Genomic DNA, 115,343 nt, shown 5'->3' on the forward strand with positions numbered 1-115,343 from the left:
TTCCCCGAGATTCATCAACCGAACGCCCTTCGTCTGTCGGCCGGCCTTCCGTACCTGCTTCGCTGCGGTCCGGATTACACCACCACTGGAGGTGATGGCGTACAGCTCGTCCTCGTCGTCGACGATGAGAGCCCCCACCAGGGTGCCACGCTTCGGGTCGTACTGGATCGTCAGCACGCCCTTTCCGCCGCGGCCCTGTGCCGGGTAGTCCTCCATCGCAGTGCGCTTGGAGTAACCACCGGAGGTGGCCACCAGCAGGTACTTGCCCTCCCGCACCACGTTCAGCGACAACAGCTCGTCCTCGCCGTTGAACCGCATGCCCTGGACACCGGAGGTCGCGCGACCCATCGGACGCAGCACCTCGTCGGTTGCGGAGAAGCGAATCGACTGACCCTGAGCGGACACCAGCAACAGGTCGTCGTCGGATGACGCCAACACAGCGCCGACCAGTTCGTCCTCGCCGCGGAGGTTGACCGCGACGATGCCGCCGCTTCGGTTGGAGTCGAAGTCGGTGAGCTTGGACTTCTTGACCAGTCCGCCCTTGGTGGCGAGCACCAGGTAGGGCGCGTCCTCGTAGGTCTTGATCTGAATGACCTGCGCGATGCGCTCATCGGGCTGGAATGCCAGCAGGTTCGCGACGTGCTGCCCGCGGGCCGTCCGGTTGGCCTCGGGAAGCTCGTACGCCTTGGCGCGATAGACCCTGCCCTTGGTGGTGAAGAACAGAATCCAGTCGTGCGTCGAGCAGACGAAGAACTTGCTGACGATGTCGTCCTGCTTCAACCCCGCGCCCTGCACTCCCTTGCCGCCGCGCTTCTGGGAGCGGTAGAGGTCGGTTCTGGTGCGCTTGGCGTAGCCGGTTTCGGTGATGGTGACAACGACGTTCTCGCGCGCGATGAGATCCTCGTCGTTGACGTCTCCGTCGCTGGCGATGATGCGGGTACGACGGTCGTCGCCGTACTTCTCGACGATCTCGCCGAGCTCGTCGCGGACGATCTGACGCTGACGCTCCGGCCGAGCCAGGATGTCCTGCAGGTCGGCGATGGTGCGTTCGATCTCGGCCAACTCGTCGATGATCTTCTGACGCTCGAGAGCAGCGAGGCGACGCAACTGCATCGCGAGGATGGCGTCGGCCTGGATCTCGTCGATGTCGAGCAGTTCGATCAAGCCGGTCTTGGCGTCGTCGGCGGTCGGCGAACGACGGATGAGGGCGATGACCTCGTCCAGAGCGTCGAGTGCCTTGACCAGTCCGCGCAGGATGTGAGCGCGCTCCTCGGCTTTGCGCAGCCGGTATCGCGTGCGCCTGATGATCACGTCGAGCTGATGAGCCACGTAGTAGCGGATCATCTGATCCAGACGCAGGGTGCGCGGCACACCGTCGACGATCGACAGCATGTTCGCGCCGAAGCTCGTCTGCAGCTGGGTGTGCTTGTAGAGGTTGTTCAGCACCACCTTCGCGACGGCGTCGCGCTTGATGGTGACCACGATGCGCATGCCGACGCGGTCCGAGGACTCGTCGTCGATCTTGGAGATGCCGGCCAGTTTGCCGTCGCGCACCTGCTCTGCGATCGACGTGATCAGGTTGTCCGGGTTGACCTGGTACGGCAGCTCGGTCATGACGATCGTGGTGCGGCCGTTGGAGTCTTCCTCGATCTCGACGACGCCGCGCATGCGAATGGATCCGCGTCCGGTCGAGTACGCGTCCTGGATGCCCTGCCCGCCGACGATCAAGCCATGCGTCGGGAAGTCGGGGCCCTTCACGCGTTCCATGCACGCGGCGAGGGTCGCTTCTTCGTCGGCCTCGTGGTTGTCGAGGGCCCAGAAGACGGCCTCGCCGAGTTCACGCAGGTTGTGCGGCGGGATGTTGGTGGCCATACCGACGGCGATGCCGTTGGAGCCGTTCATCAACAGGTTGGGTACCCGCGACGGAAGTACCGTCGGCTCTTGGGTTTTGCCGTCGTAGTTGGGGATGAAGTCGACGGTTTCCTCGTCGATGTCCCGCAACATCTCCATGGCGAGAGGCGTCAGACGTGCCTCGGTGTATCGCATGGCAGCCGCGCCGTCGTTGCCACGGGAGCCGAAGTTGCCCTGGCCGTCGACCAACGGGTACCGCATGGACCAGGGCTGAGCCAGACGCACCAGCGCGTCGTAGATCGAGGTGTCACCGTGCGGGTGGTAGTTACCCATCGTTTCGGCAACGGGGCGTGCGGATTTGACGTAACTGCGGTCCGGGCGGAAACCGGAGTCGTACATCGCGTACAGCACGCGACGGTGCACGGGCTTGAGGCCGTCGCGTACTTCGGGAAGTGCGCGGCCGACGATGACGCTCATCGCGTAGTCGATGTAGCTACGCTGCATCTCCTGCTGGATGTCGACCGGATCGATGCGGTCGCCGCCCTCGGCGTTCGTGGTCTGTCCGGGAGGCCCGACAGGAGGCTCGGTTATGTCCGACATGGAAACTCCTTCAGCGAAAGTCTAAGAGGTGTAACGAATTTCAAGAACCGCGTGAAAGTTCGTCACACGTCCAGGAAGCGGACGTCCTTGGCGTTGCGGGCAATGAAACTGCGCCGGGCACTGACGTCCTCGCCCATCAGGACACTGAACAACTCGTCCGCGGCGGCGGCATCGTCGAGGGTGACCAGTCGGAGCACGCGCACCGATGGGTCCATCGTGGTCTCCCACAGTTCCTTCGCGTTCATCTCGCCGAGACCTTTGTAACGCTGGACGCCGTCCTCGATGTTGATCTTGCGCTTGTTCGCAATACCGGCCTCGAGCAGTCCGTCGCGTTCGCGATCGGAGTACGCGAAGTCGGGTTCGCCGCGGCTCCACTTCAACTTGTACAGCGGCGGCATGGCCAGATAGACGTGGCCGTGCTCGATGAGCGGACGCATGAACCGGAACAGCAGCGTCATCAGCAGCGTCGAGATGTGCTGGCCGTCCACGTCGGCGTCGGCCATCAACACGATCTTGTGGTAGCGGAGCTTGGTGATGTCGAACTCGTCGTGGATACCGGTGCCGAACGCGGTGATGATCGACTGGACCTCGTTGTTCTTCAGAACGCGGTCGATGCGCGCTTTCTCGACGTTGATGATCTTTCCGCGGAGCGGAAGGATCGCCTGGTACATCGAGTCGCGACCGGACTTGGCCGAGCCGCCGGCGGAGTCGCCCTCCACGATGTAGATCTCGGACTTGCTCGGGTCGTTGGAGCGGCAGTCGGCGAGCTTGCCGGGAAGGCCACCGATGTCCGTTGCACTCTTGCGCCGCACCAACTCTCGCGCCTTGCGCGCGGCCATACGGGCCTGAGCCGAGGACACGGCCTTGTTGATGATGGTCTTCGCGTCGGCCGGGTTGGACTCGAACCAGTGCGCCAGGTGCTCGTTGCACGCCTTCTGCACGAACGAGCGGACCTCGGTGTTGCCGAGCTTCGTCTTGGTCTGACCCTCGAACTGCGGCTCGCCCACACGAACGGAAATGACCGCGGCGAGACCCTCGCGGATGTCGTCGCCGGTGAGTTTGCCGTCCTTCTCCTTGACGAGCTTCTTGTCCGCCGCGTACTTGTTCACCGTCGAGGTGAGCGCGGTACGGAAGCCTTCCTCGTGCGTGCCGCCCTCGTGCGTGTTGATCGTGTTGGCGAACGTGTGGACCGACTCGGAATAACCGGCGTTCCACTGCATCGCGATCTCGACCTCGTGGCCTTCACCCTTGGCGGTGAAGCCGACGACGGAGTTGTGGATGGATGTCTTCGTCTTGTTGATGTGCTTGACGAAGTCGACGAGGCCGTCGGGGTAGTGGTAGGTGCGCTTCTTGACCTTGGCGGGCTTGGCCTCGACGGCCTGAGCTTCTTCCTCGGACGCAGACTTCGGTGCCTCCGCGGTCTCCGCCAGCTCTTCCTCGCTGGCGTCGGTTGCCGCCACGCGCTCGTCGGTGAAGTTGATGGTCAGTCCCTTGTTCAGGAACGCCATCTCCTGGAGGCGACGGTGCACGATGTCGAAGCTGAAGTCGAGTGTCTCGAAGATCTTGCCGTCCGGCCAGAAGCGGACGATCGTGCCGGTGTCCTGGGTGTCGCCGACGGTCTCGAGCGGGCCTGGCTTGGCGTAGTCGTACGTCTGGGTGTAGCGGTGACCGTCGCGGGCGATCTGGAGTTCCACCTTGGTGGAGAGTGCGTTGACCACGGAGATACCGACGCCGTGCAGACCACCGGACACCGCGTACGAGTCCGAGTCGAACTTTCCGCCCGCGTGCAACTGGGTCATGACGACCTCGACGGTGGGAACACCGGAGGCGTGGGTGGCGACGGGAATTCCTCGACCGTCGTCCTTGACCTCGACGCTGCCGTCCTCGTGAATCGTGACGTCGACAGTGGAAGCGTATCCGGCCATGGCCTCGTCGACGGAGTTGTCGACGACCTCCCAGATCAGGTGATGCAGGCCTCGCTCACCGGTGGATCCGATGTACATGCCGGGCCTTTTACGAACTGCTTCCAGTCCCTCGAGCACGGTGATCGACGAAGCGCCGTAATCCTTGTTCTCGGTCTTACCCGACTTCTCGGCAGCCACGGTTCGGTTGTTCTCCTTCAGCGTCAAGGTTCCCCTCGCACCGAATGGGTGCTGCCGTGTGGGCACCGGGTGGTGCCACCGCACGAGTCTGCTCGGCCGTCCTGCCCACCCTGCGGGTAGGCCGTGACGGTGAACAGATCCGAAGGGCTTCTCTGTTACCCGTCCATACTACTGGTACGCACCGACGGCATGGGGACGATGACACCCCGAAATGGCCCCTGGTTGCCTCACAGACGCATTTTTTCGCGTCCCGACGGCAAATATGGACAGCAGAATCAGCTCCGACGGTTACAGATCGAGAACGATGCGGCCTCCCGCTGCCCGCGACACGCAGATCAGCATCTCGCTCTCCTGCTCCTCTGGGGTCAGCCGAGTCTCACGGTGTTCGGGAATGCCGACGAGCACTCGGGTTCGGCACGTTCCGCAGAACCCCTGCTGGCAGGAGTACGCCACCGACGGCCTCACCTCACGGATCGCCTGCAACGCCGTCTGTTCTGCGCCGACGGTGATCACGTCACCGGAATCGACCAATTGCACCTCGAACTCCACACCGTTCCGAACCGGAGGCGGGGAAAAACGCTCGAAATACAGATGAGTGGCGTCGGTGCCGTCGACGGCAGCTCGCACCGCGTCGATCATCGGCGGCGGGCCACAGCAGTAGACGGCACCACCCGCCACGCGATCGAGCAATTCACTACCCGACGCGATTCCGTCGACATCATCGGTGCGTACGTTCACCCGGTCGTCGTCCAAGGCGAGGATCTCGTCGAGGAACGGCAGCGACTCCCGCGAGCGTCCCCGGTACTCCAGATACCAGTCCATACCCGTGGCGCGAGCGGCCCGGACCATCGGCAGGATAGCGGTGATCCCGATCCCGCCTGCGACGAACACCGCCCGGCCGTCGGCGACGAACGGAAATCCGTTGCGTGGACCTGTCACGGTGACCGGCGTTCCGATTTCGAGCGCATGCATCTCCGCCGAACCACCGCCGCCGTCCGGAATGAACCGCACCGCAACGGTGTACGCGTGAGCGTCCGACGGGTCACCGCACAACGAGTACTGCCGGCGTCGACCGGACGGCAGAACGAAGTCGAGGTGCATTCCCGGAGCCCATGCCGGAAGTTCCTCGCCCGATGGACTTTCGAACTCGAGCCGGACGACCTGTTGGTCCCCGCACAGAACTTCGCGTGACCGGAGCGTCAGAGCGATATCCCTGACTACCGGCGCAGCCGCATGACTGTCGTCGAACTCTCCGTTGTCCAGCAGCGCGAACCACTTGTCCAACGCATCGGTCACGAGAGACATCGTCTGATCGGGCACGTCGCGGCCGTACAGATCCTGCGGAACCTGACGACCCTCACGAAACGTGTCGACCGTTCTCGCCATGTCGGACAACCGCTTTCGCAGCCCTGTCTTCTTCTTCGATCCCACGTGCTCGACTCTCGAATCCGAATTCGAAACCGCGGTCACCGTGCGCACGCTCGTGCGGCGGGCGAGGTTGCCAGATACTGCACGGCTTGCTCGGTCGACCCTTCGCTCGAGGGGTGGTAGTCACGGGCGAAGTAGCGAAGCGAGGCTTTCCAGATCATCTTCGGGCCAGGGAACAGACCGCGTGCGGCAACCGCGCGATAGTCGCGAAGCGACGGCCGGCGTCGCTTCGCGGGCAGGTGCGCCAGCGTCGGATCGCGATCCATCAGGTACCGAACGCCGCGAGTCCAGAACCACACGAGCGTGGGTGCGATTGCGACATAGGTGCGGATACGCCGGGCGGGGCGGACGTCGAAGTACTGCATGACCTCGAACGCCACCGAGCGGTGCTCGACTTCCTCGGCCCCGTGCCAGCGAAGCAGGTCGAGCATGGTCGGATCGAAATCGACCTCGTCCAACGCACGCGCGTTCAGCACCCAGTCACCGAGGAACGCCGTCAGATGTTCGACGGCTGCGATCAGCGCAACTCGCTCGACCAGGCTGTTCCTGGTGTGCGTGCGCCTGTTCCCCAGCGCGCGACCGAACAGGAACTGCATCTGCTCGACGTACGGCGCGACGTCGATACCGTGGGCAGTCAACGAATCGAGCACCTGGGTGTGGGCCGTGGCGTGCATCGCTTCCTGGCCGATGAAACCGATGACGTCTTCTCGCAGGCGCTCGTCGTGGATCAGAGGAAGCGCTTCCTTGAAGGTCCGGACGAACCACTCCTCACCCTCGGGCAGGAGCAGATGCATCACGTTCACCAGATGTGTCGCGAGCGGATCGCCGTCCACGTAGTGCAGCGGCAGAGCAGACCAGTCGAATTCGACGTTTCGAGCCTGGAGCACCACGCGGTCCTCCGGCTGTCGGTCGATCGCCGACCTGTCGGATTCTTCTTTGGCGTCGGGTGAGAACACGCGGTCCCTTCGTCGTAGCGGGTCGGATCACGAGCAACGATCCCGATCTCGTGGCTTGTGATCGATCACCGAATTACGCTACGCACCGAGGCTGTACAGAGCAACCAAGATCACCTTGATCCATGTGTGTGATCCAGGCAATAGGGACAATTCACAGCGTTGGTCCGCTTCGGTAGGGGTTGAATCTACCCGTACGTGTCCCGAGGCCCGCGGCCCTTGATGTGGCGGTCACCCTTACGCCAACTCTTGGTCGTGGGTCCATGGATCTTCAAGGACTTCACGACGCCGTGTCCCACTGCCGCCGCGATCTTGGCCAGAATCTGCGCTTGCATCAATCGCAGTTGCGTCGCCCACGCCGTGGACTCCGCGGTGACGCTCAGAACACCGTCCTCGAGCTTCGTCGGCGTCGCGTGTGACGCGATGTCCTCGCCGACCACCGCGGGCCACCGCCCGAGCACCGTACCTTCCGCCACCTTGTCCGACCATCCACGCTTCTGCGCGATCGAACCGGCAAGCGAACCCAGAGTCTGCGGGTCACGGTCATCGGGGCCGGCACCGGACCATCCACGCTTGCGCCGCCCTCGAAGTGCACGGACGCCTCCCTTCGGGGAAGAACGTCCCTGTCCGACAGATTTTCCGCTCGCCTTGGCGGCTGCTCGCGCGTCCTCGAGGGCACGGCGCGCCAAGTCGACGCCCTTCAGTTCTTCCGTTCCTTCACCTGATTCTTCGTTCACGTCTCATACTCCTTCGATGGAGTCGACGGTGGCGTCGATCGGGGCTATCGTCGAGATACGTTCCGAACTGTGTTGCACTGCTTCGACTTTCCATCGACGAGCATCGATCTCTGGCGGAATGTCCTCCGCCACGGCCGCGGTGATCAACACTTGCTCCGCCTCGGCCGCGACGGCGGCAAGGGCACTGCGGCGCTTGCGGTCGAGCTCGGCGAAGACATCGTCGAGCATCAAGACCGGGTCGGTACCCTCCGCCCGTAACAATCGAAAAGACGCCAGCCGCAACGACAATGCGTAGGACCACGATTCACCATGGCTGGCAAACCCTTTCGCAGGCTGATCACCGAGAATCAACTCGAGGTCGTCGCGATGTGGCCCCACCAAACAGACTCCGCGTTCGATCTCTCGTTGACGCATCTCGTTCAGCCGGTGGAGAAACGCAGCCTCGAGCACATCGACGTCGTCGGGCTCCGGTACGCGGTCCGCCTCGGCGAACTCCGGCGGCAGTACGTCCCCCAGACTGCTCCTGTATCGCACTGCGGCAGGGCGTGATTCAGGCGCAATCGATGCATAGGACTCGGCAACCAACGGTTCGAGTTCGTGAACCAAGGCGATGCGGGCAGCCAGCAATTGGGCGCCGTGAGCTGCGAGATGACCGTCCCACACGTCGAGCGTGGCGAGCGCACTGGCACCGTCGGTCGACCGCGAACCACGACGCAGTGCGCCACCCGCAGTCTTGAGCAACGCTGACCGTTGCCGGAGCACCTTGTCGTAATCTGCCCGCACACCGGCCATTCGAGGCCTTCGGGTGGTCGACAGCTCGTCCAGATAGCGACGTCGATCCCCTGGATCTCCTCGCACGAGCGACAGGTCTTCCGGCGCGAAGAGCACACTGTGCAGAACGCCCAGTATCTCCCGCGGTCTGCGCACCGGGGAGCGATTCATCCTGGCCTTGTTGGCTTTTCCCTCGAGCAACTCGATGTCGATGGTCAGTTCTCGACCGAGATTGACCACCGACGCACTCGCGAACGCCCGCTGTGCGCCCGCGCGGATCATCGGAGCATCGGATGACACCCGATGGGACGACAGCGTCGACAGATAGCCGAGCGACTCGAGCAGGTTCGTCTTACCGTGACCGTTCGGGCCGACGAACACCGTCGAACCCGGCTCGAGTTCGACGGTGACGTCGTCCCAGGACCTGAAGTCCCGCACGGTGAAAGAGCGAACGAACAAGATCTATTTCTTGGGATCGGGTGCGCGAAGAGTTTCTTCGGTGGACGCGCGCTTGACGGCGTGACCACCGAACTGATTGCGCAGTGCGGACACGGCTTTCATCGCCGGTGAGTCGTCCTGACGGGATGCGAATCGCGCGAACAGCGCCGCAGAGATGACCGGCGCCGGAACCGCATGCCGGATCGCCTCTTCGACCGTCCACCTGCCTTCGCCGGAATCCTCTGTGTATCCGGAGATTTCAGCGAACTCGGGATCCTCGGCCAGCGCCTGGACCAGCAGGTCGAGTAGCCAGGATCGGACAACGGTGCCCTTGCTCCACGCGCGCAGGACACCACGCGTGTCCTGCACGAGTTCCTCGGCCTCGAGCAGCTCGTACCCCTCGGCATACGCCTGCATCAACCCGTACTCGATGCCGTTGTGCACCATCTTGGAGTAGTGACCGGCACCCACAGGGCCCGCATGGACGAAACCGTCGGCCCGCTCACCCTCCGGACGAAGCGCGTCGAAAATCGGCTGAGCGCGTGCTACGTCGGCCTCCGATCCACCGACCATCAGGCCGTAACCGTTCTCCAGGCCCCAGACGCCGCCCGACACACCCGCATCGATGTAACCGATGCCCTTCTTCGCCAGCAGTTCCGCATTGGGTCCGTCGTCGGTGAAGCGCGAGTTACCACCGTCGATGACCAGGTCGCCCCCCTCGAGGGCGTCGGCCAGCCCGACGATGGTGTTTCGGGTGATCTCGCCGGACGGCACCATCACCCAGACGATGCGCGGCGCGGCAAGCGCCTGCGCCAGGCCCTCGAGCGACGGGGTGTCCGTTACCTCGGGCCGCGGGTCGTAACCGATGACTTCGTGGCCGTGCGAGCGCAACCGCTCGCGCATGTTGAAGCCCATCTTTCCGAGGCCGACCAGTCCCAGCTGCATGCGAAGTGTCCTTTGCGTCGAAGATGCTGCCGATGGTGAGGACGTCCACCGACGTCCTCACGGGTGGTACCCGATCAGCCGGGAAGACGCACCGGCATCAACAGATAGGTGTAAGCGCTCTGCGGTGCCGCGAACTTGCCCGAAGAATCCGGTACCAGTTCATCATCCGTCGTCGGCCGGAGAACCGCAGGCCTACTGGGAGTCGTGAATCCGAATGTGACCTTCTCGCTGTGCAGCGACGACAACCCGTCGATCAGGTAGCCGGGATTGAACGCGATGGTCAGAGGCTCACCCTGGAAGTCGGCGAGCAGTGCTTCCTCGGCCCGACCGGCATCGTCACCACCAGCCGACAGGAGGACGCCTTCGGAGGAGAACTCGAGGCGAACCTGCGCACCACGCTCGGCAACGAGCGCCACACGCTTGATCGCTTCGACGAGCGGTGCGATCTCCACGACAGCAACCGCCGTGTGCTCGGGTGGCAACAACTGACGGAACTTCGGGAAGTCCGCATCGAGGAGGCGCGTCGTCGTTCGACGACCTCCGCTGATGATGCCGAGAAGACCGTCGGCGCCGATCGACGATCCGGACCCCAGAGCGAGCTCCACCGGCGAACTTGCGTTGCCGGTCAACGTCTTTGCCGATTCAGACAACGTACGAGCCGGGATCAGGACCTCGGTCTTGGTCTCACCTCCGACGGGCAACCACTCGAGCTCGCGGACGGCGAGCCGGAACCGGTCGGTCGCCGCGAGGACGACCGTCGTGCCATGGATTTCGACGCGGATACCGGTGAGCATCGGCAACGTGTCGTCCTTGCCTGCGGCGACGGCCACCTGCGCGATTGCCTCGGAGAACACGTCCACCGCGATCGAACCCGTCTGCGTGGGCAGTTCGGGCAACTGGGGGTAGTCCTCGACGGGCATCGTCGGGAGCGAGAACTTCGCGCTTCCGCAGTTGATGAGCACCCGGGTGCCGTCGACGCTGACGTCGACAGGCTTGTTGGGAAGTGACTTGGTGATGTCGGCGAGCAACTTGCCGGACACCAGGACACGACCGGACGTTGCCACCTCCGCTGACACGCGGACCTGAGCCGAGACTTCGTAGTCGAACCCGGAGACGGTCAGACCTTGATCGTCCGCCGCGAGCAGCACACCACCGAGTACTGGTACCGGCGGCCTGGACGGCAGGCTACGGGCAACCCAGGCAACGGAATCGGAAAAATCTTCGCGAGCAACGCGAAACTTCAGACTTCCAAGCTCCATCGCTCGGTTTTTCCTCTCGTTCGGCAGCGGATCGTCTCGAAGGGGTCTTCGTCGAGCATCGGGTGAGCTCGTTTACCGGTGCGTCAAAGAGTCTGACACAGGCCGCGGTGATGAACACCGTATGCCCTTCGTGACCAACTTGAAAGCCGAAGGTCACGACGGAACCACCGGACGCAGCCGCGGGGGCGACCCTGTGAACGGATTGGTCCCCAACACCTGTTTTAGAAGAGATTCCTTCGAAGAGAAAATCTTCTTATTAATAGGTCCTGTGGAATCTGTGCACACACACCATGCGGTGCTGGTCGTCAAGCGTGGTGTCGTGGGGATGAACTCTGAACCAATCGGTGGCCAACTCGGGACCGCCTGTGGACGAAATTCGGCGGTGCACAGGCCCTCACAATTCATCCCCAGAAGTACTCCACTATCCACATGGTTATCCACAGGTGTGAATCAATGGAGCAAAGTACGAAAAAAACTCCTCGGTACCGACTCCTGGGTTGTTTTCGGAGGCCGAAACATGACCTGGAGCACACGACATTCCTCGAGCGAAACGCGAAACGGCGCGAGCCCCGTGTCTCCGGGGTCTCGCGCCGTGATCGTTCCTCGCGTGCTGTACGAGCGTCGTCGCTATCGCTTCGAGCGCTGCTTGATCCGAGCGGTGAGCTCCTGGACCTGGTCGTACACCTTGCGACGCTCCGTCATTTCCTTGCGGATCTTCTTGTCGGCGTACATGACGGTCGTGTGGTCGCGGCCGAACGTCTGGCCGATCTTGGGCAACGACAGGTCCGTCAGTTCGCGGCAGAGATACATGGCTATCTGCCTGGCCATGGCCAAGGCGCGAGCCTTTCCGGGGCCACACAGGTCGTCGATGGTGGTGTTGAAGTACTCGGCCGTGACCGCCATGATCGTCGCCGCGTTGATCTCGAGGCTCGTCGAATCCGGCATCAGATCCCGGAGCACGACCTCGGCCAACGTCAGGTCCAGTGCCTGCCCGTTCAGAGAGGCGAAGGCGGTGACGCGAATCAGCGCACCCTCCAGCTCACGGATGTTGCGCTCGATTCGACTGGCGATCAACTCGAGAACGTCGTGGGGAACGTCCAGGCGATCCATTCTCGCCTTCTTGCTGAGGATCGCGATCCGAGTCTCGAGCTCGGGCGGCTGAACGTCGGTGATCAGACCCCACTCGAACCGCGTACGCAGGCGCTCCTCGAGGGTGGCCAATTGTTTCGGTGGCCGATCGGAGGATACGACGATCTGCTTGTTCGCGTTGTGCAGGGTGTTGAAGGTGTGGAAGAACTCTTCCTGGATACCTTCTTTGCCCTCGATGAACTGAATGTCGTCGACCAGTAGCACGTCGGTTTCGCGGTAGCGACGCTTGAACGCGACTTTGCGGTCGTCACGAAGCGAGTTGATGAAGTCGTTCGTGAATTCCTCGGTGGAGACGTACTTCACGCGCATGCCGGGGAAGAGTCGCTGCGCGTAGTGCCCGGCGGCATGCAGCAGGTGAGTCTTGCCCAGCCCCGACGCACCCCACACGAACAGGGGGTTGTAGGCGCGGGCGGGAGCTTCGGCGATCGCGACGGCGGCCGCGTGAGCGAATCGATTGGACGCGCCGATGACGAAGGTGTCGAAGGTGTACTTCGCGTTGAGACTTCCCGCGCCCGGGGTGGTGGTGGTTGTCTCCGGGGGCTTAGTGAAGTAGGTAGGCCACGAGTTCTGCACACTCGCGAGTGCCTCTCGCTCGTCGTCCACTTCCTCGTAGTCCGCGGTCTCCGAGTCCGACGGCTCGTCGTCGGAGCTGGTGAGGAAACGGCGCCGGTACGTCGGAGAGCTCGGCGTCTCCGGATATCCGGTCCGTTCGGGCTCGGCCTTCTCCTCCTCGGGAGCGGAGATTCTGACGCCCAGGCCTTCGACGCCCTGGCCGAGGTGACGGCCGAGTGCGTGCAGGATCGGCTCGCGTAGGTCGCGTTCGATGGCCTCCTGAGCGAAGGACGACGGCACCGCCAACAGTGCAAACCCCTGGGTCAGAGTCAGCGGCTCGACCAGCGCGAGCCATGCCTTCTGACCTTTGGTCAACGGTTGACCACTGTGCCTGTCGGACGTCAACTCCGTGACAACCTCTGGCCAGACGCGCGCCAGCGCACCCGGATCGTCGCTCACGGCGCCTCCTACTAGACCAAACCGAACTGTGCAGATTTCAGCGAAACGAAGATCGCCGAAGCGGTCATGCGGCGCTTCGTCGTCGACTAGCGTCACCGACGGCGAACGGATGCCGGCGAGTTCGAAGACGGACATTGCGCGCGCCCGGTACGAATATGCCACCTGCGGGCTGTTTCCACACAATTATCCACAGGTGTGGATGAACGACACCGGTGTTACCCCCGAACGTCGAAATCCGGCTGAGAACGTCCACTCATGTGATCTGACCTGCAGTGTTGCGCTCGCCGAAATTCTCGAGCTACGGAAGAAACATGTCGAGAGCGTCACCGGTACTCGTTCGAGCGGTTATTCACACACCTCTGTCCCCACCCTTGTGGATGAATTACACCGATGTAGTCTCCTGGGAGAAGATTGCTTTCGTCATTCCTGCAGGCTCCACTCCCGGTGTTTGAATCATTCCTGCAGGCTCCACTCCCGGCTGGGCGAGTTTGACCCGTCCCTTCTCCATCAGTACTCTCGAACAGTCACCCGAAGCGAGGTGACCGATGCTTGCTGGGTGTTTACAGTTCGGTGGTCGGCCTTCTCGCTGTGGGATGTAATTCGAGTTCGACCGAACTCGGTACTACCGCCAGTAGGCGCCTGGAGTGGGCGCTGAAAATTTTCGAGGAGTGTTGACCGTGGCCAAGGGCAAGCGGACGTTCCAGCCGAACAACCGACGCCGCGCGCGCGTTCACGGCTTCCGTCTTCGTATGCGCACGCGTGCAGGTCGTGCAATCGTTTCTGCGCGTCGCGGCAAGGGCCGCAAGGAACTCACCGCCTAAATCATTGTTCGTCTGAGTTACGGAGCTCGGGGTGTTACCTGAGCCGAACAGACTGCACCGCAGCGCGGATTTCTCGCGTGCCGTGCGTCGAGGCCGTCGAATGGGAAGACAAGACGTGGTTGTTCACGCGTTCGCGCGCGACGACGCACGTTCGGTCTTCTCTGTCGGCTCTCCCAGATTCGGACTGATCGTGAGCAAGGCAGTCGGGCCGGCGGTAACTCGTCATCGAGTTGCACGCCGGCTTCGGCATATCTGCTCCCAGCTCGTGGTGGATGTGCCGTCCAACACCGACGTGGTGATCAGAGCTCTACCAGGAGCTTCGGTACTGACGTCGAAAGAACTGCATCGTCAGGTCCGGTCCGGATTGAAGAAGATGGGCTACCTGGATGCATCCGGCCCCACTGCGTCGAAAGATGCATCGTAAATGAGCCTTCTCCAACTCGTTCGTTCGCTCCCGGTACGAACACTTGTCTTCTCGATCCAGCTGTACCGCAATTATGTGTCTCCGCTTCGGCTGCCTACCTGCAGATTCATCCCCACCTGCAGTGAGTACGCCGTCGATGCGTTGAAGACCCACGGTGCAATCAAAGGCTCGATCCTCGCTATCGCTCGCTTGCTCAAATGCGCCCCCTGGCACTCTGGAGGTTGGGATCCGGTGCCCGAGCGCGGTTCGTGGCGACACCGAACCTGCAGCGATGCAACACAGACTTCGACCGAAGACATCCACTCGTTCGTAGGAGTGGACGAACAGAGGAGTACATAGACCCGTGCTCGATTTCATCTACTATCCGGTCTCCTGGATTCTCTGGGTATGGCACAAGGTGTTCGGCGCCGTTCTCGGCGACGACAACGGCTTCGCCTGGGCGCTGTCCGTGGTGTTCCTGGTGTTCACGCTTCGCTTGATTCTGTACAAGCCCTTCGTCAAACAGGTGCGTACGACTCGGCAGATGCAGGAGCTGCAGCCGCAGATCAAGGCACTGCAGAAGAAGTACGGCAAAGACAAGCAGCGCATGGCCGTCGAAATGCAGAAGCTGCAGAAGGAGCACGGCTTCAACCCGATCATGGGTTGCCTCCCGGTCCTTGCTCAGGCGCCTGTGTTCATCGGTCTGTTCCATGTGCTTCGTTCGTTCAACCGAACAGGCACCGGATTCGGTCAGCTCGGCCTCAGTGCGCAAGAGACCCGATCGCTTCCGAACTATGCGTTCAACGTCGATGACGTCAACTCGTTCCTGGACGCCCGTCTGTTCGGCGCTCCGATCTCCGCATTCATCACGATGCCGCAGGATCAGCTCGACGCCTATGCCAACCCCGATCTCGGCCTCGGCATCCCGGCAGTGTGGACGATCGTCGCAGTGTCCGTGCCGCTCATGATCATCGCGGCCGTCGCGACGCACCTGAACTCGCGTGCGTCGGTGGCTCGTCAGAGCGAGGCTGCTGCGGCCAACCCACAGTCCGCCATCATGAACAAGCTCGCGCTGTACGTCTTCCCTCTCGGCGTTCTGGCGTTCGGTGCCTTCCTGCCCATCGCCATCCTGCTCTACTGGGTGAGTAACAACGCGTGGACGTACGGTCAGCAGCACCTCGTGTTCGGCAAGATCGACAAAGAGGAAGCAGCGAAGAAGCAGGTTGCACTCGAGAAGCGATCCGAGAACGCGCCGAAGCCCGGAGTGAAGCCCGTGAGCAAGCCGAAGCCCGGTGCACGTCCGAAACTCTCGAAGTTGGCGTCCAACGACGTTCAGGCCGACATTCAGGCCGACGACGGGGACGCGGATTCGACCGGCAGTTCGGGCAGTGGTGGCACGTCGAACGCAATTTCCTCCGGCGCCGCGAAGCCCAAGCCGCGACCACAGGCCAACCGAAGCAAGTCCAAGCGCAAGCGTCGCTGACGCGGGGATACCGAGGATCAAGAGATGTCTGCAGATACAGATCAAGAATCGAACACGGACAACGCGGTGAGCGCTGGGGATGGAGCGAGTGAAGTCGTGGCAGTCGACACCGAGCAGTCGGACACAGAAGCTGTAGTTGCCGCACCCGAGAACGTCGACGCCGCACAGGTCGACGAGGACGATCTCGACGACGAGGATTCGGAGGACTACCTCGTCGAAGAAGGCGAGATTGCCGGCGACTACCTCGAGCAGTTGCTCGACGTTCTCGACTTCGACGGTGACATCGATCTGGATGTCGAGGGCGATCGCGCGGTTGTGAGCATCGACGGTGGCTCCGATCTGTCGAAACTCGTCGGACGCAAGGGCGAGGTTCTCGACGCGTTGCAAGAACTGACTCGTCTGGCGGTTCAGCAGTCGACCGGTGAGCGCAGCAAGCTCATGCTCGATGTCGCCGGATGGCGAGCCAACCGACGCAGCGAACTGAGCACCTTGGGTGTGGAAGCGGCACGTCGTGTCCTGGAGAGTGGCGACCGCGAGGAACTGACGCCGATGACTCCCTTCGAGCGGAAGATCGTGCACGACGCCGTCGCGAAGATCGATGGTGTGGACAGCGAAAGTACGGGCGTCGAACCGTCCCGACGAGTAGTCGTCGTGAAGGCGTAGTCAAAGAGACGGATCCCGCCCAGTCGAGAATCTCGACGAAGATGTCAGTTCGAACCGAAAGCCCCCGGCAATCAGCCGGGGGCTTTCGTGTATCAGGACTAGGGCGAATTCCACCGTTGTGATTCGTGGACCGGACCAAATTTCCGGGTGTTTCCCGTGCAGTCCACTGTGCCCATGAAACGTCACTGTGACAGTTGCCGGCGACATCGTGTCGGACAGCTCAGCCGTCGACATGGCGCCGAATCCGATGGGCCGAGGGGGCTGTGTTTCACGTGAAACTTGGAGGCGCGTCGGTTGGGTCGACGCAGCGGATAGGTCATCGACGGGCTGATCCCGTCGGAAGCGCAGCGAGGTTCAATTTCGGATTTCGGTTAGTGAGGGTGGTTGGCGTACTGGGTGTAGCGACGCCGGTTCACGGGCACCGAACAGAGGACGTCGATATTGCAGTGACCAGTGGCCGGCGTATCGACATCGAGAATCGGAAGGTGTTGTTCGAATCGGCTGTTTCACGTGAAACCCAATCGGTGTGGTGATTCGCGACGGTTCAGGATCGGCGATGTCCGCGGCTTGGCGTGGACGTGGATATGTGCTCTAGCGTCGGATCGTCCCCCACTCCCCCGGCTGTACGCGGTGTACGTAGGGAGTTCCGGAACCCGGCTCCGCCTCCTGGCCGTGTTTCACGTGAAACCTGGGTGACAAGCGGTCGGTATTGGCAAACGATCGCGCGGGACCATCATGGTTCGAGAGGCACCACTCCACCACTACCCAATCATGATCGTCCGGTGGCGGTCCAGATCGCTGAATTCGACGTACCGTCACCTGGTCGATGACCACCGACGGCAGACTCCTGATGATGCAACAGCTGGCCGCCTCAGATCAGCAGTCCACAGTTCGTGAAGCGAGAAGGGGAATCGACGGCGAACCGCCCTGTCCGATAGGTCAGCACGACCGGTCGGCGAGCAACCCGGACAGTGGTGATCGGAGATTGTCCGGTAGGAGTTCGAATGGTCGACCCCGGAGGCGGCGGGATGCATGAAGTGCGCCCGGAGATGAAGTGAAGTGGAGGGTCTCTGCGTACCGAACGAACGTGGGCGGGAGGGACATCTCGAAGTACGTGCCGTCGAAGAAGTGAGTCTGGTGTGCGCGTGGCGAGATTCGTTCGCAAGGGTCCGTTCTATGGCGAGAGGTCAGTTCGGACGAAACTACGCGGTGGCTGGATTCTGCCGGATTCACGGGGATCGGTGCGGTGCAGAGGCAGAATTGAGTCTGGAACTGGCGGACTGACCGCGACGCATGGGTCGGCGAAGAGGGCAGGATCGCAGCCCAGGATGACCGAGCGGAGTGGTTTCCCCGGTTGACGCGATCGACCACGTCGAACCGCAGTCCCGGGTTAGGGATGCCCATGCGCGATGGACCCTGTTTCACGTGAAACCTGGCGGCACTCGTGCACCCCGATCGACGGGTCAGTCGGCCGCCTCGTTAGTCGTGACGCGACGGACCGAAGTCGGTAACCGGCTTTCTGGTCAACGGAGTCGCGTCCACTCGGCCGTCCGAGTTGGAGGTGACCACAGCTGGGTATCGAACCAAATCGCTATCGGCCTGTTTCACGTGAAACCCACAAACGAAGCAGATGCGATGCGCAGTGCTGGACCGTCGTGGATACACCACGAGTTTCGAATACTGCCGAACTCCCGCACACAGTCTTCGTATACGACCGCTGCAAACCTCCGACAGAACCAGTAACTGATTCATGACGGGACTAGGTTTACGCCGGCCTCGGTCAAGCGGCGTCCAAGACTGATCGCCGACCTGCTGTAACCGTATGCCCGCCAGACAGGGTGGCGGTCGGATCCCCGAGTTCGGCTCCGATGCACCACGCCGCCATGAGGGTCAGTTGGCAGCGGCCGAGACCGGTGGTCGCACCTGGTCGGATCCATCTGTTTCACGTGAAACTCGACTACTGACGAGAAATTGGGTGATTTCCGAGCCAATACGCCTCGAGGGTTTGGTGTTGCGACCCCCTACACGGGAGGATGGAGGACGTGCAACCAGAGCCGCTTGATGACGACAAAGTATTGGCCATCGCCGAGCGCGTGTTCGGACCGCGGCTCGATCTGGCAAAGCAGTATCACGAGTCGTTGGCGACGCTCGGTGTCGAGCGAGGGTTGATCGGTCCTCGCGAAGTGCCTCGGTTGTGGGAGCGGCACATCTTGAATTGCGCGGTAGTCGGTGAACTGATCGACGAGGGCGAGCGGGTGGTGGACATCGGAAGCGGAGCGGGGCTGCCCGGAATCCCCCTCGCGATCGCGCGTCCCGATCTCCACGTGACACTCGTAGAGCCACTGCTTCGACGCACCGTCTATCTCGCTGAATTCATCGAGGGCGCCGGACTGGACGTGTTGGTGGTCCGGGGCCGCGCCGAGCAGCCGGGCGTGAAGAAGGAAGCCGGTGGAGCCGACGTCGTCACCTCGCGTGCCGTTGCTCCGCTCGAGAAGCTTGCCAAATGGTCTCTCCCGCTGATCCACGAACGCGGGCGGATGCTTGCGCTCAAAGGAAGCAGCGCCGAAGAGGAAATCCAACGCGATCGCTCTTCCCTTGGTCGTATGGGTGCTGGCAAGCTGGAGGTCGTCAAGTGTGGCGTGGACATTGTTCCCACGCCGACGATCGTGGTTCGTGCCGAACGAGTCCCTCGCCGCTTTCCGCGTTCGTGAGACCGCACTTGTCTTCGCGCTAAGCCCCTCAATCCACGTAGTTCAATCCGTTCCGCATTAAGGAGCACATATGTCGGGTGGATCCGATCCCACTGTTTCACGTGAAACAGAAGGCAACGTTTCACGTGAAACAGAATCCCCTGCGCCGAGGTCCCGGAGTTCCCGGGGCGGCGCAGAATCGAAAGCGACGGACGGATCTGGTTTCGGCGCCTACAGCAGCATCTCCCCCGACGACACTCCCATCGGTGCGGCGGCCCACAGAGCCAGCCAGGTACTGCACCCAGGCAGCGTCACACTCCCCAAGCCGGACAAGCGACGGATGTTGACAATTGCCAACCAGAAGGGTGGCGTCGGCAAGACGACAACTGCGGTCAACCTAGCTGCTGCGCTCGCGATCCAAGGGCTGACTGTGCTGGTCGTGGATCTCGACCCTCAGGGCAACGCCAGCACCGCTCTGGGCGTCGAGCATCACTCCGGGGTGCCCTCGAGCTACGAGGTTCTGATCGGTGAAGTCAGCGCCCGAGACGCCATCCAACAAAGCCCCCACAGCGAGCGCCTGTACTGCATTCCGGCGACGATCGACCTCGCCGGTGCAGAGATCGAGCTGGTCTCCATGGTGGCTCGTGAGGGACGCCTGAAGACCGCACTGGCCGATCTCGACTCCATCGACGCGGACTTCGTCTTGATCGACTGCCCGCCCTCGCTGGGTCTGTTGACCGTCAACGCGTTGGTTGCGGCGACTGAAGTACTGATCCCGATCCAGTGCGAGTACTACGCCCTCGAGGGTGTGGGTCAGTTGCTACGCAACATCGAGTTGGTACAGGCGCATCTGAACCCCGCCCTGCATGTGTCCACGGTGATCCTGACGATGTACGACGGCCGTACGAAACTTGCGGATCAGGTTGCCGAAGAGGTCCGGAAACACTTCGGTGATGCAGTCCTCCGCGCCGTGATTCCTCGCAGTGTCAAGGTCTCCGAGGCGCCCGGCTACGGGATGACTGTCCTGGATTACGACCCCGGCTCACGCGGTGCGATGAGCTATCTGGACGCGGGTAGAGAACTGGCAGCGCGGTCCGCAGGCGCAGCATCCGACGGAACGCAGGAGCACTAGGAACTATGAGTCAGACACGTAAAGGCGGTTTGGGCCGCGGACTGGCCGCACTGATTCCCACCGGACCGGACGCAGGACCTCGGCTCGGCAACGCGGCAGCGGACGTCGTGATCGGTAAGGACAACTCGGCGACGCGTGCCAAACCGAAGCCGGCCGCCGCAGGATCGGCCGAAGAGGTGGCGTCGGCGCCCACGCCGACACCGCCGGTGCGGAGTTCCGACGAGGACCTCTCCCCCGCGGGTGCGGTGTACCGCGAGATTCCTCCTGGGCTGATTCAGCCGAACCCGAAGCAGCCCCGCAGCGTCTTCGACGACGAGGCGCTCGCTGAACTGGTCCACTCGATCCGTGAATTCGGGTTGATGCAACCGATCGTCGTACGCACGCTCGAAGGCGGTAAGTACGAGCTCGTGATGGGCGAGCGTCGGTGGCGCGCGAGCCAGGAAGCGGGCTTGGAGTCCATCCCGGCGATCGTTCGGGAGACCGCGGATGACGCGATGTTGCGCGACGCCCTGCTCGAGAACATTCACCGCGTTCAACTCAATCCGCTCGAGGAGGCCGCGGCGTATCAGCAACTCCTCGAAGAATTCGACGTCACGCACGAGGAATTGGCGGCCAAGATCGGCCGATCTCGGCCGGTTGTCACCAACATGATTCGTCTTCTCAAGCTGCCGATCGCGGTGCAACGTCGCGTCGCAGCGGGTGTTCTGTCTGCCGGCCATGCGCGTGCATTGCTGTCACTCGACGCTGGGTCCGACGCCCAGGAGGCTCTCGCGGCGCGGATCGTCGCGGAAGGCATGTCCGTCCGAGCGACGGAGGAAGCGGTCACTCTCGCAAATCGGGAGGACAGTTCGGGTCCGAATCCTGCTCCGCGGCGGAAGCCGATTCAGATGCCGGGGCTCCAGGATGTCGCGGATCGGCTCTCCGATTCGTTCGACACCCGAGTTACGGTGAGCCTCGGTAAGAAAAAAGGGAAGATTGTGGTCGAGTTCGGCTCGGTCGACGATCTTCAGCGCATCGTCGAGATGATGGAAAATCAGAAGAAGAAGTAGCCGCGAAAATTCAGGTACAGACACACACGGCCATTACGTCACGGTGACGTAAGTGCTTGAAGATCGGACGAGGATGTACGTCGAGAACGTGAAAAGTACTGCAGTGCAGAACTTTACAGCGGACACTTCGATTCCAGGTGTGACCGGACGAGGTCGGTCGGCTCGGCGCCCGCTACATGAGGCGCGACGGGCAGATCGATCGCATATTCTTGACGAGCGTTCCCGATGTTCTGTGCGGGACGCCGAAGGTTCTAGGCTTGGAAGCTGAGGTAAGCAGTGTCGCCGCTCGTCACGGGAGTCACGTTGGACTCCTTCGATCGACTACCTACCCACACACGGCGGTGCCGCTTCTGGGTACTCGATCCAGCTACCGACAAAGCAGATGACGGTGCCGTAGACCTCGAGCTCGAGAACGAAGCATGGTTGTCGATGATCATGCTCGAGTGGGGATCCTGTGGACAACTGCTCACACTCGACGGTGCAACAGCGGGCTGTGCCCTGTACGCCCCTCCGAGTGCCGTTCCCCGGGCATCGAAATTTCCGACGTCGCCGGTAAGTGCCGACGCCGTACTGTTGACAACCCTCCGAACCGAATCCGACGTCGACAGCGAAGGAAACTCGGCAGCGCTGATTCAAGCTGTCGTCGCAGATCTGGTCAACCGCGGCGTGCGGGCACTCGAGGCGTTCGGCCTACGACGCACCGACGACGACGAGGTGCAGGGGCCGAGAGCATCGGCGTCGTTGGTGTGCACGGAGGCCACGTGCATGATCGACGCGGATTTCCTCGAAAAAACGGGTTTCGAAGTTGTTGCGCCTCATCACCGTTACCCTCGCCTTCGCCTCGAGCTCGACCGTGACCACGGTTGGAAGGAAGACGTCGAATCGGCGCTCGAGCAGCTCCTCATCGCAGCGAGCCTGACGATGGTGGAAATCGAGCACAAGACGCCCGTCGGAGTCCGCTGACAAACCCCGCTGACAAACCCCGGTGACAAATCCCGTCGACATCTGCCCGCCGGCTGGCTTTGTCGCTGGTGTGTCAGCGCCTGTCGGCTGGTTTTGTCAGCGCCTGTCGGCTGCGGCCAGTTCTTCGGCCAAGAGCTCCGCGAACGTGAAGGTGCCCGTCGGTTGATCGTCCTGTCCGAGTAGGTAGAGACGCTTGACCGCGATCAGGATTGCTTCGGCGATGATGTCGCGTGAGCGAGGATCACCGAGGACTGCTACGTCCGCCGAGTTGGTGAGGTAGCCGAGGTCCACCTGAACGGTGGGCATGTTGGTGAGCCGCAACAGATCCCATGTGCGGCCGTGGCTACGGCAATCGAGAAGTGGTGTGCGAGCCACGATTTCACGTTGGATGTAACCGGTGAGGACCTGGCCGATGAGCGAGGTGGAACCGTGCGAGTTACCGAAGTGGAAGCTGGCGACGCCGTTGGCGGCGGTGCTGGAACTCGACGCACATCGAAGCGAAATCATCAGGTCGGCATTGAAGGCGTTGGAGGTCTCGGCGCGTTCGGCGACACTGGGATTGGTGCCGCGCGCCCTCGAGAGGAACGTCTCCATACCGGTTGCCGCCATGCGGCCCTCGAGGCGGCTTGCCACGTCCCACAGAATTTCGGCTTCGGAGATTCGGCCGTACAAGCCGTCGACGATCAGACCGGTATCCGCTCCGCCTAGATCGGGGTCGATGACGATACGCTTGCCGGTCAGCTGTGGGCCGGACTGCCGTACCAACTCTTCTTCGCTGATGGCGTGTGGGGATCCACCCGTGACGCGTGCACCCAGCAACTCGAGGGAACGCAGTGTGGCGGGCCCGCAGATGCCGTCGGGAGACAGGCCGATCTCACGCTGGAACGAGGACAGACCCTCGTGTGTCTTGGGACCGAAGTATCCGTCGACACGTTCGCTGTAGAAACCCAGATCCTGTAGACGAGTCTGGAGGGTCGCGACATCGTCGCCGTACAGCGGCGCCGACAACTGGTAGATCAAAGTGCGAGCGCCGAGCCGGTAGGACGCTTCCTTGAGGGAGCGGTACGTCGCGGGGCCCACGATGCCGTCGACCAGCAGGCCGCGGTGTTGCTGGAACGCACGGACAGCACCATCGAGCGACGAGTCGAACTCCGAGGTGGGTGCACTCCAGTGCAGCGCGTCATCAGTGGTGGGCGACGCGGTATCCAGCAGGAATCCGAGAGAAACCAGCGTGCTCCGTACCTCTGCGACGGCGGGACCGCTGTCGCCGTGACCGAGTCGGTGCATACCCCAAGACCTCCTGCTGAAGAACGCTGATCGTCGGCCGCATCGCATTCCGGAGGAACGGTGACCACCGGTGGCTACGACGCCGACGAACAACAGTCGATGTGCCGACACTGCGTCGGCGCATCAGACGATTGTCGCAGAAAGTAGCCGACGGACCGCAATCCACGCCCGAACGGAGCCTGACGAGCGACCGTCGCAGTCGGGCCTGGATGCGGTACTACCGCGTGCTCGCTACAGAACGGCGTCGAGGTCCTTGAGCAGTGCTGCCTTGCCCTTGGCGCCGACGATCTGCTTCACGGGCTTACCACCCTGGAAGAGAATGAGCGTCGGGATGGACATCACCTTGAAATCGCGCGCGGCCTGCGGGTTGGCGTCGATGTCCAGCTTTGCGATAGTGAGCTTGTCGGAGTGCTCGGCGGCGATCTCCTCGAGGACCGGGGCGACCATCTTGCACGGTCCGCACCAAGTCGCCCAGAAGTCGACGAGAACCGGCTTTTCGCTGGTCAGCACGTCGTCGGCGAACGACGCATCGGTGATGGTGACGGTCTTCTTGTCATCGGACATATTCTGTGTGCTCCTGAGGGTTGGGACAACTAGGTGAGGCAGGGTCGATCAGGCGGAAACAGCGTCGACCGGCTGGTCAGCGTGCTCGAGCGTATTGCTGGTGATGTCACCCTGCTCCGCGAGCCAACGCTCGGCATCGATCGAGGCGGTGCATCCGGTACCGGCTGCGGTGATGGCCTGCTGGTACACGTGGTCGACGAGATCTCCAGCGGCGAAAACACCGGGCAGCGACGTTGCCGACGACGGCGAGGCGACCTTGACGTAGCCCTCGTCGTCCAGGTCGACCTGGCCCTTGACGAGTTCGCTGCGGGGATCGTGGCCGATGGCGACGAACAATCCCGTGACGTCGAGGGTGCTGGTCTCGCCGGTGCGCGCGTCTTCGACGACCAGGCCGGTGACGGATGTATCACCGAGAACTTCGTTGACCTTGGTGTCGGTGAGGAAGCGGATCTTGTCGTTCTTCTTCGCACGTTCGAGCATGATGCGTGACGCACGGAATTCGCTGCGGCGATGGACGATCGTGACACTACGCGCGAATCGAGTGAGGAATGTCGCTTCCTCCATCGCGGAGTCCCCACCGCCGATGACGGCGATGTCCTGGTCGCGGAAGAAGAAGCCGTCGCAGGTGGCGCAGGCGCTGACGCCGCGGCCCAGCAACTTCTCTTCTCCGGGAATGCCCAGGTAGCGGGCGGCTGCGCCCATCGCGAGGATGACGGCACGCGCCTGGTAGGTCTCGCCGTTCGCGGACACGGTCTTGATCTCGCCGGTCAGGTCGAGTTCCTCGACGTCCTCGGTGCGGATGTCGGCACCGAAGCGCTTGGCCTGCTCGCGCATCTGCTCCATGAGGTCCGGTCCCATGATTCCTTCCCGGAAACCGGGAAAGTTCTCCACCTCGGTGGTGGTCATCAATGCGCCACCGAACTGGGTGCCCTCGAACAGCAGCGGCTCGAGCTCGGCCCGGGCTGCGTAGACACCAGCGGTGTAGCCGGCCGGTCCCGAGCCGACGATGATGAGGTCGTGAACCTTGGGCGTAGTCATGCGGACCTTCCGATAGATGTTCGGGTAGCAATCGCGTGAAGCAAGTGAACTTCAGACGTGTGTGACAACACCAGGGTAAGGGGTGTTGTTCCCGCTCGTATCGGACCAGTCACTCGATGTCGCGTCGAACCAACGTGGCCGGATTGTTCGCACCGCAGTCCGGTCCGACGGCCAACAGGACCATGCCGTCGGCAGCCGAGGCGGTAGCGATCACCAGCATCACTCCCCGCCTGCCGTCGAGTTCCACGGGCGCAGACCCGAGCACCGTACTGTTCGAGCGAAAGCCGTTGGCGATCAGGCATTCGCGAAGATTGCCCGCATCGGTAACGTCGTTTCGCCCGCGCGTCGCCATGACGTCGAAGGCGAGGGAGTTGTTCAGGTCGTCGGAGGTCAGCACCAACGTGGGTGCCTCCGCTCGAAGATCATCCGCGTAACCGCCGTCGACGACGCCCGAATTGTCCGATGTTGCCGTCACTACTGCAGCCGCGACTACCGACACCACCACGACCGACGCTGCAATCCCGGCCGCCAGCACGGTCCGTGACCTGCGACGGCGTGATGCGAGCCGAATCGGCGCTCGGTTCTGCGCCGAGGAGGTGACTGCCCGAGCCTGTACCGGGGGTGCGGCCGTGAGTGCGCGATCGATACGTTCCGCGACCTCGGGAGGCATCGGCTCGCCCGCGGTGAGTTCACGGCCTGCGGTGGCCAACCGCTCGGTGACGGCGTCGAGTGCGTCGAGAATTCGGACCGCATCCGGGTCCTGCCGGACGAGTGGCCACAGTTGCTCGCTCACTGCATCCGGAAGAACGCCTGCATGGAGATCGGCCAGGAGATCCGGCGAGTACGGAGGCTCCAGAAGACCGGCGTCGGATGAAGTCATGCCGATCTCCTTCCACGCATGATTCGGTCCTACACACTGTAAGACGCACCGCCCTGGTTATCGGTTCCCCTCCTCGCGCAGAAAGTCGAGAAGCCCCGCGAGCTTCAATCGTCCCCGGGCACACCGGCTCTTGACGGTTCCTGTCGGAACACCGAGTATCCGGGCCGCGTCGGACACCGAGTATCCCTCCATGTCCACCGCCACGACCGCCGCACGTTGTTCCGGGGCCAACTCCATCAGCGCGTTGTGCACCTCGATCGACGTTTCGACCGCGGACATCTGGTCGCGGACGTCCGGCAGTTCGGCGGAGTCACCCTCGGGCAGCGGGACGGTCGGCCGCGAGCGGTTCCGACGGATTCGATCGAGGCAGGCGTTGACGACGATCTTGTGCAGCCAACTACGTACGGCAGCATCCGCTCGGAACGACGCTGCGGTCCGGTGCGCGGACAGCAGCGCTTCCTGCAAGGCGTCGGCGGCATCCTCGGTGGTGTAGCTGGTCCGCCGCGCCGTCATCCACAGATGCTCGTGGTGCCGATGCACGAGTGTCGTGAACGCCCGCTCGTCGCCTGCAACGTGCGCAGCCAACAACTCCACGTCGGAACGCCCGCTCAGAACATCCCCGACGCCGCTTAGATCTGCACTCCCCATACGAAAACGGCTCCCCCCGTGTTACCGCATTGTTGGAGAGCCTAAGCCATAGAGACCGCGGAGTACGAAACGTTGTCGAATTCAAGCATTCTGCAGGTGAGAGGAGATCCCGCAGACCGTTGGTCAGGATTGCGCCGTGAACCCGAAGTCCGCGATCGACGACTGATTACGACCACTGTCCGAGCTCAACCCGGTGATCCACAGCAGAACGTGGCTCGTGGGCTCGCTGACCTGTAGTGGAATATCGGTCACTCCGCTACCCAGTGTTGCCTGACCGATCACGGTGGTGTCGCTCAGACTCGGCGAATCGCTGGGTGCGGATCTGATCTCGACGACCGTTCCCGGTGACGGAGAATTGACGAACGCGCTGGTGAGCACCTGTGACGACGGCAGCGTCGCAATCAAGCCCACACCGTCCTTGAGCGACGGGAACGGCTGGAAGTAGGAGTCCGTCGCCCAGACGGTCGACTGGTCCCCGTCGATGGCGTTGGATGCCGAACCGGCGTTGTCCGCGCTGCCCTGCGGCGAGAACACCTCTACCGAATCGATAGCCACCGGGCTCGACGCCGGGGCTGCAGGCGCGGGCGCACCCGGTGCGGGCGGTGCTGTCTCCTCGGTGGTCAGACCGAGGGCTTCCTGAGATGTCAGCGGCTCGTCCGAGCTACCGCCCGCGATGAACGTGAACAGCCAGTACCCCGCGAATCCGAGCACGACCACCGTGAGAACGCCCAGCACCGCCAAGGCGATGTTGGTGCGGCGGGATCGCTCTTTCTGCGCCGCCATCTCCTCCGGATCCGCGAGCGAATGGCCCGATGCGCCGGGTGCTCGCTGTCCGAGCCTCAGTGCGGGCATCAGATCGGTCTTGTCGTTGACGACGGCTGCCTGGTCGAGGACGTGTTGAACCGTCGCTGCGGTTCTGATGCCACTGTTCTGCTCGAGTGCTCGCACTGCCACCGCGGAAATCTCGAACGGCACGTCCGAACGGACTCGGCGTGGCTCGACGGCGTTTCCGTTCGAGTCGCGGTCTGCGGGCTTCATGCCGCCGACCGATCGCGGCTGCCCGCCGGACGCGGCGTCGACGAGGGGCCAGCGCGCCGTGATCAACGCGTACAACATCGCGCCGAGACCACGGACGTCCGAACCTGGATCAGCGTCGGCCAACGTTGCCGGGAACGCCAGAACGGCGTTGCCGCTGGTACTGATACGGACGCGGTCCGGATGGTCGATAGACAGTGCGCCGCCGCTGCGGTGCGCAGCTTCGGCCGCCGCAGCCAATGCCTTGATGGCCCGTGCCGCCCCCGTCGGCGACGGAACGGTGTCCGCCATCTCGCGGAGCGAGCGACCCGGAGTCCACTCGGCGACGACGATTCCGCCGGAGCTTCCACGCACGACGTCGAGCACGCGTGCCAGGCCGGGAGAGTTGATGCGGCCGAGGCGCAATGTGCGGGACAGGATGGCCTGTGGGCCCTCGGGGCGGTCCACCGAGACGTCGGTCGACTGCTGCTCCGAATCGACGAACGTCAACGCGACCTCACGGTCCAGCTTGACGTCGTGCGCCTGCCAGAACTTGAGGCCACGTGCGCCGCCGTGCGGTGCCAGCAGTCGATACCGGCCACCGGCAACCGAAGCGCCGGGGATCAGCTTCGGACCGCGGAGCGAACGCGGGTTCTCGGTCGGGGCACCGGCCTTCACCGGCGTCGCCTCGGCCGGCGGAGCCCCCTTGGCTGGAGCGTCCTTGGCCGGGGCGTCCTTGGCTGGGGCTGGGGCCTTGTCGGCCGATTGCGCGCCCGCTGCGGACGTGGATTTTTCGGCTGCGCCGGGAGCCGTGGAGGCTGTTTCGGAATCGGCTGCCGCGGCCTGCGGTGCCTTCGAAGCAGGTGTCTTGGACGTCGCAGGGTCGGCGGCATCAGGCGCGGCCGACTTGGCCGCGGTCGCACCCTTGATCAGAGACGTCTTCTCGCCGGCAGTCTTGTCGCCGGCAGTCTTGTCGGAAGCAGTCTTGTCGGAAGCAGCTTTGTCGGAAGCAGTCTTGTCACCGGCGGGCTTGTCCACCGGGAGCTTGGCTGTGGCAGTGCTGTCGGACGACGTTGCTGTGGTCGGCTCGGTGGAGTCCGACGATGCGGCCTGCCGCTCGTCCACCTCCACGCCGCCTTGTGCTCGGTCGCCGCCCTTTTTCGCGGACTCGGCCGGCCCCCCAGCCACTTCGTCGTCGGTCACTCTCACTCCTTCACGCGTGTATGCCCCGGGTAGCCCCATGCGCCCGCCAGGTTCAGGCAGGCGCGACGGGGATGGCGTCCCGGTCCGCCGACGTCCAGGGTACGGGAGTCGGTCGGGTGCAGTGTCCCATGCAGAAACAGAACTGACGACCGGTATGGAATCGGGATGTGCTGGGACGACGGGTTCGGGAGCGGGCGCTGACCTCTTCAGGACGCGGTCGAGGATTCTGCGGATGGCGACGGTGACGGCCAGGACTTCCGGGATGCGTCCGAACCACAGGATTCCGAAGGTGATGCCGAGCATCAGCACGGCGCAGATGCCGACGCGGACGATGGCACCGATCATGCCGAACGGTTCGGTGAGGCCACCGAGATCGGTAATTCGGTCGATGGCGAGCATCGCCGTCCCGCCTGCGGCCGACGCGATCAGAACCATCCAGACCGTCTTGCCGACGTTCGCCATGCGGAGATTTCCGAGGCTGCGGTGCAGCAGAAATCCGCCGATGCAGGCGCCGACGACGAATCCGATGCCGTTGGCGACACCCAACCAGAGCACCACCTGCTCGTCCGAGCTGGCGACGACCGGGGCGAGCGCGGACAGGGCGATCTTGATTCCGGTGATGCCGAGGATGATCCAGGTCGGTGTCCATGCCTGTTCACGGGCGTAGAACACACGGAGGTGGATCAGGACCAGTGCGTACGGGATGAGGGTGAAGGCCGACCAGCTCACCGCTTCGCCCAGTCGCGGTGCCTCGTCCTTGAAGTTGCCGAAACCGAACAGTGCTTCGCCGACCCACGGGCCGGTGAAGGTCAGGAACACCACGATCGGTACCAGGGCAACCAGCGTCAATCGGGTCGCGACGGACAGGTCGTCGACGACGGCCGGTGTGTCACCGTTGGCGGCGTTGCGGCTCAATCTCGGCATGATGGCCGTCAGCACCGTGACGCCGAGGATGCCGTACGGCAGTTGCAGCAGGATCCAGGCCTGCGAGTAGATCGCCGGGCCTGCTTCGTCGGCGCTGGAGGAGATGTTCGTCGCGAACACCAGCCCGAGCTGGCTGATGACGACGTAGAGGACGATGGCGGCGGCCATCCCACCGAAGGCCTTGAGGCGGGCGTCGAACCCCCACAGTGGTCGTAGGTCGATCTTCTCGCGCCGCAACGCCGGGATCAGGGCCGCGACCTGCGTCACGACACCGGCGGTGACGCCGAGACCCAGGATGAGGATGTGCGGATCGCTCATCTCGACCGGGTTCAGGGTGATCTCGCCCGGGACGAAGAAGTAGAGGGAGAAGACACCGAGGACGATCAGGTTGTTCCACACGGGTGCCCATGCACCGGGACGGAAGTTCTGTCGTGTGTTCAGCACGGCCGTCAGCAGGCCGGACAGTCCGTAGAAGAGGATCGCGGGGAGAACCAGATAGGACAGCGCGGTGGTCAGTTCACTGCTGACCTTGGCGTCGTCCTTGATCAGCACGCGCGAGAGAAGCGGCGCGCTGATCGTCGCGGCGACCGATACGACGAACAGCATCGTGAACGCCAACGTGAAGAGTCGACGGATGAAGGACGCACCCCGGTCGGGATCCTCCATCTCGGCCCGGACGAGGACCGGTACGACGATCGCGGTGAGGACTGCGCCGAGCACCAACTCCGAGATCATGTTCGGCAGGATCGTGGCGGCGGTGAACGAACTCGCAATGGCTCCGCCGAGGATCGCCAGCATGATCATCTGCTTGAAGAAGCCGGTGATGCGGCTGACGAGCGTCGCCACGGCGATAGAACCGGTGGCGGCGAGCAGGCTCTTCTGCGGTTTCGGCTCGTCGATCTGCGGCGGTGCCGCCTCCGGCGGAGGGGGCTGCGGATAGTCCTCGTCGCGGAATCGCGGGATCAGCTGGGTGACCGAGTTGTCCGGGGCAGGGCCACCGTCGGGTGACGGCGGTGCCGGGTAGCTTCGCATCTCCCGAGGCGGTGCCGCGGCCCGTCCGTCGCGTTCCCACGGCGCAGGCCGCGGCGGCTCGGTGCGTCGGAAAACCTGGGATGCGGGCAGCCGTTCGCGAGGACCGCCGGCGGGCGGCGTTCCCTTGTAGGGCAAGTTTCCCGAATACGGGAAGTCGCTACCCGTCATGGTCGTTCGTACCCTTCGTCTGCAGGATCCGGCTGACCCTTGAACCGATGCCACAATCTGCGGCCGGCGAGCAGCAACAGAAGGACCCCGGCGCAGGCGGTGATGATCGCCAACGCCTGTCCGTACGCGTTCGACCGTACGGATACCGTGGACGCTTCGCCCAATTGTTGGCCGTCGAGAGTGGTCAAGGAGAAGTCGACGGCGAGGTTTCTGCTGTCGTCGACCTGGGCGGGCACGGTGATCGTTCGACTTCCGCGCGCCGGTAGCGCCATTGCTCCGACGTCGCTGACGGTCATCTCGGGGGGAGCGTCGACCTTCAGCCGAACGTTGACCCCGATCGGGAGATCGTTACGGGCGACCAGCAGCAGCGGGCTCTGCTCGGACGCCAGGGTGTAGACGCCGCCGGGAGCCAGAACCGTCACGGCTTCGAAGATGGCGTTCAGTCCGGCCTCCGAGGTGTCCATTCGGATCCGGGACATGTTCGACGCGGCGATCGGGTCCACCGACCGGTCGGCGGTCCCGATCGCACGCAACAGGTCCTCGCGCAGCGGTGCGGTGAACCGGCGCGGAGTCAACACCGATTGAGGGTCCTCGACGAGGGATCCACGCAGCGCCTCGATGCGTTTGCTCTGTGCACGAATGCGATCCTCGAGGTTCCGGTCCCGATCGCTCACACTCGTCGTGACGGTCTCGACGGGCAGCCCGGTCGGTTGCTCCTCGGCCAGCTCGGTGAACGGGCGCGGCGTCGCCAGACCGGTCCGGAGCAGCGAGGACACCGTGCCGAGAATCGCATCGGGTTCGTCGCCGCCTGCCGTCCAGTACTGAGGCGGAGCGATGGTCAGAGCTCGCGGAGAGCCGTCGGGCGGCGTCAACGCGTGGTACGTCACCGCGCCGAGCGCATCCTGCAGGCGAGCGGTCCGCGAATCCCCGGCCAGGTCGTACCGCTGGTCGTCGGGCGTGAAACGCGGCGTCGACGGATCCGTCCCGACGCCGGCCAGGGCCGTCGCCGTCGGGCCGTCGAACACGGTCGCGTTCAGTTCGGCCGCGACCGTGGTGTCTCCCACGACGCGAGCCACGGCCCCTGCGGCTCCGGGAGCGATGCTGTTGTCGGCGACAAGAGCGGTGCGTTGGCCGATCGACCGCACCGTCGCCGCGCCTGCCTCACCGAGTTGACCCGTCGAACTCCACACCACACCGCGTACCGACGTCACGCCGAGGATCGCGTCGACCACTTCGGCCGGCGACTCGAGGGCGGTCGACGCCAACGAGGCGTCGCCGACGTTGCCCAGCGTGTCCAGATCCACCTGCGCGAACGGCAGCGCTGTCACGCACATCGATTCGGTGAGGGTCTCGAGTCGCGACAACCACGCCGTCGCTGCGTCGCGACCGGTGCCTTCCCTGCTCGGTCCCGAAGGATCGGCGGGATCGGCGACGACGAGGTATCCGCGCGTCATGTTGGAGACGGTGACTAGCAGGTCCGGATCCACCGCGATACAGAGGCTCTGTGCGAGCTTGCCGCCGGGATCGACGTCCGACGCGGTCGCCGACTCCACTGCCTCCAGAAGTTGATCGAGCCGTCCCCCGGGCGCCAACTCAGCCGCAAGATCGTCGTCGACGAGCCGAACCCTGTCGTCGATCGAACCCGGAATGCCCGCCGCGAGGCGAGGTTTGTCCGCCAACGGCCACAGAACCGTCGTCGCTACCGGGTCCGCGGTGCTCGGCGGCAGCGGGACAGCGTCGGGAGCCATCGGGTCCGGCACTGTCGGATCACGTGGAACCCCGGTGACCGGGAGCAGGAAGCGGGCGTCGTCGAGCCGCGCCGTTCCGCCGTACTCCGGCGTTCCGTTGGCGTTGAGGAGCAGCGGATACACGCCGGGGCGGTCGATACCCAACGACGGAGACTGCGTCCCGCGCAGCGGCATCGACACCGTGAACTGAGCGGTGGCGCCCTGCTCGAGACTGTCCGCGACAACCTGGAATTCACCGACGTCGGCGTACTCCTGTTGATCCAACGACAGTGTCGTCCGAAGCTCGTCCGGCGAGTCCACGGCGTCCGCGCTCTGCATACGGACGCTGATGTCGTCGACCCGGCGGTCCCCGGTGTTGCGGACAGTGGCGCGCACCGTCACGAACGGCTCGCTCGTCGTCGTCACCGTCCCGGGAGCAACCGCGTCGATCGACATCTCGAGAAACTGAGTACCGCGCGTCGTCCGAGGAAGATCGGACGCCGACGACTGATACGTGACGGTCCCGTCCTCGCTCTGCGAACCCCCTGATGGATCCTGCGCGGCTGGATCCTGCGCGGCTGGATCCTGCGCAGCAGCAACACCGGTCCCCAGCAGCAGCGATGCACCGAGAACGAGCACCGACGTCGCTGCAGTGATCCTGGAACGTAGCGCCATCACTGCTTGCCGACGGGCGTTTCGGGGTCGTTCGTCTCGCCGCTCATGCCGTCTATCAGGCGGCTGGCGATGGCCGCCAACTTGCGCTCGTCCGCGTACGCCAACCGCGAGTTCAGTTCACTCAGCGGAACCCACGCCACTTCGGTGACCTCGACGTCCTCGTCGGAGAGTTCACCACCCAGAAACCTCAGCAAATAATGGTGCACGGTCTTGTGGACGCGACGGCCCTCCGTCACGAACCAGTAATCGATACTCCCCAGCGACGCCAACACCGAACCCTGGATACCGGTCTCCTCGGCGACCTCACGCATCGCCGTCTGCTCCGCCGTCTCACCCTGCTCGATATGCCCCTTCGGCAGCGACCACAACAACCGGCCCCGACGATCCGTTCTGCCGATCAACGCCGCGCAACGCTGCGCAGGCGGGCCGTCGAGCCCATCCACCACCAACCCACCGGCAGACGTTTCCCGAACCGTTCGAAGCCGCGGTTTGTCCGTCTCGACACGCGAATTCCGCCGCCGCGGGTTGCGGCGGCTCCTGTTCGCACGTTCGCCAGCAGACACCCAACCAATACTAGAGGGAAAGAACCAATGCTTCGGGCTGCCATACCGAGCTCATTCCGCAGGCTCCACTCGCGCCCATACCGAGCCTGTTCACGTGGGGCCCTTCCCCCGGTCGGACCGCCTGCTAATAGGCTCTGTCGACGTGGCCGAGAAGTCTCCTGTCCCCCAGCAGCCCGACGTGTCCGCCGACCGTCGCGCGAGACTGCTGGCGTCGGCCGCCGTGTCGTTGAAAGACCTGTCCGGCATCCTGACGCCACTGGCCATGAGGTTCGCGGCCGAGGGGCATGAATTGTTCCTGGTCGGCGGCAGTGTGCGCGACGCCGTGCTGGGCCGCCTCGGTACGGACCTCGACTTCACGACCGACGCCAGGCCGGAGGTCGTCCAGCGGCTCCTGACCGGGTGGGCCGACAATCAGTGGGACACCGGCATCGCGTTCGGCACGATCAGTGCGGCGAAGGGCGATCAGCTGGTCGAGATCACCACGTTCCGCACCGACTCCTACGACCAGGTCTCGCGTAATCCCGAAGTCAGGTACGGCACCAGCCTGGAAGAGGATCTGGTTCGTCGTGATTTCACCGTCAACGCGATGGCCGTTCGTCTCGGCGCTGATGGCTCGCAGGAGTTCGTCGACCCTCTCGGCGGCATGGACGCGCTGCTCGAGGGGCTGCTGGACACACCGTCGACCCCGGAGAAGTCGTTCAACGACGACCCACTGCGGATGCTTCGCGGCGCGCGGTTCGTGTCGCAGCTCGGGTTCGCGCTGATGCCGCGCGTGCATCAGGCGATCACGGAGATGGCCGGTCAGATCGAACGCATCACAGCCGAGCGTGTTCAGGTGGAGTTGGACAAGCTGATCCTCGGTGAGTTCCCGCTCGAGGGTGTCGACGTGATGTGCGAGACGGGACTGGCCGGGTACGTGCTTCCCGAGGTGCCTGCGATGAAGCTCGAGATCGACGAGCATCACCAACACAAGGATGTCTACTGGCATTCACTGACGGTGTTGAAGCAGGCGATCGAGCTCGAGGATGGCGATCCGGACCTCGTATTGCGCTGGGCAGCACTGCTTCACGACATCGGGAAGCCGGACACTCGCCGCCACGAGCCGGGCGGAGGCGTCAGCTTCCATCACCACGAGGTGGTCGGCTCGAAGATGGTGCGCAAGCGGATGCGCGCGCTGAAGTACTCCAAGAAGATGATCGACGACGTGTCCCAGCTGGTGTTCCTGCATCTGCGCTTCCACGGGTACGGCAAAGGTCAGTGGACGGACTCGGCCGTGCGCCGCTACGCGACCGATGCCGGCGAGCTACTTCCCAAGTTGCACAAGCTGGTTCGCGCCGACAGCACGACGCGGAACAAGCGTCGGGCGGCCGCTCTGCAGGCCACCTACGACGATCTGGAGGAGCGGATAGCCGCCCTGGCCGCCCAGGAGGACTTGGCGCGGGTTCGCCCCGACCTCGACGGCAACGCCATCATGGAGCTTCTCGATATCCCGGCGGGTCCACAGGTGGGCAAGGCGTGGAAGTTTCTGAAGGAGCTCAGGCTCGACCGCGGTCCTCTCCCCCGCGAGGAAGCGGAGAAAGAACTGCTGGCCTGGTGGAAAAGCGACCTGTGAGTGGAAATGTAGGCGGTCTCGAGCCGTAGGCCAGGGCCTGCATTTCCACTCACCTGCGCAGTATCGCCACCAAACCCACCAGGTACACCGCGGCCCCAGCCAGAACGACGACGTGGGCTGAGGATTCACCGGCCAGATCGGTAGTGGCTGGACCGACGGCGAACGCCGCGACGGCCAGGGCTGCGACGAAGAAGATGTTGAACACGGTGTCCTGCAGAGCGAACACGCGACCGCGGTGATCGTCGTCGATTTCGGTCTGCATCGATGCGTCACCGGTGAGCTTGATCGTCTGGCCCGCGACCCCGAGCAGGAACGCGCCGATGAGCAGGCTCGTCTGGGTGAGGGTGTTGATGAACGTGACCTGGACGATCGCGGCGGCCGCGAGAGCCACCATGATCGAGCGAACACGGCCGAAACGCGGAAGAACGAACGGCGTCAGCAGGGCAGCGACGAACATTCCGGCTGCCGTGGCGCCGACGGCTATACCGAATCCGGCGAGTCCACCGGGCAGGGAACTCGACGTGGTTTCGCGCAGGATGAGAACCATGACGAGGGTGTCGACGCCGAACACGATTCGGTGGGCGCCGATGCCGGTCATGGCGGCGGTGACCGTCGGTGATCGCCAGACGGCCACGGCACCGGATTTGAGTCCGTGGGCGATGTCCACCGCAGCCTTCATCGCCCCGTGGTCACCACGCTCGGGGAGTGTCTCCGGGCCCAGGGACCTGGGCGCGAATCGCGCGGCGGCGACGGTCCCCACGAGCGAGCCGGACGCTGCTGCGGCAACGGCAATTCCGGAACCGAAGTCCCCGGCACCGACGTATCCGATGATTCCGACGGCTGCGCCCGCCCCGGCGGCGGCGAAGCCGGAACCGATGGTGGCGAGGAGGGAGTTCATGGGTACGAGCCATTCGGTTCGTACGACGTGTGGGAGCGACGCCGAGACGCCGGCGAGGACGAATCTGCTGAGTCCGACGGTGGTGAGGGCAAGCAGGAGCAGTGGTGTCTCACCGCCGCCTGCACAGAGCAGGGTTGCGGTGACGGCGATGAGGATGATGCGAAGTACGTTGGCCCACAGAACGACTGCGCGGCGATCCCAGCGGTCCAGCATGGCGCCTGCGAACGGGCCGATGACGGAGTACGGGACGAGGAGGACGGCGAATCCGGCTGCGATGGCAGCCGGATTCGATTCTCGCTCGGGGTTGAACAGGATGGCGCCGCTGAGTGCGGCTTGGAACAGTCCGTCGCCGAACTGGCCTGCGAAACGGATGGCGGTGAGCTTGCCTGCGCCTGGCGAATCGCGCAATCGCGCCAGGAATGTCGTCTCGCTCACTCGCTGAACTTTAGCCTGACGTACTTTACGAGGTCGACGTCAGCTCCTCGGCGTTCCACCACGCGACGGTGGCTGCCGCGCCGTCGTCGAGCGGGGTCGGACGAAGGCCGAGGAGTGTGTCGCTGCGCGTGCTGTCCAGGACGTAGGGGTACTGGAACTGGTACAGCGTGTCGCTCAGCTCTTTCATCTGCCCGGGTACGACGCCCAGTGTCCGGACGATCCATGCCGGTATCGCGGTGACGGTGGGTGCGGGTACTCGGGCGGCGTCGGCGAAGAGCTCGATCATGCGTCGTTGCGTGACGGCAGGTGCGGTGGGGGCGTGCAGGAACGTGTTCCACAGGTCTTTCCTTGCTCCGGCGACGATCATCGCTGCGGCGAAGTCCGGTACGTAGGTGAAGGAGTGGGGTACGTCGGCTTCGGCGATGACGCTGACGGATTTGCCTGCCGTGACCTTGGGGATGATTCGTGCGCCCATGTGCGACGTCCTCACGCGAGGACCGTAGAAGTCCGATGCGGCGACGCTGACGGTCGGGGTGCGGTGGGTGTCTCGGGCGGCCAACAGGAGGGTTCGGACGCCGAGTTTGCGGTGAGTTGCCGTGCGCGGGCTGTCCTCTCGGATGGGGCCGTCGGTCTTGCCGTAGGAGTACAGACTTTCGGGGAAGACGACGACGGTTCCGGCGGCGGCGTCGAGCACCCGTCGTTCCATCGCGGGGAGTTTCTCGCGCCAGACCTTGAATTCGTATGCGACGTGAGTGCAGAGATAAATGGCTGTGGCACCTGCGAACTCGCCAGTCAGGTCGTCGGTCTCGATGTTCACGCGGCGACGTTCGACGGCCGGGTGATCCGGGCCCGATCCGGACCGGGTGAGGATCCGTACCGAATGTCCCTGTGCGGCAAGCTGTTCTGCGATCGTCCAACCGACCGGTCCGGCGCCGATGACGACGTGTAGCTGGTTCATGGTGTCTCCCTCGTTCGAAATGTGAGCACTGCTCTCTGTTTCCTCCAGTGTGCGCCTGTTCGCCTGAGAAAGCAAGAGCAGTGCTCTCGGTTGCGCTGTGGCGGATTTGCCGACGAATACACATCCGCCGGGCCGATAGTGTGAATTCATGCCGACCACGCCCCGCGCGCGAGCGAGACAACAGACTCTCGCCGACATCACCCGTATCGGACGGGAGCATTTGGCTGCCGACGGTGCGGCGGCGTTGTCTCTACGCGCGGTGGCCAGGGATCTGGGTGTCGTGTCGTCGGCGGTGTATCGGTACGTCAAGAGCCGCGACGAGCTGCTGACTCTGCTCGTCGTCGACGCATACACCGAGCTCGGCGACGTCGTGGACGACGCTGTCGACGAGGTGTCCGGTCCACTCGAGAAGTTCCTCGCACTCGGTCGTGCGGTCCGTGGGTGGGGGCTGCGGGAACCGGCTCGGTATGCGCTGTTGTTCGGAAGTCCGGTGCCCGGTTACAACGCTCCGGCCGAGCAGACGACAGGCCCGGGTACGAGGGTGATCGTCAAGCTCGTGTCGATTTTCGATGAGGCGTGGGCCGCGGGAACGCTGGCGGAACGTTCGGCGCCTGTGTCGTTGACTGCGTTGAGCCAGAATTTCACGGACGTTCGTAACGAAATGGGAACGGAAATGTCCGACGAGGTGATCGCTCGCGGAGTTCTGGTGTGGGCGGCGCTGTTCGGTGCGGTCAGCTTCGATGTGTTCGATCAGTACGGGTCGGATACCTTCAGCAGCCGAGATGCGTTGTTCGAGTACCAATTGGCGAGCCTGGCCGAGCTCTCGGGTTTCGGTGGGGCGCCGAACAACATCTGAGGTTCCTTGCGTTACATCCGTAGGTGCGCGGTGCCACAATGTCTTGCATGGCGGCGCATGCGGAAGAACCCGAAGACCAGACGGCACCGGCCCCGCAATCGGTGCGACCGGGGAGCTTGTTGGTGTCGTCGATCGAGCTGGTCGAGCCCACGTTCCGACGCACTGTCGTGTACGTCATCGAGCACAACGACGCAGGCAGCCTCGGTGTCGTGATCAATCGGCCGAGCGACACCGCGGTCCAGAACGTGTTACCTCAGTGGACCGATCTCGCGGCGCGGCCGAAGGCCTTGTACGTGGGCGGTCCGGTGAAGAGGGATTCCGCTCTCTGTCTGGCGACGGTCAGGACGGGGGTGGACATCGACGGAATCGCCGGGGTGCGCCGCGTCGACGGTCGGGTCGTCATGGTGGACTTGGATTCGGATCCCTCCGACATCGCGCCGCACGTCGAGGGCGTTCGCATCTTCGCGGGGTATTCCGGGTGGACGCTCGGGCAGCTGGAGGGCGAGCTGGAGCGGGACGACTGGATGGTCGTCTCCGCCCTCGCCTCCGATGTCATCGGTCCACCGAAGATCGATCTGTGGGCCCACGTGCTGCGTCGTCAACCTCTGCCGCTGGCGATGCTCGCCTCGCACCCGATCGACGTCGACCGCAATTGAGGAGTCAGTGCGCGAAGTGGGTGGCCGACGAGTGTCCACCTCCCGCGGCCGATGAGTCGAGTTGATCGATCACTTCGGCGATGGCGCCGCACAGCAGCCTGCCAAGGTCTGCGCTGAATCCCTCTCGCACGACGATGCGGAGCACGGCTACTCCGGTGGCGTTGTCCGGCATCGTGTACGCGGGAACCTGCCAGCCGCGTGCGCGTAGTTCGTGGGAGATGTCGAACACGGTGTATTCACGGTCGCCGGTGAGTTCGAATGCGACGACGGGGATGGCGCTGCCGTCGGTGATGACGTGGAACGCGGGATGCTCGGACAGGTGGCCGGCGACGCGAACAGCGGTATCGCGCAGTGCGTGCATGATGTCGCTGTATCCGGAGCGTCCGAGCCGGAGGAAGTTGTAGTACTGGCCGATCACCTGGTTGCCGGGGCGGGAGAAGTTGAGGGTGAAGGTAGGCATGTCGCCGCCGAGGTAGTTGACCCGGAACACCAGGTCCTCGGGCAGGTCCTCGCGTGTCCGCCACACCGCGAAACCGATTCCAGGATAGGTCAGTCCGTACTTGTGCCCACTGGCGTTGATGGATTTCACCCGCGGTAGACGGAAGTCCCATTCGAGGTGGGGATGAAGGAACGGTACGACGAACCCGCCGCTGGCCGCGTCGACGTGGACGGGGACGTCGGGTCCACCGGACGCTGCGACGGAATCGAGCATCGCGCAGATCTCCTCCACAGGCTCGAGTTCGCCGGTGAAGGTGGTTCCGAGGATCGCCACGACGCCGATGGTGTTGTCGTCGACGGCATCTCGAACCTGCTCCGGGGTGATGACGTATCGCCCCGGTTCGACGGGCAGGTACTTGGGTTCGACGTCGAAGTAGCGGCAGAACTTCTCCCACACGACCTGAACATTGCTTCCCAGAACGAGATTCGGACGCGAGGTGTCGGTGCGGCCTTCGCGCCACCGCCATTTCAGGGCGAGGCCTGCGAGCATGACCGCTTCGCTCGATCCGATCGTCGACACTCCCGTCGCGGACTTGGAATCCTCCGGGTCGAGTCCGGGCGCGTGGAACAGATCCGCGACCATGTTGACGCAGCGTTCCTCGATCGACGCCGTTGCCGGGTACTCGTCCTTGTCGATCATGTTCTTGTCGAACGTCTCGGCCATCAGCTTCTCGGCCTGCGGGTCCATCCAGGTCGTGACGAACGTCGCGAGGTTGAGTCGGGAGGAGCCGTCGAGCATCAGTTCGTCGTGAATGAATCGGTACGCCGCTTCAGGATCCAGTTGCTCGTCGGGGAGTCGCAGTGCGGGGATGGGATCGGTGGCGAGTCTCCCGGTGTATGCCGCGGCGATGACTCCGCCTGGGTGTTTGCCTGGCTTCGACAACTCTTTCCGCACGTCGATCCTCCACATTCGTCGTCTGTGGTGCCGACGCTAATCCGCCAGGGCTGATTGCGCATCATCCTTGTCAGGCGATTGCCGAGCATCTGCTTGTCGCGCGTATCGCTGGGCGAGCACGGCACACACCATCAGCTGAATCTGGTGGAACAGAAGCAGAGGAAGCACGATCAGGCCGACGGGCCCGCCGACGAAGAGGACCGAAGCCATGGGTAGTCCGCTCGCCAGGCTCTTCTTGGAACCGCAGAACAACAGAACGATCCGGTCTTCGACGGGAAAGCCGATGGCGCGGCCGATCCAGTACGTGAACGCCAGAATCAGCGCGAGGACGACGATGCAGACCACTACGACCGCAACGATCTGCGGTGGAGACACGGACGACCAGACGTTCTGGTTCATGCTTTCGCTGAACGCGGCGTAGACCACGAGCAGGATGGAACCGCGGTCGACGATCTTCGTCGGTCCGGAATGGCGTGTGAGCCATCCCTTCACGAGCGGTCGGAGGGCTTGCCCGAGGAGGAAGGGCAGGAGCAACTGGGCGCAGATACTCACGATCGACGATGCGTCGACGTGTGCGTCCCCGGTGGTGTTCACCAACAGGATTACCAGCAGGGGTGTCACGAAGACGCCGATGAGGTTGGAGAATGACGCACTGACGACGGCTCCGGCGACGTTGCCGCGTGCGATCGAGGTGAAGGCGATGGAGGACTGAACCGTCGACGGCACGAGGCACATGAACAGGATGCCGGTGTAGAGGTCCGCTGTGACGACGGTCGGTTCGAGGACGCGCAGAGCCAGTCCGACGAGAGGAAACACGAGGTACGTGGTGGCCAGCACGACGGAGTGGAGTCGCCAGTGTTTGACGCCGTGCCATGCTTCCTGCGGGGACAGGCGCGCGCCGTAGATCAGGAACAGCAGTCCGATAGCGACTCGGGTGACCCAGGTGAGGACGGTTTCCGAGGTGCCGGACGCTGGGAAGATGCTGGCCAGTACCGCGATCGCGATGATGCTCAGGACGAAGCCGTCGGGCCGGATCTGCCGCAGAAAGTTCACTTGGCTCACGATATCGTGCGCCAATTGATCACGAAAGTCGATAGCTGCGTTAACTGTGAACGTGAATCGTGATAGGAACGACGGGTGAATCTCGATCCGATTCTGCTTCGAACCTTCCTCGCTGTCGAACGGGAAGGTGGCTTCACAGCGGGCGGTGATCTGCTGGGCCTGCGTCAGTCGACGGTCAGCGGCCACATCACGCGACTGGAGAAGGCCGTCGGGCGCGAGTTGTTCCTTCGCGACACCAGGAACATGGAGCTGACGGCCGACGGCACCGCCATGATCGGGTTCGCCCGTTCGATCCTCGATGCAACCGCCGAGGCAGAGCACTATTTCGCCGAAGCCCCGTTGGCGGGCAGGCTCCGGCTCGGGGTGTCCGACGACCTGGTCTCCACCGAGTTGCCGCACGTCCTCTACGACTTTCGTCGCGCGCATCCCGGCGTCGACCTCGAGCTGACCGTCGGGCTGAGCGAGACGTTGCGGTCCAAGTTCGACGGCGGCGAGCTGGACCTGGTCTTCGGGAAGCGTCGTCCAGGTGAGACGCACGGTGATCTGGTGTGGGCAGATCGGTTGGTCTGGGCGGGCATTCCGGGAACGCGGGTGGAACCGGGCCCGGTGCCGTTCGTGACGTATCCACCCCCGAGCATCACGCGGTCCGCGGCGTTGGCTGCACTCGGTCGTGAGGGTAGGGGCTGGCGGTTCACCTGCGTCACGGACAGCGAGCTGGGGTTGCGTGCGGCCGTCCAGGCGGGGCTCGGATACCTGGTGCACGCGGAGTCGACGCTCCCCGAAGGCGTGGTGGCTTTGGACGGTCAGGATCTTCCTGACCTCGGAGGTATCGAGTTCGTGCTGCTGACGAAGGACCGGGCGAGATCGCCTCGCGCGGCGTTACGCGAGGCGATCATGACGCGGCTGGGCCACTGACGGCGGCTGGGCCACTGACTGCGGCTGGGCCACTGACGGCGTCGGGGGTGTGACCGGGTTGTGACTGGACCCAACCGTCGCGGTCGCCGGGTGACCGCGTTTCCAGACGTCGGGCTCGGCTGTAGTCAGTGACCGTTACCACTCCTACTGTCCTCTGTGATTCAGCAAACAGCATCGCGCTGCAATCGAGTCACGCCTTCTCGCCAGCGATGCCGAAGAAGAAAAGGGACGCGCATGGTTCAACACTCTCGGTCGATGTCGATCGACCATTCACGACTACGAGGCCGAGCACGAGGCATGACGAGCATCGCGGCGTTGTCCGCGGCCGTCATGTTCGCCGGCCTGTCGGTTGCCTCTGCGCAGCCTGCCGAGCCAACCGAACCCACCGACTCGGCAGTGCCGTCGGCGACGGCACTGCCCGCGACGATCAGCGAAGACGGAACGGAGGTCATTCCTCCCGAAGGGTCGGAGGCGGAACGGCCGAAGGCAGAAGAGCAGGGCATCGAGAAGCCCGACATCGCGGACGCGTCGCCTGCCCGAGTCACCGACGATCCGGAGACCGAGACGGTCGGATACGGGCCGGAGCAGAAGAACTTCCTTGCTGGTTTCCTGTACAGCATCGTCAAGCCGGACGTCGCACCGCCGGGTGCCAACGATTGGAACTGCAAGCCGACCGAGGAGCACCCCAATCCCGTTGTCCTGCTCCATGGAACATGGGAGAACGCGTACAACAACTTCGCTCGAATCTCCCCGGCATTGAAGGCGGAGGGCTACTGTGTCTTCGCCCCGAACACCGGTGACAAGGATTCGAGCGCACTCGGACACGTGAAGGCACTGCGAGGCACGGGCCCGATCACCGAGAGCGCCAAGGAGATTGCCTTCTACATCGATGCGGTCCTCGAACGGACCGGCGCGGAACAGGTCGACATCGTCGGTCATTCCCAGGGCAGCCTGGCGTCTCGTCAGTACATGCGATTCGAAGGCGGTGCCGATCCGTCGGATCCGAGCAAGAACAAGGTCGGCAAGATCGTCAGCCTCGGTGGGTCGAACCACGGGACAACACTTGTCGGAATCGGAACTCTGGGGCGGACCATCAACAATCTCGGCTTGAACGTGCTGGGGCTCGTGGGTGCTGTCGCCGGGCCCGCGGCGTCGGACCAAGTCATCGACTCCGACCTCATCAAGGCATTGACGGCGGGCGGCGACACCGAACGCGGTGTCGACTACACGGCCATCGCCACTCGGTTCGACGAGGTGGTCACTCCGTTCCGGACGACGTTCCTCGAAGCCGGTCCCGATGCCACGGTGAACAACGTTCTGTTGCAGGACGGTTGCGGTATCGACCTCTCCGACCATCTGTCGATGTCGGTGTCGCCGCGATCGATCGGATACATCAAGAACGCACTCGATCCGGAGGGCTTCCCGGTCAGCGAGGTTCCGTGTGTATGGAACGCTCCCGTGACAGGAGGCTAGACCAGCAGTAATCGGAACCAGCCCGGACTCCCACGGTGGAGTCCGGGCTTTCTGCGGTGGACGTCTGGCTGGGAGGTGTCAGAGCTGGATCGAGGCTGTGCGGTTGCCGCCGTCGTACTTGGCTCGGTACATCATCGAGTCGGCGGCACGGGTGGCTCGGGTGATGGTGGCGGCACCGTCGTTCCACAGGTCCGACGGGCTCGACACCACGGCAGCTCCCACGCTCACCGTGATGGGGATCCGATCGTCGCGGCGGTACAGGGTGTGGCCGATTCGGTGGACCATGTCGTGAGCGTGCTCCATCGTGCCGGCAAACACGACGAGGAACTCTTCGCCTCCTGTTCGGGCGACAACGCCGTCCTCCGCGAACAGAGCTTTCAAGCGGTGCGCGACGGTGACGATGACGTCGTCACCTGCGTCGTGGCCGAAGTAGTCGTTGACGGACTTGAATCGGTCGATGTCCACGACGACGACCACGAGGCAGTGACCCCGGGCGTGGCTTCTCGATATCAGTGACAGTGATGCGTCTTCGACGCCGCGACGGTTGAGCAGTTCGGTCAGGGGGTCGAGCAGTGAGCGTCGGGCATCTCGGCCGATCGCGGTCCATGCGATGTGGGCGAGCAGGGGTATCGCGGAGTTGATGGCGATGGCGACGAGGCCGCCGGCCAGGGCCGTCGGAACGTCCTCGGTTTCGGCCAACATGGCTCGGACAACTGTGACGGAGACGAACACGACGCACCAGGCGAGATGGGCGAGTAGCCAGCGTTGACTGAGGAAGTAGGTACACAACGCACCGGTCACGACGAACAAGCCGGAGCCGATCAGGGCACCGAACGGCTCGTACAGGACGAGCACGGACGTCAGACCGACATCGCCGAAGATGGCGAAAGCGATGAAGTCTCGGCGTGTGGGCAGCGGACCGAAGAACCAGCGCAATGCGACGGCGACCTGGACGAGTAGAACGATTCCGACCCAGGCTTGGGCGAGGAGTCCCTGTGGTCCGCGTGCACTGAACAGCATGAGGATGGACGCTGCCGCGTACAGGATGGTGGCGGCCCCGAACATGTTCTGCAGCGAACGGTGCAGGCCCCGTGTGGAGCGATGGTGGATGATCCACTCGTAATCGAACGGTTGCCGGTACCACTCCTGAAGTGTGGTCCACACAGTGTCGGTCGACGGCTTCCTGTGGCTGCCGGTGCGGACCGATCCGGGTCCGTTGCCCGCTGATGATCGTGTGTCGTTCGTGCCGGCCTCCAGCCCTTACCCCTTTACGATCACAGCCTAGATGTAAAAAGCGGCAATCGGTTTGTTTCAGCGCAAATCAGCGTTCGGACGCCAACGAATTGACGGTTCCTGCGATCTCGTCCGCATCGTCGACCGTAACGGTCAGCTTCTGCCCGTTCGCGAAGGTGAGGAACACGGCCGGACCTTTGCGCGTGGCCACCGCGTAGTTTCCTCGCCCTTTGACGCGGAGGCCCCATCCGCCGAAGTCGGAGAACGGATCGACCTCGCGAACGGACGCTCCGGTGACTTCGCTGATCGAGTATTCGAAGGCAGGCATGCCGAGGCTGCGTACGTGGATGCCGAGTTTGTCGACGATGAGCTCGTACCGCATGAGCGACGAGGTGAACGCCGCGATCGGTGCGAAGACCGCGACCGGCCACCACGACTCGGACAGCCAGCAGGTCAGTGCTGCTGCCGCGGCCAGGATGGTGAACACGATCGCGATGGACGTGCGGCTCGCGCCGATGGGTTCGACGATGGGGAGTTCGGCCCTCGCGCGGGGCAACGTCGACGGTGGCGGTGACGTGGCGTCGACACGGTCTCGATAGTCGCGTAGCTGGGTGGCACCGAGGAGTCCGACGGCGAATCCGACGAGTGTCCCCACTCCGATCGCCCAGCCGGGAATTTCGACGCTGGTCACCGTGGTGACATCGAGTTGCCTGGCCAGTATCGCGAGCTGCAGAACGGTGATGAGACCGACGACGGTGAGGCCGATCATCAACATCGTCCGGCGCAGGGACAACAGTGCGTGGGACAACGCTGCGACGGCGCTGCATCCACCACCGACGAGCACGATGACGATCGCGAGGGTCCAGGCGCTCGTCGACGGACTCATGAATCCGTCCGGTTCGGTGCCCGACCAGTGGGTGGCGATCTGTTCCGGGAGCCGGGTGCGCCAGACGTGGACGGCAACGAGCCCGAGTGCTGCCGCAGCAATCGGCACGGCAACGCCGAAGATCACTCCAGCCGGGTCGAACGTCCGCTGCTTCATGTCCGGGTCTCAGCTCGGGGCGCAGGCGTCCTTGAGGCTGCACGAGATGCAGGAGTGGCCGCAGCCGCCCGTCTCCGAGGTGGGCTTGGCGGCGGCCGCACGTGCGCCGATGGATCCGCCGACACCGGCGGTGACGAACGCCGCGAGCAGGCATACGACGACGGCGATGATCGAGAACGCGCCGCCGAGCATCAGTGCCGATGCACCACCGATGAGTAGCAGAAGCGCCGACGCTGCCGTGGTGGGGCCTGCGACTTTGTTGGCCATGACGAAGGTCTCGTCGTCGCGCATGGACTCTGCAGTTCTGACTCCTGCCCAGCGGTTGCGGGGGAGCTTGCCTGCCAGCGAGGCCGCGGCAACGGAGCCGACGACGAGCGCGAGGACGAACATGAGTATCGACACGACGATCACGCTGGTAAGGATACGTCTTCTACGCGCGCCCGTAGTACGCGCCTCCGGCACACGTGAGTGGAAATGTAGGGCCATCGGGTCGCTCCGCAGGCTCCGCTCCTGCCCCCTGGCCTTGATTTCCACTCGCATAGGCTCTGAGCTGGCCGGATTCCCGCTCACAAGGGCAACAGGTGGCTACGACTAAACTGCGTGGGTGACTGTTCCAGTGGACGCAACGCCCCAGCACCGCTACACCGCGGATGTGGCCGCGCGCATCGAGAAGCAATGGCAAGACCTGTGGGAAGAGCAGGGCACGTTCGACGCTCCCAACCCGGTCGGTGCGCTTGCCGGTGACGTCCCGAAGGACAAGCTCTTCGTTCAGGACATGTTCCCGTACCCATCGGGAAGTGGCCTTCACGTCGGTCACCCGCTCGGGTACATCGCGACGGACGTGTTCGCGCGTTTCCATCGGATGCACGGCCGCAACGTTCTGCATGCGCTCGGATACGACGCCTTCGGTCTGCCTGCGGAGCAGTACGCCGTCCAGACGGGTACGCATCCGCGGACGACGACGGAGGCGAACATCGCCAACATGCGTCGCCAGCTGGGACGCCTCGGCCTCGGTCATGATCGGCGTCGATCCCTGGCGACGACGGATGTCGACTTCTATCACTGGACGCAGTGGATCTTCCTGCAGATCTTCAACTCCTGGTACGACGAGGAGCAGCAGAAGGCGCGCCCCATCGCCGAGTTGGAATCGTCGTTCGCCGACGGTTCGCGTGCGCTCGAGGACGGCCGGGAGTGGTCGGCTCTGTCGGCGGCGGAGAAGGCTGCGGTGCTGGATTCGTTCCGCCTCGTGTACGAGTCCAATTCGTTGGTCAACTGGTGCCCCGGCTTGGGTACGGTGCTGGCGAACGAGGAGGTCACGGCCGACGGTCGCAGCGACCGTGGCAACTTCCCGGTGTTCCGGAAGAACTTGAAGCAGTGGATGATGCGTATCACTGCGTACTCGGATCGCCTGATCGACGATCTCGAGTACCTCGATTGGCCGGACAAGGTCAAGACGATGCAGCGCAACTGGATCGGTCGATCGCGCGGGGCCGAGGTGTCGTTCGGCGACATCACGGTGTTCACGACGCGGCCGGACACGCTGTTCGGTGCCAGTTACGTGGTGCTCGCGCCCGAACACGACCTGGTCGACGGTCTGGTCGCTGCCGCCTGGCCCGACGGTGTGTCGGAAATCTGGACCGGCGGCGCCGCGACTCCCGCGGAGGCCGTTGCGGCATATCGTGCCTCGATCGCCGCGAAGTCGGACCTGGAGCGTCAGGAGAACAAGGAGAAGACCGGCGTCTTCACCGGCTCCTACGCGGTGAACCCCGTCAACGGTGAACAGGTCCCGGTGTTCATCGCGGACTACGTGCTCACCGGCTACGGCACGGGCGCAATCATGGCCGTGCCGTCTCACGACCAGCGTGACTGGGAATTCGCCACGAAGTTCGGTCTGCCCATCCGCGAGGTCATCTCGGGTGGAGACGTCACCGAGGCTGCGTACACCGGCGACGGTCCGTTGGTGAACTCCGGCTTCCTGGACGGACTTTCGGTCGACGACGCCAAGGCCGCCATCGTGGAGAAGCTGGAAGCCGACGGTACGGCCACCGGCAAGATCCAGTACAAGCTGCGAGACTGGCTCTTCGCCCGTCAGCGGTACTGGGGCGAACCGTTCCCCATCGTCTACGACGCCGACGGCAATGCGCACGCCCTCCCGGACAGTGTGCTCCCCGTTGAGCTTCCCGAGGTCGAGGACTACGCACCGGTCTCCTTCGACCCGGACGACGCGAGTTCCGAGCCCTCCCCGCCCCTGGCGAAGGCGTCGGATTGGGTGGAGGTGGAACTGGATCTCGGCGACGGGCTGCAGACGTACCGCCGCGACACCAATGTGATGCCGCAGTGGGCGGGTAGCTCGTGGTACCAGCTGCGGTACATCGATCCGACCAATTCGGAGACGTTCGCGGACCCGGAGAACGAGAAGTACTGGACGGGGCCGCGTCCGGACATCCACGGGCCGAACGATCCGGGCGGTGTCGATCTGTACGTCGGCGGCGTCGAGCATGCGGTGCTGCACCTGCTGTACTCGCGGTTCTGGCACAAGGTGCTGTTCGATCTGGGGCACGTCAGCTCGAGCGAGCCGTACCGTCGCCTCTACAACCAGGGCTACATCCAGGCGTATGCGTTCACCGATGCGCGTGGGGTCTACGTTCCGGCCGAGGAGGTCGAAGAACGTGACGGCGGGTACTTTTACCAGGGCGAACCCGTCAATCGCGAGTACGGGAAGATGGGCAAGAGCCTGAAGAACTCGGTCTCGCCCGACGACATCTTCACCGAGTACGGCGCCGACACGCTGCGTGTGTACGAGATGTCGATGGGTCCGCTGGACACGTCGCGTCCGTGGGCGACGAAGGACGTCGTCGGCGCGCAGCGTTTCCTGCAGCGCGTGTGGCGTCTGGTGCTCGACGAAGAGACCGGCGCTGTGCGCGTCACCGACGACAAGCCCACCGAGGACACGTTGCGCGTCCTCAACCGGGTGATCGACGGGGTGGAAGCGGATTACACTGCGCTGCGCGACAATACGGCCGGCGCCAAGCTCATCGAGCTGACCAACCACCTCACGAAGGCGTACCCGGACGGTGCACCGCGCGGTGTCGTGGAGCCGCTGGTCCTGATGCTCGCACCGATGGCACCGCACTTGTCCGAGGAGCTGTGGAAGCTGCTCGGCCACGACCGTTCGCTCGCCCACGGGCCGTTCCCGCGGGTGGAGAAGAAATGGCTCGTCGCGGACACCGTCGACTACCCGATCCAGGTCAACGGCAAGGTCCGTAGCCGCATCTCCGTGCCTGCCGATGCGGCTCCCGCCGACGTCGAGAAAATCGCGTTGGAGGACGAGAAGATCGCAGCCCTGCTGGACGGAAAGGCGCCGACGAAGGTCATCGTCATTCCGGGACGCATGGTCAACATCGTTCTGAAGTAATCCCCCAACTCACATAGACCCATCCTTTGAGGATGAGACTTGCGTTCGGCGGTGTAACAGCGGGCATGGGTGCGCTTTAATCTGTCTCATGTCACGAGTTGGTAAAGGCTTCTTGGTCGGCGTGGTCGCGGCCGTGGTGGTCGGGTCGAGTGCGTTCGTTGCCCAGGCGGATCCGGGGCCCGGGTCGCCGATCCCGGCGAACGATCCGTTCTACAGCTACGACGGGTCTCTCGACGTTGCGCCGGGCACGGTGTTGCGGAGTCGGCCGATGACGTTCGCAACGCCGACCCTGACCACGCCGATCACCGGGGATCAGGTGCTGTTCCGCACCACCGATCAACAGGGTCGCGGCGCAGTCACCGCGGCGGTCGTTCTGCGACCGCTGATTCCCGGCCCGACCAAGATCGTCTCGTACCACATGGCGTACGACGCCCTCGGTTCCCAGTGCGACCCGTCCTACACCCTCAGTGGTGGTGCGACGAGTCCTATTGCCGAGGCGGAGCAGGCAGTGATCGCGGGTTACCTCGCTGCGGGATACACCGTCGTCGCGCCGGATTACGAAGGTGAAGAACTGGAGTGGACGATCGGACGACAGTCCGGATACGCCGCGCTGGACGGTATTCGCGCGGCCGAGCAGTTCCTGCAGGTGCCGACGTCGACTCCCGTCGGGATGATCGGATACTCGGGCGGCTCGGTTCCGACGCAGTGGGGTGCCGAGGTTGCACCGAGTTACGCGCCGGAGCTCAACCTTGTCGGCGTCGCGGCGGGTGGTCTCCCAGTCGACCTCGCGCACAATCTTCCTTACGTCAGCGGAAGCGCGCAATGGGCGGGTGTGATTCCGGCACTCATCGTCGCGTACCAGCGGGCGTACGGACTGAACACGAGCGAATTCGTCTCGGACTACGGGCTGCAGGTCATGGACCAGGTGGATCAGGAGTGCATCGCGCAGTTCGCCGACGACTACCCCACCCTCACCGATGCAGACATGGTGAAGGCGCCGTACACGTCACTTCTGGATGTGCCGGAGGTAGTCGAGGCGATCAACGACAACATCATGGGCACAGCAGGTACACCGCGTATTCCGATGTTCTTGGCTGTGGGCCATGCGGATCCGATCGGTGACACCATCATGATCACTGCCGACGTTCAGGCGCTTGCACACCAGTACTGCAGCCAGGGCGTCGACGTCCAATACTCGCAGTACGACGGGTTGACCCACGGCGAGGCTTTTCCACCGTTCGAGGCCCAGGGGCTGCTGTTCATGACCGAGCGTTTCTCGGGGGCGCCGACGCACAGCAATTGCGCCACGATTCCCCCGGGCAACAGCCTCGCGCCGACGCCGGTGCCCTAGAGCAGCGTGGGTAGGACTCCCCCGTCGACTCTGACCGCTGCGCCGTTGGTGGCCGAGGCGATCGGGCTGGCCAGGAATGTCACCATGTTCGCGATTTCGGCCGGTTCGATGAAACGTTGCAGCAGGGACGTCGTGTTGGAGCTCGCGATCGCAGATTTCAGGTCGTCGACGGGGATGGACCGCGCCGCGGCGAGAGCGTCGATGGTCCGTGCTACTCCGTCGGAGTAGGTGGGTCCACCGAGGACGGAATTGACGGTCACAGCGGTGCCTTTCGTGAGCTTGGCCAATCCGTTTCCCAGGGACAGCATCGCGGTCTTGGTCGTGCCGTAGTGGATCATGTCGGCCGGCACGTCGACTCCGGATTCACTGCTGACGAACAGGATTCGTCCCCATCCACGCCCCAGCATGCCGGGCATGAGGCGTCGGGCGAGGCGCACTCCGCTCATGACGTTGACGTCGAAGTATCGCTGCCAGTCGTCGTCGGAGATGTCGGTGAAGGGTGTGAGTTCGAACAGACCGACGTTGTTCACGAGGATGTCGACGTCCCCGAGCCGGTCGACGAGGAGTTCGACGTCGGTGGCCACGGAGAAGTCGGCGACGATTCCGCGGACGGTGGCGTCGGGGGCGTGATGCTGCAGGGACTCGACGGCACGGTCGAGCCGCGCGGTGTCGCGGCCGTTGATCGTCACGTCGACGCCTTCGGCGAGCAGCGACCGCGCGACGGCGTATCCGATTCCTTCGGTGGAACCGCTGACGAATGCCGATTTTCCGGTGAGGTTCATGTCCATGCGTCGATCGTCGTGCACGTCGATCAGCGGCCGATCAGCGCGAACTAGAATCGCAGCGTGAGCGAGCTTCGAATCCGCGTTCTCGGCCCGGTGGAGGCGGAGATCGACGGTACGCCGGTGCGCATCTCGAAGCCGCGTCTCCGCGAGGTGCTCTGCTTGCTGGCGATCGCTCGCGGTAGGACGGTGCAGACGTCGAGTCTCGTCGACGATCTGTGGGAGGACGCACCTGCGGGTGCACTCGGCATCGTGCAGACCTTCGTCGGTGAGCTTCGGAAGATTCTGGAACCGGGGAGGCCGGCGCGCACTCCCCCGACGACGGTGGTGACCAGGGGTTCCGGATACGCACTCGATCTGGCCGCCGACGCGGTGGATCTGTGGCGCGCGGAGCAGCTGCTTTTGGACGACGAGCCCGAGCATGCACTCGAGCAGTGGACCGGACGGGCGTTCGAGGAGTTCGAGGATCGCGCGTGGGCCACGGGGGAACGCGCGCGAATCGCCGAGCTCAGGGCCGGTGCGGTGGAGCGTCTTGCGGAGTCGCGAATCGCCGAGGCCAAGTGGGACAGCACCATTGCGTTGCTCGACCGCCACGTCGACGAGCACCCGTGGCGTGAGGAGGGGTGGCGTCTGTCGGCTCTCGCGTTGTACGGGGCTGGTCGGCAGGGCGACGCTCTCGAGGTTCTGCGTCGTGCTCGCGAGACGTTCGTCCGTGGGCTCGGCCTCGATCCGAGTGATCGCCTGGCAAATGTGGAACAGCGCATTCTGACACGGGATCCTGGGCTGCTCTCTCATGGCAGCTCTGTTCTGATGCAGACCGCGGCAGCGCAGGCGCGCGGCGGTGCGCGATCGCAGATCGAAAGTGCCACAGCACTTCTGCCGCTTCTTGCACAGTCCGGTTCGGTCGACGCCGCCACCGAGCAGCGCGTGGCGACGATCCGCGCTGCCGAGCAGTTCGGTGATCCAGAGCTGACGGCACGCGTCATCGTGGGCTACGACGTTCCGGGAGTCTGGACGCGGTCCGATGATCCGGCGAAATCAGCAGCGATCGTCGAGGCCGCCGACCGGACTCTGGCGATCTTCCCGCCGACGGCATCGACCCGAGTACGGGCCCGTCTGCTGGCGACGATCGCGATGGAATCTCGTGGCGTGGACAGCCGGATGGACGAGGCCTGGGAGGCCGAGCGGCTGGCGCGGACCCTCGGCGACCCGGCGCTGCGCTGCCTCGCGCTGAGCGCACGCTATTTACAGACGTGTCGGACAACCGGCCTGGCCCGCGATCGTGAACGCATCGGTGCCGACATCATCGATATCGCAGTGGCTTCCGAGTTGTCCACCTTCGACATCGCCGGTCGATTGATTCGAATGCAAGCGTTGTGTGCGCTCGACGACATCGACGAAGCCTCGGTGGAGGCAGACCTCGTGGACGGAATCGCCGCCAGATTCGATCGCCCCCTCGCGTCGGTGTTCACCGCGTGGTTTCGCTACACCTTCACCGGCGGACCACCTCCGCCCGACGGTGACGAAATGCCTGGATTCCGAACCGGATTGACTGCCATGTCCGCGCTGACCACGGCTCTGCGGAACGGCACTGCGCTGCCCAGGGGAGACTTCGGCCCCTATGCGCCGTGGGTCGCACCGCTCCTCGCGACCGACGCGGAGGCGTCGGGCATGCTCGAGAGGGTCCCCGATCCGCCGCACGATCTGATGGCCGAAATCTGTTGGTACCTCGTCGGTACAGCGGCCCTGCGCGTCGGGCACCACGGCGCTGCTCGACGCGCACACGCGGCGTTGCTCCCTGCCGTCGGCGAGCGTGCGGCGGGATCCGGGGCACTCGATCTGGGCCCGATCGGCCCGTTGATCACGGCGTTGGAGTGACTCCGCGGCAGTAACGCGCCAGCATCATCTCCACTGCTTCGTCGACGACGTGCAGTACGGCATCGTCCTCGGGCGTCCACTGCACCAGCAGCAGGCGCGGCCAGAAGACGTAGTTCGAGATCATTCCGAGGAATTGAGTGGCCGCGAGCTCGGCGTCGTCGAGTCGGATGGTTCCGCGCGCGTTCTCGGCGTCGAGGTACGCCCGAACGGAGTCGAAGTACGGCATCTTTCCGAGGTCGAACTGTGTGCGTCCGAGCTCGGGAAAGCGCGGTACCTCGGCGATGACGATGCGGAAGAGCTTCGCCATGCTCGGCTGGGTCAGCAGCTCGGCGTATCCCCGGCCGATGGACGTCAATCCTGCACGGAGACTCCCCGGATGCGGCTCGACTGTGGTGTTGCTCTTGGTGTTCCACGATGCGTCGACGATGGCCTCGAACAGGGCGGCCTTCGTCGGAAATTGTTTGAACAGGGTGGCTTTCGACACGCCTGCTTCGACGGCGACTTTGGCCAGCGAGGTCCTGTCGTATCCGAGGTCGAGAAACAAGCTGGTTGCAGCGTCGACGATCGCGGATCGTTTCTGCTCGGCGACGTCTCGGTGGTACGACGACGATTGTGCGGCCATGTCCCCAGTGTGCCGCATCATGAGGCGAGTCACTTGACTCACCTCTCGGGTCGGCGCTACCGTTCCTATTGGTGAGTCGAGCGACTCACCAATATGAGAGGGAGAACATCGTGGGACGTTTCGAGGGCACAACGGTCGTCGTCACCGGAGGGGCTGGAGGACAGGGCGCCAGTCACGTCCGGGCCTATCACCGGGAAGGCGCCAGCGTGGTCGTGGCTGGAATCGCGGAGGACCGCAGTCGCGCGTTGGTCGAGGAGTTGGGGGATCGAGCTCTGTTCGCTCGGCTCGACGTCGCCGACGAACAGAACTGGGCGACCGTCGTCGCCGCGGCAGAGCGCCACTTCGGACCGATCTCGGTTCTGGTCAACAACGCGGGAATCCAGAACCCTGCCGCCACCATCGAAAACACCGAGCTCGACGTGTGGGAACGGGTCCTGGCGATCAACCTCACGGGACAGTTCCTGGGAATCAAGACGGTCACCCCGTCGATGCGACGAGGGGGCGGCGGGGTCGTCGTCAACATCGCGTCCACCATGGCGCACGGAGGGACCGCGATGTACGCCCCGTATGTCGCGAGCAAATGGGCGTTGCGAGGGCTGACCCGCACTGCTGCACTGGAACTCGGCCGCGACAACATTCGAGTGAACTCCATCCATCCTGGAGTCGTCGCCACGCCGCTCATCACCGAACCGACCGTCGCCGGACAAGCGCCTATCGGCGACTTCTACTCCCCCGATCCCTATGCTGTTCCGCGACTCGGGGAACCGGGAGACATCACCTCGGCACTGCTCTTCCTGACATCGCCGGATGCCGCCTTCGCGACGGGAACAGAACTGGTCGTCGACGGTGGGCTGTTGCTCGGGCCCGCCCTTCCGGCGGAGGAAGCAGCACTTCGATGACGATCACCGCCGACGATATCCACGCAGCTGCCCCGTACGAGGTTCCGCGGTTGCCACGGCTACTCCGATGAGAGTCGGCCGAGGCCGAGTAGTCGTCTCGGTGGACATTGCCGACGAGTCAGGCAAGTCTTCTGCGCACGTGATTCGGACAGTGCACGTTCGCATTTCGTGACGCTGAATATGTCAGAAGAAGCGATCGGCCAGTTCGCCGACGAGGGAGAGATCGCGTGCGTCGGGAATCAGGTACTTGGTGACGGTTCCGCTGATGAACGGGTGCCAGGCGCCGCCGCCGAACTCGTCGGCAACTACCACTGCTTGCCCGACGAACACGCCGGGGAAATGCCGAGCCGCCAGTGTGCCGTTGTGTGCGGCGATGGCCAGGAGTTCCTCGGCGCGGCTGCGGTCGATGACGTCGCCCATTCGTGCCAGGAGTTCGCGGCCCGTGTCGGCGGCCTGCGGACGTGGCTCGGCCGACACCAGGACGAGCTGCCCGACGCTCACGCCCCGGCGCTGGAGTTCGACGGCTATCGCGTGGGCGAGAACGCCGCCGAAGGAGACACCGAGAAGATGCACGGTTCCCGACGCCTGGACCGCCACGATCTCGTCGGCGTAGAGCGCGGCGAGCGATGTCAGGGACTCGGCCTTGGTGCTGATCGCCTGAACCCCGTACACGGGCCGATCCTCGGCGACATGCTCCACGAGCTCGGCGTAGCAGCTGGTCAGCCCCTCGATCGGGTGGATGCAGAAGACTGGAGCCTGGGTGCCGGTGGTCCGGATGGGTAGAACCGCTGGCGATGCGTAGCTGGTGACCGCAGTGTCGGCGTAATCGGTGAAGGCCAACTTCGAGTAATCGTTCACTACGGTCATGCGGTGCCTCCAGGGTCGAGTCTGTCGGGATGTCTTCAGTGGGTCTCTTGTGCCGCCTGAGGAGTATGTCGCGCATTCAACCAACACTGTTACCCGCGTCACAGACTCGTTATATTACGATTCGGTCGAGCCCCCGAATGACACTGGTGGGATTCGTGATTCATCCAGTGCATCTCGAGTTCGCACTTGTGCAGACGACACGCCGGTGAGGACCTGCACAAGTGCGAATTCGCTGGGTTCAGAACACCCAGTTCTGCAGGACGACGCAGGTGACGGTGCCGCCGAGGATGCTGAGGGCGATGTTGCGGCGCCAGAGGTGCAGGCCGATGGTGACGGTGACGCCGGCGAGGGGTGGGATGCCGTGGGCGGCGCCGGTGAGGTCGATGGAGGACAGGGCGTAGACGGCGAGGATGGCGACGGCGCCGAGGGGCATCCATTTGCCCAGCGACTCGAGGACGGCCGATTCGCGGAGGGATGACCGGACGAGGAACGGAATTGCTCTCAGCGAGAACGTGATTCCGACGGCGACGGCCAGGGCTGCGGCGATGTACCAGTAGTCAACCACGCTGGTGCCTGACCATCAGGGCGGCGGTGAACACGCACATTGCCACAACCAGCATCGATCCGGGCGCGAGGAGGTAGCCGATGACCCCGGCGCCGACGGCGAGCCCGAGGGTGACGCGGTCGGGGTTTTCGCGGTAGACGTCGAGGAACAGCACGACGAACAGTGCGGTGAGAACGAAGTCGAGTCCTTCGAGGCCTGAGAGTAGTGAACTTCCGATACCGGCGCCGACGAGGGATCCCATCATCCACGACGAGTGCAGACCCAACTGCGTCCACAGGATTTGTTTGCCCCGTAGGCGCGCGGACGCGAGGGCGAAGGCTTCGTCGCAGAGGGCGAAGATGCTGTACAGCTTCGCCATTCGGCCGTCGACTTGCTGCAAGGGGAAGGTGAGACCGTAGAACAGGTGCCGGGAGTTGACCAGCAGTGTGGTGATCGCGATCGCGGCAAGGGGTGCGGATGCGGCCAGGAGCCCGACCAGGATGAATTCGACGGAGCCCGCGAAGAGGACGCCGGACATGATCGGCGCAAGCCACCACGGGAGGTTGTGCGCGGTGACGATCACGCCGAAACCGATTCCCAGAACGAACAATCCGAGCCATACGACGCCTGCGGACCGGGTGGCGTCGCGGAGCGGGGAGCGAAGCTGGGTGGGGGCGAGCGTGGTCATGCGGCAATGATAGGAAATCAGGCGAGCGATTTTGTTGCCGCTTCTTGTGTAAAGCGCGAGAGGCGCGCAATATCAGAGATGTGGATGCCATCGATGAACACATTTTGTTGCTGTTGCAGGAGAACGGCAGGTTGACCAATCAGGAGCTGGCGGCACAGGTCGGCCTCACACCGGCGCCGTGCCTGAGGCGCGTCCGCAAGTTGGAGGAGGATGGTGTCATCACGGGGTACTCCGCGATAGTCGACCGAACGCGCATGGGACGGGGGTTCGAAGTCATCATCCATGCGGACCTCGTCGCGAAGGACTTCCGGACGGTGGCCGCATTCGAGGAACGCATGGCCGGGATGTCCGAGGTCGCGGAGTTGCGCAGGATGTTCGGCATCCCCGACTATTTCGTTCGTGTTCGTGTGGCGGACCTTGCAGCGTTCGAAAAGTGGCTCACGACACAACTTATGGGCGATCCTGCTATCGCGAGGGTGGACTCGCGTATCACCATGAAAATTCTCAAGTCCGACGCTCCGTGATCTTCGGTGACCTACCATCGTTCGCGTGAGGAAGCTGATTGCGTTCTGTGCGATCGTTGTTGCGGCACTGCTTATCGGGAACGTTCCCGCGCACGCGCAACCGCGTCCGTTGAGGGTGGCGATCGTCGGCGATTCCTTCAGCGCGGGAATCGGCGCCAGCAACGGCTACGGCGGGTACGCCACTCTGCTCGGTGCCAGGGGCTGCTGGGATCTGAATCTGGTGGCACGGTCCGGCAGTGGGTACGCGGCAAGCACCGACCCGTTCGTCAGTGTGCCGCGGGTGGCGGCCGTCGCGACGTCGCTTCCGGACGTGATCATCGTGCAGGGCAGCGGAAACGACCGCGGCGACGGCAGGTTGTTCGCAGCGGCGACGGGCTTGTATCTCACCTACCGCGTGGTGGCACCCCAGGCGCGGATCATCGTCGTCGGGCCGACCGGTGCCCCCGATGCCAAACACGGCAACATCGACGAGATCCGACGCCACCTCCGCGATGCGGCTGGGGTGGCAGGCGTGACGTTCCTGGATCCGAAGGCCGAGCGGTGGCTGAACCCGGCCACCGACTACGCCCCCGACGGCATACATCCGAACAACAGTGGTCACGCTCGATTGGCGGACCGACTGTTCTCCGTTCTGTCCGGCCTCGGGGTCGCCGGCACCTGTGGTTGATCGGCACGGCTGAGTTGTAGATCGCGCAGCCACACCAGCAGTGACAAGCCGGCGAACACCACTCCGGTCACACAGACTCCTGTCCAGCCGTAGTGCTTCCAGGCGAGTGTGCCGACGGCCGATCCCACCGAGGCTCCGACGAAGTACGTCGTCATGTAGATCGAGTTGATGCGCGCCCGTGCTTCCGGTTCCAAGGCGTAGACGACGTTCTGATTGCTGACGTGCACGCCTTGCAGTGCCAGGTCGACCAGGACAAAGGCAAGCACGAACACCAGCCAGACGTGGCTTCCGATCATGAACAGCGGCCACACGGCAATCAGCAGTACGACGCCGATTCCGGTTCCCCACTGAACCAGTCCGCGGTCGGCCAGACGACCGGCGACCGACGCCATCAGCGCACCGGCCACGCCGGCGAGCCCGATCAGCCCGATCTGAGCTGCGGAGAAGCCGAATTCGGTGGTGAGCAGCAACGTCATCGTCGCGAACACCGCGCTGACCGACGCGAAGGACAAGGCACCGAGGGCGGATCGAACACGTAACCGGGGGTACCGACGGACGAGCACGCCCATCGACGCGAGTGCGGGCAGGTAGGACACGCCTGCTGTCCCCGAATGTCGCGGCAGTACCCGCCACAGGCCCGCTGCCGCGATCAACATCAGGACCGAGGCCAGCCGGTACACCCCCTGCCATCCGGTCACGTCGGACAGTAGGCCGGAGATGCTGCGGGCCAGCAGAATTCCCGTCAGCAAACCGCCCATCACGATGCCGACGACTCGGCCCGACTCCGACGGGTCGGCCATCGAGGCTGCGAACGGAACGATGACCTGCGCGGCAACGGAGAACAGTCCGGCCATGGCCGTCCCGACGAGCAACCACGAGAGTCCGGGCGAGAAGCCGGCGAGTGCCTGTCCGGCGGCGGCCAGCACCATCAGTCCGACGATGAGCTTCCGTCGATCGACGACATCGCCGAGCGGGACGAGGAACAGCAGACCGAGTGCGTAGGAGATCTGTGCGACGGTGACCGACACTGCGGCCGCGGACTGCGAGACTCCGAAGTGTTCGGCGATGAGGTCGAGCAGTGGCTGGTTGAGGTAGTTGCCGCCGGCGCTCAGTCCCGTTGCCACCGCCATGAGGGCGACGACGGGAGTCCCGATCCCGGTTTTGTTCGACGTTGTCGTGTTCACGGGTACAGCCTTCTCCTGATCGATCATGCTGTCCAATAGATCGATCAGCACCATTGATCGCGCAAAACGATAGATTATGGGGGTGGAACTCCGTCACATCCAATATGCCGTCGCGGTAGCCGAGGAACAGCATTTCAGCCGAGCTGCCGCGCGCCTGCACGTCGCGCAATCCGCTCTGAGCAGTCAGATCCGCGACCTCGAGCGAGAGCTCGGCGTCGAGCTGTTCACCCGCACCAGCCGTAGCGTCACCGTCACCAAGGCGGGCCAGATCTTTCTCGAACGCGCTTACGGCGTGCTGGGTGCGGTGGCGCGCCTCGTCTCGGACGTGTCACCGTCGAACACCGAGGTTCGACGCCTCCGCGTCGGGATGATCGTTCCCCTGACCCGGGTGGATGTGGTCGCGGCCGTCGCCGCGTTGGGGACCTCGCACCCCAACACGACGGTGTCGTTGTTGCCGAGGGGCAGCGCGGATACTGTCGCAGGGGTCGCCGACGGTTCCCTCGACGTGGGCATCATCGGTCTCGCGCCGGGCCGGACGCACGTCGGCCTGACGTCGACTGCGCTGTGGACGGAGAAGCTGTCGTTGTTCGTCTCTCCCCGTCACGAGTGGGCAGGCAGGTCGACGGTGCGCCTGGCCGAACTGGGCGGAGTGCCGATGATCGACCGGCCCGCGGGGAGCGAAGCCCGCATGCAGACCGATCACGCGTTCACGCAGTCCTCCGTCGAGCGGGGCCCGGTCATCGAAGCAGACTCGGCGGAACTCGTCACCGGGCTGGCGGAGGCGCAGCTGGGTGTCACACTGCTGCCGTCGTCACTGGCCGAGTTGTTTCCTCGGCTTCATCGGATCGACGTGGTCGACGCACCGACGCGCACCGTCTCGGTGATCACCCACCCCGAGCACATCACTTCGGTGACAACAGCGTTCACCGAGCTCCTGCTGAATCAGGCGTCCTGAGTCCGGATCCGGGGGTAAGTGCCGTCGCCCAGGTTGGGGTCGGGCAGAACACCGTCGGGATCGATGAGCGCGACGTCTCGGCCGTCGAGCGCTATGCGTCGCATACCCTCGAGAGTCATTCGTCGGCCGACGTCGGAGAACCGGTTCACCCGGCATACATCGAAAACGACTGTGCCCGAGGATGTGTCGCGGGACAAGGCGTCGAGCAGCATCTCCGCGCCACCGAACTGTACGACGCCCTGCAGCTCGATTGTCGATTCGCCGTCCTCGTCGCGGATGCTCCGCAGGACCGACGAACCGTAGGGTTCGACGTCCATCAGATGCATGCCCATGTCGTCGGACAGCCGCTCGAAGACCTTCACGCCGCGGACGCTGTTGCCGTGCGAGTCGAGTCTCGGCGACAGGACGCCGATGCCCACCTGGCCCGGAAGTGAACCCAGAAGGCCGCCTGCCACACCACTTTTCGCGGGAATGCCCACCGACGTCAACCAGTGGCCGGCGGCGTCGTACATGCCCGCTCCTGCCATGACCGACAGGGTCTGCCGGGCGACCGCCCTGCTGACGACCTGTTCACCGGTCGTCGGGTGAACTCCGCCGGACGCCAGCGTGGCGCCCATCAGCGAGAGGTCTCGGACCGTGACGTTGATGGAGCACTGCGTCGTGTAGCCCTCGACGACGGCATGGGCCTCGTCGGGCAGAATTCCGTAGTTGCGCAGCATGTGCGCGATGGCGAGGTTTCTGTCCGCAGTGTCCAGCTCGGACCGGCAGACGGACTCGTCGACGGACAACTGTCGTCCGGCGAGGGTCGAGAAGAAACTCAGTGCGCGAGAGGTTCTTTCGTCGACCGACGAACCCAGCAGAGAATGTGTGGCGATGGCGCCTGCATTGATCATCGGGTTCTTCGGCCGGCGAGTGTCACCTTCGAGGGACAGCTCGTTGAACGCCTCGCCCGACGGCTCCACGCCGACCGTGTCGAGCACTGCGTCGAAGCCCCGGTCGGTCAGCGCGGCCGCGTACGCGAACGGCTTGGAAATCGACTGGATCGAGAACTCGGTCTCGTCGTCGCCGACGGAATGAGTCCGGCCGTCGACCGTCGTCACCGCGATTCCGAACACGTCGGGGTTCGCGTGCGCGAGATCGGGAATGTAGTCCGCGACCTCGCCGTCCGTAGTGCTCGACAGGCTGTCCAGTACTTCCCGCAGGTAATCGGGAACAGGTGACTTCACGGTACGAAATTTAGCACCGGGTCACCGGGCGACGCTCAGACAGCGCCCATGTCTGCGGACAACCAGTGCCGAGGTTCGAGGTAGAACGCGACGTGCTCACCCAGGGTCTTCTCGAACTCGAGGTATCCCTCCACCTTGTCGGGCGCGAGGTAGCGACTCGCCATCTCTCGTGACTTCTCCTCGCTGCCCGGCTCTTCGCGGAGCAGAGGCCCGTCGATCGAGACGTAGCGGATGGACGGCTCCGTACGCTCGACCATCAAGCTGAATCGTCCTGCGGCACGGATAAACTCGGCCTTCTTGGAAGTCTTCCCGGTGAGAACCCAGGCTTCACCGCCGGGGGTGTACTGGTACCAGATGGGTATGGTCAGAGGACCTCGATCGTTGCCGGCGAAGACCGACAGGGCCGCGATGTGCGGTTCGGACAGAAACTCTTCTCGTTCCGATTTCGACAGTGGCATGCGCTCAGTTTAGGTCCGTCACTCCAGCTCGTCGAAGGGTTTCGCATACCGAAAGCTCCCGTTCACCGGGCCTGCGCTGAGCTGGAGAGCCTGAAAGAAGTGGCCCCACGCGGGGTCGGGTGATTCGACGCCGACATCGGAGCCCGCGCGAAACCCGAACCGGCTGTAGTACCCGGGGTCGCCCAGCAGAGCCAGCACCGGGATGTCGACTGCCTCCGACGCGCCGATCAGCGCGTACATCAACGCTGTCCCGACGCCGGTGCCCTGGAACTCCGGGAGCACGGCGAGCGGCCCGATCCCGACCCCGAAGTTGACACCGCGGCTACCGATGACGTACCCCACGATTGTCCCGTCCACGACCGCGAGCAGCGACAACTCGGGCACGTACCCGTCGGTGAACAGCTTCTCGGTCAACCCGACTTCGACAGGTTCGGTGTCGTCCTGGCGGAATGCTGCCCGCACGACGCCGAGGATGGCCGGGCGGTCGGCTGGATGTTCGCGTCGAATCATCACCGCCCGAGTATGACCGCCGTTCATCGGTGGTCTGATCACTCAGCGGGGAATTGGCTTGAGCACGATGTCGGTCGGATGAGCATCCGCCGGTGTGTCGACTGCATTGCGGACGGCCCTCGCGACGGTCGAAGCCCGCAGGAACTGCGACGGCTCGTAGTGATCCCCTTCGTGTTCGACGATCGCCTTCTGCATGTCCGTGTCGATGCGGCCGGGGTGAATCGATGTCACTCGGATCGTCGGCTCCTCCGCGCGCAACGCGTCTCCGAACGCCCTCAACGCGAATTTCGACGCCGCGTACGCGCCCCACCCCGGATTGACGCGCAGACCCGCCCCGGAATTGATCAGCACCACGTGGCCGCCTGCCCGTCGTAAAGCCGGCAGAAGAGCCTTCGTCAAGGACACGACCGCGAGAACATTTGACTCGTACTGGGCGCGCCAGTCCGCGATCGAGGACTCGGCAACCGTGCCCAGCTCCGCAACGCCTGCATTGTGCACCAGCACGTCGAGAGACTCGATTCCCTCCGTCGCCCTGGCCACAGCGTCGTGATCGAGAAGATCCACCGGCCACGGCGTCGAACCTTGCAGTTCCGACGCAATCGACGCAATCGACTCCGGCGACCGTCCGCCCAGCCGAACCTCGTGATCCGACGCCAACACCCGGGCAATCTCCGCCCCGAGTCCCCGGCTCGCACCCGTCACCAGCGCAGTGGAAGTCATACCTCCACCTTAGATCCGTGCACTGTGCCGGACCGAACGTGACGTTCGGTCACTTGGAGTGACCGAACGGTTCATTCGGTCCGAAAAAAGGCCTCAGTCGAATGTCATGCCCGCTTCGGCGGCCATGGCCATGGTGGTGCTGCCGCCGTCGAGGGATTCGCGGATGATGTCGGCGTGGCCGGCGTGCTGGGCGATTTCGCGCAGGATGTGGAGCAGGGTGAACCGTGCCGATTGCCATGCGCGTTCGGGAGCCCAGGGTGCCGTCGGGAGTGGGATTTGGGCGTCGAGGTCCATGGTGGCGAGTGCTGTTTCGGTGTCGGCGGCGACGCGTGCGAGGTCGTCGATCAGTCCGGCTACGGTGTCGTCGGGGCCCATGACGTATTCGGTGCCCATGCGGGACATGTCGAATTCTGCGTTCTCGTCCATGTCCGCGATGGTTTTCATCCAGCCGCGCTCGTTGCTGACGACGTGGTGGAGCAGGCCGCCGAGGGTCAGTTCGCTGACGGTGGTTCGGGTGCGGGCCTGGTCGTCGGCGATGCCGGTGACGGTGTAGAGGAAGTTCTTGCGCTGATCGGCGAGCATTCGGGCGATGTCGGCTTTTTCACCGGTGAGAGTCATGGGGTTCCCTTTCGTTGCTGGTGAGAACGACACTAGAGACCATTGCGGACAGTTACGGTCCTGAAAAGAACTCGAGTCTCGATGGGCGGAAAGTACGGAGGGGTCGCAAACTAGAGGGATGGGCGACCGTGGATTCACTTCGACACAACTGGCCGCGCGGGCTGCCTACCTTCTGCGCGGCAACGATCTGGGCACCATGACGAGCGCCGCACCGAAGCTCTATCCACACATGTGGAGCTGGGACGCGGCGTTCGTGTCGGTCGGGTTGGCGCCTCTGAGCGTGGAGCGGGCGGTCGTCGAGTTGGACACGTTGTTGTCGGCGCAGTGGAAGAACGGGATGATTCCGCACATCGTCTTCGCCAACGGCGTCGACGGCTACTTCCCGGGTCCGGCGAGGTGGGAAACGTCGGAACTGGCGGTGCACGCTCCGTTGGGGCCGCAGACGTCGGGCATCACTCAGCCACCCGTCCATGCGATCGCGGTGCAGAGAATCCTCGATCATTCCCGTCGTCACGGCCGCACCACCAGAGCGGTCGCGGAGGAGTTCCTCGACCGGCGGTGGGACAACCTGGTGCGGTGGCATCGCTGGCTGGCCGAGGCGCGCGACATTGCGGACAACGGCCGCGTCACCCTGTTTCACGGCTGGGAATCCGGGATGGACAACTCGCCGCGGTGGGACGCGTCGTATCTGGGTGTCGTGCCCGGGGAGATGCCGCCGTTCGTGCGCAAGGACGACACGGTCGTGACGGACGCGTCGCAGCGGCCGAGCAATATCGAGTACGACCGCTACATCTGGCTCGTCGAGGAGATGAAGCAGGCGGGGTACGACGACGCTGCGCTCAAGGAGAAGATGAGCTTCGCTGTCGAGGACGTGTTCGTCAGCGCGATCTTCGCCATGGCGTGCGATGTGTTGGCGACGATCGGCGAGGAGCATTCGAAACCGAATTCCGATGTCCGCGAGTTGCGTGGGTGGGCCGAGAAGTTCCGCACAGGTGTCATCGCCACGACGGACAGTCGGTCGGGTGCCGCACGCGATTACGATCTGCGGGCTCGGCGGTGGATCACCACCGACACCATCGCGATGTTCGCGCCGCTGTTGTGCGGTGGATTGCCGCGTGAGCAGGAACGGACGCTGCTGCGGCTGTTCGAGGGAACACGGTTCTGTGGGCACCCCGACCTTCGCTATGCGGTACCGCCGTCGACGTCGCCGGTGTCACGGGACTTCCGCCCACGCGAATACTGGCGCGGCCCGGTGTGGCCGGTCATGACGTGGTTGTTCTCGTGGGCGTTCTCGCGGCGCGGCTGGGCGGAGCGTTCGCTGGACCTGCGTGAGGAAGGCTTGCGGCAGGCCAGCGACGGCACGTTCGCCGAGTACTACGAGCCGTTCACGGGTGAGCCGCTCGGCAGCATGCAGCAATCCTGGACTGCTGCAGCAGTTCTCGACTGGCTCGGCTGACTCACATCGGCGGTTACCAGCGCGCCAACGGACGGATGTCGTCACCGGAGAAGTGGTTGATGTCCGTGGGTGCATCGATGCCGGGGATTCGGCCGTTGTCGGTGTATTGCCAGAACAACCAGTTCGTCCACCCGCCGGGGAGTGGTCCGAGGGTGTCGTTGTAGTCCGCGATCCACAGTGGATAGTGGTTGAACTCGTGGGTGTCCGCCATCGCGGTGCGCCAGAAGTTCGGGTAGGTGTAGATGATCGGCTGACGTCCGGTGAGCGCATGCACCGTGTTCAGGTACCGGTGGGTCCAGTCGATGAGGTGCTCGGGCGGCAGCCCGTGGGAGTGTTCGAGGTCCAGCACCGGTGGCAGATCGCCCGGTCCGTTGATCCCGAGCACCACCGTCGAGTAGTAGGCGGCCTGCGCTTCCGGTGAAAGCCGTACGTCCGCATAGTGATACGCGCCGCGGGCTACTCCGGCTGCTCGCATGACGAGGCAGTCCTGCACGAAGTACGGGTTGATGTAGTCGAGACCTTCGGTTGCCTTCACCATCGCGAAGTCGTGGCCGGACCCTCGTACTCGGTGCCAGTCGATCTTGGTGCCGTCGATGTGTTGCCACGAGGACACATCCGGCCCCTGCGCTCCCAGTGTCTGCGGGTTGGCCGACGCCACCGCGGGCATGCCGCAGATCAGTGCGCCGGTGATGACGAGGGTTTTCAACGCACGTGTCATGCTCACAGCTTTCGTCGAGTACGGATTTTGCGCGAACGTGGAACGGCTCAGCCGGCCAGCGCCCGTTCCAGGGTCGGCCAGGATGCGCGGAGCGCGTCCTGCCAGTACAGCCATGAGTGTGTTCCTGGATGCCCCAGGTCGAACTGCGCTGGAATACCCAGTTCACCGAGCCGCTGCTGCAGCCGTTCGGCGCATCCGTTCGCGACGGCTTCGATCACCCCACCCAGCAGAATCTGCTCTTGCAGCGGGGGTGAACCGACCGGGCGCACGGCGTTCGGCATCTCGTGCGGCCCGGGCAGCCCGGTTGCGTTGGAGACGAACAGCTCCAGACCCCGCAGCCCCTCGGCGTTGACGTACGGGTCGTGCTCGACCCAGCGAGGATCACCGTCGGGACCCCACATGTTGTCGGTGTCGCCTTTGCCGCGCACGGCGATGAGAGTGCGAATGAAGTTGCGTGCTACTGGATCCGATGTCTGCGCGCACCCGCTGTACGACGCCACCCCGCGGTAGAGGCCGGGTGCCTGGATCGCGAGATCGAGGACGCTGCCGGCGGACATGGACAAGCCCCCGATCGCGTTGACGCCGTTGGCCCCGAGTGCGTCGTCGAGGACGGGCGGCAGTTCCTCGGTCAGGAAGGTCTGCCACTTGTTCCGCCCGAGTCCGGGGTCGTCGTGCTCCCAGTCGGTGTAGTAGCTGAGGTAACCGCCGACGGGGATGACGACGTTGACGTTCTTGTCCGCGAAGAACTCCGGCATGTCGGTCTGCTTCAGCCAGTTCGCGCCGTCCTCACCGCCGCCTGCTCCGTTGAGCATGTACAGCGTCGGCCGCGGTGCCGAGGTGTCCGCGGGTCGAAGGACCTGCAGTGGGATGACGCGGTCCATCGACGCCGAGTAGACGTGCACATCCCATCGTCGATCGTTGATCTTCTCGATGTGGTCGACGGAACTCACGGCGCCGGGCGCCTCGGGTTGGGCGAACGCGACCGACGTCGGTCCCATCAGGACAGCGGCGGCGGCGATCACGAGGGCTCGCCGGAGAACTACCTTCATGCGCGGACCTCGAGGTGCCGTGCGACGAGCGGGCCGACTGCGCGCAAAGCGGACGGCGACGTCATCTGCCAATGCGAGTGCGACACCGAGAAGTTCGAGATGTCCCCGGTCACGTACGGGTGCCACGTCGCGAGTCCGTGCAGTTCCTCGTGGCCGGCACTGACGAACAGGACGTCACCGTCGTAGACGCCGGGGGTGTGCCCGACGGCCAACTCGTGGTTGTGTCGTGCGGCGGCGATCAGCCGTTCCACTTCGTGTGTCTCGATGATGCCCGATCCTGCGACGAGGGACGGGAGCGAATCGAGGCGGATGCGCTGCCCCCCGGCCGGTCCGAATCCGTCGATACCGGGCATGGTGATTCCGACGGCGTCGAGCAGGTCTGCCGCGGGAAGTTCTGTCTCCCAGACATCCTGGTTCTGCACTGCATGGCTGTCCAGCAGCACCAGAGAGCCGACGGTTTTGCCCTGGGCCCGGAGGCGGACGGCCATGGCGTGGGCGATCGTTCCGCCGAGTGACCATCCGAGCAAGTGGTAGGGGCCGTTCGGCAGGATCTTCTCGATCTCGTCGATGTATCGCTGTGCGAGTGCGTCCAGGCTGTTCGGCAGGTCGGACGGAGCTGGGGTCTGGATGCCGTAGATCGGCCGGTCGGTGTACTTGTCGAATCCGTTGTAGCACCAGGACAGTCCGACGATCGGGTGGATGCAGAACAGCGGCACCCCGTCGCCGGTGGTGCGGATCGGGAACACCACGTCGAACGACGAGCTGCCGTCGGATCCGGAGTCCAACAGTGTCGCAATCGATTCCGGTGTGGGTTCGGCCAGCAGTGCCTGCAGGGACAGAGCGGTGCCGGTCGATGCCCTCAGCTTGCTGAGCACACGCATCGCCGTGAGCGAGGACCCGCCTCGTTCGAAGAAGTCGTCTGTCACCGAGATGTCGTTCACTGCCAGTACCTCCGAGAATGCTTCTGTGACGAGCCGTTCGGTCGCCGTGGACGGGAGTCTGTTCGGGCCGGCGTCGCGGCCGAAGTCGGGTGGTGGAAGCGCACCGGCGTCGAGCTTTCCGGTCGGTGTGCGAGGGACGGTCGTCAGATACGTGACGGACGCCGGAATCATGTATCCGGGCAACCGTTTCCGCAGGTAGCTCCGCAGTGCGTCACCCTGCAGCGCGACACCCTGCACCGCGTCTCGGTCGCCCAGGACGTAGGAGACGAGGACCGTCTCTCCCGACGGCATGCCATGGCCGACGGTCACCGCGAAGTCGACGCCGGGGTGAGTCGACAGTGCGGCGTCGATCTCACCGAGCTCGATGCGGAACCCACGGATCTTGATCTGCGTGTCGCTGCGTCCGCTGTATCGGAGCCGACCGTCGGGTGTGCGACGAACGATGTCCCCGGTTCGGTACATGCGGCCGCCGCTGACCGGATCCGCGAGAAATCGTGCCGACGTCAGCCCTGCCCGGCCGTGATAGCCACGTGCGACGGCGGGGCCGCCGACGTACAGCTCGCCGGGGACGCCGTCGGGCACCGGGTGGAGGCGTCCGTCGAGAACGTGAGCGACGAGGCCCGCGACAGGCCTGCCGATGTCGATCGGGGCGTCGGCGGTGATCTCGCCGAGTGTCGATATGTCCGTGGCTTCCGTGGGTCCGTAGCCGTTCACCATGATTCGGCCCGGCGCCCACCGGGCGATCAGCTCGGGGCTGCACGCCTCGCCGCCGACACAGACGACCTGCACGGTGTCCAGGTCGCTCGGATCGAGCGTGGACAGGGTGGATGGAGTCGTCAGCGTGTGTGTGACGGACTCGTCGCGCAGGAACGCGGCCAGTTCTTCGCCGCCCAGAATCTCCGGTGGGGACACCACCAGCGTTGCGGCTGCGGACAGCGCGGACACCATCTCCCCGACGGCCATGTCGAAACTCGGTGAGGTGTTGTGCAGGAACCGCGACGACTGTTCGATGTGGTGAACTTCGCGCCTGGACTCGGCGAGGTTCGCGAGCCCGCGGTGCGAGACGACGACTCCCTTGGGCAGGCCGGTGGAACCGGACGTGTAGATCATGTACGCCGCACTGTCGAGTCCGGCGACGCCGTTCAGCTCCTCCGCTGCGACGGCGTGACGCGGTGCCCGCTCCACTTCGCTGCTGATCTCCGGGTCGTCGAGTTCGAGCCAGGTGATGTCTCTCGGCAGCGCACTGCGGTGCGAGGTGAGCGTGATTCCCATGACCGCTCCGGAATCGGAGACCATGTGCTGCAGTCGATCCCGCGGATATTCGGGGTCGACGGGCACGTACGCGGCGCCGGTCTTCGTCACGGCCCAGACGGTCAGAACCGAATCCAACGAGCGGGGAAGCCCGATCGCGACGACGGTCTCGGGGCCGATTCCGTATCCGAGTAGTACCCGGGCCAGTCGGGTCGACGCGTCGTCGACCTCGCGGTAGGTGTGGTCCTCCCCGTTCCATCGGATGGCGACCCCGTCGGGATTCTGCGCGACGGCCTGTCCGATCAACTGCGTGAGCGTACGAGGGCTGACGGCATCGCGGCCGCGGACCGGTTCGTGTTCGCGCGGGCCGAGGATGTCGATGTCGCCGACGGCCTGCGTCGGGTTCTCCACTGCTGCCGTGAGAATCCGCGCGAACCGGTCCACGAAGCCCTCGATGGTGGCGGCGTCGAACAGGTCGGTGCTGTAGCGCAGGGAACCACCGAGGCCGCCTGCCGTCTCCCGGAGCGTCAGCGCGAGATCGAATCGCGTGACGCCGGATTCGTACGGGAATTCCGAGACGGTGAGGCCGGGTAGTTCCAGCATCGACGGCCGATCCGGTTCGAACGCCAGCAGCGCCTGGAACAGCGGGGAGTGGGACGTCGCGCGGGTCGGACGCAGTGTTTCCACGACCTGCTCGAACGGCACGTCGGCGTTCTCCAGTGCTTCGAGGTTGGTGCTGCGCACCCTGTCGAGGAGATCGGCGAAGCTTTCTGCCGGCCGAATCTCGTTGCGCAGAACGACGGTTCCGACGAACATGCCGACGACATCGTCGAGGCTGCCTGCGCTTCGACCCGCCACGGTGGTGCCGATCGGGATGTCGGTGGTACCCGACAAGCGGGCCAGCAGGACTGCGTACGCCGCGCCGACGACCATGAACACCGAGGCGCTGTGGCGATGGGCAAGCGACTTGATCGCCGACGCTACGGCGGGGTCGATGTCGAACGCCACCTCGGCACCGCGTTGCGACGAGACAGCAGGCCGCGGCCGGTCCGTGGGCAGATCCAGCACGTCGGGTAGCCCGTCCAGCCGGGTACGCCAGTAGTCGAGCTGCGTGGACAGGACGGACTCGGGATCGTCCGCGGAACCCAGAACGTTCGACTGCCAGAGTGCGAAGTCCGCATACTGCACCGGCAGCGGTTCCCACGGCGCGGGCGCGCCGTGTGTTCGGGCCGCGTACGCGGTGACGACGTCGCGGGCGAGCGGGCCCATGGACAGTCCGTCCGCCGCGATGTGGTGAACGACGAGAAGCAGTACGTACTCGGTCGGGGACGTGCGGAGAACACTGCCGCGCAGCGGCACTGCTGTTGTCACGTCGAATCCGCGATTGAGTACCGCTGCAGCCGAGGCCAGGACGGCCGATTCGTCGATGTCCTGAGGCGTGAGATCGAGTTCGACCTCGTCGGCCGGAAGAATCACCTGATGGGGGTCTTCGGAGACGGGATAGACGGTCCGAAGCGATTCGTGCCGATCGAGTACGTCACGCAGGCCTGCGGCCAACGCATCCGCATCGAGGTCTCCACTCAACCTCACGGCGAACGCGATGTTGTATGCCGCCGAGGCCGGTTCGGCCTGGTTCAACAACCACATTCGCCGTTGCGCGGCAGACAACGGGATCACGTCGGGACGCGGTCCCGGGCGCAGCGCAGGCAGCGCCGACGATTCGGAGGCGTCGATCGTCACTGCCAGCTGCGCAGGCGTCGGGGCTTCGAACAGCGCGCGCACAGGCAGTGTCCGTCCGACCCGCTCGTTGACGTGCGCCATGACTCGCGTGGCGACGAGTGAGCTTCCTCCGAGGTCGAAGAAGTTGTCGTCCACACCGATGCGTGGAACGCCGAACACCGCCCCGAACACCTCGGACACGATCGTTTCCGTCGGCGTTCGAGGAGCGAGAAACTCGCGGGTCGCGAACACCGGCTCCGGCAACGCGGTGCGGTCGGTCTTTCCGGTCGGCGTGCGCGGCACCTCGTCGATGATCGTGACGGCCTGCGGCACCATGTGGGACGGCAGCGACCGTCGCGCGTGCTCGACGACGTCGGAGGGATCTGCATGTACTCCCGACACCGCGTCGGAGACGACGATGTAACTCACCACACTGTCCGCGTGAACGATCGACACCGACTGTTCGACGCCGGGGTGACGGGTCAGGACGGCGTCGACCTCACCGAGTTCGATGCGGAACCCGCGGATCTTGACCTGGTGGTCGATGCGCCCGTGGTACTCGAGGGCGTCGCCGACGCGCCGCACGCGATCGCCGGTGCGGTACAGCCGATGCCCGCGCGGGTCGAACGGGTTGGCGACGAAGGCCGCCGCCGTCGTTGCGGGGTTGCCGTGGTAACTCCGGGCGAGAGCGCCTCCGCCGAGGTAGAGCTCGCCGACTGTTCCCGTCGGCACCGGATGCAGGCGCGCGTCGAGCACGTATGCGCCGACTCCTCGTATCGGGGAGCCGATTCGGATCGGCGCGTCGGCGATCATCGGGTCGGACATCGTCGCGACGACGGTGCTCTCCGTCGGACCGTACGCGTTGAACAACGCCACCCGATCAGCCCAGGTGGAGATCAGATCCGGGCCGCACGCTTCTCCGCCGACGACGAGGACGCGGAGGTTCGGTACCGAATCCGGGTCGATCGTTGCGGCAGCGGCGGGCGTCAGGAACGCGTGGGTGACGCCGTCGAGTGCGGCTGCGAGCTCGGCGCCACCGTAGATCTCGGGATCGGCGATGTGCATCGTACTGCCGCTGCCGATCGCGAGGAGCAGTTCGAGGATCGACGCGTCGAAACTGGGTGAGGCGAAATGTAGTGTTCGACTGTTCTTGTCGAGACCGAGACGCTCGACCAGTTCTGCACCGAGGTTGGCAAGACCGGCATGGGTGACCGACACACCTTTCGGCGTTCCGGTGGATCCGGAGGTGTAGATGACGTAGGCCGGATGGTGGGGGCTCAGTGCGCTGTTGCGTTCGCGGTCGGTGATGGGAAACGCCGAGCCGAGAGTCGGATCGAGTTCGTCGGGACGAATCCAGTCGACACCGGCCACCTCCGAACCGAAGCTTCCGTTTGTTTCCGAGACACCGTTTGTTTCCGAGATACCGTTGCTGTCCGAGATACCGTTGCTGTCCGAGATACCCAGGCGTGCACCGGAATCGGCGACGATGTGCAGGATCCGGTCGAGCGGGTAGCGCGGGTCGACGGGCACGAACGCGGCGCCGGTCTTGGCCACCGCCCACAGCATCGTCATCGCGGTGATGCCGCGCGGCAGCGCGATCGCCACCGCGGTCTCGGGGCCTGCTCCGCGCGCGATGAGCTGACGGGCGATGCGCGTCGATGCGTCGTCGAGCGCCGGGTAATCGATGGACACGCAGCCGGAGACCATTGCGGTACCGCCGGCGGACGAGACGACGGCTGCGGACAGGGCATCGGGCAGCGTGCGGTGTCGCAGAGACGGCGTACCGCGAAGCGGGTCGACGGACACCAGGTCGATGTCGCCGACGATCGTCCGAGGATCGGCGACCACTGCGTCGAGGATCGTCCGGAACAACTCGGTGAAGGATCGAGCGGTACCGGCGTCGAAGAGGTCGGTTGCGTAGGTGAGGGTTCCGGACAGATCCTCCGAGTCGAACGCCAGCTGCAGATCGAACTTCGCCACTGCGCCGACCGGCGCGAGAGGGGCGACCGTCAGCTCGGGCAGCTCGACCGTCGGCACCGGATCCTCGAGGGACAGCATGACCTGGAACAGCGGATGATGCGCGGTGGAGCGAACCGGGGTGAGCTCCTCGACGACGCGATCGAAGGGGATGTCGGCGTTGCCGTAGGCAGCCAGGTCGCGGTCGCGTACCGACGCGAGAAGATCGGCGAACGGCACGGCCGGATCCACGTGCGACCTCAGAGTCAGCGTGCCGACGAACATTCCGACGAGATCGTCCAGGGCCCGGTCTCCACGGCCTGCCACCGGTGTTCCGACGGTGATGTCGGACGTTCCGGACACTCTCGCGAGCATGATTGCCAACGCAGCATGGAGAACCATGAACTCGGTGGCACCGGACTGCCGTGCAAGCTCGCTCAGTGCGCGTCGGGTGTCGGGGGCCACCGAGAACGCGACCGTCTCGCCTCGATGCGATGCGGCCGGTGGCCGAGGCCGATCGATCGGCAGCGGCAGGTGATCGGCGATACCTGCGAGTTCTTCTCGCCAGAAGGACAATTGACGCGATGCCACGGATTCCGGATCCTGCTCGGAACCGAGCGACTCGATCTTCCACAGCGTGTAGTCGGTGTACTGAACCTCGAGGGGCGGCCACTTAGGTGTTGAACTTCGGGGTGTCGAACTTCGGGGTGTTGAACTTCGGGGTGTCGAACCTGGGCCTGCAGTTCCTGCGGCACGTGCGGTGTAGGCGATCATCACGTCACGTGCCAGGGGCCGCATGGACCATCCGTCGGCCGCGATGTGATGGGTGACGACGACGAGCACGTGATCGTCTGCGGCGAGACGCAGAATCGCCGCGCGCACGGGTGGTCGTTCGGTGACGTCGAAGCCGCGGACCGCGAGCCCTGCCACGGCGCCCGACAACCCACTCTCGGTGGTGTTCGTGATGCTCACGTCGAGAAAATCGGAGTCGACGACGACCTGACGGGGGCCGTCCGTCGCAGTGGTCTTCCCGGGCTCGGAGTCGGGGTAGAACGTCCGAAGCGCTTCGTGACGGTCGACGACGTCGAACACCGACTCGACGAGTGCGTCGGCGTCGAGCACACCGGTCAGCCGGACGGCACCGGCGATGTTGTACGCACCCGAGGCCGGGTCGAACCGGTTGAGCAGCCACATCCGGTGCTGATTGGGGGCGAGTGGAACGTGCGCCGGCCGAACCTGCGGGACGAGCGCGGGACCGCCACTGCAGCGGGACATGCGGTTCAGTCGGCTCGTCAGGCCGCGGACCGTCGGTTCCTCGAACAGATCTCGGACACCGAGATCGGCGTGCAGTTCCGCGTTCATGCGCGCTACCACCTGCGTGGCGGTCAGCGAGTTGCCGCCGAGCTCGAACCAACTCGCCGTCACACCGACGCTGTCGATTCCCAGCACGTCGGCGAAGATCTGCGCGACGGCCGTCTCGGCCGCACCGTCGGGTGCGACGTGCTCGGCCTGGCCGACGGACGGCTCGGGCAGGGCAGTTCGATCGAGTTTTCCGTTGCGGCCCAATGGCAGACGAGCCAGTGGCACGTACACCGTCGGAACCATGAACGCGGGTAGTTCGGCGTCGGCGTGTGCTCGGATGTCGATTGCATCGGCGTCACCGCAGACGTAGGCGACCAGCTTCTCCGAGGTCCCTTCGCCGTGGACGGTGACCACGGCGGCCGTGACGCCCTCGGCGCGCAACAGGGCTTCTTCGATCTCGCCGAGTTCGAGGCGCTGACCGCGAAGCTTGACCTGGAAGTCGTTGCGGCCCAGATAGTGCAATTCTCCGTCGAGGGTCCAGCGGACGAGGTCGCCCGTCCGGTACAACCGACCGTCGCCGTGCGGATCGGCGACGAACCGTTCGGAAGTGAGGGCTGCTCTGCCGGTGTAGCCGCGTGCCAGTTGCACACCGGAGAGGTAGAGCTCACCGACACTCCCGATCGGAACGACTCGAAGCGAGTTGTCCAACACTCGGACCCCGGTGTTCCAGACCGGAACCCCGATGGGTACCGGCCCGGTCTCCGCGGCATCGGTGCGGTGATACGTGACGTCGACGGCGGCCTCGGTCGGACCGTAGAGATTGTGCAGTTCCGCGGTCAGCATGCCGTGGAAACGCTGCACGGTTCGGCGGCTCAACGCTTCACCGCTGGCGAAGACCCGGCGCAGTGATCCGGTGTCCTCGTGATCGCCGTGGTCGAGGTACAGGTCGAGCATCGACGGAACGAAATGGGCGGTGGTGATCGACTCGTCTCGCACGAGCCGCGAGAGGTACTTGGGGTCGCGATGGCCACCGGGTTCCGCGATGACCGTCCTGGCGCCGGTGATGTGGGGCCAGAACAGTTCCCACACCGACACGTCGAACGTGGCCGGTGTCTTGTGCAGGACGGCGTCGGACGTGTCCAACGGGTAGGTGTCCTGCATCCACAGCAACCGATTGACGATGGCCGCGTGCGACACCGCGACGCCCTTGGGCCGTCCCGTCGAGCCGGAGGTGAACAGGACGTACGCGGTGTTGTCCGGGTGAACCGGTGTGGGTCGCTCGTGGTGGGCGATGGGTCCGGTGGCGAATGCCGACAGATCCAGGGTGCGCGGGTCTGCACGTGGCACCGATGTCTCGATATCGGCACCCAGAATCAGTGCAGGAGATGCAGCGTCGATCATGTAGGCGATGCGCGACGCGGGCAAGGTGTCGTCGAGAGGCAGATACGCCGCACCTGCATGCACGACGGCATGGATCGCCACGAGCTGGTCCATCGACCTCGGTAGAGACACCGCGACCACGGACTCGGCGCCGATTCCGCACCGAATCAAGTAGCGAGCCAGACAGTGCACGCGGGCGGCGAAGTTGTCGTACGTCAACGAGTGGCCGTCGTACACCACACAGGTGGACGTACCGTACACCGAGGACGCTCGGCCGAGCAGTTCCAGCAGAGTGTCGGTGCCACAGTCGACTTCCGTCGCCACCCAGTCCGAGGTGACTGCCTGACGCTCGAGTTCGCCGAGCACGTCGATGTCCAGAACGCGCCCCCGAGGCCGGTCGGCCATGGCCCGGATGGCCCGCTGGAGACGGTCGGCGAACGTCGCGACCTGACCGCGGGAGAAGGCGTCGGGCGAGAAGCGCAACGTCATCGTCGGAGTCGGCTCGAGCACGGTCACCAGGGTGAGCGGATAGTGCGTGGAATCGGAGACGTCGATACCGCGGACCGCCATGCCCGCGATGTCGGTCGCGGCGTCGAGTGCGCTGTGATCGACGGGGTAGGACTCGAACACCACGAGAGTGTCGAAGTCCGCGCTCCGCCCGGCCGCCGCGTGGATCTCGGCGAGTCCGACGTGATGGACGTCCAACAGCTCCACTTGCTCACGCTGCACCCGCTCGGTCAGCGACTCGACGGTGTCCTGCACGTCGATCGAGACGCGAAGCGGGAGTGTGTTGATGAACAGCCCCAGCATCTCGGTGGCACCGGCCAGATCACCCGGCCTGCCGGACACGGTGGCACCGAACACGACGTCGTCACGCGAGAGGACGGTGGACAACACGATCGACCACGCAGCCTGCACCACGGTGTTGACGGTGACGTTCGACGTACGGGCGATCGACGCCAGAACGGAACCGTCGATGCGAACGTCCACGTCCTCCGGCAACCGACCACTGGGAACGTGTGGGCCCGCGAGCAACGTCGGGCCGTCGACGCCCGCGAGGTGCGCAGCCCAGCGGTCGACATCCGAGTCGGAGCGACGAGCACTCGACCACGCCAGGAAGTCCCGGTACCTACGGACCGGAACGCCGATCTGCGTGTCGGCTGCATAGAGGACCAGCAGTTCCTTGATCAGGATCGGCATGGACCAACCGTCGAACAGGATGTGATGGTTGGTGACCACCAAGCGAGTACCCGCGGGCCCGTGCACCAGGGCGAACCTGATGAGCGGTGCGTCAGCGAGATCGAAGCGTCGGCTGCGTTCCGCCGCGACGGTCGCAGCGACATCGTCCGTCTGCACCTCCTGCCACGGGACGACCACATCGTCGACCACCAGCTGGACAGGAAGACCCGAGGCATCGTGAACGAACGCGGTGCGTAGATTTTCGTGACGATCGAGCAGACGCTGCGCGGCACGATGGAGTCGATCACCGTCGACGACGCCGGACAGATCGACGACGATCTGCGCGGTGTACGGATCCACCCCGTCGCGCATCAGATCGGCGTGGAACATCAGACCCCGCTGCAACGGGGTGAGCGGCCACACGTCCGATACGTTGCCGAACTCGCTGTGCCACAGGTTCAGTCGAGCCTGGTCGACGGTCACCAGTGGGACGTCGCTCGGCGTCAACTCCCCCACGCCGGCCCGGCCGTGCTCCGCGAGCTCGGTGATGGCATCGGACCACAGATCGGTGAGACGACGGACATCGGCGGCGTCGAGCACACCCGTCGGGAATCCGATGCGCACGACCAACGAGCCGTCGCGGACCAGTGCGTTGATGTCCAGCTCGTACGCGGTCCGCAGGGCATATCCGCTGCCGACGTCGTTGCCGACGGTCAGGTCCGGTGTCCACGGTTGATCCAGCGACCCCCCCGGCACCTTGCCCAGATAATTGAAGCTGATCCGTGGCTCTGGAGAATCGACGAATTCACCACGCGCAGAGAGGATACCGAACATCTGGGGTTCGGTGGGAATGCTCCGCAGCTGTTCCTTGACCGCCTTGACGATCGAGGCTGCATCGGAACCGGACGGCGCCTCGATACGCGCAGCATGTGTCGAGGTGAACCATCCGACGGTCCTGGTGAGGTCCGCACCGAGAACCGAATCGGTATCGCGGCCATGGCTTTCGATCGACACCAGGTGCGACGCCGGGCCCCTCCACGTCCGCAGGGCCATGGCCAGGGAGGTGAGCAGGGCGTCCTCGGGACCCATCCGATAGCGGTTCGGCAGTTGTTCCAGCAGCGCCTGCGTGACGTCGGAGGGAACGCTCAGCTGGGCGAGCTGAGTCGTGGCCCCGGTATCCCGCGCATCGAGGGGGCGCGAACCGAGCAGGGCGTTCTCACCGCTCAGCAGTACACGCCACGCGTCGGCGTCGTGCGACGCGAGGTCGTCGACAGCATGAGCCCACCGGCGGAACGAGGTCTCCACCGGCTGGAGAGTCGGGCCGGAGTCGCGCAGCGCGTAGGCGGTGGCGAGATCCGGCAGAAGAATGCGCCACGACACACCGTCGACGACCAGGTGATGGGCGACCAGCACGATCCGTGGGCAGTCGGCGTCGGTCACGTGAACCACCTGGAGCATCACTGCATCTCGGGGCCGCAGACGTGCACCGGCGCGAGCAATGACGCCCTCGAGATCGGTCCCCGATTCGCCCCCTGATTCGCCCCCCGAATCCACAGTCGAGCATTCAATCGACACCAAGCCCGCAGCATCCACGGACCCGGCGGGTCCGACCACGAGACTGTCGTCGACGAGCCGTGCCCGCAGCGCATCGTGGTGATCGATCAGCACGGCCAGCGCGGCGACCAGATCCTCGGTGTTCAGATCGGACGGCGCGACCAGTACGAGAGCCTGATGGAAGTTGTCGAGGTCCGACGGCTGCTCGGCCCGCGCCAGGACGCTCCTGGCGATGGGGAGAAGCGGCATGTCGCCGACCCCGCCGCCCGGCAGTTCCTCGAGCCGGACCCGGTCGGCGTCGCTGACTGCTGCGTCGGCGAGGCCGGCAACGGTGCGCCGTTCGAAGACGTCCCGTGGCGTGAACACCACACCGGATGCCTTGGCGCGCGAGACAAGTTGGATCGCAACGATACTGTCGCCGCCGAGAGCGAAGAACGAGTCGTCGACGCCGACGGACTCCTTGCCCAGCACCTCCGCCATTGCGTCGGCGATGATCTGTTGGACCGGATCGCTCGCGGCGCGGAACGGAACGGTGTCGACGTGAGCCAGCGGATCCGGCAGGGCAGAACGATCGACCTTGCCCGACGGCGTGATCGGAACCGAGTCGATCTCGACCAGAAGGGATGGAACCGACTGCCGCGGAAGGAATTCCGACGCCAACGCGATGAGAGCGTCGCGATCGAACTCGTGACCGGGCTTGACCTTGACGTAGGAGACGAGGGTGGATCGGTCGCCGCGCTGGGCCACCGTCGAGACGACGAAGTCCACGGACTGATGCCAGGACAGAACGGCGTCGACCTCGCCGAGTTCGATTCGCAGGCCGTGAAGCTGCACCTGGAAGTCGCTGCGGCCGATGAACTCCAGATCCATGTCCGCTGTGCCCGACGCCCGCCACCGCACCACGTCTCCGGTGCGGTAGAGGCGCTGACCCGAGCCGTACGGATCCGCGACGAAGCGGGTCGACGTCAACCCCTCACGGTTGTGGTAGCCGCGTGCCAGACCTGGTCCGCCGACGTAGAGCTCGCCACTCGTACCGACCGGCACGGGCCGAAGCCACCGATCGAGCACCACGGCGGACGCGCCCTGCAAGGGCCGCCCTATCGTGATCCCCCGGGGGTCCGTCTGGGGTTCGGTCATCGTGATCACGATGGTGGATTCGGTGGGGCCGTAGCTGTTCCGCAGCTCGGCTCGCGACCGTAGCCGGTCCACCAGGTCGGGTGGGCAGACGTCACCGCCGACGACGACGGATGTCAACGACTCGACCTTCTCCACCTCGACGGTCGACAGCAGTGCAGGAGCAGTGACGATGTGCGTGACCGCCTGTTGCCTGAGCAGCTCCGTCAGTTCGCCGCCGCCGTGAACGTCTGCAGGCGCGACGACCATCGTGGCTCCGGCGCCGAACGCGGCGAGCATCTCGAACACCGAAGCGTCGAAACTGGCAGACGAGAACCGCAGGACGCGGGAGTTCGTCGTCAGCGCGAGTTCCGGGCGCTGAGCGACGGTGAACACGGAGAGACCGCGGTGGCCGACGAGCACGCCCTTCGGTGTCCCCGTCGATCCCGACGTGTAGATCATGTAAGCCGTGTGATCGAGACAGAGTCGAGACCGCCTGTCCGCGTCGGAGATCGGTGCGTCGGAGCGTGTCTCGAGCTCGCTCGTGAAGCTCGGGTCGTCCATCCCGAGCCAGTGCACGGCGTCGGGAAGCGAGGCCGCCAACGCTGTGGTGCTGAGGCCCACCAGGACACCGGAATCGGTGACCATGTGGCCGATCCGCTCGGCCGGATACGTCGGATCGATCGGCACGAAGGCTGCGCCGGTCTTCGCTGCGGCCCAGAACGCGACGACCGAGTCGATGGAACGCGGAAGTGCGACGGCCACCACCGACTCCGGCCCCGCGCCGCGGGCGATCAGAGCTCGGGCGACGGTGTTGCTGCGCTGATCGAGCTCTGTGTAGGAAAGTTCGGTGGTGCCCTCGACCAGAGCAGTGCCGTTCGGGTTCCGCGCGACACCCGCCGCGAGGATGTCCGGAAGAAGCTGCGGCGGTTCGCCCGGTTCGCCGCGCGCAGGAACGACGGCGTCCACTTCCGCGGCATCGAGCAGGTCGAGATCGGTGACAGCGAACTCCGGATCACTGTGAAGGAACTGCGCGAGAAGCCGGACGAAGCGGCGGTACAGGTCCTCGGTCGCCTCGGCGCTGTAGACGTTGGGGTTGGCTTCGAAGTCGATACGGGAACCACCGCCGTCGACAGGTGGATAGATGTTGACCGACAGATCCTCGACCGGGCCCGTGGACAGGACGTTGAAATGCCCCGTCCGGCCGCCGAATCCGACCTCGCGCTCGTACGCCATGATGTTGATGGCGGTGCCGAAGAACCCGCGGTGCTCCTGGCTGGCACCGGCGTCGCGTCGAATGTCCTCGGCGCGATAACGCTGATGCCGCAGAGCACCGGTCAGTTCCAGCTGCACAGCGTCGACGAGGCTCGCGACGGTCGTCTCCGGGGCGATGCGCACACGGATCGGGAGGACGTTGGACACCATGCCGCCCGAGCGTCGCAGCACCGCCGTCGTACGTCCGGCAACGGGCAGCGAGAGAACGATGTCGTCGTTGCCGGTCAGACGGGACAGAAAAGCAGCTACGGCGGATACGGCCAACGGTGCGAATGCCGATCCGAGCCTGTCCGCTGCGCGAGTGAGTGCCTTCTCGAGAGTCTGCGATAGCGGCTCTCCGCAGATCCGCGACCGCGGCGCCGGTGGTGCGACGATGCCCGACGGTGACACCGGCGCGGGCAGCCCGCGGGTCTTCTCCCGCCAGTACTCGCGGTCCTTCTCGAAGCGAGACGACGAACGGTACTCGTCCTCGGCTGCGTAGACGTCCTCGAGTGCGCCCGCCTTCGAGACCGACGGCGACTCACCTGCCTGAACTGCCGTATAGATCTCCGCGGCGCGGTTCATCAGCCGAACTGCGCCGTAGCCGTCGAGAGCGATGTGATGGACGTGCGAGTACCAGAACGTGCGATCGGCGCCGACGCGCAGTGTCGCAGCTCGGATCAGCGGGCCCTCGATGATGTCGATCGGTTGCGAGTACGCGGCCTGCATCCAGTCGATCGCCGCGGCCTCGGGGTCGGGCTCCTGGGTGAAATCGAGATCCGTCGACTCGTGACGGGTGGACTTGTCGATGTACTGGTGTGGTTCACCGTCGATTTCCACCAGGCGTAGCGAGCCTGCGCCGAGCTCGGCCGCAGCTTGCTCCACCGCCCCACGCATGAGGTCACCGTCGAGTTCACCGTGGACGTCGATGTAGTTCGCGATGGTGATCGGAACGTCCGGCATCAAATGCTGGGCGAACCACAGCCCGCGTTGTGCAGCAGTGAGCGGGAACGGCGCGGACGTCAGCGTGTGCCCGGTGTCGGTCCTGCTCAGCGCAACTGAATCAGCCGAATCCACAGTAGTGCTCTCTCGGTCGAAGGAGCGTGGTTGGCGGAGGCTCGGAACCGGACGTGGCGTGCGCTGCCCCGAAACGCCGCTCGCTCTGTGACGAAGGTCCCACCCGCTAGGTCTGAGGATTCGAGGTTTACACAACCGTTACCCGAGGTCAACCGAACCCCGGCCCTGGCCGAGACTGTGAAGAGAATTCACAGATGTAGTCAATTTTTTGAATGAGACCTAACAATGCAGAAGGCGCGCACAGCCCTGTGGGCTGTGCGCGCCTTCCGCGGGGGCGTGCTTCACGAGTTCTGGGTAGCTAGACCTTCCAGACCGCCACCATGGCCGGGCGGGGCTGGGAATCGCCACCGTCGGGCCAGTGCGACATGGGGTTGTCGGCAGACGCCTCGTCGAACTCACCCGGGTGCTGCACGGCGACGACGACACGCTCGTCCTGGATGATCGGCCCGCAGGTCTCGCCGCCGGCAGGGACGGTCAGGAACTGGCGGGTCTCGCCGCGACGGTCGCCGTCGAGGACAACCGCGAACAGGCCGTCGTTGGAATCGAGAGCGTTGCCGTCCGTCGACACCCACAGGTTGCCCTTGGAATCGAACGCGAGGTTGTCAGGGCAGGAGATCGGGCTGACCTGGCTCTTGTCGAAGCCACCGAAGTAGGTGTCCGCCTCGTTCGGGTCACCAGCGACGATGAGCAGGTTCCACACGAACGTGGTGCCTGCATGGTCGTCTTCCAGCTCGAGAACCTGACCGTTCTTGTTCTTGTTACGCGGGTTCGCTTCGTCGGCTGCGGCTTTGCCCTCGGTGCCTCGGTTGGTGTTGTTGGTCAGTGCCACGTACACCTTGCCGGTGACCGGATTGGGCTCGAAGTCCTCCGGGCGGTCCATCTTCGTGGCGCCCACCTTGTCGCCGGCCTGTCGGGTGAAGACCGCGACCTCTTCGGCGGACATGCCGTCGACGAGGGACTCTCCTCGTCCATCCTCACCGGTGCGGAGCAGCGGAATCCACTCACCCTTACCGGCGAACTTGCCCGACGGCGGAAGGGTTCCGCTGCCGTCGATGGCGTCGGGTGCATCGCCCGTGAGCACGGCCACGTAGAGCGTGCCTGCATCGAGGATGGTTTGATTGTGCCTCATGGCGGCCTGTCCGTTGCCGGACATCATCTTTCGACTGGACACGAACTTGTACATGTAGTCGAACCGCTCGTCGTCACCGCTGTAGGCGACGACCGTGCCGTCGTCGGTGACGTAGATCGTCGCGGCCTCGTGCTTGAAGCGGCCCAGTGCGGTGTGCTTGATCGGAGTGGAGTTCGGATCCCACGGATCGACCTCGACGACGTAGCCGAATCGGTTGACCTCGTTGGGTTCCTGCGCGATGTCGAATCGCTTGTCGAAGCGCTCCCACTTGCGATCGCTCGCGGCTCCCTCGATGCCGTAGCGCGCGAGACGCTCGGCGACGACGGGATCGGTGACCGACTCGGCGTTGCCGAAGTACTGGTTGATGTTCTCTTCGCCCGAGAGCACCGTGCCCCACGGCGTCAGGCCACCGGAACAGTTGTTGAACGTGCCGAATGCCGTGGTTCCGGTCGGGTCGACGGAGGTCTTGAGGAAATCGCTGCCCGCGGCGGGGCCGGTGATCACGAATTCGGTGGTGCCGGTGATACGACGGTTGTACTGGCTGAACGCCGGAGTCAGCTTGCCGGATCCGGACTCACCGTTCACCTGCAGGACCGAAAGACCGTGTGCGGCAAGCGCGATGTCGAACTGCTCGCGCGTCGGGTTCTCCTCGTCGTATCCCTTGAACAGGAACGGCTCGGTGGTGTACTCGTGGTTGACCACCAGCAAGTACGCGTTCGGGGTTCCCTCGATGGGCAGCAGGCCCGCGAAGTCGTTGTTGAAACCGAACTGCATGGCCTGCGCGGCTGCCGTCTGATTGTCGAAGTCGAACTCCGGCGCACCCTCGAGCACAGGGTCACCCCACCGAATGACGATGCCCTGCTCGTAACCCTCGGGGACGACGACGGCGTCCTCGGTGTTGGGCGCGACAGCGGTGAAGTCGACGCCGTCGACGGGCGGGGTGTCCGTCGCCCCGGCAGAACCGGTGGCTGCAGGCTCGTCCGTGCTGCAGGCGGCGAGAACACCACCGGCACCGACCGCGACGACGGCCATCGCGCCGCCGCGCAGCACACCACGCCTCGACATCGCCGTCTTGACGATGTCGCCGAAGTACTGACCCTTCGACGTGTTCGGCACCTCGTGGAAACACGCGTCGCCGCACTTGTACTTGCACGTCAGGTTCGATCGCGAGGAACTGCCGTCATGAACCGAGAGAATAGGGAGAAGCTTCATGAACGGGGAGAGTGTCAGTCAAAAGCGAAGGTAAAGGAACGTGATGGTGAAGTCACGACCAACGAGCCTTACCTAACTTCCACTCACGTAGGGCTACAGAACCTGGGACAGGAACTGCTTGAGACGATCGGTGTGCGGATCGTCGAACAGCTGATCAGGAGTTCCGGTTTCGACGGCACTGCCGTGGTCCATGAACAGAACCTTGTTGGACACCGAGCGGGCGAAGCCCATCTCGTGCGTCACGACGACCATGGTCATGCCACCGGACGCGAGGTCGGCCATCAGTGCCAGAACACCCTTGACCAGCTCCGGGTCCAACGCGGAGGTGGCCTCGTCGAAGAACATGACCTCGGGCTTCATGGCGAGAGCTCGGGCGATTGCCACACGCTGTTGCTGGCCTCCGGAGAGGTTGCCGGGACGTGAATCGGCCTTTGCGGACAGTCCGACGAGTTCGAGCTGTTCGAGCGCGGCGGCCCGTGCTGCTTCCTTCGACAGACCCTTCAGCTTGCGGGGTCCGAGCGCGATGTTCTCGGCAACGGTCTTGTGCGGGAACAGGTTGAAGTGCTGGAAGACCATGCCGATGCGCTGACGGAGATCGTCCGGATTGTCCTGCAGTACCGACTTGCCGGCGAGCAGAATGTCGCCCTGGTCCGGCTCGTGCAGACGGTTCAGTGCGCGCAGCAGTGTGGATTTTCCGGAACCGGACGGGCCGATGACCGTCGTGGTCTTGCCTGCGTCGACATGGATGTTGACTCCGCGCAGCACCTTGTTGGTACCGAACGCAAGGTGAATATCGTTGCCGGTCAATGAAACCGAAGACATGACTACCTCTCCACCGCGATGATCTTTTCCACCGGATCCAACGTTCCCGACGTGTCGGCCTTGCCCGATCGCAGCCGCTTGTCGATGAAGTTGACCAAGTGGGTCAGCGGAATCGTCAGGAACAGATAGAACACGCCTGCCGCGAGCAACGGTGACAGGTTGCCGGTCTGCGCGGCGGTGTCCTGGCCGACTCGGAACAACTCACGTTGCGACGCGAGCAATCCGAGGAAGTAGATCAGCGAACTGTCCTTGATCAGCGAGATGAACTGGTTGACGATCGCAGGAAGGACGCGGCGGATGCCCTGTGGCACGACGACAAGTGTCATCGACTTGCGGTAGCTGAAACCCAGAGCCCGCGACGCTTCGAGCTGGCCGGAATCGACGCTCTGAATGCCGGAGCGGAAGATCTCGCCGAAGTACGCCGCCGCCATGAGCGACAGCGCCAGGATGCCGAGCGGAAACGGGCTGCGGCTACCGGTGTACTCGGTCAGCGTCGGCCCGAATCCGAGGCCGATGAGAAGAATGACGACCGCCGCGGGCAGGCCACGGAAGATGTCCGTGTACACCCGCGCCGGCCACCGGAGCCAGCGGGTGCGGGAGATACCCGCCACCGCCAGCCCGAGCCCGATCACCGTACCGATGACCCCCGACGACGCCGCCAAGATGAGGGTGTTCGGCAATCCGACGGTGATCAGTTTGGGAACGGTGTCCCAGATGAGTTCCCAGTCGAAGAACGTGTCGTACAGATTCGACAGTGTGCTCATGTTCTAGTTCGCCGGAGGGGTGGACGCCTTGCTGCCCGGCTTCCAGTCCGCGGGAACCTCGCGGTCCGGGTACCACTCCTTCTCGAGGGTGCTCCACGTGCCGTCGGCCACCACAGCGTCGAGGCCGGAGTTCAGCGCGTCGATCAGTGGCTGGTTGTCCTTCGCGACAGCGAACGCCGTGAAGTTGGTGGTGTTGATGGTCTTCTCCAGGATGGCGACGCCGTCCTCGGCCTTCACCTGACCCGAAGCCTGCTGCGACGGGGCGACCCACGCGTCGATCTGGCCGGACTTCACGTTCGCGTACGCAGTGTTGTAGTCCGGGAAGCGAACCGGCTCGATGCCGAGGGTGTTGGTGACGTAGTCGTCCTGAACCGTGCCCTGCACGACACCGATGCGCTGCTGGTCGTCCAGCTCGGCGATGGTCTTGACCGCGTAGTCGTTCTTCGCGACGAGCGCCATTTCACCGAAGTCGTAACCGTTGGTGAACCCGACGGTGTTGCGGCGGGCGTCCGTCGTCGAGATCGACGAGGATCCGGCGTCGTACACCTTGTTGTTGACCGCTGCGAGCAGCGAGGAGAACTCGGTGGCGGAGAACTCGACGGTCAGGTCGAGCTTCGCAGCAACGGCCTTCAGCAGCTCGTTGTCGAAGCCGGTGAAGTTGCCTGCCTCGTCGATGAAGATGTTCGGCGGGGCGTCGGACAGCGTGCCGACGTACAGCGTTCCAGGCTTGATGAGCCCGAGGTTCGCGGTGTCGATCTGATCGAGCGGTGTCACGTCCTCGGTGGTGTACTTGTCGAGGGACTGCTGGTCGGAACCGGCGAGTGCGTTCTCCCCGGTTCCGCCCGAGCTGTTGTCACTCGAGCAGGCGACCGCCCCGAGCGTGAGTGCGAGCGCCGCAGCGACAGCCGCGATACCGCGGCCTCGTAAACGTCGACTGGTCAAGAGAGAACTCCTCGGTGCATGGTTTCGATGACCACTGAGGCTAACGTGCCTGAGCTGGTGATCGGTACCCGGATTGCGAACGTGTTAACCAACTCGCGTCGTCTTCGTTGTATTCCGACCGTCGTCATGACATTCGTCATTGCCGATCCGTGACGTTGTAACCAGAACCGGTGACCGCGCGCACTGCCCCGACGCGAGCGGGTCCGGAAGGCTTCGGAGTCATGAGGAAGTTGACGCCGTTGCGGCCGTGGCAGGTACTGAACAGGTACCTGTACGAGCTCGACCTTGCCGGGACTCGGTACACGGTCGAGGTCGATATCGCCGACGACGACGTGGCTCAGCTCTATGCGGACGGGCGGCTTGTGTCCACGCTGGACCTGCCCGCGTCGTTCGCCGTCGGAGATGGCCGAATCGACGTCGCCGCGTCGCTCTACGGCGTCACCCGGGTTCATTTCTCGAGACGCGACGGCGTCGGGCGCAGGCTCACGCCGGTGCGAGGGACGCTCGAAGACCGACGCCGACGCCTGGGCGAGCGTCACCCGGTTCTCAGCAGGGTCATCGGGTGGGTGGCGATCGTACTTCTGATCGTCAACCTGATTCTGGCGGTTCCGTTCGCTCTGGAGATCGTGACGGAAATTCCGGTGGTGGCCGAACGATTCGGAGCGTTCGTCTCGCCGATCCAATTACCCGTGTGGGCGAACACGACCCTGTTGCTGGCCGGCATCGTCGCCGCGATGGAACGTGCACTCACGCTGCGGCACAACAAGATTCTCGACATGGAAACGATATGGACATCGATGTGAACGAAGGAAACGGAGAAGACATGACTGCACCCGACCTGATCTCGATCGAGGATTTCTTCGGCGCGCCCGAGCGCACCGGGGCGTCGATCTCGCCCGACGGCAGCAGGATCGCCTACCTGGCGCCCTGGCGAAACCGTCTGAACGTGTGGATCCAAGACCTCGAGGAAGGCTCCGAATCGCGCTGTGTCACCGCCGACGATGTCCGGAGTGTGCTCGACTATCGGTGGACGGATGACCCGCGCTGGCTTCTGTACCTTCAGGATTCCGGTGGAGACGAGAACCACCACGTCTTTCGTGTCGATCTGCACGACCCGGATGCCGCCGCCGTCGACCTGACCCCGTTCCCCGGGTCACGGGTGTACTCGTTGGAGCAGTCCCGCGAGAAGGACGGCGTGTTCACTCTCGCCATGAACGCGCGGAGCCTTGCCGAGTTCGATCTGTACGAATTGGTCGTTTCCACAGGAGAATTGACGGTCATCGGCGAGAGCCCGGGACCGGGGACGGGCTGGAGTGCAGGCGTCGGAGGCGACCTCCTGCTGTCCGAGTTCACCGATCAGGGCCACATGAAGATTTCCCGTCGCCGCGCGGGATCCGACGATGTCACCCACGTGACGACCTTCGACGGTTCCGATTATCCGTACGGCGTGACGCTGACGCACCCGACCGCCGACGGCACGGGAGTGTTGATCGACTCCGTGACGAACAGCGATCTGACGGTGCTCGCGCGCATCGACCTGGAGACGGGCGAGGAGACCGTCGTCGACAGTCATCCGAGCATGGAGTTGGATGCGTCTCGGCGTGCTGTCGAACAGAGTGGCTCGCCCCTGATCTTCAGCAGGGCGACGGGTGAGCTGATCGGTGTGCGGTACCTCGGCGAGCGGCAGGTGATACACGCCGTGGATGCGGGTTTCGCCGAGGTTCTGAAGAACGTGGAGGCCTTGTCCGACGGTGACGTGGGAGCCCTGTCCTCCGATGACTCCGGCAATAAATGGGTGGTCGGTTTCACGCACGACCGTGACCCCAACGTCACGTACTTCTACGACCACGAGTCGGGTGAGAGCCGGATGCTGTTCCGGCCGTATCCGCGCCTCGACTCGCGTGACATGGCGAATATGACACCGGTGACGATCGAGGCCCGCGACGGATTGCCGCTGCCGTCGTACCTGACGCTCCCTGTGGGTGTCGAACCGGCGAACTTGCCGATGGTCGTTCTCGTCCACGGCGGACCGTGGTATCGGGACGCGTGGAGGTACACGCCAGGTGTGCAATTTCTTGCCAATCGCGGGTACGCCGTGCTGCAGATCAACTTTCGCGGATCGACGGGATACGGCAAAGCACACACTCAGGCAGCGATCGGTGAATTCGCCGGCAAGATGCACACCGATCTGGTCGACGGCGTGGAGTGGGCTGTTGCCCAGGGTTACGCCGATCGCGACCGCGTCGCGATCATGGGCGGGTCCTACGGCGGGTACGCGGCGCTCGTGGGAGCCACGTTCACGCCGGAGGTGTTCGCGGCATCGATCGACTACGTCGGGGTGTCCGACCTCGCCAACTTCATGCGCACACAACCGGCGTTCGCGCGGCCCGGACTGGTCAACAACTGGTACCGGTACGTCGGCGACCCCGCGATCCCGGAGCAGGAAGCGGACATGCTTGCGCGGTCACCGATTTCGCGGCTCGACGACGTCACCCGCCCGCTCATGATCGCCCAGGGCGCCAACGATGCCCGTGTGGTCAAGGCCGAATCGGACAACGTCGTCGAGCGGCTTCGAGCGAGGGGCGTCGAGGTCGACTACCTCGTCTTCGACGACGAAGGGCACGGATTCGTCAATCCGGAGAACAACATCACGTTCTACCGTGCGGTCGAGAAGTTCCTCGCCGAACACCTAGGCGGGCGCGCGATGTAGCCGACGGGCCCGGAGAACGGTGTCGTGGGTGTGATGCGCCCCCTCGGGCGGAGCAGTCGTTCGAGGACGTGTCTCGTCGATCTCGACCGTCCACGACTCGTCCAGGAGCTCGGCTATGCCGTGTGGCTCGAAGAAGTCCGACGGCTTGATCCCGTTCCACTCCTGGTCGGCACCCACGTCGTGATTCACGACGAGGAGAGTCCCGCCCGGCGCGACGGCGTCGGCGATCGCGCGAGCCGCGGCGGGATTCGCCTTGGGAATCGCGAAGTAATGCAATGTCACCAGGTCGAATGCCGCGACCGCCGGCGCCTCGGCAACGTAGTCCGCGTGGACGAAGGTGATGTCCCCGGTGCCCTCCGCGCGCTCGGCGGCGCGAGCAAGCGCAACGGACGAGATGTCCGACGCCGTGACGGTCCATCCTTTCGACGCCAGCCATCTCGCATCGTCGCCCTGCCCGCAGCCGATGTCCAACGCACGGCCTGGCTCCAGTTCAGCAACCTGTTGTACCAGAACCGGATTGGGATTGCCGCTCCAACCCGAGCCGTTGCCCGAGTGCATGTCGTCCCAGAACTTCTCGTTCATGATCATCGGCCGATCACCTCGAATCCATGACGAGCACTGCCGAGCACGATCTCGCAGACCTCCGCCTCGGAACTTGCCGAGAACACATCCATTTCTGTCATGAGACCAACATGCCGCACCCGCCCGTGTTTCGGCAAGGGAGTTTGCCGAAACAGCAAACCGATCGATGAAGGGCTTTAATTGTCGTTCGCAGCGTTCCGCCAGGCGATGGCCTCTTTCAGCTCGGTCAGGTCGTAGCCGGGACCACCGGTTCCGACGGTGAACAACGTGGCCCCGGCGTCGACGAAGCCTTGGGCTTTGTCCGCGCCCGGCCAGGCGACGGACCTGGCGATCGAGCTGACGTCGCGCCCGACGGTGTCGCCGTGCTCGGCGAGGATTCCGGATTTGCGCGTCAACTCGTCGAGATCGGCGAAGCTGTGCCAGATGTGTGCGTACTGCGCGACGAGCTTGAGAGTCTTCTTCTCGCCGCCACCGCCGATGAGGATGGGGATGTCGCGCGTCGGCGCCGGGTTGCCGACCTTCAAACGATCGACGATGCGCGGCAGGTACTCGGCAAGGAGCTTCAGGCGTGAGCCCGGTGTGCCGAAGTCGTAACCGAAGTTGTCGTAGTCCTTCTGATTCCAACCGGCGCCGATGCCGAGGATCAGCCGACCTCCACTGATGTGGTCGACGGTGCGAGCCATGTCGGCGAGCAGGTCCGGGTTGCGGTAGCCGCCGCCGGTGACGAGGGCGCCGATCTCCACGTTCGACGTCTGCTCGGCCCACGCACCGAGCATGGTCCAGCACTCGAAATGCTCGCCGTCGAGGTCGCCGTACAGCGGATAGAAGTGGTCCCAGTTGAAGACTATGTCGACGCCTGCGTCCTCGGAACGGAGAACCGCGTCGCGGATGAGCTGGTAGTCGGGAGCGTGCTGGGGCTGAAGCTGAACGCCGATTTTCACAGTCATGACCTCCAGTATGCGCGCTATCCGATGGTGACGCCGCAGTCCAGCATCGTCGCCCGCAGTACGAATCCGGCTTCCTGGCCGATGATCTCGCCGACCAAAGTGATGAACAGATCCACGAATTCTCCACCGTGCGAAGAGTTTTCGGCACGATCGAAGTGATGTGCCAGCTCGTGCAGAACCACCAGTTCACGTAGCGCCCACGCCTCGTTCCGGCGGTGAAGCGGAACGGCGATGGTCTGAGTGTCCGGTTCGTAGTGCGACGCCCCGGTCCCGGACCGCTCGCGAACATGTACGACGCTGTCCGCATGCGGCCACCGGGCCTGCACCCAGTTCATCGCCAGAACGGCATCGACATACCTCTGCACGGACTCGATCGACGCGAACTTCCGCTCCACCGGCAGCGTGATCGTGGAGCCGTGAATTTCCACGGACCGCAGATTGCGTTCCTCGGCGCGATCGAACATGCGCCGGACCATCGTCTCCGCCTCGTACACCTTGGAACGCTGCGAGTCCCTCATCTTCACCGGCGCGATCATAATGCCGCCCACCGACCGTTCACGCCCGGTTCCGGTGGATTCACCTCTGCGGGTGGGCGCGCTCGTTGTACTCCAGGGCAACGCCGATCCAGTAGTCCAGACCGCCACCGGCCACACCGTCGGAGTCGACGGTGATCCAGCCGTTGCCCATGTCGCGATCTCCCATGACCGCGGCTCGTGCTCCTCGTCGAGAAACCAGGTCTTCCGTCTGCGCGGGATCGGTTCTGACGAGCAATTCGCCGTCGAAGTGGGCACCGACGGCGATCTTGCCGCGGACCATGAACTGCAGTCCGCCGAACATTTTCTTCTCCACGACGGACGGCTCGTCGACGAGTGCTTCGCGGATCCGATCCGCCAATTCCGCGTCGTACGCCATGGACGGATACTAGGACGCGGGAGGCGCCCCGTCGATGTATAGTCTGCTATACGTATAGCTTCCTATACATCGGAGGATGGACATGGCCCGTCGTTGGTTCTACGCCGGATCGACCGGGCTTGCTGCAGCCCTGCTTGTCGCCGCAGCGGCCTGGCTCCTGTCCCCGGTCGCGCCGGGGCTGTCCGCGATAGTCTTCGGACTGTGTGCGCTCCCGGCGTGTGGCGCACTCGGATGGTTGTTCTGGGTGGCGCCTGTGACGATTCCGAAACAGGGACCGTCCGAGGGTGACGTCGAATCTACCTGGCTCAGTGCAGCATTGAGCGGAACAGCTACCGATCTGATCATCGTGATCGGCCTCGGCCTCGCGGCAGTGTCCATCGGTAGAATCGATGTCCCGGCAGCGACACTGTTGATCGGACTGCTGCTCGTCGCCCTCGCATCGTGCACGACACGCTACGCGATCGAGCGCCGACGAACCCTCGCGTGAGATGAAGAACGACGTTCGACGACGACGACTCCAACTCGGTTGGTCCCAAGCAGATCTCGCCGACCGCATCGGCGTCACACGGCTCACCGTCATCTCGATCGAGAAGGAACGGTACGACCCGAGCCTGCCCGTCGCATTCCAGCTTGCCGCGGTCTTCCGATGCCGAATCGAGGACATCTTCGACCCGCAATGACGCCGGACCTACGGCCGAATGCGAAGAACTCGAATCTTCTCGGCCTCGTCCAGCTCGAAATAGAACCGCAGAGTGACGGGACTGCCCGGGAAATCACCTGCGATCTCCGCCTTCACGTCATGACCGTCACCGGACACCGTCGGCGTCCGGGGACGATAGGTGACGTCGGGAACCTCGGTTCGCCACGCGCGAATCTCGTCGATGCCGTGGTGCTCCCGGCCCTCGTCCTCGACAACGGCATCGGGACGGAACTGTGCAAAGTATGCCTCCAGATCGGAATCGGCGGCGAGTTCGAAATACCTGTCGATGAATGTCATGACGGACACGCTCCACCCTCCCCCACCGGGAGAGTCAACTCCAGGCAGGATGTGGGCATGAACGGCCTGCTCACCATCGGTGAGTTCTCCCGCATCACTCATCTGTCGGTGAAGACGCTCCGTCGCTATCACGAATCCGGCATGCTCGAACCCGCCGAGGTCGACGCCCACTCCGGTTATCGCTATTACACGACGGCGCAGGTGCCGACAGCTCAGATCATTCGCCGGTTTCGGAGTTTCGACATGCCGGAGCGCGAGGTGCGCGCGATCGTCACCAACCCGGACCCGACGCAGCGGGCGGGGCTGGTTCTGGGGCATCTGGAACGGCTCGAACGTCAGGTGAAGGAAGCGGAGTCGTCGATCAGCGCGATGAAGAGGCTCCTCCGACCGACCGGGACTTCCGTGGCGGTCACGCGTCTCGTCACCGAAAAGGTCACGGTCGCGGCGATATCCGGCGAGGTGGACTCGTCGAACATGCTCGAGTGGTATTCCGACGCCATGGCCGAGCTCGACGCGGTGGTCTCCCCCGACGGCAGTCCTGGCGGGTTGTACGACAACGACCTGTTCACCGACGGCCGCGGAACGATGACGGTGTACCTGCCCACGACCGATGCACCTCGGATGGGACGGGTGCAACCGCTGACGATCGGCGGAACGGAGCTGGCGACGACGGTGCACCACGGCAGCCACGACGACATCGACGTCACCTACGGTGCGCTCGGGGTGTACGTCGAATCCAACGGCCTCGCGATCGCCGGCCCGGTACACGAGACCTATCACGTCGGACCGCGCGACACCGCCGACCCGAGTCGATGGCGAACCGAAATCGGCTGGCCGGTTTTCGGAACGTAGCCGACGGGTGCGGTTACCATTCGTCGTCGGCACACGTCGGCACCCAACACTCGGATCGTCCGGCACGTTCCTGCCGGTGGAGGGATCTACTATTCATGGCTTCGATCACGTTCGACCGTGCCACCAGGCTTTTTCCCGGCTCCGACACTCCGGCGGTGGATGCGTTGGACCTGGAGATCGCCGACGGCGAATTCCTCGTCCTCGTCGGCCCGTCGGGCTGCGGTAAGTCCACGTCGCTCCGCATGCTCGCCGGCTTGGAGGAGGTGAACAGCGGCCGCATCCTCATCGGCGGCAGCGATGTCACTCACGCCGAGCCCAAGGATCGCGACATCGCGATGGTGTTCCAGAACTATGCGCTGTACCCGCACATGTCCGTCGCCGAGAACATGGGCTTCGCACTCAAACTCGCCAAGGCGAACAAGGACGAGATCCGCACCCGTGTCCTCGAAGCAGCCAAGCTTCTCGACCTGGAGGCGTACCTCGACCGCAAACCCAAAGCGCTGTCCGGCGGTCAGCGTCAGCGAGTTGCCATGGGGCGGGCCATCGTCCGTCAACCGCAGGTGTTTCTGATGGACGAGCCACTGTCCAACCTCGATGCCAAACTGCGGGTGCAGACGCGCACGCAGATCGCTCAGCTGCAGCGCAGGCTCGCGACGACCACCGTCTACGTCACCCACGATCAGGTCGAGGCAATGACCATGGGCGACCGGGTAGCGGTACTGAAAGGTGGTGTGTTGCAGCAGTGTGCATCACCTCGTGAGCTGTACCGCACACCGACCAACGTGTTCGTCGCCGGATTCATGGGCTCGCCGTCGATGAACCTGTTCCGGGTGCCCGTCACCGACGGTGGCGTGCGGATCGGTGAGCAGGTCATTCCGGTGTCGCGGGGCACACTGGCCGGCTCGACCGGAAGCGAAGTGGTGTTCGGCATCCGGCCCGAGCACGTCGAGATCGTGTCCTACGGGCTGAAGTTGGAGGTCGATGTCGTCGAAGAACTCGGCTCCGAGGCCTTCGTCTTCGGACGGGCCGACATCAACGGCACCACTCAGACGATCGTCGCCCGCGCGGACTGGCGTGATCCCCCGCAGAAAGGCGACGTGGTGGGCATCCGGTTCGACGAAGCGCATGCTCACGTGTTCGACGGCTCCGAGGCCGGGGTCCGGCTCAGCTGACCCTAGGGGAGTTCCGTACGGGTCACGTCGTCGCCGTCGGTCACCACGATCGTCGCCAGTGCCGTCCGCCCCGCCGGGTGGATACGCACGGTGACCGACCCTGCGTCCGCACCGTCCAAGCTGCACGCCACCGCGCGGCGCACCTCGTCGGCGACCCGACGAGGTTGGTCGGTCAGGCCACCGTCGTCGAGCAACTGCACGGTGACTCCGCGCTCGCGCGCGGACCGCGCTGCTGTCACCACCTCGGGTACGTCCAGTGCGCGGGCGCGAATGCTGTCTCGCAAAGTCGCTTCCACCAGCAGCGCCTCGGTGCGGGATGCGTCGTCCATGGGGTTGTCGGCGATGCGCCGTAGGACCGGCCGAACCAGGTCGTCGAGCCGGCGCAATTGATGCTCGCGTTCCTGTTCGGCCGCGTTCACGGCGGCGCGCTCCGCGAAGGTCGCAGCGCGTTCCCGGCGAAGCGAGTAGATCGACGCAGCCGCAGGGCGGACAGCGAAGGCGAAGAACGTCGCCATGATCATCACACCGGCACCCGTGACGAAAGTGGATGCTGCAGCGGCGAAATCAGGGGCGGCGGTCCAGTACACCGCGAACGCGGCCAGTTGGCCGGCCCACGCCCAGCGGATCCGGCCTCGAACGCACAGGAACGCGCACAGCGCCGCACCTCCACCGACGGTTGTGGTCACCGCCTGCGACTGTGTCGCCCCGGTGTCCACGACGCGAATCAGTACCGCGAACTGAGCGGACGGCACTGCCGCGACAGTCAATGCGGCCCACCTCGGAAACGGATCGCCTGGAACGGCGACGAGGAGCGTAGCGCCGACCGCGAGAAGCGCGATCACCAGGCACTTCTCGGCGACACCGTCGCCTCCCGGGCCCAGAATTGCTACCGCAGCCGCAGTCACGACCGACGCGGTGACGGCGTAGGCGCCCCTCGATTGCATGCCGATGATCGTCGACGCGTCGCCCCTCAGCGAGCTCACGGCGCCTCCCACGAGACGATCACCGTCGTGCCCGCACCCGGGAAACTTCGGATGTGCGACGATCCGCCCTCGAGCTGCGCCATCCGGCCGACGATGCTGACGTCGATTCCCAAACGGCCGGATCCTGTTGTCGAGGTGTCGAATCCCACGCCGCCGTCCTCGACGGTCACACGGACGAGGCCGGGACGTAGTTCGACGGTGATACGGCACTGTGCGGCAGGGCCTGCGTGCACGACGCTGTTGCGCACGGCCTCTGCCGACGCGCCCACCACCGCGGACGCAACAGCTCCCGGATACTGACTGCGACCGTCGTCGATGGTTGCTCCCACGGCGACACCGTGGTCGGCTCCCACCGTGGACAGCTGCGCGAAGATGCCGTCGGCCGACACCGTCGCGTCTCGGCCGGAATCGTCGACGACGCGGTCCAGCTCGGCCAACGCCGACCTCGCTTCCGCCACGAGCCTGCCGCCGGGATCGGCACGATCCGTCGCCAGCAGAGTGCTCAACACCTGGTCGTGGATCAGCGCATCGAACCGCGCTTTCTCGCGTTCACGTGCCTGGGCGGCCGCGGCTATCGCGGCACTGCGATCGAGCGATTGCTTGGTGGAATCGAGTATCGATCCGCTGCGCAAGGCCATGATCACCGCGGCGGTCAACAGCGCCGACAACCCGAACGACCACAGGCCGGCATAGACGATGCCGGCGGTCGACGCCCGGCCGCCGAACAACCCGATCTGGTCGACGGTGGCAATGGTCGAGGTTGCGACGAGCTGGACGGCGAACGCGATCCACGGTCTCCACGCAAGCGTTGCGCACAGGCCGGCGAGGCCGGCGAACGCCGACATCCACGTGCCCCGTGCAGACCCGTGCAGCACATCGCCGTTCCACGCGAAGAACCAAAGGCAGGCGGCGAGCAGGATTCCGAGGGCCGCCGAACCTGCCGCCGGACCGATACGGCGGGGACGAACCAGCGCCGCGACCAACAGTGCGACACCGGGAACGAAGATCAGCACCACTGCCAGCGGGGTCCACCACGTGGCGAGAATCCGAGAGCCCTCCGCAATTCCGGACAGCGACACGAAGAAATATCCGACGAAACCTACGCCGAGGAAGCGAGCGACCAGGATACGTAGGCGCTCGCCGGGTGAGAATTCACGGCTGTCCGTCTGCCTACGCCACGTCACGATGGGGTCAGATTACCGCCCGAGTTGCTTCGAACCGCGGCTGATCTCGGTTTCACCCCCGAGCCGAGCAGTGCGGCCGGCCCTGTCCCCCGCGCGACTGGCGCCGTGCGAGTACCCCGCGCCCGCACTTCGGCTCCGCCAGGTGCCGCGTGCAGTGGAGTTGGACGAGTAGTAGTCCTTCAGCTCGACTTCCTTGTTCCGCAGGACAAGAGCGGTACCCGCGTCCGGCTTCTCCTCGGACACTGCCTTGGACTCCGCCTCCTTCTTCACCGCGGCGAGGCGCTTGCCCACCCGCGTGGCGAAGGCAGTCTGGAAGTTCAACCGCGCCGTGACCGCAGCGACCACGACCGTCTCCTGGCGCTTGTAGCGTCGGCGACCGATCTTTTCCACCACCGTGCGTACCGCAGTCTCGTTCTTGTACTCGCCCGATTTGATGTAGGCGTCCGACGCCCGCACCATCTGGACGAGGAGGCTCGAATACAGCGCCTCGGTGGTGTCGATGTCGGACGCGAAACCGTAGGCGAACACCTGCGTCGACGACCGGGCGACGTCGCACGTCACGTCATTGGCCGCAGCGATCGAGACGAACAACTGGACGAACGTCTTGAGACCACGTTTGCCCGCTTCTCCGATGGGGACGACGCGCTGTGTCGGCGTCGCCTGCTTCTCACGCGAGGCGCTGTGCGAGCGGGCCACGGCCAGATCGATCGACGTCGACGTCGCCAGACGCTGTGCGGCCTCCATGAACGCGTCCGCCTCGTGCGGGTTGTCCGTCGACTCCGCCTGGCGGAGAAGCCCACCGATTCTGGTCAGCATCTTGTCCGAAGTCACCTGGGCGAGGCTACAACCACCCACCGACAGACCCGTCGGGTGAGGGTTGACCGATTCAGCTACGTCGGTAATGGCCCGCTGCGACCGAAATGTGTATAAGTTCCTATCGACATGTGCGTCGGGGGGAGCACATTCGCACATCAACTGTGCCGCCTCCCACACACACCACCGTGTACGAAGCAAGTGGAGAGAACTCATGGCGTCTTTGATCTCGAAGGTGGCGGTGCTCGCAACAGCGGCCTCGCTGCTGACGCTCACCGCGTGTTCCAGCGACAGCGGATCCAGTGATTCCGCGTCCGAGAACACCGACGGCCGCGGACCCATCACCTACGTCGAAGGCAAGGACACCACCGAAACCGGTGTCGTCCGTCAGATCATCGAAGAGTGGAACGCGGCCAACCCGGACGAGCAGGTCACCTTCAAGGAACAGTCCAACGACGCCGACCAGGCACACGACGACCTGGTCCAGCACCTGCAGGCAGAGCAGAGCGACTACGACGTCATGGCTCTCGACGTCATCTGGACGGCCGAGTTCGCCGCGAAGGGCTGGCTCGTGCCGCTCGAAGGCGAGTTCGCACTCGACAACGCCGGAATTCTCCCGTCGACGGTGGACAGCGCAACCTACAACGGCACCCAGTACGCAGCCCCGAAGAACACCAACGGCGGTCTGCTGTTCTACCGCACCGACCTCGTGCCCGCAGCCCCCACCACCTGGGACGAGTTGACGGCAAGCTGCACCGTCGCCGTGGAGAACAACATCGACTGCTACGCAGGACAGTTCGCGTCCTACGAGGGCCTGACGGTCAACGCGTCGGAGATCATCAACGCACACGGTGGATCGTTCGTCGCCGAGGACGGCAAGACCCCGACCGTCGACTCTCCCGAGGCCAAAGCGGGCCTGCAGGCACTCGTGACGGCGTTCCAGAACAACGTCATCCCCGCTCAGGACACCACGTTCAAGGAGCCGGAGAGCCAGCAGGCATTCGAGGACGGTAAGGCGCTCTACCTGCGTAACTGGCCGTACGTCTACGGCACAGCGGCCAAGGAAGGCTCTGCCGTCGCCGGAAAGTACGGTGTTGCACCACTTCCCGGCGTCACCGGCGTCGGAACCTCCACGCTCGGTGGATACAACGCAGCGATCAGCGCGTTCTCGCAGAACAAGGCCACGGCCGCCGACTTCCTTCGCTTCCTCCAGGGTGAGCAGGCTCAGCGCATCATCGCCGAGGGTGCACTGCCTCCGGTGCTCGCGTCGCTGTACGACGACCCGGCCCTCATCGCCGAGATGCCGTACCTCCCGGCCCTGAAGGAATCGATCGAAAACGCTGTCCCGCGTCCCGTCACGCCGTTCTACCCGGCAGTGTCGAAGGCCATCCAGGACAACACCGCTGCTGCGATCAAGGGTGAGAAGCAGGTCGACCAGGCCATCGCCGACATCCAGGCCGGCATCGAGTCCGCAGGCGCTAACTAAGCCTTCGGCTTTCGATTTCAGGAGAATTTCATGGCTCTACCTACTGGTGAATCCAGTGGGGCTGTAAACGTCGCCGCGGCCGGGGGATCATCCTCCGGCCGCGGCGGGAGCGCAGCCAGCGGAGTGACTCCATCAGGACGGCATGTGCGCACCGACAAGAAGAGGCGATTCGGACTGAGTGCCGGGCGCGCCTGGTTGCTCATCGCCCCGACTCTGGTGATTCTCGCAATCGTCATCGCCTATCCCGTAATTCGGGCCGTCGTCATGTCCTTCCAGAAGGACGCCGGTCTCGATCCCGCGACGGGAATGTTCGTCAAGGGCGGCAGTGCCGGATTCTCCAACTACACGCACTGGATCCTGCAGCAGTGCACGTCGGCGTCGGGCACGCTCGTTCCGTGCCCACCGGGCACCCTGGGCTCGCAGTTCTGGGGTGCGGTCGGCAACACGGCGTTCTTCACCGTCGTGACAGTGTCCATCGAGGTGGTCATCGGATTCGCGATGGCCGTCATCATGGGCAAGACGTTCGCCGGCCGCGCCTTGTTGCGTGCCGCCATTCTGATCCCGTGGGCGATTCCGACGGCGGTGACCGCCAAGCTCTGGTATTTCATCTTCAGTTACGACGGAATCGCCAACAAGCTTCTCGGCACACAGATCCTGTGGACGGGAGACGCGTGGCCCGCGCGGTTCGCGGTCATCATCGCCGACGTCTGGAAGACCACACCGTTCATGGCGCTGCTGATTCTCGCAGGCCTGCAGATGATTCCGTCCGATGTGTACGAGGCAGCGCGCGTCGACGGAGCGTCCGCGTGGCAGCGGTTCACCAAGATCACACTTCCGCTCGTCAAGCCGGCTCTGATGGTGGCGATTCTGTTCCGCACGATGGATGCGCTGCGCATGTACGACCTGCCCGCGATCCTCACCGAGGGCAACCCGGCGACGCGGACCATCTCGATCCTCGTGGTCGAGCAGATCCGGCAAGGGTTCAACGCAGCGGCGTCTCTGTCGACCATCTCGTTCATCATGATCTTCATCGTCGCGTTCGTGCTCGTGAAATTCCTCGGCGCGAACGCGGTTGCCACGCAGGAGAACCAACGAAAAGGCACGATCCGATGAAGACCGCACGTATCTACCTCGGCGTCGTGATCATCCTCGTGTGGGGGCTCGCGCCGTTCTACTGGATGGCCGTCACTGCGTTCCGCGACCCGCGGTACACGTTCGATACCACACCCTGGCCGACGCACGTGACCACCGAGAACTTCACCAACGCGCTCTCCACGAGCAACGGAAACAACTTCCTCCGTGCAGTCGCCAACAGCTTGATCATCGGCGGCGTCACCACGTTCATCGCGCTGGTGATCGGAATCTTCTGCGCATACGCACTGTCCCGCATCGACTTTCGATTCAAGTACATCGTCGTCGGCATCGTCCTGGGAGCATCGATGTTCCCCGTCGTCGCTCTGGTGACACCGCTGTTCCAGTTCTTCACGAACATCGGATGGATCGGCAGCTACCAGGCGATGATCATCCCCAACATCTCCTTCGTGCTGCCCCTGACCATCTACACACTGACGGCGTTCTTCGCCGAACTGCCCTGGGAACTGGAAGAAGCCGCACGCATCGACGGCGCCGGACGGTTCCAGGCATTCCGCCTTGTGATGCTTCCGTTGGCCGCGCCGGCACTCTTCACCACCGCAATCCTCGCTTTCATCGCCGCAGTCAACGAGTACCTACTGGCCAGCCAACTCTCCAGCGACAAAACCGAACCCGTCACCGTGGCCATCGCACGCTTCTCCGGCAACGACCCACACGTCGTGCCGTATGCGGCGATCATGGCAGCGGGAACCATCGTCGCCATCCCCCTCGTCGTCATGGTGCTGATCTTCCAGCGCCGCATCATCTCCGGTCTCACCGCCGGCGGCGTGAAGTCATGACCGCTCAGGACCACCTGCAGATCCTCGCCGGCATTCTCGGTTTCTTCGCACTGATGGCTTTCATCGCCGCAGTCGCGGGCATTCTCGGTGGAGATCCGCCCGTCTGGCCCTCCGTCGTTCTCCTCGGCCTCCTCGCCGCCCTGACCTACGTGGTGCGCAAAATCCGAGCCTGACGGGGGTCACTCCGCCGGCTTCGCTCCTGCCTGATCGGGTCACTCCGCCGGCTTCGCTCCTGCCTGATCGGGTCACTCCGCCGGCTTCGCTCCTGCCTGATCGGGTCACTCCGCCGGCTCCGCTCCTGCCTGATCGGGTCACTCCGCCGGCTCCGCTCCTGCCTTGAGCTCTGCCAGGGTCATGAAGATCGGCACGTCGTCGTCGAGGTCGATTTCCTTGCGCTGAAGGAATGCGTCGAGCAGTCCCCAGACCAGTGCCGTGAGTTGGTCGACGAAGTCGCCTGCGTCGAGTTCCGTGTCGTCCAACCAGAGGTCGGTGGCGGCCAGGAGAGCCCCGACGGCGGCGCGGCAGGCGTATTCGATGCCCGAGGTGTCGGCGTCGACCGAATCGAGAATCGTTTTCGCGACGGTGGCGAAGCGTGTCGCGATGTCACGTCCGATGTCGAGGGGCGGAGCGACTGCAGGATCCTCCGGTGTGGACCTGGACTGGGCGAGGAACCGGAAGACATTGGGGTGGCGTCCCACCACATCCGCGTAACCGGAGATCGCATGTCGTAGCGCGGACACCGGTGCGTCGAGCAGGAAGTTGAAGTCGGATACGGCGAGCGTGTAGACCTCGTCGGCCATGCGCTGTGCCACGGCGCTGTACAGATCTGCCTTGTCCGCGAACTGCCGGTACAGCCTCGGCTTGGTGGCACCTGCCTCTCGAGCGATGTCGTTCATGCTCGGGTTCGGTCCGTGCGCGTCGATGACCCTGAACGTTGCGTCGACGAACTCCTCACGTGCCCTGGTTCTACGGGCTTCGGGATCTCGCGAGGTAGGCATCTGGTCATTCTAGGTGTCGCCCCAGGTGGAGGCGGTCGTGTCTTGACACCTTCGCGGAGATTGTGGAGAGTTCACAGCAATGGCGTACCAGCGGTAACGTTAAACGTACTACCGGTACGGGACGGAGCGACGGGAACAGGCGGGGAGTGGGCATGACCATCGAGAAGGCGCGCGACCGAACACGCACCGTGCGCGTCGACGGTGCTGGGCTCTACGTGCAGGAATTCGGTAACCTCGACGGCCCGGTGCTGGTGCTGGTGCACGGGTGGCCGGATACCCATCACCTGTGGGACGCGGTGGTCCCGTTGCTGACCGACAAGTTCCACGTCGTCACGTACGACACGCGCGGTCATGGCGAATCCTTCGGTGACGGCACCGTCACGGAGATGAAGCTCGAACAGTTGGCCGCGGACTTCATGGCCGTCGTCGACGCAGTGGCGGGGTCGATTCCGGTGCACGTTCTCGCTCACGACTGGGGATCGGTGCAGGTGTGGGAGGCAATCTGCGAGCCGGGCGCCGACACCAGAATCGCGTCGTTCACCTCGATCTCGGGTCCGAGCCTCGACCACATGGGAATGTGGCTGCAGTCGACGCCGAAGAGCCCGAAGGCACTGTGGCAGAAACTGACCCAGCTGGTTTCAGGTGCCTACACGCTGTTCTTCATGTCGGGGCCGCTGTCGCGAACCTTCTTCCGCATATTCGGTAGGCGCTGGATCTGGTCGTTGCTGCTGCGCATCGTCGAACGCGTGGACAAGCGAAATCTCCATATCGCGCCGACGCTCAACCGAGACATGGTCGACGGGTTGCGCATCTACCGCGCCAACGTCCTCCAGAAGGTCCTGCGGCCGACGGAGCGGTACACACACGTCCCGGTCCACTTGCTGGTCACGCGACGAGACCCTGCCATCAGACCCGCATCGTTCGACGGCATCGAGCGGTGGGTGTCGCGGGTCAGCCGCACCGATGTCCGTTCCGGGCACTGGCTCCCCCTGAAGAACCCGGCTCTCGTCGCCGCCGAAACAACGAAGTTCGTGGAAAGGATCGATCGTGAACGAACACGACCCCGGTGAAGTGTCCTTGCAGGCACGTAACGTCGCCTTCGACTGGTCGGAGACTCCGTTGCACTGGATGCCGAAGGAGCCCATTGCCTCGCACAGTCTCAGCGCGTTGAATCTACTTCTCCCCGAGGGAGAGCGGTGGTTCTGCGCCACCTACACCGAAGCCCTCCCACTGATCGCCGACGCAAAACTGCGCGAGGACGTCCTCGGGTTCATCGGGCAAGAGGCCATGCATGCCGAGACGCACAATGTGGTGTTGTACGACTACCTCGACGCACACGGCGTCGATCCGAGGCCGTTCACGTCGCACTCCGAGTATTTGATGCGCAAGGTCCTCGGGCCTCGGCCCGCGCTGTCGGCGAGGGCTCAGAAGCAGCAGCTGGTGGGGCGAATCGCGATGATCGGCGCTATCGAGCATCTCACGGCTTTTCTCGGCGACTACGCGCTGAACTCGAAATGGGACGACTTCGACGGCGACCCAGCGATGGTGGACCTGTATCGCTGGCACGGCGCGGAGGAAGTGGAGCATCGCAACGTCGCCCACGACGTGGCAACGTATTTCGGCGTCGGGTACTTCCGGCGAAACTTGTCGATGCTCATCGCTTTCGTCGGCTTCATCGTGCTGATGCTGCGAGGCACGCGGTTCATCGTCCGTCAGGATCCGACGCTGACCGACCGGGGTTACCTCGTCCTGTGGCTGCAATGGCTGGGTGCGATGCGCAGAGGGTCACTCCCGTCGCTCGCCCAGATGACGAAAGGTGTTGCGCGGTATCTGAAACCGTCGTATACCCCGGAGGACGAGGGAGACACCGCCCAAGCTGTCGCCTATCTGGCGAAATCTCCCGCTGCCCGATCGGCACTGCCGTGAACGTCGAGCTTCCCGTGCCCACGACGATGCCCGGCGATCTCTACGGCCGTCACGAACGGGACCCGCTCCTGCGGGTGTTGGAACGGGTGATGAACGCGCACATGGGCACGATGCGTCTACTCCATCGCAAGGAGTTCGTGGGCGCGACGGACGATCGACGACTCGAGGTCGTCGTCTCCGAGCGTCGCATCGAGGCGTTCGACGAGAACGTCGTCAGCTTCGTTCTGTCGGCCGCACACGGCGGCGAACTGCCGTCCTGGCGCGCAGGAGCACACATCGACGTCGAGACGCCCTCGGGGAGGCTGCGTCAGTACTCTCTGTGCGGAGATCCCGCGGACAGCACCCGCTATCGCATTGCAGTGCGGCGTATTCCGGACGGTGGCGGCGGATCGATCGAGATGCACGACCTGGAGGTCGGCAGCAGATTGACCGTCCGAGGTCCGCGAAACGCGTTCGCATTCGCGGTTCCCGGTTTCGGATCACCGGCAGACAGTCTGCATTTCGTTGCGGGCGGGATCGGCATCACACCGATTCTCCCGATGATGAGGCTGGCCTACCGACTGGGCCTCGATTGGTCGATGGTCTACACGGGTAGAAGCCGAGAGTCGTTGCCGTTCCTGGGTGAACTCGACGAGTTCGGCGACGCGGTGACGCTTCGAACCGACGATGTCGACGGAATCCCGACGTCGGAGATGCTGCTGGAAGGATCGCGGCCGGGAGCGGCGATTTACGCGTGCGGACCGATGCCGATGATCGGCACACTGCAACGCGGAGTCGACCCGGAGTCGGAGTTTCACTTCGAAAGGTTCTCGGCGCCACCGATTGTGAACGGCGTCGAATTCGAGGTAGTCCTCGCTCGCACCGGCCAAAGAGTGACGGTCCCGGCGGATAAGTCGATCCTGGACGCGGTCATGCCGTTGCGCCCCGACGTCGCGTACTCCTGCCGTCAGGGTTTCTGCGGCACCTGCCGGGTTCCTGCAGCACACGCGCCCGACGGAATGCTGATCTGCACCGAACGCACCGACGGCGACGAAGTGACTCTCGCCTTGTGAGTGGAGCCTGCGGAGTGACCCGCAGACTACCGGGAGCGGAGCCTGCGGAGTGACCCGCAGACTACCGGGAGCGGAGCCTGCGGAGTGACCCGCAGACTCCGCTCCACTCACGTGAGGGCTAGGCGTCGATGATGAACGCTTCGAGCTGCTGGCGCGCGACGTCGTCGGCGAGCTGCTTGGGAGGGCTCTTCATCAGGTAGGCCGATGCCGGGATGACCGGTCCACCGATGCCGCGGTCGAGGGCGATCTTGGCGGCGCGGACGGCGTCGATGATGACACCCGCCGAGTTGGGCGAGTCCCATACTTCGAGCTTGTACTCGAGGTTCAACGGCACGTCACCGAATGCGCGGCCTTCGAGGCGGACGTACGCCCACTTGCGGTCGTCGAGCCAGCCGACGTGGTCGCTCGGTCCGATGTGGACGTCCTTGGTGTTGAACTCGCGCTGCAGGTTCGACGTGACGGCCTGGGTCTTGGAGATCTTCTTCGACTCGAGGCGGCTGCGCTCGAGCATGTTGAGGAAGTCCATGTTGCCGCCGACATTGAGCTGCATGGTGCGGTCGAGCTGAACTCCGCGGTCCTCGAACAGCTTTGCCATGACGCGGTGCGTGATGGTGGCACCGACCTGGCTCTTGATGTCGTCGCCGACGATGGGAACGCCTGCGTCGACGAACTTCTGGGCCCAGACCGGGTCGCTGGCGATGAACACGGGCAGAGCGTTGACGAACGCGACACCGGCATCGATAGCGGCCTGTGCGTAGAACTTGTCTGCCTCTTCGGATCCCACGGGGAGGTAGGACACGAGTACGTCGACCTTGGCGTCACGCAGTGCCTGCGCTACGTCCACCGCCTCGCCGTCGGCTTCGGTGATGGTCTCGCGGTAGTACTTTCCGAGCCCGTCGAGGGTCGGTCCGCGCAGAACCTGAACGTCCTTCGGCGGCACGTCGGCGATCTTGATGGTGTTGTTCTCGCTCGAGAAGATCGCGTCGGAGAGGTCGAATCCGACCTTCTTGGCGTCGACGTCGAACGCGGCGACGAATTCCACGTCGCGGACGTGGTACTTGCCGAACTTGACGTGCATGAGGCCGGGAACGGTGACGTTCTCGTCGGCGTCCTTGTAGTACTCGACGCCTTGGACGAGCGACGCGGCGCAGTTGCCCACACCCACGATGGCTACCCGGATGGCGTTGCCGTCCGAAGTGTTGGTGTTCTCACCCATGTTCGGGTTCTCCTTCTTTGTTCGTAACGCTTTTCGGGTTGGGCGTGGCGGTCGGGCCCGCCTGCTCGGCAGCGATCACTTCGTTGAGCCAGCGGACTTCTCGTTCGCTGGATTCGAGACCGAGCTGATGTAACTGACGGGTGTAGCGGTCGAGCGTCCCGCTGGCTCGATCCACCGCTTCGCGGAGCCCTTCTCTGCGCTCCTCGACCTGACGACGTCTGCCTTCGAGGATGCGCAACCGCGCTTCCGCCGGTGTCCGGCTGAAGAAGGCGAGATGCACGCCGAAACCGTCGTCCGTGTAGTTCTGCGGTCCCGTGTCCGCAACGAGCTCGGCGAATCTCTGTTTGCCCTTGGGTGTGAGCTCGTAGACCCGCCGTGCTCGCCGCTTAACGAGTGTGTCCGGACCGTCGTTCTCGGCGATCAGCCCGTCCGCCTGTAGGCGGCGCAGGGCCGGGTAGAGCGATCCGTAGGAGAACGCTCTGAATGCTCCGAGGAGTCCGGTCAGTCGTTTACGCAGCTCGTATCCGTGCATCGGGGATTGAAGTAGCAGACCGAGAATTGCCAGCTCGAGCATGCCTACCTCTCCCCTCGACGTGAATCGTGCACCTGATGCGGTTCCCGAGCATATACGCAAAATGTATCGGCTCGATATATGTACATACATCGAGACAAGTCACAATGTAAGGACATGAATCGAACCAGAGACCTGCCGACGCAGGTGCACGAGGTCAGCCCGAGTACGGCGAGACGCGCACGATGTTGCCCGCGAGATCCGACACGATCCGGCCACCGCGACGGTCGGCGTCGTACGCCGTCACTGCAATCTGCGGAACGCCGTCGTCGGTGTCGATGGTCACCCAGTCGGCAACCGCGTCGGGAACGCCGACGGCTGCCGGTGCTCCGGCGATCAGACCGGCCACGACGGCGGAATCGACGAGAGCCCAATCGAACGGAATCTCCGACGGATCCAGCAGGTCGGTGGTGCGATACACCTCGAAACCGCCCGCGACGAAGACGCGTTCCCGACGCCCGTCGGCCGAGACTCGGTAGACGTCCGCGCGGTTGTCGTCGTCGACCTGAATGCTCAACTCCAGGACCTCGGTTGTTCCGAAGCGTTCGATGTACCGTGTGCGGAAATCGTCGAGACCCGCGGGGGTGTCGAAGACGAACGGCTGGGCGACGATCGGCGTCACATCCGCCGGCAGCGGCATCGACAGTTGCGGGGTCGGTGACGCCGTCGCCTCCTGTTGCGCCACAACGGGTTCCTCGCCGGAGTCTCGGGTCGCGAAGAACAGTGCCAACCCGGCGGCGATGATCACGACGGATCCGAGAGCGAGAAACACCCGGGGTTTCGGCGCGGACCGTCGGGCAACGGGCTCGGGCAGATCGACGTCGAGTTGCAGATCGCTGACCAGACGATGCAGTTCGTCCAACGTCACCGCATTACGTGCCCGTTCACTCCGCAGACGATGCTCACCGAAGGACAGCTGACCGTCGGCGTAGGCCGTGTCGAGCGCCGACGCGGTGAGCGCGCGGTCGATGTCGCGTGCGCGGAACGCGGTGGAACGATATTTCGCAGCCATGAGAGTCCTACTTCCCGAACTGGAACGGGGTCACGTACAAGAAGTTGCCGGCCGGATCGACCGACATGGTGCCGCTTTCCTCGTCGGTGTTGTCTGCGCTGATCAACACCTCGGGACCGTCGGACTGACCTCGCATCTGGATGTTGAGGCCGTCGATTCTGGACAGATTCAGGCTCGCCGCAGCTCCGGCCACGACGGCAGCCAACTTCGGTAGGTCGACCGTCGCGAGATCGATCTGCTGCTGATCGGCGCTCCTGGACGTCGACCAGTCCTCGTCGAATTCGAGCACACCGTCGCGGAAGTCGTAGGTGATCTGCTTCTGCGGCGCCCCGGGCGCAGGCATCCTGAGAATCGCGTAGGAGTCGTACAGACCGAGACTGTCGACGACGGTGGTGCCCGTCTGTGCCTGCAGCGCGGCAGCGATATCCGCCACGATGGCGGGGTTCTGGTAGCCCATCTCACCGTAGGTGTCGACGGGGTCGCCCGCCGCGGCGCACGACCTGACACCGAACGTGATCGCGACGGCCGCTGCCACCAGTGGAATCGCAACCGCGAAGAACCCCAGGCGCGACGACCGCGCCGTGCGAACCGGATGTGCCAGCTCGATCGAGTCGGCCATGAGAGGAAGGTCGGTCTCGTTCTGCAGGTCCTCGATGAGCGAGTGCAGATCCGCGAGCGTCTCCGCTTCCATCGCCAGGTCGACGCGCGCCGCGTGCTCCTCCTCGGACAATTGACCGTCGGCCCGTGCATCGTCGAGAGTGGCGCACGCCTGAGTTCGGTCGGTATCTCTCGCCCGGGTGGAGGGCGGAAGTCGCGTCGGCACAGGTGGAGCATAGTTTCGGGTCCCCGAATTGCCCAGATGCGGCGACACCGGCGCCCACCCGTCGGCGGCCGCACGTACTCTGGTTCTCGTGCGACTTCAGCGACAGGTGGTGGACTACGCCCTTCAGCGACGGTCGCTGCTTGCCGAGGTGTACTCGGGCAGGACAGGAGTGAGCGCCGTATGCGACGCCGATCCCTATCTGCTCCGGGCCGCCAAGTTCCACGGCCGTGGCAGCGACGTCGTCTGCCCGATCTGCAGGAAGGAACAGCTCACCCACGTCTCCTGGGTGTTCGGCGAGAAGCTGGGCCCACTGTCCGGGTCCGCTCGCACCGCGGACGAGCTGGTACGCCTCGCCGCGACACAGGAGGAGTTCTCCGTCCACGTAGTGGAGGTCTGCAGATCCTGCAGCTGGAACCACCTCGTGCAGTCCTATGTCCTCGGCGCCGTGCCCGCGCCCAAGCAACCGAGACGGTCCCGGTCCAATTCTCGCGGACCTGGCCGTCGAACAGCGAGCGAGTGACACAATCGCATGCGCTGACCGACCCCGGTCTTCCATGTGAGTAGTGCCCGCCCAAGACCACTGGAGTTCTGTACGTGAGTTCCCCCTACGACAACACCCCCGGCGGTAGCTCCGGAGATCGTGACCCGTCCAGGCGCCCGCCGAACGTGCCCCCCGGCACCTCTGGCCGACCGCCGGGCCCACGTCCCCCGATGCCACCTCCCGGGCGTCGTCCGGCTGGACCTCCACCCGGCGTCAGGCGCGACGCGCAGGGGCGTCCTCTCGGACCGCCCGCGGGTCCACCGCCGGGGCCCCCGCCCATGCGTCGTGACGCCCAGGGCCGCCCGATTCCCCCGAATCCCCGCCCCCCGAATCCCCACCCCCCGGCACGCGACGCCCAAGGGCGTCCTCTGCAGAACCCGCCTCCGGGTCGTCCTCCGCTGCCGAATCCACGGCAGGATGTCCGACGCCCCGCCGCCGGGCCGCCGCCTCCCGTTCCACCATCCAATCTTCCGCCGACCGGACCTCCGGACGACGATGTTCCACGCTCTTCGGGCAACGAACCGCCCGAACCGCCCGAGAGAGGTTCCGCCGCGAAAACGAAGAAGAAGTCCAAGTGGCGCACAGTTCGACGGACCTTGTACGTGCTGGTGGCGTTGGGTCTGATCGTTCCGATCCTCACCTTCATGGTGGCGTACACCGTCGAGGACGTCCCGCGTCCCGGTGACATCAAGACCAATCAGGTGGCGACGATTCTCGCCTCCGACGGCACCACCGAGCTGGGCCGGGTCGTCCCACCCGAAGGCAACCGGACCGACGTCACGATCGACCAGATCCCGCTGCACGTGCGCAACGCCGTGCTGTCGGCGGAGGATCGTGACTTCTACTCCAACCCCGGCTTCTCGATCACCGGCTTCGGCCGCGCGTTGCGCGACAACGTGCTGGGCCGTGACAGCGCCGGTGGCGGCTCGACCATCACTCAGCAGTACGTGAAGAACGCCCTCGTCGGATCCGAGCGCACTCTGACCCGAAAGATGCGTGAGCTCGTCATCTCCTCGAAGATGGCTCGCCAATGGTCCAAGGACGACATCCTGGCCGCGTACTTGAACACGATCTACTTCGGCCGCGGTGCGTACGGCATCGCGGCAGCGTCGACGGCATACTTCGGCAAGCCGGTCGACCAGCTGACGATCGAGGAAGGCGCGGTCCTCGCCGCGACGATTCAGCAGCCCTCCGGCCTGGACCCCGAGTTCAATCCCGAGGGTGCCCAGTCGCGATGGGACTACGTGCTCGACGGGATGGTCAGCCAGGGCAACATCGATCAGGCTCAGCGCGCAGCCATGGTCTATCCGCCGTGGATCCCCAGCTCGGCTGCATCGAACGACGACACCGACAGCGGCCCCAACGGACTCATCAAGGCGCAGGTTCTCCGCGAACTGTCCGCCGCGGGAGTCAGTGAGCAGGACCTGAACACCGAAGGCCTGCAGATCACCACGACGATCGACCCGGCCGCGCAAGCCGCCGCCATCGACGCGGTGAACAGCAACCTCGAAGGAGAGCCGGGCGACCTGCGCACAGCGTCGGTGTCCATCGACCCCAGAACCGGGGCGGTCAAGTCGTACTACGGCGGCGCCGACGGCCGTGGATTCGACTTCGCGCAGTCCGGTCTGCAGACGGGCTCGTCTTTCAAGGTGTTCGGTCTCGCCGCGGCACTCGACCAGGGCATCCCGTTGTCGCAGATGTACGACAGCTCTCCGCTGACGGTCAACGGCATCTCCATCGGCAACGTCGAAGGTGAGTCCTGCGGAACGTGCACCATCGCGGAGGCGCTCAAACGATCGTTGAACACGAGCTTCTATCGCATGCAGCTCGCCATGGACAACGGCCCGCAGTCCATCGCGGACATGGCCCACAAACTGGGTGTCGCCGAGGAAATTCCGGGCGTCGGACCCACATTGACCGAAGGCGACGGCGTCGGCCCGAACAACGGAATCGTCCTCGGTCAGTACCAGTCACGTGTCATCGACATGGCCTCCGCCTACGCCACCCTCGCCGCATCGGGCATCTACCACGCACCGCACTTCGTGCAACGCGTCGTGACGGCAGACGGCACCGTCCTTCTCGACCGAGGTGCCGAGCCCGGCCAGCAGGTCGTCCCCGCTGCTGTGGCGGACAACGTCACCGCCGCAATGCGTCCCATTGCCGGTTACTCCAACGGGCACAACCTCGCCGGAGGACGCCAGTCCGCAGCGAAGACGGGCACGGCGCAGCTCGGAGACACCGGCGAGAACAAGGATGCCTGGATGGTGGGCTACACCCCGTCGCTGTCCACCGCGGTGTGGGTCGGTACCGAGCAGGGGCTGCCGCTGCAGAACAGCTACGGCGGCTCGATCTACGGCTCCGGAATTCCGTCGGACATCTGGAAAGACACGATGGACGGGACCCTCGAAGGAACGACCAACGAGACGTTCCCGACGCCTGAGCCCATCGCGGGACAGGCAGGCGTGCCGCAGTATTCGGCGCCGGCCGCGCCGACGACCGTCGCTCCGACGTCCGAGGCTCCGCCCATCACACTGCCGATCCCGACGGAGATTTCTCCGCCGGTGGTGATCACCCCACGCCAGGTGGAAATCCTGCCCGGTGTGACCATCCCGCTACCCGGACTGGCGCCTGCTCCGACGCCGGAGACTCCTGCCGAACCGGAGGCTCCAGCGCAGGAACCCGAACCGGCCCCGGGCCGGTAACCTGTCCGGAGTGAGCGACAGCAACCCCGGCACCCCCGTCGAACGCAGGGTTGCAAGTCCGGGACCGCTCGCGCCGGATCTTCGCTCGAACAGTGCCCGGGATCTACCCGCCACGTCGGACCCGATGGCGGCCGAACTCACGGCCGCCATCGGAGGCCCCGCCGGTCGGCACGCGCTGATCGGCAGGCAACGCTTCCTCACCCCGCTGCGGGTTCTGTTGCTGCTCGCCGTCGTGTTTCTCGCGTTCGGCTGGTTCGCGAAGGCGGGCTGTATTCAACAGGCTCCCAACGGTCCCGACGGAGAACTCGGGCTCGACTGGAGCGGCAGCCGTCAGTACGTGGCCATGTGCTACTCCGACACCGTGCCGTTGTTCGGAGCCGAACGTCTCGACGAGGGCGCCTTCCCGTACAAGAAGTCCTGGGAAGAAGTAGCTGCCGACGGCACGACCCAGATCCGCTACATGGAGTACCCGGTGCTGTCCGGGCTGTACCAGTACGGGTCGATGGTCGTGGCCGACGCATGGAGTGCGGTGTCCTGGTTGCCGCAGGCGCTCCCGGTCGCCGTCTACTTCAACGTCGTCGTCATCGGCTTGGCCATCGCCTGGCTGGTGACAGTGTGGGCCACCGCCATATCCGCCGGACGAAGAATATGGGACGCCGCCCTCGTCGCCGCGTCGCCCCTCGTCGTGGTCCACGGCTTCACCAATTTCGACGCTCTCGCAACCGCTTTCGCCGCGGGCGCGCTCCTCGCCTGGGGTCGCAAGAAACCGATCCTCGCAGGTGTTCTGCTGGGGCTCGGCGGCGCCGCCAAGCTGTATCCCCTCCTGCTACTCGGACCGCTCCTCGTGCTGTGCTGGCGCGCCGGAAAGATGAGGGAATGGGGACAAGCCACCTGCGCGGCCGTCGCAGCCTGGCTCGTCGTCAATCTTCCCATCGCACTGCTCTATCCGAGCGGATGGTACGAGTTCTTCCGCCTCAACTCCGCCCGCGGCGCCGACCCCGACTCGATCTACAACGTCATCACGTCCTTCACCGGCTGGGGCGGCTTCGACGGCACCCTCTACCCCGGCGACAAACCGTTGGTACTCAACGCCGTCACCCTCGGACTCTTCGCAATCGTCTGCGTCGCAATCGCCTACATCGCAGTCAACGCCCCCATGCGCCCCAGGTTGGCGCAGCTCTGCTTTCTCGTCGTCGCGGGATTCCTTCTGACCAACAAGGTCTGGAGCCCCCAATACTCGCTGTGGCTCGTACCGCTCGCGGTCCTCGCACTGCCGCACCGCCGACTGCTCCTCGCCTGGATGACCGTCGACGCCCTCATCTGGTTCCCTCGTATGTACTACTACCTCGGCATCGGCAACAAAGGCGTGCCCGAGCAATGGTTCACCGCCGCAATCGTTCTCCGCGACATCGCCGTCATCGGCCTCTGCGCACTCGTTGTCCGGCAGATCTACCGACCCCAGGAAGACCTCATCCGTCGCAACGGCACCGACGACCCCATCGGCGGCGTCCTCGACCACACCCGCGACGTCCACCGCGTCTCGACCGGTACCCCTGCATCCCGGGGTGGCGGCTCCGGTTCCGGCCTGGGCCCCATTTCCTGACCGAACGTGGGGTTCGGTCAGTCAGACTGACTGAAGTCCGCTTTCGCTCCGACCCGGTTGCCGTCCGGGCGGGGCTGCGTCCTGGCGCCCCGACCGGGAGGGTCGGGGCGCGGCGGGGCGAGGTTGTCAGGGCCGGATGTAGGGCCCGAGTTGAGGGACGGCTTCGCCGGCGTGTTTGGCGTTGATGCCTTCGCCGATGGCCTGGAGTTTCCAGTTGCCTCCGTCGCGGTAGACCTTGGCCATGACCAGGCCGGTGAACGGCATGCCGCCTTGCAGGGTGAAGCGCGCGAGTTCGGCGTTGTTGGTGTCGTCGACGAGTCGGCAGAAGGCGTTCTGGATCTGCTCGAAGGTCTGCCCTCGGTAGGAGGTCACCGTGAAGACGATGGCCGTGACCTGCGGGGGTACGCGGGTGAGGTCGACGTTCACGACCTCGTCGTCGCCTTCCCCTTCGCCGGTGAGGTTGTCGCCCTGGTGCAGGATGGATCCGTCCTTGGCGCGGAGTTGACCGTAGTAGACGACGTCGGCGACGTTGTTCCCGGCGAACATGATGGCCGATGCGTCGAGGTCGATGTTCCCGCCTTTGCCGCCCCCGCCGAAGAAGCTGGTCTTCTTCGGTGCCTGGACAGGGTCCCAGCCGAGTCCCATGCGGATGATGGTCAGGGCGACTCCGCCGTCCTTCTTCAGCGTGACCTTCTGGCCTTTGCTGAGGCTGACGGGGCGTGCTTTCGTGAGGCTGACCTCGGGTGGACCTGCCGGCGCGGCGGGTGGCGGCGGCACGGGCGGCGCTGCCGGAGCGGGTGTCGGCGTGGGAGCTGGTGTTGCGGCTGGAGGCGGTGTCGGAGCTGCGGGGGCAGCCGGTGCATCGTCGACGGATACACCGTGGTCGGTTACCAGGGCCGC

The 115,343-nt window shown here is 64.6% G+C and carries 91 protein-coding genes and 2 pseudogenes (2 of these 93 running past the window's edge); 38 read left to right on the plus strand and 55 right to left on the minus strand.

Going from position 1 to position 115,343, the window contains the following annotated elements; translation table 11 throughout:
• From gyrA to dnaA, 9 genes and pseudogenes are all read right to left on the minus strand, one after another.
• Positions 1–2,451, minus strand: partial view of a DNA gyrase subunit A gene (gene gyrA / locus ACFULT_RS01345; protein ID WP_378480418.1) — the 5' portion only. Its footprint begins 96 nt before the window's first position; only the first 2,451 of its 2,547 coding nucleotides appear in the window; the start codon lies at positions 2,449–2,451; its stop codon lies beyond the left edge, outside the window.
• Between the two features lie 62 nt (positions 2,452–2,513).
• Complete coding sequence (gene gyrB, locus ACFULT_RS01350) at positions 2,514–4,553, minus strand: DNA topoisomerase (ATP-hydrolyzing) subunit B (protein ID WP_037110131.1); 2,040 nt, start codon at positions 4,551–4,553, stop codon at positions 2,514–2,516.
• Between the two features lie 288 nt (positions 4,554–4,841).
• Positions 4,842–6,032, minus strand: a complete 1,191-nt coding sequence (locus ACFULT_RS01355; protein ID WP_378480419.1) for a PDR/VanB family oxidoreductase — start codon at positions 6,030–6,032, stop codon at positions 4,842–4,844.
• Positions 6,020–6,937, minus strand: a complete 918-nt coding sequence (locus ACFULT_RS01360; RefSeq protein ID WP_094720142.1) for a metal-dependent hydrolase — start codon at positions 6,935–6,937, stop codon at positions 6,020–6,022. The genes ACFULT_RS01355 and ACFULT_RS01360 overlap by 13 nt, the downstream gene beginning before the upstream one ends.
• A 185-nt stretch (positions 6,938–7,122) precedes the next feature.
• Positions 7,123–7,671, minus strand: a complete 549-nt coding sequence (locus tag ACFULT_RS01365) for a DUF721 family protein (protein ID WP_037109983.1) — start codon at positions 7,669–7,671, stop codon at positions 7,123–7,125.
• A 3-nt stretch (positions 7,672–7,674) separates the two neighbouring features.
• Complete coding sequence (recF, locus tag ACFULT_RS01370) at positions 7,675–8,901, minus strand: DNA replication/repair protein RecF (RefSeq protein WP_094720141.1); 1,227 nt, start codon at positions 8,899–8,901, stop codon at positions 7,675–7,677.
• Between the two features lie 3 nt (positions 8,902–8,904).
• Positions 8,905–9,843 (minus strand): annotated as a pseudogene (gene gnd / locus ACFULT_RS01375) (phosphogluconate dehydrogenase (NAD(+)-dependent, decarboxylating)); the annotation flags it as partial.
• Between the two features lie 56 nt (positions 9,844–9,899).
• Positions 9,900–11,084 carry a DNA polymerase III subunit beta gene (gene dnaN, locus ACFULT_RS01380; protein WP_026347784.1) on the minus strand — a complete coding sequence of 395 codons (1,185 nt, stop codon included), beginning with the start codon at positions 11,082–11,084 and terminating at the stop codon, positions 9,900–9,902.
• Positions 11,085–11,711: 627 nt separating this feature from the next.
• Positions 11,712–13,244, minus strand: a complete 1,533-nt coding sequence (dnaA, locus tag ACFULT_RS01385; protein WP_037110128.1) for a chromosomal replication initiator protein DnaA — start codon at positions 13,242–13,244, stop codon at positions 11,712–11,714.
• 677 nt (positions 13,245–13,921) lie between these two features.
• On the opposite strand from dnaA, the gene rpmH reads away from it, so the two are divergent.
• The 9 genes from rpmH to ACFULT_RS01430 all read left to right on the plus strand — a co-directional run bounded on the left by rpmH (position 13,922) and on the right by ACFULT_RS01430 (position 22,448).
• Positions 13,922–14,065 carry a 50S ribosomal protein L34 gene (gene rpmH / locus ACFULT_RS01390; protein ID WP_026347786.1) on the plus strand — a complete coding sequence of 48 codons (144 nt, stop codon included), beginning with the start codon at positions 13,922–13,924 and terminating at the stop codon, positions 14,063–14,065.
• Between the two features lie 31 nt (positions 14,066–14,096).
• Positions 14,097–14,489, plus strand: a complete 393-nt coding sequence (rnpA, locus tag ACFULT_RS01395) for a ribonuclease P protein component (RefSeq protein WP_080732964.1) — start codon at positions 14,097–14,099, stop codon at positions 14,487–14,489.
• Entirely contained in the window at positions 14,490–14,828 is a 339-nt protein-coding gene (yidD, locus tag ACFULT_RS01400) for a membrane protein insertion efficiency factor YidD (RefSeq protein WP_094720140.1), read from the plus strand. It abuts the gene before it with no gap.
• Positions 14,829–14,832: 4 nt separating this feature from the next.
• The gene (gene yidC / locus ACFULT_RS01405; protein WP_378480420.1) at positions 14,833–15,951 is read left to right on the plus strand and encodes a membrane protein insertase YidC; all 1,119 of its coding nucleotides are present in this window, start codon (positions 14,833–14,835) and stop codon (positions 15,949–15,951) included.
• Positions 15,952–15,975: 24 nt separating this feature from the next.
• Positions 15,976–16,614 (plus strand): protein jag, encoded by a 639-nt coding sequence (locus ACFULT_RS01410; RefSeq protein WP_094720139.1) that lies wholly within the window; start codon positions 15,976–15,978, stop codon positions 16,612–16,614.
• A gap of 2,033 nt (positions 16,615–18,647) precedes the next feature.
• A complete protein-coding gene (gene rsmG, locus ACFULT_RS01415) occupies positions 18,648–19,325 on the plus strand; it encodes a 16S rRNA (guanine(527)-N(7))-methyltransferase RsmG (protein ID WP_378480421.1) in 678 nt (225 codons plus the stop codon).
• Between the two features lie 70 nt (positions 19,326–19,395).
• Positions 19,396–20,436 (plus strand): ParA family protein, encoded by a 1,041-nt coding sequence (locus ACFULT_RS01420; protein WP_378480422.1) that lies wholly within the window; start codon positions 19,396–19,398, stop codon positions 20,434–20,436.
• Positions 20,437–20,441: 5 nt separating this feature from the next.
• A complete protein-coding gene (locus tag ACFULT_RS01425; RefSeq protein ID WP_378480423.1) occupies positions 20,442–21,485 on the plus strand; it encodes a ParB/RepB/Spo0J family partition protein in 1,044 nt (347 codons plus the stop codon).
• Positions 21,486–21,761: 276 nt separating this feature from the next.
• Entirely contained in the window at positions 21,762–22,448 is a 687-nt protein-coding gene (locus ACFULT_RS01430; protein WP_378480424.1) for a GNAT family N-acetyltransferase, read from the plus strand.
• 96 nt (positions 22,449–22,544) lie between these two features.
• Here ACFULT_RS01430 and ACFULT_RS01435 read toward each other — a convergent pair whose 3' ends face one another.
• The 8 genes from ACFULT_RS01435 to ACFULT_RS01470 form a co-directional block, all read right to left on the minus strand.
• Entirely contained in the window at positions 22,545–23,735 is a 1,191-nt protein-coding gene (locus ACFULT_RS01435; protein ID WP_037109942.1) for an N-acetylmuramoyl-L-alanine amidase, read from the minus strand.
• 231 nt (positions 23,736–23,966) lie between these two features.
• Positions 23,967–24,299, minus strand: a complete 333-nt coding sequence (trxA, locus tag ACFULT_RS01440) for a thioredoxin (RefSeq protein ID WP_037109940.1) — start codon at positions 24,297–24,299, stop codon at positions 23,967–23,969.
• A gap of 48 nt (positions 24,300–24,347) precedes the next feature.
• The gene (trxB, locus tag ACFULT_RS01445) at positions 24,348–25,337 is read right to left on the minus strand and encodes a thioredoxin-disulfide reductase (protein ID WP_037109938.1); all 990 of its coding nucleotides are present in this window, start codon (positions 25,335–25,337) and stop codon (positions 24,348–24,350) included.
• A 109-nt stretch (positions 25,338–25,446) separates the two neighbouring features.
• A complete protein-coding gene (locus tag ACFULT_RS01450) occupies positions 25,447–26,217 on the minus strand; it encodes a hypothetical protein (protein WP_378480425.1) in 771 nt (256 codons plus the stop codon).
• A 57-nt stretch (positions 26,218–26,274) separates the two neighbouring features.
• Positions 26,275–26,865, minus strand: a complete 591-nt coding sequence (gene sigM, locus ACFULT_RS01455; RefSeq protein ID WP_051104895.1) for an RNA polymerase sigma factor SigM — start codon at positions 26,863–26,865, stop codon at positions 26,275–26,277.
• A 123-nt stretch (positions 26,866–26,988) separates the two neighbouring features.
• Positions 26,989–31,206: a lipid II flippase MurJ gene (locus ACFULT_RS01460; RefSeq protein WP_378480426.1), complete on the minus strand. Its 4,218-nt coding sequence runs from the start codon at positions 31,204–31,206 to the stop codon at positions 26,989–26,991.
• Positions 31,203–33,608, minus strand: coding sequence for a DUF6049 family protein (locus tag ACFULT_RS01465; RefSeq protein WP_378480427.1), 2,406 nt, complete (start codon positions 33,606–33,608; stop codon positions 31,203–31,205). Before ACFULT_RS01465 ends, ACFULT_RS01460 begins: the two co-directional genes overlap by 4 nt.
• A complete protein-coding gene (locus ACFULT_RS01470; RefSeq protein WP_037109932.1) occupies positions 33,608–34,171 on the minus strand; it encodes an NUDIX hydrolase in 564 nt (187 codons plus the stop codon). The genes ACFULT_RS01465 and ACFULT_RS01470 overlap by 1 nt, the downstream gene beginning before the upstream one ends.
• Positions 34,172–34,313: 142 nt before the next feature.
• On the opposite strand from ACFULT_RS01470, the gene ACFULT_RS01475 reads away from it, so the two are divergent.
• Positions 34,314–35,783, plus strand: a complete 1,470-nt coding sequence (locus ACFULT_RS01475) for a CCA tRNA nucleotidyltransferase (RefSeq protein ID WP_037109929.1) — start codon at positions 34,314–34,316, stop codon at positions 35,781–35,783.
• 49 nt (positions 35,784–35,832) lie between these two features.
• Here the strand turns inward: ACFULT_RS01475 and ACFULT_RS01480 are convergent, their stop codons facing one another.
• Positions 35,833–37,116, minus strand: a complete 1,284-nt coding sequence (locus ACFULT_RS01480) for an MFS transporter (protein ID WP_037140877.1) — start codon at positions 37,114–37,116, stop codon at positions 35,833–35,835.
• 25 nt (positions 37,117–37,141) lie between these two features.
• Positions 37,142–38,074, minus strand: coding sequence for an NAD-dependent epimerase/dehydratase family protein (locus ACFULT_RS01485; RefSeq protein ID WP_378480428.1), 933 nt, complete (start codon positions 38,072–38,074; stop codon positions 37,142–37,144).
• Between the two features lie 148 nt (positions 38,075–38,222).
• Here ACFULT_RS01485 and ACFULT_RS01490 point away from each other — a divergent pair, with 148 nt between their 5' ends.
• Together ACFULT_RS01490 and ACFULT_RS01495 are read left to right on the plus strand one after the other, a co-directional pair.
• Positions 38,223–38,930, plus strand: coding sequence for a TetR/AcrR family transcriptional regulator (locus ACFULT_RS01490; RefSeq protein WP_094720132.1), 708 nt, complete (start codon positions 38,223–38,225; stop codon positions 38,928–38,930).
• 47 nt (positions 38,931–38,977) lie between these two features.
• Positions 38,978–39,586, plus strand: a complete 609-nt coding sequence (locus ACFULT_RS01495) for a YqgE/AlgH family protein (RefSeq protein ID WP_037109920.1) — start codon at positions 38,978–38,980, stop codon at positions 39,584–39,586.
• 4 nt (positions 39,587–39,590) lie between these two features.
• Here ACFULT_RS01495 and ACFULT_RS01500 read toward each other — a convergent pair whose 3' ends face one another.
• The gene (locus ACFULT_RS01500) at positions 39,591–40,994 is read right to left on the minus strand and encodes a glutamate decarboxylase (RefSeq protein ID WP_052059256.1); all 1,404 of its coding nucleotides are present in this window, start codon (positions 40,992–40,994) and stop codon (positions 39,591–39,593) included.
• 21 nt (positions 40,995–41,015) lie between these two features.
• Positions 41,016–42,032 carry a bile acid:sodium symporter family protein gene (locus ACFULT_RS01505; RefSeq protein WP_037141018.1) on the minus strand — a complete coding sequence of 339 codons (1,017 nt, stop codon included), beginning with the start codon at positions 42,030–42,032 and terminating at the stop codon, positions 41,016–41,018.
• A gap of 84 nt (positions 42,033–42,116) precedes the next feature.
• Between ACFULT_RS01505 and ACFULT_RS01510 the strand changes: the two genes are divergently transcribed.
• On the plus strand, positions 42,117–42,956 hold the full coding sequence (locus ACFULT_RS01510; protein WP_037109917.1) for a LysR family transcriptional regulator: 840 nt from the start codon (positions 42,117–42,119) through the stop codon (positions 42,954–42,956).
• A 255-nt stretch (positions 42,957–43,211) separates the two neighbouring features.
• A complete protein-coding gene (locus ACFULT_RS01515; RefSeq protein WP_378480429.1) occupies positions 43,212–44,429 on the plus strand; it encodes an esterase/lipase family protein in 1,218 nt (405 codons plus the stop codon).
• Between the two features lie 78 nt (positions 44,430–44,507).
• Here the strand turns inward: ACFULT_RS01515 and ACFULT_RS01520 are convergent, their stop codons facing one another.
• The 3 genes from ACFULT_RS01520 to ACFULT_RS01530 form a co-directional block, all read right to left on the minus strand.
• Positions 44,508–45,593: a diguanylate cyclase domain-containing protein gene (locus ACFULT_RS01520; RefSeq protein ID WP_378480430.1), complete on the minus strand. Its 1,086-nt coding sequence runs from the start codon at positions 45,591–45,593 to the stop codon at positions 44,508–44,510.
• 157 nt (positions 45,594–45,750) lie between these two features.
• Positions 45,751–46,704 carry a DUF1648 domain-containing protein gene (locus ACFULT_RS01525; RefSeq protein ID WP_037109908.1) on the minus strand — a complete coding sequence of 318 codons (954 nt, stop codon included), beginning with the start codon at positions 46,702–46,704 and terminating at the stop codon, positions 45,751–45,753.
• A 9-nt stretch (positions 46,705–46,713) separates the two neighbouring features.
• Positions 46,714–47,115, minus strand: coding sequence for an SdpI family protein (locus ACFULT_RS01530; RefSeq protein WP_378480431.1), 402 nt, complete (start codon positions 47,113–47,115; stop codon positions 46,714–46,716).
• 193 nt (positions 47,116–47,308) lie between these two features.
• On the opposite strand from ACFULT_RS01530, the gene leuS reads away from it, so the two are divergent.
• Both leuS and ACFULT_RS01540 read left to right on the plus strand, forming a co-directional pair.
• Positions 47,309–50,119, plus strand: a complete 2,811-nt coding sequence (gene leuS, locus ACFULT_RS01535) for a leucine--tRNA ligase (protein ID WP_371828862.1) — start codon at positions 47,309–47,311, stop codon at positions 50,117–50,119.
• Between the two features lie 88 nt (positions 50,120–50,207).
• Positions 50,208–51,470 carry a lipase family protein gene (locus ACFULT_RS01540; RefSeq protein WP_378480432.1) on the plus strand — a complete coding sequence of 421 codons (1,263 nt, stop codon included), beginning with the start codon at positions 50,208–50,210 and terminating at the stop codon, positions 51,468–51,470.
• Here ACFULT_RS01540 and ACFULT_RS01545 read toward each other — a convergent pair.
• Positions 51,467–52,258, minus strand: coding sequence for an SDR family NAD(P)-dependent oxidoreductase (locus ACFULT_RS01545; RefSeq protein ID WP_378480433.1), 792 nt, complete (start codon positions 52,256–52,258; stop codon positions 51,467–51,469). The two genes, ACFULT_RS01540 and ACFULT_RS01545, sit on opposite strands and share 4 nt — an antisense overlap.
• Before the next feature lie 57 nt (positions 52,259–52,315).
• Here ACFULT_RS01545 and ACFULT_RS01550 point away from each other — a divergent pair, with 57 nt between their 5' ends.
• Positions 52,316–54,130 carry a BTAD domain-containing putative transcriptional regulator gene (locus ACFULT_RS01550; RefSeq protein ID WP_378480434.1) on the plus strand — a complete coding sequence of 605 codons (1,815 nt, stop codon included), beginning with the start codon at positions 52,316–52,318 and terminating at the stop codon, positions 54,128–54,130.
• Here the strand turns inward: ACFULT_RS01550 and ACFULT_RS01555 are convergent.
• On the minus strand, positions 54,114–54,752 hold the full coding sequence (locus tag ACFULT_RS01555; protein ID WP_378480435.1) for a TetR/AcrR family transcriptional regulator: 639 nt from the start codon (positions 54,750–54,752) through the stop codon (positions 54,114–54,116). The genes ACFULT_RS01550 and ACFULT_RS01555 overlap by 17 nt on opposite strands.
• Positions 54,753–54,862: 110 nt before the next feature.
• On the opposite strand from ACFULT_RS01555, the gene ACFULT_RS01560 reads away from it, so the two are divergent.
• Entirely contained in the window at positions 54,863–55,651 is a 789-nt protein-coding gene (locus ACFULT_RS01560; RefSeq protein ID WP_037140903.1) for an SDR family NAD(P)-dependent oxidoreductase, read from the plus strand.
• A 183-nt stretch (positions 55,652–55,834) separates the two neighbouring features.
• Here the strand turns inward: ACFULT_RS01560 and ACFULT_RS01565 are convergent, their stop codons facing one another.
• The 3 genes from ACFULT_RS01565 to ACFULT_RS01575 form a co-directional block, all read right to left on the minus strand.
• A complete protein-coding gene (locus ACFULT_RS01565; RefSeq protein WP_037140904.1) occupies positions 55,835–56,518 on the minus strand; it encodes a thioesterase domain-containing protein in 684 nt (227 codons plus the stop codon).
• A gap of 238 nt (positions 56,519–56,756) precedes the next feature.
• The gene (locus ACFULT_RS01570; protein ID WP_378480436.1) at positions 56,757–57,083 is read right to left on the minus strand and encodes a branched-chain amino acid transporter permease; all 327 of its coding nucleotides are present in this window, start codon (positions 57,081–57,083) and stop codon (positions 56,757–56,759) included.
• Positions 57,076–57,750, minus strand: coding sequence for an AzlC family ABC transporter permease (locus tag ACFULT_RS01575; protein WP_378480437.1), 675 nt, complete (start codon positions 57,748–57,750; stop codon positions 57,076–57,078). Before ACFULT_RS01575 ends, ACFULT_RS01570 begins: the two co-directional genes overlap by 8 nt.
• Before the next feature lie 80 nt (positions 57,751–57,830).
• Here ACFULT_RS01575 and ACFULT_RS01580 point away from each other — a divergent pair, with 80 nt between their 5' ends.
• Entirely contained in the window at positions 57,831–58,274 is a 444-nt protein-coding gene (locus ACFULT_RS01580) for an Lrp/AsnC family transcriptional regulator (RefSeq protein ID WP_037140909.1), read from the plus strand.
• 25 nt (positions 58,275–58,299) lie between these two features.
• Positions 58,300–58,941 (plus strand): SGNH/GDSL hydrolase family protein, encoded by a 642-nt coding sequence (locus ACFULT_RS01585; RefSeq protein WP_378480438.1) that lies wholly within the window; start codon positions 58,300–58,302, stop codon positions 58,939–58,941.
• Here the strand turns inward: ACFULT_RS01585 and ACFULT_RS01590 are convergent.
• The gene (locus ACFULT_RS01590) at positions 58,872–60,176 is read right to left on the minus strand and encodes an MFS transporter (protein ID WP_378480891.1); all 1,305 of its coding nucleotides are present in this window, start codon (positions 60,174–60,176) and stop codon (positions 58,872–58,874) included. The two genes, ACFULT_RS01585 and ACFULT_RS01590, sit on opposite strands and share 70 nt — an antisense overlap.
• Before the next feature lie 25 nt (positions 60,177–60,201).
• Here ACFULT_RS01590 and ACFULT_RS01595 point away from each other — a divergent pair, with 25 nt between their 5' ends.
• Entirely contained in the window at positions 60,202–61,080 is an 879-nt protein-coding gene (locus ACFULT_RS01595) for a LysR family transcriptional regulator (RefSeq protein ID WP_378480439.1), read from the plus strand.
• Here the strand turns inward: ACFULT_RS01595 and ACFULT_RS01600 are convergent.
• The 5 genes from ACFULT_RS01600 to ACFULT_RS01620 form a co-directional block, all read right to left on the minus strand.
• The gene (locus ACFULT_RS01600; RefSeq protein ID WP_378480440.1) at positions 61,068–62,306 is read right to left on the minus strand and encodes a glutaminase; all 1,239 of its coding nucleotides are present in this window, start codon (positions 62,304–62,306) and stop codon (positions 61,068–61,070) included. The genes ACFULT_RS01595 and ACFULT_RS01600 overlap by 13 nt on opposite strands.
• Before the next feature lie 35 nt (positions 62,307–62,341).
• A complete protein-coding gene (locus ACFULT_RS01605; protein ID WP_037109878.1) occupies positions 62,342–62,764 on the minus strand; it encodes a pyridoxamine 5'-phosphate oxidase family protein in 423 nt (140 codons plus the stop codon).
• Positions 62,765–62,782: 18 nt separating this feature from the next.
• Positions 62,783–63,274 (minus strand): GNAT family N-acetyltransferase, encoded by a 492-nt coding sequence (locus ACFULT_RS01610; RefSeq protein WP_378480892.1) that lies wholly within the window; start codon positions 63,272–63,274, stop codon positions 62,783–62,785.
• Between the two features lie 42 nt (positions 63,275–63,316).
• On the minus strand, positions 63,317–63,994 hold the full coding sequence (locus ACFULT_RS01615; RefSeq protein ID WP_037109877.1) for an SDR family oxidoreductase: 678 nt from the start codon (positions 63,992–63,994) through the stop codon (positions 63,317–63,319).
• 93 nt (positions 63,995–64,087) lie between these two features.
• The gene (locus ACFULT_RS01620) at positions 64,088–64,612 is read right to left on the minus strand and encodes a DinB family protein (protein ID WP_378480441.1); all 525 of its coding nucleotides are present in this window, start codon (positions 64,610–64,612) and stop codon (positions 64,088–64,090) included.
• Positions 64,613–64,730: 118 nt separating this feature from the next.
• Here ACFULT_RS01620 and ACFULT_RS01625 point away from each other — a divergent pair, with 118 nt between their 5' ends.
• Positions 64,731–66,068 (plus strand): amylo-alpha-1,6-glucosidase, encoded by a 1,338-nt coding sequence (locus ACFULT_RS01625; protein ID WP_378480442.1) that lies wholly within the window; start codon positions 64,731–64,733, stop codon positions 66,066–66,068.
• Positions 66,069–66,081: 13 nt separating this feature from the next.
• On the opposite strand, the gene ACFULT_RS01630 is transcribed toward ACFULT_RS01625, so the two are convergent.
• The 6 genes and pseudogenes from ACFULT_RS01630 to ACFULT_RS01655 all read right to left on the minus strand — a co-directional run bounded on the left by ACFULT_RS01630 (position 66,082) and on the right by ACFULT_RS01655 (position 87,430).
• Positions 66,082–66,786, minus strand: coding sequence for a glycoside hydrolase family 25 protein (locus ACFULT_RS01630; RefSeq protein ID WP_094720249.1), 705 nt, complete (start codon positions 66,784–66,786; stop codon positions 66,082–66,084).
• 47 nt (positions 66,787–66,833) lie between these two features.
• Positions 66,834–67,835 carry an alpha/beta hydrolase family protein gene (locus tag ACFULT_RS01635; RefSeq protein WP_196248701.1) on the minus strand — a complete coding sequence of 334 codons (1,002 nt, stop codon included), beginning with the start codon at positions 67,833–67,835 and terminating at the stop codon, positions 66,834–66,836.
• On the minus strand, positions 67,832–82,561 hold the full coding sequence (locus ACFULT_RS01640; protein ID WP_378480443.1) for an amino acid adenylation domain-containing protein: 14,730 nt from the start codon (positions 82,559–82,561) through the stop codon (positions 67,832–67,834). Before ACFULT_RS01640 ends, ACFULT_RS01635 begins: the two co-directional genes overlap by 4 nt.
• Before the next feature lie 298 nt (positions 82,562–82,859).
• Positions 82,860–84,902 carry a PhoX family phosphatase gene (locus ACFULT_RS01645; RefSeq protein ID WP_037109865.1) on the minus strand — a complete coding sequence of 681 codons (2,043 nt, stop codon included), beginning with the start codon at positions 84,900–84,902 and terminating at the stop codon, positions 82,860–82,862.
• Between the two features lie 93 nt (positions 84,903–84,995).
• The gene (locus ACFULT_RS01650) at positions 84,996–85,724 is read right to left on the minus strand and encodes an amino acid ABC transporter ATP-binding protein (RefSeq protein ID WP_037109863.1); all 729 of its coding nucleotides are present in this window, start codon (positions 85,722–85,724) and stop codon (positions 84,996–84,998) included.
• A 2-nt stretch (positions 85,725–85,726) separates the two neighbouring features.
• Positions 85,727–87,430 (minus strand): annotated as a pseudogene (locus ACFULT_RS01655) (ABC transporter substrate-binding protein/permease).
• 221 nt (positions 87,431–87,651) lie between these two features.
• On the opposite strand from ACFULT_RS01655, the gene ACFULT_RS01660 reads away from it, so the two are divergent.
• Positions 87,652–88,233 (plus strand): hypothetical protein, encoded by a 582-nt coding sequence (locus tag ACFULT_RS01660; protein ID WP_037110104.1) that lies wholly within the window; start codon positions 87,652–87,654, stop codon positions 88,231–88,233.
• Between the two features lie 20 nt (positions 88,234–88,253).
• Positions 88,254–90,140 carry a S9 family peptidase gene (locus tag ACFULT_RS01665; protein WP_378480444.1) on the plus strand — a complete coding sequence of 629 codons (1,887 nt, stop codon included), beginning with the start codon at positions 88,254–88,256 and terminating at the stop codon, positions 90,138–90,140.
• Here ACFULT_RS01665 and ACFULT_RS01670 read toward each other — a convergent pair.
• The 4 genes from ACFULT_RS01670 to ACFULT_RS01685 form a co-directional block, all read right to left on the minus strand.
• Positions 90,120–90,728, minus strand: a complete 609-nt coding sequence (locus ACFULT_RS01670; RefSeq protein ID WP_378480445.1) for a class I SAM-dependent methyltransferase — start codon at positions 90,726–90,728, stop codon at positions 90,120–90,122. The two genes, ACFULT_RS01665 and ACFULT_RS01670, sit on opposite strands and share 21 nt — an antisense overlap.
• A 170-nt stretch (positions 90,729–90,898) precedes the next feature.
• The gene (locus ACFULT_RS01675; protein ID WP_378480446.1) at positions 90,899–91,669 is read right to left on the minus strand and encodes an LLM class F420-dependent oxidoreductase; all 771 of its coding nucleotides are present in this window, start codon (positions 91,667–91,669) and stop codon (positions 90,899–90,901) included.
• 17 nt (positions 91,670–91,686) lie between these two features.
• The gene (locus ACFULT_RS01680; protein ID WP_378480447.1) at positions 91,687–92,205 is read right to left on the minus strand and encodes a TIGR04338 family metallohydrolase; all 519 of its coding nucleotides are present in this window, start codon (positions 92,203–92,205) and stop codon (positions 91,687–91,689) included.
• 40 nt (positions 92,206–92,245) lie between these two features.
• Positions 92,246–92,581, minus strand: a complete 336-nt coding sequence (locus ACFULT_RS01685) for a TfoX/Sxy family protein (RefSeq protein WP_378480448.1) — start codon at positions 92,579–92,581, stop codon at positions 92,246–92,248.
• A gap of 82 nt (positions 92,582–92,663) precedes the next feature.
• Between ACFULT_RS01685 and ACFULT_RS01690 the strand changes: the two genes are divergently transcribed.
• Complete coding sequence (locus tag ACFULT_RS01690; protein WP_241483759.1) at positions 92,664–93,068, plus strand: hypothetical protein; 405 nt, start codon at positions 92,664–92,666, stop codon at positions 93,066–93,068.
• A gap of 1 nt (position 93,069) precedes the next feature.
• Positions 93,070–93,261 (plus strand): helix-turn-helix transcriptional regulator, encoded by a 192-nt coding sequence (locus tag ACFULT_RS01695; protein WP_033189486.1) that lies wholly within the window; start codon positions 93,070–93,072, stop codon positions 93,259–93,261.
• Between the two features lie 8 nt (positions 93,262–93,269).
• Here ACFULT_RS01695 and ACFULT_RS01700 read toward each other — a convergent pair whose 3' ends face one another.
• Positions 93,270–93,578: a nuclear transport factor 2 family protein gene (locus ACFULT_RS01700; RefSeq protein ID WP_037110096.1), complete on the minus strand. Its 309-nt coding sequence runs from the start codon at positions 93,576–93,578 to the stop codon at positions 93,270–93,272.
• A 57-nt stretch (positions 93,579–93,635) separates the two neighbouring features.
• Between ACFULT_RS01700 and ACFULT_RS01705 the strand changes: the two genes are divergently transcribed.
• Both ACFULT_RS01705 and ACFULT_RS01710 read left to right on the plus strand, forming a co-directional pair.
• Complete coding sequence (locus ACFULT_RS01705) at positions 93,636–94,430, plus strand: MerR family transcriptional regulator (RefSeq protein ID WP_378480449.1); 795 nt, start codon at positions 93,636–93,638, stop codon at positions 94,428–94,430.
• 95 nt (positions 94,431–94,525) lie between these two features.
• Positions 94,526–95,602 carry an ABC transporter ATP-binding protein gene (locus tag ACFULT_RS01710; protein ID WP_037109841.1) on the plus strand — a complete coding sequence of 359 codons (1,077 nt, stop codon included), beginning with the start codon at positions 94,526–94,528 and terminating at the stop codon, positions 95,600–95,602.
• Positions 95,603–95,604: 2 nt separating this feature from the next.
• Here ACFULT_RS01710 and ACFULT_RS01715 read toward each other — a convergent pair whose 3' ends face one another.
• From ACFULT_RS01715 to ACFULT_RS01725, 3 genes are read right to left on the minus strand one after another with little or no spacing between them, the layout of a single operon-like run.
• A complete protein-coding gene (locus tag ACFULT_RS01715) occupies positions 95,605–96,585 on the minus strand; it encodes a hypothetical protein (protein WP_052059263.1) in 981 nt (326 codons plus the stop codon).
• Complete coding sequence (locus ACFULT_RS01720) at positions 96,582–97,769, minus strand: sensor histidine kinase (protein WP_378480450.1); 1,188 nt, start codon at positions 97,767–97,769, stop codon at positions 96,582–96,584. The genes ACFULT_RS01715 and ACFULT_RS01720 overlap by 4 nt, the downstream gene beginning before the upstream one ends.
• A gap of 12 nt (positions 97,770–97,781) precedes the next feature.
• Positions 97,782–98,600, minus strand: coding sequence for a DUF2786 domain-containing protein (locus tag ACFULT_RS01725; protein WP_037109835.1), 819 nt, complete (start codon positions 98,598–98,600; stop codon positions 97,782–97,784).
• A 196-nt stretch (positions 98,601–98,796) separates the two neighbouring features.
• Here ACFULT_RS01725 and ACFULT_RS01730 point away from each other — a divergent pair, with 196 nt between their 5' ends.
• From ACFULT_RS01730 to ACFULT_RS01745, 4 genes are read left to right on the plus strand one after another with little or no spacing between them, the layout of a single operon-like run.
• The gene (locus ACFULT_RS01730; protein ID WP_019665128.1) at positions 98,797–100,068 is read left to right on the plus strand and encodes an ABC transporter substrate-binding protein; all 1,272 of its coding nucleotides are present in this window, start codon (positions 98,797–98,799) and stop codon (positions 100,066–100,068) included.
• A gap of 30 nt (positions 100,069–100,098) precedes the next feature.
• Positions 100,099–101,181, plus strand: coding sequence for a carbohydrate ABC transporter permease (locus ACFULT_RS01735; protein ID WP_378480451.1), 1,083 nt, complete (start codon positions 100,099–100,101; stop codon positions 101,179–101,181).
• Entirely contained in the window at positions 101,178–101,999 is an 822-nt protein-coding gene (locus ACFULT_RS01740; protein WP_037109830.1) for a carbohydrate ABC transporter permease, read from the plus strand. The genes ACFULT_RS01735 and ACFULT_RS01740 overlap by 4 nt, the downstream gene beginning before the upstream one ends.
• Positions 101,996–102,172, plus strand: a complete 177-nt coding sequence (locus tag ACFULT_RS01745) for a hypothetical protein (RefSeq protein WP_170945197.1) — start codon at positions 101,996–101,998, stop codon at positions 102,170–102,172. Before ACFULT_RS01740 ends, ACFULT_RS01745 begins: the two co-directional genes overlap by 4 nt.
• Before the next feature lie 138 nt (positions 102,173–102,310).
• On the opposite strand, the gene ACFULT_RS01750 is transcribed toward ACFULT_RS01745, so the two are convergent.
• Positions 102,311–102,997: a TetR family transcriptional regulator gene (locus ACFULT_RS01750; protein ID WP_378480452.1), complete on the minus strand. Its 687-nt coding sequence runs from the start codon at positions 102,995–102,997 to the stop codon at positions 102,311–102,313.
• A 152-nt stretch (positions 102,998–103,149) separates the two neighbouring features.
• Between ACFULT_RS01750 and ACFULT_RS01755 the strand changes: the two genes are divergently transcribed.
• Genes ACFULT_RS01755 through ACFULT_RS01765 form a run of 3 tightly spaced genes read left to right on the plus strand, consistent with a single transcriptional unit; the run spans position 103,150 to position 105,975 of the window.
• Positions 103,150–104,067 (plus strand): alpha/beta fold hydrolase, encoded by a 918-nt coding sequence (locus ACFULT_RS01755; RefSeq protein ID WP_378480453.1) that lies wholly within the window; start codon positions 103,150–103,152, stop codon positions 104,065–104,067.
• Positions 104,045–104,923: a metal-dependent hydrolase gene (locus tag ACFULT_RS01760; RefSeq protein WP_378480454.1), complete on the plus strand. Its 879-nt coding sequence runs from the start codon at positions 104,045–104,047 to the stop codon at positions 104,921–104,923. The genes ACFULT_RS01755 and ACFULT_RS01760 overlap by 23 nt, the downstream gene beginning before the upstream one ends.
• Complete coding sequence (locus ACFULT_RS01765) at positions 104,920–105,975, plus strand: PDR/VanB family oxidoreductase (RefSeq protein ID WP_378480455.1); 1,056 nt, start codon at positions 104,920–104,922, stop codon at positions 105,973–105,975. Before ACFULT_RS01760 ends, ACFULT_RS01765 begins: the two co-directional genes overlap by 4 nt.
• A gap of 118 nt (positions 105,976–106,093) precedes the next feature.
• On the opposite strand, the gene ACFULT_RS01770 is transcribed toward ACFULT_RS01765, so the two are convergent.
• From ACFULT_RS01770 to ACFULT_RS01785, 4 genes are all read right to left on the minus strand, one after another.
• Complete coding sequence (locus ACFULT_RS01770; protein WP_037109820.1) at positions 106,094–107,191, minus strand: inositol-3-phosphate synthase; 1,098 nt, start codon at positions 107,189–107,191, stop codon at positions 106,094–106,096.
• Positions 107,184–107,765, minus strand: coding sequence for a PadR family transcriptional regulator (locus ACFULT_RS01775; RefSeq protein ID WP_019665137.1), 582 nt, complete (start codon positions 107,763–107,765; stop codon positions 107,184–107,186). The genes ACFULT_RS01770 and ACFULT_RS01775 overlap by 8 nt, the downstream gene beginning before the upstream one ends.
• A gap of 154 nt (positions 107,766–107,919) precedes the next feature.
• Positions 107,920–108,774: a DUF1707 domain-containing protein gene (locus ACFULT_RS01780; RefSeq protein ID WP_037109817.1), complete on the minus strand. Its 855-nt coding sequence runs from the start codon at positions 108,772–108,774 to the stop codon at positions 107,920–107,922.
• Positions 108,775–108,781: 7 nt separating this feature from the next.
• Positions 108,782–109,597, minus strand: coding sequence for a DUF1707 domain-containing protein (locus tag ACFULT_RS01785; protein WP_080732961.1), 816 nt, complete (start codon positions 109,595–109,597; stop codon positions 108,782–108,784).
• Between the two features lie 88 nt (positions 109,598–109,685).
• Between ACFULT_RS01785 and ACFULT_RS01790 the strand changes: the two genes are divergently transcribed.
• From ACFULT_RS01790 to ACFULT_RS01800, 3 genes are all read left to right on the plus strand, one after another.
• Positions 109,686–110,117: a DUF5318 domain-containing protein gene (locus ACFULT_RS01790; protein ID WP_026347800.1), complete on the plus strand. Its 432-nt coding sequence runs from the start codon at positions 109,686–109,688 to the stop codon at positions 110,115–110,117.
• A 299-nt stretch (positions 110,118–110,416) separates the two neighbouring features.
• Positions 110,417–112,840 carry a transglycosylase domain-containing protein gene (locus tag ACFULT_RS01795; RefSeq protein ID WP_378480456.1) on the plus strand — a complete coding sequence of 808 codons (2,424 nt, stop codon included), beginning with the start codon at positions 110,417–110,419 and terminating at the stop codon, positions 112,838–112,840.
• Between the two features lie 10 nt (positions 112,841–112,850).
• Positions 112,851–114,443 (plus strand): glycosyltransferase family 87 protein, encoded by a 1,593-nt coding sequence (locus ACFULT_RS01800; RefSeq protein ID WP_371828929.1) that lies wholly within the window; start codon positions 112,851–112,853, stop codon positions 114,441–114,443.
• Positions 114,444–114,569: 126 nt separating this feature from the next.
• Here the strand turns inward: ACFULT_RS01800 and ACFULT_RS01805 are convergent, their stop codons facing one another.
• A protein-coding gene (locus ACFULT_RS01805) for a TerD family protein (RefSeq protein WP_378480457.1) crosses the window boundary here: on the minus strand, positions 114,570–115,343 show its 3' portion. The gene runs 474 nt beyond the window's last position; the window shows 774 of its 1,248 coding nt (coding positions 475–1,248); the start codon falls outside the window, past its right edge — the gene reads right to left on this strand; it ends in the stop codon at positions 114,570–114,572.

Source organism: Rhodococcus sp. NPDC057297, assembly GCF_042667435.1.
Classification (GTDB): Bacteria; Actinomycetota; Actinomycetes; order Mycobacteriales; family Mycobacteriaceae; genus Rhodococcoides.

Bases quoted from the DNA above. Each gene is read 5' to 3' on its own strand.
- ACFULT_RS01625 (WP_378480442.1), top strand. From the start codon at position 64,731: ATGGGCGACCGTGGATTCACTTCGACACAACTGGCCGCGCGGGCTGCC.
- ACFULT_RS01465 (WP_378480427.1), bottom strand. From the start codon at position 33,608: ATGGCGCTACGTTCCAGGATCACTGCAGCGACGTCGGTGCTCGTTCTC.
- ACFULT_RS01750 (WP_378480452.1), bottom strand. From the start codon at position 102,997: ATGCCTACCTCGCGAGATCCCGAAGCCCGTAGAACCAGGGCACGTGAG.
- ACFULT_RS01425 (WP_378480423.1), top strand. From the start codon at position 20,442: ATGAGTCAGACACGTAAAGGCGGTTTGGGCCGCGGACTGGCCGCACTG.
- ACFULT_RS01610 (WP_378480892.1), bottom strand. From the start codon at position 63,274: ATGATTCGACGCGAACATCCAGCCGACCGCCCGGCCATCCTCGGCGTC.
- ACFULT_RS01770 (WP_037109820.1), bottom strand. From the start codon at position 107,191: ATGGGTGAGAACACCAACACTTCGGACGGCAACGCCATCCGGGTAGCC.
- ACFULT_RS01485 (WP_378480428.1), bottom strand. From the start codon at position 38,074: ATGAACCAGCTACACGTCGTCATCGGCGCCGGACCGGTCGGTTGGACG.
- ACFULT_RS01780 (WP_037109817.1), bottom strand. From the start codon at position 108,774: ATGGCTGCGAAATATCGTTCCACCGCGTTCCGCGCACGCGACATCGAC.
- ACFULT_RS01525 (WP_037109908.1), bottom strand. From the start codon at position 46,704: ATGAAGCAGCGGACGTTCGACCCGGCTGGAGTGATCTTCGGCGTTGCC.
- ACFULT_RS01660 (WP_037110104.1), top strand. From the start codon at position 87,652: ATGAGGAAGTTGACGCCGTTGCGGCCGTGGCAGGTACTGAACAGGTAC.
- ACFULT_RS01690 (WP_241483759.1), top strand. From the start codon at position 92,664: ATGGCCCGTCGTTGGTTCTACGCCGGATCGACCGGGCTTGCTGCAGCC.
- ACFULT_RS01675 (WP_378480446.1), bottom strand. From the start codon at position 91,669: ATGACTGTGAAAATCGGCGTTCAGCTTCAGCCCCAGCACGCTCCCGAC.
- ACFULT_RS01615 (WP_037109877.1), bottom strand. From the start codon at position 63,994: ATGACTTCCACTGCGCTGGTGACGGGTGCGAGCCGGGGACTCGGGGCG.
- ACFULT_RS01495 (WP_037109920.1), top strand. From the start codon at position 38,978: ATGGCGGCGCATGCGGAAGAACCCGAAGACCAGACGGCACCGGCCCCG.
- ACFULT_RS01650 (WP_037109863.1), bottom strand. From the start codon at position 85,724: ATGTCTTCGGTTTCATTGACCGGCAACGATATTCACCTTGCGTTCGGT.
- ACFULT_RS01740 (WP_037109830.1), top strand. From the start codon at position 101,178: ATGAAGACCGCACGTATCTACCTCGGCGTCGTGATCATCCTCGTGTGG.
- ACFULT_RS01670 (WP_378480445.1), bottom strand. From the start codon at position 90,728: ATGATCATGAACGAGAAGTTCTGGGACGACATGCACTCGGGCAACGGC.
- ACFULT_RS01685 (WP_378480448.1), bottom strand. From the start codon at position 92,581: ATGGCGTACGACGCGGAATTGGCGGATCGGATCCGCGAAGCACTCGTC.
- ACFULT_RS01695 (WP_033189486.1), top strand. From the start codon at position 93,070: ATGAAGAACGACGTTCGACGACGACGACTCCAACTCGGTTGGTCCCAA.
- ACFULT_RS01705 (WP_378480449.1), top strand. From the start codon at position 93,636: ATGAACGGCCTGCTCACCATCGGTGAGTTCTCCCGCATCACTCATCTG.
- ACFULT_RS01710 (WP_037109841.1), top strand. From the start codon at position 94,526: ATGGCTTCGATCACGTTCGACCGTGCCACCAGGCTTTTTCCCGGCTCC.
- ACFULT_RS01795 (WP_378480456.1), top strand. From the start codon at position 110,417: ATGCGTCGTGACGCCCAGGGCCGCCCGATTCCCCCGAATCCCCGCCCC.
- ACFULT_RS01735 (WP_378480451.1), top strand. From the start codon at position 100,099: ATGGCTCTACCTACTGGTGAATCCAGTGGGGCTGTAAACGTCGCCGCG.
- ACFULT_RS01680 (WP_378480447.1), bottom strand. From the start codon at position 92,205: ATGATCGCGCCGGTGAAGATGAGGGACTCGCAGCGTTCCAAGGTGTAC.
- ACFULT_RS01540 (WP_378480432.1), top strand. From the start codon at position 50,208: ATGTCACGAGTTGGTAAAGGCTTCTTGGTCGGCGTGGTCGCGGCCGTG.
- ACFULT_RS01545 (WP_378480433.1), bottom strand. From the start codon at position 52,258: ATGGACATGAACCTCACCGGAAAATCGGCATTCGTCAGCGGTTCCACC.
- ACFULT_RS01730 (WP_019665128.1), top strand. From the start codon at position 98,797: ATGGCGTCTTTGATCTCGAAGGTGGCGGTGCTCGCAACAGCGGCCTCG.
- ACFULT_RS01745 (WP_170945197.1), top strand. From the start codon at position 101,996: ATGACCGCTCAGGACCACCTGCAGATCCTCGCCGGCATTCTCGGTTTC.
- rsmG (WP_378480421.1), top strand. From the start codon at position 18,648: ATGGAGGACGTGCAACCAGAGCCGCTTGATGACGACAAAGTATTGGCC.
- ACFULT_RS01595 (WP_378480439.1), top strand. From the start codon at position 60,202: ATGGGGGTGGAACTCCGTCACATCCAATATGCCGTCGCGGTAGCCGAG.
- ACFULT_RS01575 (WP_378480437.1), bottom strand. From the start codon at position 57,750: ATGACCACGCTCGCCCCCACCCAGCTTCGCTCCCCGCTCCGCGACGCC.
- ACFULT_RS01410 (WP_094720139.1), top strand. From the start codon at position 15,976: ATGTCTGCAGATACAGATCAAGAATCGAACACGGACAACGCGGTGAGC.
- ACFULT_RS01630 (WP_094720249.1), bottom strand. From the start codon at position 66,786: ATGACACGTGCGTTGAAAACCCTCGTCATCACCGGCGCACTGATCTGC.
- trxB (WP_037109938.1), bottom strand. From the start codon at position 25,337: ATGACTACGCCCAAGGTTCACGACCTCATCATCGTCGGCTCGGGACCG.
- ACFULT_RS01565 (WP_037140904.1), bottom strand. From the start codon at position 56,518: ATGACCGTAGTGAACGATTACTCGAAGTTGGCCTTCACCGATTACGCC.
- ACFULT_RS01420 (WP_378480422.1), top strand. From the start codon at position 19,396: ATGTCGGGTGGATCCGATCCCACTGTTTCACGTGAAACAGAAGGCAAC.
- ACFULT_RS01645 (WP_037109865.1), bottom strand. From the start codon at position 84,902: ATGAAGCTTCTCCCTATTCTCTCGGTTCATGACGGCAGTTCCTCGCGA.
- ACFULT_RS01460 (WP_378480426.1), bottom strand. From the start codon at position 31,206: ATGACGGGTAGCGACTTCCCGTATTCGGGAAACTTGCCCTACAAGGGA.
- ACFULT_RS01555 (WP_378480435.1), bottom strand. From the start codon at position 54,752: ATGGCCGCACAATCGTCGTCGTACCACCGAGACGTCGCCGAGCAGAAA.
- trxA (WP_037109940.1), bottom strand. From the start codon at position 24,299: ATGTCCGATGACAAGAAGACCGTCACCATCACCGATGCGTCGTTCGCC.
- yidD (WP_094720140.1), top strand. From the start codon at position 14,490: ATGAGCCTTCTCCAACTCGTTCGTTCGCTCCCGGTACGAACACTTGTC.
- ACFULT_RS01605 (WP_037109878.1), bottom strand. From the start codon at position 62,764: ATGCCACTGTCGAAATCGGAACGAGAAGAGTTTCTGTCCGAACCGCAC.
- ACFULT_RS01435 (WP_037109942.1), bottom strand. From the start codon at position 23,735: ATGCACCGACTCGGTCACGGCGACAGCGGTCCCGCCGTCGCAGAGGTA.
- ACFULT_RS01755 (WP_378480453.1), top strand. From the start codon at position 103,150: ATGACCATCGAGAAGGCGCGCGACCGAACACGCACCGTGCGCGTCGAC.
- ACFULT_RS01620 (WP_378480441.1), bottom strand. From the start codon at position 64,612: ATGACTCTCACCGGTGAAAAAGCCGACATCGCCCGAATGCTCGCCGAT.
- ACFULT_RS01450 (WP_378480425.1), bottom strand. From the start codon at position 26,217: ATGACTTCATCCGACGCCGGTCTTCTGGAGCCTCCGTACTCGCCGGAT.
- ACFULT_RS01775 (WP_019665137.1), bottom strand. From the start codon at position 107,765: ATGCTCGAGCTGGCAATTCTCGGTCTGCTACTTCAATCCCCGATGCAC.
- ACFULT_RS01665 (WP_378480444.1), top strand. From the start codon at position 88,254: ATGACTGCACCCGACCTGATCTCGATCGAGGATTTCTTCGGCGCGCCC.
- dnaN (WP_026347784.1), bottom strand. From the start codon at position 11,084: ATGGAGCTTGGAAGTCTGAAGTTTCGCGTTGCTCGCGAAGATTTTTCC.
- ACFULT_RS01500 (WP_052059256.1), bottom strand. From the start codon at position 40,994: ATGTGGAGGATCGACGTGCGGAAAGAGTTGTCGAAGCCAGGCAAACAC.
- ACFULT_RS01515 (WP_378480429.1), top strand. From the start codon at position 43,212: ATGTCGATCGACCATTCACGACTACGAGGCCGAGCACGAGGCATGACG.
- ACFULT_RS01700 (WP_037110096.1), bottom strand. From the start codon at position 93,578: ATGACATTCATCGACAGGTATTTCGAACTCGCCGCCGATTCCGATCTG.
- sigM (WP_051104895.1), bottom strand. From the start codon at position 26,865: ATGGGGAGTGCAGATCTAAGCGGCGTCGGGGATGTTCTGAGCGGGCGT.
- ACFULT_RS01635 (WP_196248701.1), bottom strand. From the start codon at position 67,835: ATGAAGGTAGTTCTCCGGCGAGCCCTCGTGATCGCCGCCGCCGCTGTC.
- ACFULT_RS01490 (WP_094720132.1), top strand. From the start codon at position 38,223: ATGCCGACCACGCCCCGCGCGCGAGCGAGACAACAGACTCTCGCCGAC.